We start from the raw sequence: 115,343 nt of genomic DNA, 5'->3' as shown, positions 1-115,343 counted from the left end.
AGTTATGATCGCGCCCTAGAAATCACCCCCAACGATCACCAAGTCATTAACGCTAGAGGCAGCGCCCTATACGGACTGCAACGTTGGCAAGAGGCTTTAGAATGCTGGCAACAGGTGCTAGAAGCGGACGATAATTTTTATCAAGCTTGGTACAATCGCGGCAGTACCCTAGAAAATTTGGGCGAAACCCAAGCAGCGATCGCCTGTTACCAAAAAGCTTTAGGGATTGCGCCGGATTTTGAGCTTGCCCAAACCCGTCTAGAGGCTTTACTAGGGCAAAAACCGCCCGAAGACGACGGTAATCCCCCCGCCTGATTCAATCTGAACTTGAGCAGTCAACAGCCTACAATAGAAAAAGGTTAGAGACTAATTTTAATGAATCAGGCCCAGCAATGAGTATAAAAAGCAAACCTCCTTCACAATCCCGCCTGATCGGTAATGTTTTATTAGCCGTGGGCGGCTTATTTCTGATTGTTAACCTCCTTTTTCCGCAATTATTTGGCCCTAGCGTCCCCAAAGTTCCCTATAGTCTTTTTATCGACCAAGTGGAAGATGGCAACGTCGCTAGGGTATCCGTGGGACAGAATGAGATTCGTTATCAGCTTAAAAACGACCAAGAGGGCAACTACGGACGAATTTTCAGCACTACACCGATTTTTGACCTAGAATTGCCCAAACGTCTAGAAGCCAAGGGCGTAGAATTCGCCGCCGCACCACCGCCAAAAAATGGCTGGATTGGTAGTGTCCTTAGTTGGGTGATTCCTCCCCTGATTTTTGTTGGTATTTGGCAATTTTTCCTCGCTCGCAGCGGTGGCGGTGGTCCAGCTGGGGCCCTCTCGATTACCAAAAGTCGCGCTAAAGTCTATGTGGAAGGAGACACCACCAAAACCACTTTTGAAGATGTGGCCGGTGTGGAAGAAGCGAAAACCGAATTGGCCGAAATCGTCGAATTTCTCAAATATCCCCAACGTTACATTCAAATCGGGGCGCGGATTCCCAAGGGTGTCCTCTTAGTCGGTCCGCCGGGGACAGGAAAAACCCTGCTGGCAAAAGCAGTCGCAGGAGAAGCGGGGGTTCCTTTCTTTAGTATCTCAGGTTCGGAATTCGTGGAACTCTTTGTCGGTGCAGGGGCAGCCCGAGTGCGAGATCTGTTTGAACAGGCCAAGAAAAAAGCCCCCTGTATTATTTTTATCGATGAATTAGACGCGATCGGTAAATCTCGCGCTAACGGTAATTTTATGGGGGGTAACGATGAACGGGAACAGACTTTAAACCAATTATTGACGGAAATGGACGGTTTTAACGCTGGTGATGCGACGGTGATCGTGCTGGCCGCCACTAATCGCCCCGAAACTCTTGATCCCGCCCTTTTACGCCCCGGCCGTTTTGATCGCCAAGTGTTAGTTGATCGCCCCGATCTGGCTGGACGCTTAAAAATCCTCGAAATCTACGCAGGTAAGGTAAAATTAGGCTCGGATGCAGATTTAAAACAGATTGCTACCCGTACCCCCGGTTTTGCTGGTGCTGACTTAGCTAATCTAGTCAATGAGGCCGCTTTATTGGCAGCCCGCAATCAACGCAGCACCGTCGCCCAAGAGGACTTTAATGAGGCAATCGAGCGGGTAGTGGCCGGTTTAGAGAAGAAAAGCCGGGTTCTCTCGGAAAAAGAGAAGAAAATCGTCGCTTATCACGAAGTTGGTCACGCTCTCGTCGGTGCAGTTATGCCGGGGGGTGGTAAGGTTGCCAAGATTTCGATCGTGCCTCGCGGCATGGCAGCCCTCGGTTATACCCTGCAAATGCCCACGGAAGACCGTTTCCTGATGGATGATACGGAATTACGCGACCAAATTGCTACTCTTTTAGGCGGTCGGGCTGCCGAAGAAATTATCTTCGGTAGTATTACTACTGGGGCCGCTAATGACCTGCAGCGGGCGACGGACTTGGCCGAACGTATGGTGACGACCTATGGTATGAGTAAGACCTTGGGTCCTCTAGCCTACGAAAAAGGTCAACAGAATAGTTTTCTGGGAGATGGCATGATGAATCCCCGGCGTTTGGTGAGCGATGATACGGCCAAAGCGATCGATAATGAAGTGAAAGAGATTGTCGAAAATGGTCATCAGCAGGCCCTGGATATCCTGGCTCAAAATCGCGATTTACTCGAAGAAATTGCCCAAGAAATCCTCAGTAAAGAGGTGATTGAAGGGGAACAGTTGCAAGCACTGCTCGAGCGCGTTAAACCCCTCGATCGAGAACCTGTTACTGTTTAGATTGATTTGATTTTTGCCTTACCCCATCTTGAACAAAGATGGGTTTTTTGCCATTATACTAAATCTGATTATTAAAAACTGATTATTCATTCCTCCTTTTGCCCTTTGCCTCTCCGCAGTCCCAGAACCCCAAAAGTTTCAATTAATCTTAATCCCTATTAAAGATTGAAAGTTTGTAGGGTTGATTCATGAATCAACCCTACAGCGTTCCAATTAATCTTAACCCCTATTAGAGATTGAAACTTGCGTAGCTATTAACATATTGAATGTGATAAAATCGTTCCAATTAATCTTAAACCCTATTAGGGATTGAAACTATCAGCAGCTTATTACCCACCCTAAGCGACCTTTACCACCATGCTAAAGCCTAAATATTGGATCACCTCTGGTTTACTGTTAATTGTCCTTAATTTAATGTCTTTCGTAGCTCACTACATAAGTCAAGCTTTAATGGAAATCTTCGATCCTTTTAAAGAATGGATTTTATATTATATTTCTTCTTTAAGCATAACTTTATTTGTAAATTTTATAATACTTTGCTATTTTCATCTTTGGCTGAGAGAAAAGAAAATCAAATTAAATCTTGATTGGCAAAGCATGAAAAGTGCTTTATTGAGTGCTTTAATACTTTTTATTTACTACAATACAATCATTTTAATTAATTTCTATTTTAAATATTTTATAAATATAGATATTATGACAATGTACTATCGTTTAACGCTAATTATGACTATTTATTTTCTTATTTTTTGTAGCTTTTTTTATTTTCTTTTTGACAATTTCAAATTAACAAGAAAATAAATTTTTAAAATGCAATCAGTCAGGGTGGCTTAAGCCACCCTGACAACTTAATTAACAGCCGGGACAATTGATACTATCAGCCATTTAGTAGCGATTGTTTGGGAGACTGGAATCACAGCCGAAAAATAAGATCGGTTCCAATTAATCTTAACCCCTATTAGAGATTGAAACTTGCAGGCAAAAATCAGCGATACTGATATTGAGATCACGATGGTGAATCCAGAAGAGATAAAGGAGACAGAAAATGGCTAACGAAACCGTCACTTATTCCCTAGAAGCCGTTCTGACAAGGATTGAGGGGAAAATCGACTCTCTGGAAAAACGGATCGATGAGAGATTTGATCAGGTAGATAAGAGATTTGATAAGATAGAAGAACGGTTGACGAAAGTGGAAATAGGACAAGTCGAACTCAAAGGGGAGATTAAAGCCTTGGATGAGCGACTAACCACAGAAATTAAAGGGTTAACTGCAAGAGTTGCCTATCAGGAATTTACCAATCGGGGGATTCTCATCGCTCTGATTGTGGCCATTTTAGGAGGGGCTGCTAAACTTTTTGGTTTTTTCCCCAATCCCTAACAGCGATCGCCCTAAAATGCTGTAGAATTAACTTGACAAATATTAAAACGCAGCCAAAGACTCTCTGGGAAATGCAGTTAAATAATTGGATGGCGACCTAAAAATATGAGTGAATTAACTATTCGTCCAGCTAAAATTAGTGGTGTCATCCCAGATTCGATCGCCGCCGAGGTAGGTTTTGAAATCGGGGATTCGCTCGTCTCTATTAATGGTAATCGTCCCCGGGACTTAATCGATTATCAATTTTTATGTGCCGATGAATTTTTAACCCTAGAAGTGCTTGATAGTCATGGCAAAACTCACCAAGTAAAAATCGAAAAAGATTATCATGAAGACTTAGGTTTAGAGTTTGAAACCGCCCTTTTTGATGGCTTAATTCAGTGCAATAATAAATGTCCTTTTTGCTTTATCGATCAACAACCAGAGGGCAAAAGAGAAACTTTATACTATAAAGATGATGACTATCGTTTAAGTTTTCTCTATGGCAGTTATTTAACCTTAACTAATCTCACCTCAAAAGAATGGCAGCGGATCGAAAAGATGCGAATCTCACCGCTTTTTGTGTCCGTTCATGCCACGGAACCCGATCTGAGAATTCGTCTCTTAAAAAATCCCCGCGCTGGTCAAATTTTAGACCATTTAAAGTGGCTACAAGCCAGACAATTACAAATTCATGCCCAAGTGGTAGTTTGTCCCAATATTAATGATGGAATTCATCTCGAAAGAACCCTGTTAGATCTGGTTTCTTTTCATCGGGGAGATATTCCCTGTGTGGAGTCGATTGCCGTAGTTCCCGTGGGATTAACCCGCTTTCGTCCCCAAGAAGATGAATTAATTCCCGTTAGCCAAGAAAAAGCGCAAGAAGTGATCGAACAAGTCCAAACTTTACAGAACAAATTTCGTCAAGAATTTGGCAGTAATGTGGTATGGTTAGCCGATGAATGGTTTTTAATTGCCCGAGTCGATTTACCCCCTCAATCTCACTACGAAGACTATCCCCAAATCGGTAACGGAGTTGGCTCGATTCGTCAATTTATTAGGGATTTCCAGAAGACAGCTAAGAAGTTATTACCTGCTCAAATTACTCCCTCTAGACGGTTAATATGGGTAGTGGGAAATGCGGTAGAACAAGCTTTTCAACCCCTAGTTAAACAGTTAAATAAGGTGCGGGGTTTAACCGTGGAATTAGTGGCTTTAAATAGTGATTATTGGGGGCAGGAAATCACGGTTACGGGTTTATTAACCGGGCAAGATATTCTTAAAGGATTACAAGGTAAAAATCTTGGGGATGGGGTTTTATTACCTTCTCTCATGCTTAAGCATGGGGAAGCGGTATTTTTAGATGATCTCACCCTAGAAACTGTTATTAATCAGTTAGGAGTTCCTATTTATCCAGTCCTGGGAGTGGAGGAATTAATTAAAACTTGTCTTACTCTCAATCCCTTGAACAAATCCTAATCTCCCCCAATCCCTTTACTGTTGCCTGTTGCCTGTTGCCTCTTGCCTTTAGAAGCTGTTTACTGATTACTGTTTACTGATAACTGTCTTAGCCGATATCCGCATTGCCTGTCCCTTGAAACATCAGCCAAGAGAGGAAAAAATTAGCCACAAAAATCGCTAACAAAGAAGTTACCACAGCCGTGGTAGTAGATTGACCAACTCCTTTAGCACCGCCGGTGGTGGTTAAACCCCAACTGCAACCGATAATGGCAATTAAAACCCCAAAAATTAGCGACTTTAACATAGAACTAATTAAATCCCATGTTTCCAGAAAATTTTGGGCTGATTGTAAGAATAGGGAATAGGAAATACCGTAAAGACTATCGGAAATAAATAAACCACCGAGTAGCCCTGTGACTAAAGAGATAATAGTGAGCAGGGGTAACATTAAACTACAGGCAATCACCCGGGGAATGACCAAATAATCGATCGGATCGGTTTTTAAAATATATAAAGCGTCAATTTGTTCTGTGACTCGCATTGTACCAATTTCGGCGGCAAAAGCCGAGCCAACTCTCCCCGCCACCACCACCGCAGTTAAAACCGGGGCTAATTCCCTGGTTAAAGCTAAGGAAAGGACTCCCCCAACAAAACTACCCGCCCCAAAAAAAATAAATTCTCTGGCTACCTGAATAGTGAAAACCATACCCACAAAAGCAGCAGTAATTAGGGCAATTGTCAAGGATTCTGGCCCCACAATACTCATTTGTTCCAGAGTATTACGCCGGTGGATTTTGCCATTAAGAATATGTAAAAAAGTTTGTCCCGCTAACAAACCGGCAGCCCCCAAACGTTGAAACCATAAACTTAAACCACCGGCAGCATCACTTTTTCTTGGCATTTGTCGAGGGACTATCGCTAAAATCTAACTTATTATAGGCGAGAATTCCCTCTGATACTAAATCCGTTGAGTAACACACAGAAAACGGGTTTCTCCGAGAAACCCGTTTTCTACTCATGTATGATTATCCCTCGATTGTGGGGACTTGCTTTGATGCCACTCGATCGAGGGATAAGAAACTATGGTTTTGTGCTGCCAGCAGGGGATAATAGAATTATCTAGTAGCCGTCAGCTATCAACCCTGATTCTTTATCCATGCCAGATTTAGCGAAAATTATCCTGAGAAACCATAAAATTGATGCTGTTAAACGATTTCATCCTTGGATATTTTCCGGGGCGATTAAAGAGATGGAGGGAGAAGTCAAAGAGGGTGCTATCGTGGAGGTTTATAGCGATCGAGGCGAATATTTAGCCACTGGACTGTATAATCCTAGCAATATTGCTGTTAAAATTCTTTCTTTCCAAAAAGTCAGCGATATTGCTCAATTATTTCTCGAAAAATTCCAGAATGCCTATCAGCTGCGGCAACAAATCGGTTTAGTGGATAACCCGAAAACTAACTGTTATCGTTTAATTAACGCTGAAGGAGACGGTTTACCCAGTTTAATCGTCGATTGGTACAATGGCACGGCGGTTATTCAAGCTTATTCCCTAGCTTTATACCAACGTCTCGATCTGATTGTCGATTGTCTGAAAACTATCTACGCTGACAATTTACGGGCAGTTTACGATAAAAGTGCCGCAGTTTTGGCGAAAAGCGCCCATATCTCCGAAAATAAATACTTATTTGGTCAAAAAACCAGCGATGAGGTGTTAGAATCCGGCCATCGCTTTATTATTGATTGGGAAAAGGGACAAAAAACGGGATTTTTCCTCGATCAAAGGGAAAATAGAGCCTTATTATCTCAATATTCCCATAATAAACGGGTTTTAAACACTTTTTCTTATTCTGGCGGCTTTTCCGTCTATGCTATGCAAGCGGGGGCTGCCCTAGTCCATTCCGTTGATAGTTCCCACGGTGCGATCGATCTTACCGAAAAAAATATCGCCCTGAATAATCTCAGCGAAGTTCCCCATCAATCCTACAGCGCCGATGTTTTTAACTTTCTGCGCGACTGTCAGGAGGATTACGATCTGATTGTCCTCGATCCCCCCGCTTTTGCCAAAAGTATCCAATCCCGTCATCAGGCGGTTATGGCTTATAAAAGATTAAATCAGCAAGCTTTCCAGAAAATTCGCCCCCAAGGTATTATTTTCACCTTTTCCTGTTCCCAAGTGGTTAACGAAGAGCATTTTCAGGGGGCTGTCATGGCTGCCGCCATTGAATCGGCTCGCCCAGTGCGAATTTTAGCACGTTTAAGCCAACCGGCGGACCATCCCACCAGTATCTATCATTCGGAAGGTTCCTACCTGAAAGGATTGGTTTTAGCGGTGGATTGATGGAAAATTAAACGATTACCATCCGGATCATAGATGTAGATTTCCAGACCGTGGGAAGCCTGGCTAATTTCCCCCCTAGCACCATAGCCGATTTCGCTCCAATGCTCGATCGCTTTTTCGAGACTGTCCACCTCGAAACAAATGCTCATGCCACTGCCCCTAGAATCGCCAAATTCCTCTCTGTGGGACTCTTTAGGGCAAAAAAGACCTAATTTAAGGTTAATCAGCCTAAATTCCGCATAAACGGCGGCAAGGTAGGGGCTTGGTTCCTGTTGCAACAGTTGACGATAAAACTGCACCGAGCGATCGAAATTACTCGTTCCTAGGGCAATAAAAGCCTCTGTGTAATTGAATGGACTATCGGGGGGGTTATTCATCGGGGTTGGCAAGCTTTTTCAGTGATCAGTAAACAGTAAACAATGGCTGGGGAAAGTTCAGTCATGGGGTGGCAGGGGGGATTAGGCCGCGTCTTCTAAGTAAAGATAAGCCTGAAAACTCGTAAATACCCCGCTAATTTCTTGAATTTGTCCCAATTGGGAGATCGCCTCGTTAATGGTGTGATATTTAATCTCGATCAGTTTTGGCAATTTTTCCCGGTCAAGCTCGCCAACGCCAGAGCGAATATACTGATCAAGAATAAAGTCGAGAAACTCCCGTTGTTTTCGCGTGTATTTCGAGAAAATTAAATCTTTGTGCTTGATTACCCGCTCTTCTCGCGTCAAGGGTCTGGCTGCGTAGGCGATATAGGTCAGCACGTCGTAAATATCACTGTTTTCCGTGTTGGTGATCCGGGCGATCGCCTGTAGCTGTTCCTCGCCGTAGCCTTTTTCCGCGAGTCCAGTTAGCAGGGATTTGCGGGTGTCGGGTCGGCCCCAGAGATGGCGCAATTCCGCTTCATCTTGAAAAAGATCGGGAATATCCCCGAAAAGCTGCTGGATAAACTCCTCGGCCGAGATCGGTTTTCCGTCAGCATTCCAGAAAGTTGTTCTCTGGATGTGTTCCAGTTCTCGTTCTTTGCCGTCGGCCAGTTTGATTTTAATTTTCTGACGTATCGGCAGAGGATCTGGCTCGTCGAGAGGATCTTCGATCGCGTCAGGTGGTTCGGGGCGCGGCCTCGGATCGATGACCACGGGTTCCTGCGGTTCCCCGTCCCATTCGGGATCGTTAAAGTTTTCGTGGGCTTTAACAAAATCGTAGATAGTAAAATAGTCTTTATTATCGAAAAGGCGCGTCCCCCGCCCGATAATCTGTTTGAACTCGATCATCGATTTCACTGGACGCAGTAGAACGATATTTCTCAGGTTTCTAGCATCCACCCCGGTGGAGAGTTTGCGAGAGGTGGTGAGGATGGTGGGGAGCCTTTTCTCGTTATCTTGAAACTTTTTTAAGTGGGTTTCTCCCAAGCTGCCATCGTTGGCGGTAACGCGAGCGCAGTAGTTGGGATCGCTGCTGATGGCCATTTGATTGATCAGATCGCGAATGGCTAGGGCGTGGTCTTGATTGGCGCAGAAAACCAGGGTTTTCTCGTTTTGGTCGATCGCCTCCATAAAAATTTTTACCCGTTGGCGTTCCCGTTCCTCGATCTCGATAATCCGGTTAAAGTCGGATTCAGTATAAACCTTGTTTTCGTCGATATCGCCCTCGATCAGTTCATCGTCGGGATCATATTGGTACTCGTCGAGGTTGGTGGTGAATTCAACCACCTTAAAGGGGGTTAGGTAGCCCTCGTTAATGCCTTCTTTCAGGGAATAGGTGTAGAGGGGTTCGCCGAAATATTTGTAGGTGTCGCCGTTGAGATCCCGTTTCGGGGTGGCAGTTAATCCCAGTTGTACAGCAGGGGCAAAGTATTCGAGGATTTTTCGCCAAGTGCTTTCGTCGTTGGCCCCGCCCCGATGACATTCATCCACGATCACCAAGTCGAAAAAGTCGGGAGCGTATTCGAGGAAGTTAGGGGCTAGTTCCTCGCCGTTTTGGGTCATAAAGGTTTGAAAGATCGAAAAAAAGACGCTGCCGTTTTTAGGGACTTTCTTTGTTTTCTGGATTTCCTTCGGTTCGATCCGAACGAGGGCATCTTCGGGAAAGGCGGTAAACTCGGTTAAGGCTTGATTAGCGAGAATATTGCGATCCGTAAGGAAGAGAATACAGGGCCGGTGGGTCGGTTCACCGCTCAGGTTCCAACTACTATGAAAGAGTTTCCATGCGATTTGAAGGGCGATCGTTGTTTTGCCGGTGCCGGTGGCCATGGTCAGGAGCATCCGTTTTTGACCAGATGCGATCGCTTCTAGAACGGCCTGGATGGCGTTGTGTTGGTAGTAGCGGGCCTCGCGCATCCCGCTTTTATTATCGGGGGGGACGGTGGCGAAACGGTCGCGCCAGTGGTTGGAATCGGGGTAGGTGGCGGCCCAGAGTTCTTCGGGGGTGGGGTAGCGATCGATATAGCCTTCTTTTCCGGCGCGGGTATCCACTTGATAAATGCGGAGGCCGTTGGTACAGAGGGCGAAGGGAGTTTGCAGGCGCTCGGCGTAGTCCTTAGCCTGCCCAAGTCCCTCCGTGGGGTGCGCGTCGCGTTTTTTGGCTTCCAAGGTGGCGAGTTTGTGACCGCGATAGACCAAGACATAATCGCAGGTTTTCGATGAACTGCGCTGGCCGTAACCCACCAGACGACCGGGGGCAATTACCTCGCGACGAATTTTACTGTCGGGAATGACTCCCCATCCCGCGGCTTTGAGGGCGGGGTCAATCAGTTCGGCTTTGGTTTCGGCTTCGTTCATAAACTAGGGGGCGGAGGCGATGTGTCGGGCTAGATAGTTTTCTAGGAATGTTTGAGTGGAAACGCCCTCTTTCTGGGCTTCGGCTTCTAGTTTGCGAATGATCCAAAAGGGTAAATCGAGTTCGATTTTTTGCTTTTCCCGGTTGGGTCGTCGGGCGGTGGAGAAATCGAGAAATTCGCTCATGTCTTCCCCGGCATCGAATCTCGCGTCAAATTCTTCGGCTTTCATACCATGTAACCTCATTAGTACGGGAACGGCGAACAGAGATAATACGGATAATTTCACTACGATAGGTAATCACGGCCGTCCAATGCTTATTTTGAATTTGACCGATGATTAAATACCGTGGCTCGGTATCGCTTTTGCCGGTGATTTCGAGTAGGTTGTCGTCTTCCCACAGTTTTTGGGCTTCGATAAAGTCTATGCCGTGTTTCTGTTGGTTGGTTTGACTTTTGTTGTCGTCGTACTCGAAGCTAGGCATTTCTAGGAATCGGCGAGTTTTTTTACGTCCGCAGTCAAGGCCTCGACCCTGCTTTTTCCCGATGGTTTCCCGTTGGTTCTGGCGGCTGGCCCCGCACCGGGTCGATTACGAGTGTTTGCGAGGGTATAGGTCGGCATCGATGAGCGTTCCCGCTATTCTGTCTATTTTAACCCATCTACTGGCTGAGTTGACCAGTGAAGGCTTTTTCTAGGATCGATTGTTTAAGTTCGGCGATCGCTTCTAGTTTACGTTGGTAAATGGTTTCGAGTTTTTGAGTTTTTTGATAACATTCTTCTATTTGCTCGACGATTTTTTTTTGTTCTACAATTGGAGGAATAAATCTGAAGTAGGGGTTGTAAGTCTTGGCGGATGGATCGATAGCGTTTGGCGAGGATTTTGAGATCTTTTTGAAAGCGGCGGGTGAGTCTAATTTCGATGGGGTTTTCGTTAATCGACATCAATGCCTTCCCACATTCGATCTAGGGGGATGGTATTTCCCCCTAGGGCTTCTTGCATTCCTTGTTTAAGGTTGGCAACGATTTCCTCGTCTGGGGTGTCGTCTGGGTTGTGCGATCGTTCCCGTTCTAATTCAAGGCGAAAGGATCTAACGATCTCGTAAATCTGAGTCAGGTGATCTTCGGGGATTTCGTGGAGTTCGTCGATGATTTTTTGGATGATCATGGAGCTACGGGAAGACGCTATTTACATTTTAACGGTTCTACTGGCTGAGTTGACCGGTGAAGGCTTTTTCTAGGATCGATTGTTTAAGTTCGGCGATCGCTTCTAGTTTGCGCTGGTAAATGGTTTCGAGTTTTTGAGTTTTAGAATAAATCCGATCGAGTAAACTTGCAATGTTTTTTTGCTTTTCAAGAGGAGGTTTTAAAAACTCAAAACTTTCGATTTGCTTTCCGCTAATATGTGGAACTCCAATTCCTGTTTGCTTTCCCAAAATATGTTTGATAAATTTTCGATCACCAATAAGATGAAATAAAAAACGATTATTCAAGTTTTCACAACAACGTAAACGTGCTACTCGTTGAACAAGTAAACAAGGTAAATCATTACTTGTAATTTCTGCATACTTTAGACCTGCGCTAACCCAAGGACGATCCATCGCAAGCACAAGATCGTTTTCTTTTAGTTTAAATTTTGAAAATGTATCAAATTCTGATTTTTTCCATTTTTGTGTGTTGTCCCAACGTAAGTAACCTTGCATAATATTATCACCTCTTAAAAGGCTAATATCATCTTCTGATTGTGTATAAAACTGACTCTTAAAAGCAAAACCACTCAGTAAATTAATTTCTTTTTTTAAAGTTGTCGGATGCCAATTGTTTGAATTTTTATTTAGAATATTGTTCCGAACATTGGCAAGGAATTGGCGAGTATTCGCAAGGTTTCTTCGGGTGTTAGCTTCAGCTTGGGCTATACCCTCGAAAGCTTTGTCTAATATCTCTACTATTCTTTTTTGTTCTTCGATCGGGGGAATATATAATGGACATTTAAGAATGTCTTCTTTTCTTAAATTTGTTTGATTTTCACCGTTGTCAAAATTTAATAAATATGGATGCCTATTAAGATGATAATATAAAAATCTTGCTTCAACTTTATCGGAACGTATTGCACATATTCGTTGATTTAAAGAGTATTTATTATCCTCTTCTATTAAATAACACTTGGCCAGTGCTTTTCCTTTAGGAACATCACTCATAACCATGACAATATCATTTTTAAATAAAGGAAATAAAGCTTCTTTGGTTTTTTTGTAAATAGCTCCACTGGACGAAATAAACCTTGAGTTAACTACAATATAATTACCGTTATTGTCTATTTGTTTTTCATGTGCTTTTCCATTAAAAAATTGACAGCAATCTCCTAGTTTTACCATTTTCCATTTGTTATTTTCCAATCTCATATTATTCTGTCCCTCCAATCAAATTTTTTATTAGGGTTAAAATCTCCGCACTTACTTTAATTTTTTTGTTTTCTATCAATTTTCATAATCGAAACTCGATGCTGGTGGAGTGAAGTCGGATGCTGGTTGGGTGAAGTCGGAAGCTGGTTGAGCGAAAGCCGGATGCTGGTGGAGCGAAAGCCGAAACCAGCATCCCCCTCAGTTCTCATCCCTTGTTAATCCTCCATCTACGGAGAAATTCCGATAATGTGACTCATTTTGACACTCAGCCAAAATATGAAGAGAATCCCAATCACTACGCATCAAAGCCATCTTTTTCGCCCGACTCCAACCCTGCACCTGCTTCTCGCGATAAAAAGCATTTGCCACATGATCATAATATTCAGCATAAACCAACTTGACCGGTAATCGCTTTCTAGTATGATTTGCACCGAAACCATTTTGATGTTGCCATAAACGACGGGGCAAATTCTTCGTACTGCCCACATAAAAAGAACCATCACAACATTCAAGAATATACATATAGGCCATAGATTTTATTGTAGTTGAGGGAATATCGGGCTTCGGCTTCGCTCAGCCCTCTTTTGGGTGGGGTTCCGGGTGGTTGAGGGAATATCGGGCTTCGACTTCGCTGGGCCCTCAAGTTGGGTGGTTGAGCGAAGCCGAAACCACCCTTCCCATCAACTAGGAGAAGACCCCAATAAATCGGAAATCGCCTCTAAAATCGACCCACTTTCCCGGTCCAATTCCGCAATCTCCGCTAAAATTTCCTCCGGCTCGCGTAAAGGATCGCCCTCCGGCGCGTTGGGATTTTTCACCGACAAATCGAAGGAACCCGGATCGACTTCTTCTAAGTCTAAAAACCAAGAGCGCTCCGATAGCTGAAAAGTCGATTGAAACTCGATGAACTCTTGCAAATCATCATCATTGAGTGCGTTTGTTTTTCCCAGACTTCGCCCCGGTTCGAGTTGATAAAACCAGATTTTCTGCGTCGGCGAACCTTTGGTGAAAAATAAAACCACCGTCTTCACCCCCGCCCCTAAAAAGGTCTTAGCGGGACAATCCAAAACCGTATGGAGATTACAGGACGAGGTTAACTCCCTCCGTAACTCTCTAGAGGCGTTGTCCGCGTTCGACAGAAAGGTATTCTTAATAACGATCGCTCCCCGTCCCCCGGTTTTCAAACTCTTGATAAAATGCTGGAGAAAAAGAAAGGCCGTCTCTCCGGTATTGATCGTGAAATTGCCGCGGATCTCCTTGCGTTCATTGCCTCCGAAGGGGGGATTAGCTAAAACGATGTCATAACGATTCTTCTCTTGAATCGCTTGAATATCTTCGGCCAGGGTGTTGGTCTGAATAATATTGGGAGCCTCGATCCCGTGCAGGATCATATTCATCACCCCGATAATATAGGCTAAAGCCTTTTTCTCCTTGCCAAAAAAAGTCCTCGTCTGTAGCGTTTCTAGCTCCTTCGTACTCAGATCGGCCTTACTGTGGCGTAAATACTCGTAGGCCTCGCAGAGAAACCCCGCCGAACCGCAGGCCCCGTCATAAATCGTCTCCCCTAATTGCGGTTTAATCACTTGAATCATCGCCCGGATCAGGGGCCGCGGGGTGTAATACTCGCCCCCGTTTCGCCCCGCATTGCCCATATTTTTGATCCTGGTTTCGTAGAGGTCCGAAAGCTCGTGTTTCTGCTGTTGCGTGCGAAACTGAAGCCGGTCGATACTTTCGAGAACTTCCCGCAGGTTGTACCCGCTCTGAAACTTATTCCGCACCCCCGCAAAAATTTCCCCGATCTTGGCCCCGAACGTCCCCGGTTCCGCGTATTCCTTGAATCCCTGAAAGTAGGGAAATAGCTCGCTATTGACGAACTCGATCAGATCGTCCCCTACCTTGGCGGTTTTCAGCAGTTCACCCCTCCCGTCCTTGGGGTAGGCCCAATTCGACCAGCGATAGGGTTCGTCTAGTAACGGATCGTAGTCTTCCCCCGTCAATAATGCCCGATTCTGGCGATCGACTTCCAGATCGTCGAGATATTTCAAAAAGAGAATCCAGGAGATCTGTTCTGCGTAATCCAACTCCGTGGCGCATCCCGCCTCTTTTCGGAGAATATCGTCGATATTCTTAAATGTCTGCTCGAACATAGGAAAAAGATTAGATACTCTCAAATCTTACCTCGATCGCTCCCTTATCCTGAGCATAGATTTGTAAAAAGGCTGAAAATGCTTCAGCCTCGTCTAAAAAATCAGATTTTACCCGCAAAATTAAGGAATAGGATTAGCTGGCTCCTTGCCTTCCAGGGTTTCGGGAACAGCTTCCGTCTTACCAAAAGCGACTCTGAGGAAGGGAGGAGCGAGGAAAGTGGTCAGGATTACCATAATAATAATCGACACCTCTAAAGGCTTATCCAAAATTCCGCTGGCCGAGCCAATCCCAGCAAAAACTAAACCCACCTCACCCCGGGGAATCATACCCACACCGATGGCGAGGCGATTGATTCCGGATATGCCAAAAACTGCCCAGCCCGTCACCAGTTTACCGATAATCGCCACAACCATCAAAAAGACAGCGATCAAAAGTCCAGCCCGATTCTCCGGTACCGTTGGGTTTAAAACACCGAGATCGGCACGCGCTCCCACCGTCACAAAGAAAATCGGTACAAGCAAATCGGCGATCGGTTTGATCAACTCATCCAACTCGTTGCGGGTATCAGTTTCATCAAGCACCAAACCGGCGGCAAAGGCCCCTAAAATCGCTTCAAGATGAATAGCATTGCCCAAAAATGCCATAAAGAAAGCGAAGACAAATGCGGGAATAACAATATTTCCCCGAGTTTTCAGCCGCTCCACGATCGCCACAAAACTTTTGTTAAAAATACCTCCCAACAAAATTGATCCGATCAAAAAGGCCGTGGCACTGACAATCAGATAAATAACATTGACCACATCGATTTCACCGGTTTTGGCCAAACTAGCGACCACAGCCAGAACAATAATACCAAGGACATCATCGATCACCGCTGCACCGACGATAATTTGCCCTTCTTTGGATTTGAGTTGACCTAACTCGGACAACACCTTCGAGGTAATACCGATACTGGTTGCTGTCAAGGCAGCCCCTGCAAAAATCGCCGGGATAGCCGCCACATGAAAGACGAGCATTAACCCGGCCGTACCTGCCGCAAAAGGTGCCGCAACCCCCACACAGGCCACAACCGTGGCTTGAATTCCCACTTCCTTGAGTTGTCGCAGGTCGGATTCTAGGCCAATTTCAAACAGCAGAATAATCACACCGATTTCAGCTAGAACCGAAATCACTTCACTTTGGGACTCAAAGATCCGGTCCACGGCAGCCGGGGCTAATTGATTCAATCCTTGCAGTACCGTCATAATCAGCGAATCGGAGGCCGATAGTCCCCCTTCGGGAAAGATGAGCAGATGCAAGGCCGAAACGCCGACAATCACACCGGCGACCAGTTCTCCCAGTACGGGCGGAAAATCCAATCGTCGGGCGGCCTCTGCGCCGAGCTTGCTGGCCAGATAAATCACCACCAGTGTCAGCAATACGCCAGAGAGAATAATCGGTGAATCCTCGGCCACAACGGTGGCAAGCAAGGGGAGCGGAGTCATGGGGGCTGCTATCTCCCCGATCGAAGGAGGCAGAATAGGGGACAAAATCATCAGTTTAAAGGGATGAGGGTTAAAGGTTTCAGGTAGGGTCTGCTGAAAAAGTTTTTCGTGGGGGCAGGGTGTGGGGTGTGGGGTGTGGGGTGTAGGGTGTAGGGTTTTACCGATTTTGAGGTAGTCAGTTACCTAATTTTCAGGGAAAAAGTCCAGGGATTTTACCCCCAATCACTCCAATGGTCAGCACTTTTTGAGGGAAAAAAGCCTAAAAGCCTTATCCAACAAGGTTTTTAGATTTATTCAGCAAGCCCTAGGTGGTCATAAAACTGGGGGATAGGAAAAAGGGCCACCGCTCAAGGACAGTCAGGCTGCAGATGGGGTGGCCCGGATCAAGACAAGCTTAGTTGTCTAGATTTCACAGCCCTCTGGTCCACAGAAACTCTGTCCGTACAGAACCTCCGCATCACAGAGATAGATCATGCCCGCAAAATTGAGGAAAAACTGATCGGCAACCTGCTTGGCAATATTTTGGGCCATAATTCGATCGGGGGTAAGTATCTCGAACTTAACATTCGTATCGGTTTCGGAAACGTGGGGTTGTCCCGACGAGCGCACGTTGCGACTGCCTTTACCGCCAGTATCCATCACCGTGTAACCACTCGCCCCGCATTCTTCGATGATCTTGGCGACTTTTTTCAGCAAAATCTTTTCTGTGACGATGACGAGCTTTTTGGCTGGTTTGGCCATGTTGATTATCTCCTTAAATGTGTACATTTATTTGCTTGGTAAGCCCCGTCAAGGATTAGCCGCCGCTGAGGGCCTGGGCCAGACCAACGAAGAACGGGATACACAAGCCGATCGCTACGGGCGTACCGATGGCCGTGGACGCACCTATATAGGCGGAGGGATTAGCCGACGGGATACCGGCCCGCAACGTGGGCGGCCCAGAGATGTCGGAACTAGAGGAAGCGATGACGGCCAGCATGACCACACCGCCCCAGCTGAACCCGGTGGCGTAGTGGGCAATCATGCCGAAACCGAAGGCGATTAGACCATGTATAAAGGGTGCTAGGACGCTATAGACCACATACCACTGGGCCACCTTACGCAGTTCGCCAACCCTTGACCAAGCCTCCATCCCCATGACTAGCATCAAGACCGAAAGCAAGCCGCGAAAGAGGGGATCGTAGAAGCTTTTATAGACACTTTCCGGCTGGGTGAATATGCCCAAAGCCAGACCTAATAACATGGCCGATAGGGCAGGTCCCCGCAGGCTTTCCTCAATGATCGGCCAAATCTTGACCCGATTATCCGTAGGCTGCTGTAGGCTGAGATATTCCTGCCGACTGCCCGGATAATCCGGCTGATCGGAATAATCCCCGGCCGCCACCGGCTGCTTGCTAAAAGACTCGTGGTCGTAGGCTGCTTCTTTCTGCTTCTTCTTGTTAAGATAAATGTTAGCCACCACGATCGCCGTTACCAGTGCCGGGATATCCATAAAAGGATAGAGTGCGCCTGCCCAGGCCTCGTAGGGGATCTTTTGTTCTTCTAGTACCGTCAGACCGGCGGCCATAGTGGAGCCACTCACGGCTCCAAATAACCCGCCAGTTGCGATCGCATCGACTACTTTCACCTTGGGCAGATTAGCCAAGGTATAGCGCGAGATGAAGACCACCAGAATCCCTACTATGACGGCAAAGATCATGGGTAACACCATCTCCGTCAGGTTGGAATTGCGGATGGCAATCCCGCCAGTCAGACCGATTTTGGTCAGCAGCATGAAGACAATGATCGTACAAATCGACTCGGGAATGACCAATTCACTTCCGAGAGCAGCAATGATCATGCCACCAATCAAAAAGGCCAGCGTTGGCGACTGCAACTGCTGGATAAAGTCCATGACAAACAATGAGAAAAAATCCACGAATACCTCCTTAAGCCTCCCCTGATGAGGAGTATTGAATATAAACGGACTAAATGAACCTTCAAAAGCTGAAAGAGAGTAAGAGTAAGGCTCTTTACCCCTTAAGCAAACCTGTTGCACAGCAGAACTTTGGACAGTGTCAAGTCCGCAGGTAAGCCTAATTCGGGATTTTTGGCGGTTGAACTGGCCCCGATCGCCCCAGCCCCAGAAGCTACCCCGAAAGCGAGAGCTAGAGGGAGATAAATGATGGCAGCTGTTAGACCACCGAATATATCGCCCCGCAAATTGTCAAAATGAATACGATTGGTTATTTGCATGAGAATCCAACTGAGCAAAGGATTTTTGGCCACAACAAAGCCGGCGGTTGACAGACCAGCCTTGATAGACAAAAATTTATGGTTTTTAAAGATCGATTGTTATAAATCTATACTGGAACGGATATCTTGACAAGCAAATTTTTGTAAATTGAGTTTGTATCGATATATCTTTACAAAAGTATTGATTTAAACCTATGATATAAACAGTGTGGGAAGTTTTCACCCGTTCCCCTCCATTCCTGCTTCTGTTTAGCAAAGCTCCTCAAGGCAGTAACAGAAGTGTAGCGCTCTAGAGGCTTCTCTTGATTCACGCCACTTTACATCAACTGATCGTCTTTGAAGCAACCGCTCGTCATGGCAGTTTCACTAGGGCTGCTGAAGAACTATCGATCACCCAACCCACCGTTTCTACCCAGATGAAACAACTGACTAAATCAGTGGGTTTACCCTTATTTGAACAGATAGGCAAACGTTTGTATTTAACCGAGGCCGGACGCAGTTTATTAGTAACCTGTCAGGCAGTCCTCAAGGATCTTGATAACTTTGAGATGGCGATCGCTGATATCAGGGGCATTAAACAGGGTAAACTGCGTTTAGCGGCGGTATCCACAGCCCAATATTTAATCCCTCAGATCCTAGGTCCTTTTTGTCAACAGTACCAAGGGGTAGATGTGTCCCTAGAATTAACCAATCACCAAGACCTAGAAACAAGGATGATTAATAATGTTGATGACCTGTATATTTTAAGCGAACCCCCCCAAGAGCTAAACCTCGAGATTCAACCGTTTCTGGACAATCCCCTTGTGGTTATTGCTCGCAAAGATCACCCCCTAGCGGGACAGAAAAAAATTCCGATTAAACGGCTGCAAGGGGAACCTTTTATTATGCGGGAAATGGGATCGGGAATTAGACGGGCAGTACAGCAAATTTTTCTCGACCATGGCATCACTGTGTCTCTGCGTTTGGAAATCGGCAATAATGAAGCCATTAAACAAGCGGTCGCCGGTGGTTTAGGAATTTCGGTTCTGTCTCAGCACGTCTTAAATTTAGATCCTCCCAATGGGGAATTTACCATCCTTGACGTGGAAGACTTTCCCATCCAACGCCATTGGTATGTGGTTTATCCCAAGGATAAAAAACTATCCGTGATCGCCAAGACTTTTCTGGATTATCTCCTCTCAGGGGATGTACGCGTGTATGCACCCAAAGACCTGCGATCAAATCGAATTCGTTAAGCGCAAGCGATCGATCTATCTCCCATCCGAAAAAGTGGAGAATGTTCTAGAACTCGATCGCCTGGGGAAACCGATCAGCGAAATCCTCAAGGCGATCAATTTTCCTAAAACCCGCAAGGATTTAATCGTCATAAATGCGGCACTCTAAGGCATCGGGATTGGCTTCGCAGTAAGCCTGAAATGAGTTACTCCCCTGTTTTTTGGCCCGTTGATGGGAGGCTTCGGCCTGGAGTTCCTCCACCACATCCCAGGCTGCAGCGCAATCTGGAGAGATCTCACCCTTAGCCGCGCAAATTGCCCGCGCGTCTTCCCGGGCTGCTTCAATTTCATCTTCAATGAACAACCGCTTGGGCTTTTCAACAAAGTCGCTCTTGAAGAGAATATCACTGACAGAAATAATACCCAGCAAAGTTTTGCCCTGAATCACCGGGGCGCGGCGAATGCGGGTTTGAGCAAATAACCGGGCTACATATTCCACCCCCAGTTCGGGATTGACGACCACACAGGGCTTGGCCATAATTTCATAGACCCGCATAGTTTTAGGATCGTGGCCAAAGGCCGCCACTTTGTAAACGATGTCGGTTTCGGTGACAATTCCATAAGGGTCTTGTTCATGGCGCGGTTCGACAATCAACCCCCGCAGTTTTTTTTCTTTCATCAATTTCACGGCATCGGCAACCGTTGCCGAACCACGAATGGTGACAACGTTTTGAGTCATAATTTCTTGAGCTTGCAGCATAGGAGTTGGATGGTGTTGTTAAATTAAAGAACTGGTATAAATGCAAAAGTTGACTAGGGTTGTCCCGATAGCAATTTCCTAGACTCTTGTGGGCTGAGGGCCACTTTGAACACAGATGACAAAGACCAATGGGCGATCGCTGGTTGGGGCTGGGGCGGCATGGCCGCAGCTGTGTTCCCCTGAATGCCTGGAGCATAGGCCTCCAGCACAGCGCCGTTTTGCCAACACATGGCGATGAAATAATCACACACTGGGCATTCCGTCTGAGCAACCTGCCGGGCTGGACACTTATATCCTGCGGGCAGGCGATCGCTCAAGAGCCGTTGAGCTACGCTGCCACAGTTGGGACACCGGATTTCTATAAGCTTGTTCATCGCCATACCTCAAAATTGAATAGTGGTGTGAGAAGGAAAGGGTCAACGTCGGACGTTTGCCCAGAGTGTTTGTTCACGGTGGAAGACTATAATTGTCGTTCTACGGCTGCCGTAAATTCTTCATAGGGTTTAACCCCAACTAATGTTTCTATCAATTTCCCCTGTTTAAATACCATGACAGCCGGAATACTTTTAATTCCAAAGCGTTTGGCCACGGGTTTGTTACTGTCTAGGTCAAGTTTGAAGACTTTGGCGCGATCGCGATAGTCATCGGCCAATCGATCGATCAACGGTGCCACCAGTTTGCAAGGTCCACACCAGGTTGCTGTGCAATCTACCACCAACAGTGATTCACTCTTTAACAGGGAATCAAATTCAGTTTCATCTTGAATAAATGTAGCCGTACCCATGTTTATATCTCCAGATTGATGCTGTGTAACTTAGGACAAATTCTCTGATCGCTGCGTTTTACAAGATAAATTCAGCTTTGAACCGCTCCTCATCTAAAAATGCTTGGCCTTTGACCCTTTAACTTTGTCCGCCTCCCGGGGGTATCGTCTATAGTTTGGTTGTCCCAGACATCGATGGTGACATCTAGTCCCTGCTCATGCAGGGGTTTTAATTTGTAAGTCGTCATCGGCTGCCCCCAATCAAAACAAATTTGCGACGTTAAGTTGCGATAATATGGTTTTGCAAGTTATTGCATTTAGATACCCTATGACAGCGACCCCTTCCAACGATTTATCTGCCTGGGAGCGGCTAGAACAAGGCAGACAAGCAAAAGCAAGCAACGGTGGTTATGCGGGCTACGGCTCCCCTGCCTTTGGACAACGATCGATCGATGGAGAATTAGTGGATGATCCGGAAGAGTGCCGGGTCATTGAACTGATTCGCCGTCATCACAAATCGGGGAAATCCTTGCAGAAGATCGCCGATTGGCTTAATGAACAGGGCTACACCACCAAACGCGGTCTACCATGGCAGCGTATTTCCGTAAAGCGAGTGCTTGATCGACTATATGGAAAGGTGTCCAGAATTTCCGGAGTAACCCTTCAGGCCGACCAGAACCCGGAATTACTCACCCCAGCGTCTGGTGATGCCGCCCCTGAAACCATTAGAGGCTGAATAACCCCTAAATAAAAAGTTTCAGGCTTTAACCTGTTACATCCCTCTATGATACACCGAAGTGGGTCTAAAATCTTTACGAGTTTAATAAAAATTGTAACAAAACGTTACATCTTTTAGGAAAAAGTTAAATGACGCTACACTTTGAGATAGTTTTAGAAAGGATTTTGGCAACTCTGAGAGTCTGGGTTCTTTGCCCAGTGGCTGTTCTGTCTATCTTGGCCTTTGTGATTGCAGGATGGTGCTGATGTCCCTCGATACACCTCTGAGTTGGGCCCCCGATCTGGAAAAGGCGATCAATCGCCACCCCTTGACGGTGCCGCCAACCACTTCCCTGGCAGATGCGATCGCTATGATCGGCCAGGCCCATAGTCGTCTGTGTTTACTCACCGATGACCTATCTCCTCTAGCTCCTCCGGCCGGAGAGGTGCGTGTTAGCTGTCTGCTGGTGGTGCAAGGACAAGAGTTATTAGGAATTTTGACAGAACGGGATGTGGTGCGACTCACCGCCCAAGGGATTAACCTGACCGAGACAACCGTTGCCGATGTGATGGTGCATCCCCTGATCACGTTGCCCCAGCAATCTGCTCAAGACATTTTTGCTGCCCTGTTTTTGTTTCGGCGCTACCGCATTCGCCATTTGCCGATTGTGGATGACCAAGGACACTTAATCGGGGTGATTTCCCATGAAAGTATTCGCCAGATATTGCGTCCGGCCAATCTGTTGCGGTTTCGTCGCGTATCGGATGTGATGAACAGTCAAGTGGTACAGGCCCCACTCACCGCCACAGTCCTGCAATTGGCCCAGTTAATGGCGGAACATCGTGTCAGTTGTGTGGTGATCACCCAGAGAAATTCCGAAGACAATGACTACCCCGTTGGTATTGTGACAGAGCGAGATCTTGTCCAGTTTCAAGCAGTTCAAATCGATCTGCACAAAACTAGGGCCCAGACGGTGATGAGTACGCCGTTATTTCTCCTCAACCCCGAGGATTCCCTGTGGACGGCCCATCAGGAAATGCAAAAACGGCGGGTGGGGCGTTTGGTGGTTTCTTGGAACTGGGGTCGGGGGTTGGGCATTGTCACACAAACCAGTCTGTTAAGGGTTTTTGACCCGATGGAAATGTATGGGGTGATTGAAAATTTACAACAAACCATTCAACAGCTAGAGTCCGAGCGATCGCCCTTCCCTCCTTCTCCACCAGCGGACTTATTACCCCAACGGATTCGCACCCCATCAGAAAAAGAGAGCGCTGGCGATCGCGAATTATTACTGGCCTTGCTGGACAATGCTTACAAAGACGTAAAGTATATGTTGGCTAACTTAGATATTGTCGTCGAGCAGCGGCGATCTTTGCTTCAATCTGTTCTAGATAAGCTTGCCCACCTCGGTCGTAAAATTAGCTCTTAGATAACGGGCTTGCTTCTATTCATACTAAATCTGGTTAAGTAGCTGGTTATAATTAAATTAAAAATGGATTTTAGGTTCGATCCCCCCTTATTCCCCCCTTGATAAGGTAGGGTTGATTCATGAATCAACCCTACCCTTAATAAGGGGGGCATCTGATAATTTTTAACGCCTACCTACTTACTTATAATTATCTGCGAAAAAAGTTTAGTAATTTCACTGCAATTATAACAGGATTGTCGATGACTAATTTAAAAAAATGGCAAATTATTAAATCTGAGCTAGTTTTTCAGAATCGTTGGTGTCAAGTCCGTCAAGACGTGGTGAAGTTGTCCTCTGGACAAGTTATCGACGATTATTTTGTTAATATTCGTCCTGAAATTGTTTTAGTTGTTCCAGTTACCGGGGATAATCAATTAGTTTTTGTTCGTCAATATCGTCACGGAGTTAAGGAAATTTTATTAGAATTTCCTGCCGGAGCAGTAGATGCGGGTGAAGATAATATTACTGCAGCAGCGCGTCGGGAATTCGAGGAGGAAACTGGTTATCAAAGTGATTCTCTAATACCTCTAGGTGTTTTGTACGATAATCCCGTTAAAGATACTAACAGAATTCACATTTTTTTGGCTCTTAATGCTATCCCCATCGGTCAACAAAAGTTAGATGTTACCGAGGAAATTGAAGTTATTCTTCGACCTTTACAGGAAATTAATCCCCAGGAAATTACTGTTTCTGGTAGTTTAGCTGCTTTCTATCTAGCGAGGGATTTTTTAAAGCAAAATTAAGGAGTTATAGCGGTTATATTAATAGGTAGGTAGGAAGTTTTCGTTTTCGGGAGCCAGTTGTCAGGAGATTATTTTTATTTATTCTACCTAATTCATAATTGATAATTCATAATTCATAATTCATAATTGACAATTCATAATTGATAATTCATAATTCATAATTCATAATTCCCACTGTCTATGAGTAATTTTTTTATGATTGCTGGCTTTATTCTATCAGCTTATGCGATTGTTGCCAACGATTCCCTACAGACTTTAGGGACTTTTTTAAGTGCCAATGAAGAACGTCCCTGGTGGATTTTATGGCTGTATTCCAGTATAATCTTAGCCTCGATTTTTATCGCTGGTTGGTATATTAATCAGGGAGATGTGGCTTATAATCGACTAGAAATGATTCCCTTCCCAGAAAATTTTACTTGGATTTATATCGTTCCTCCCTTAGCAATTTTAATTCTCACCACTTGGGGAATACCTGTGAGTACAACCTTTTTAGTTTTAACAGTTTTTGCTCCCCAATCTCTAGATGAAATGTTAGTTAAATCCGCTTGGGGTTATGCTCTTGCTGTTATAGTGGGGTTAGTCATCTATCGAATTATTTATCGATTAGAAAACTTTTTCCTAGAAACAGTTAATAAAGAACCTCAAAAAGTCTGGGTAGTTTTACAGTGGTTATCTACTGGGTTTCTCTGGAGTCAATGGTTAATGCAAGATTTTGCTAATATTTTCGCCTATCTTCCCAGAAAGTTAGCTGCAACATGGTTAGTTTTATCTCTAACAGTTATGCTACTCCTGCAAACCATCATTTTTATTAATCACGGGGGTCAAATTGAGAAAATTGTCACTAGCAAAACTAACGCCCATGATCCGCGTTCTGCAACAATTATTAACTTAATTTATGGCTTAATTTTACTGTTTTTTGTTGGCTATAATCATATTCCCATAAGTACCACTTGGGTATTTTTAGGTTTATTAGGAGGTCGAGAAATTTCTCTGACTTTAACCAGAGAAACCCCTAATTTAGCCGCCACGGGTAAATTGGTTTTAGGGGATGCCTTGAAAGCTTTTATCGGTATGATTGTTAGTGTTGCTATCGCTCTTGCTTTACCTCTAATCGCTCAAAAAATTAACTATCTATAGGGAATTATGAATTATAAATTATAAATTATGAATTATAAATTATAAATTATGAATTATGAATTGGGGAGCTTTTTTTCAGTTATCAGTAAACAGTTAACTGAAAACTGACATCTGATAACTGATATTAGTGATTGTACCGCATAAGATTAAGAAAAGGTCTATTTTCAAAACTTAAGAATAACAAGATTGAGGAGATGGGCGATCGATTGACGCTCCGGAGTGATAAAGTTTTCTATTACTGATAATCTCGAAATTATCATTCAACCAGATTAAAGATGCTTCTCTGACTAGACCTTCTTCAAGAGTGACTAGGGAAAAATTGCGAGATTTACCCCTATCGGAGTGGAGAATGCGAGGGACACTAGCAGCATTCAGATAAACGGTTCCCATCTCGGAAGTGACCACGGGATTGCGTAAACGGGAAGTAGTATGACGGAGACGGTGGTGCATATGACCGAAACTGACGAGAGGAACCTGTTTTCCTAATAGCTGTGCTTGTGCGATGGCCGCTGCTAAATCCGGATCCCCGTGGTCCCCTCCCAAGGGTTGCCAATCGCGACCACAGATAGCTTCCGCTTCCTTTCCTAGTCCGGCTGGACCATTGTGAGCTAAAAAAATCAGGTTATTATAGGCAGTATCTTGAATATTAGCGATAATTTTGGCAGTAGATTCGGCAAAACTGCTGATATTATAGCGTTCTTGCAAAAATTCTCCATTTTTCCACTCGGACCCTCCCCAAGTAAAGGGACGACCCCCAACAATCGAAAGCTCTAAACTGGGTAGGTCTAGTTTTGAGTAACCCACATGGGCAACCCCTAATAATTCTAACTGAGCGGTGACACGATCTTCTTTATCGCGATCGTAGGGACATTGCTTTCGTCCCCAGGGGGTGGCACTATACCAAGCGTCATGATTACCGAGAATAACGGCTTTTGGTAAGGACAAACTAGCAATCCGACCGACAATTTCTAGGGATTCATTGCCAAAATCGCCGACAAATAGGGCTAAATCCACTTGTAAAGCTTCTAAAGCTAAATTATCTTCTATTTCCCATTGGTCGTGAACGTCACCGATGACGGCGATTTTATAGGTGCGAGGGAAAGAACTTACCATTACCAGTTATTAACTATCATTTACCATTAAAGATCATAACTAGGATTGGTAGTCGAAAACCGTGGGCAAGAAAGAGAGATTTTTTCTCAAACTACCAATGAAAAGGTAAAGATTTAAAACAAAGTTACCCACAGTCATCGGTTTGTTTGTAAATTTAGATACAGAATTATCAGGGTGATCTGTGTATGTCTTTACTACAATACCGCACTACTGCCGTTGTTACTTGTCCCCAAGCAAACACATGGGTACAACTCAGAATGCTCCCCTCTCCATACAGCTTTGATGAAGCGCTACTACTCTGTGAACAGGATCAGGGCCGTTGGGTGGCATGGATTCCCGATTTTGGCGAAATTATCTTGATCGAAGGACAATTTGAGGCATAAACTAACTCTTGCTAACAATTAAAGCAGATAAACAGCGATCGATCACTTGTTTTAATACAAGCGCCGTCCAATCGATATCGGCCGCGCTGGTGTCCCTTCCTAGGGTTAGACGAATTCCCGCCAATGCCTCTCGATCGCTGTAGCCCATAGCTTTTAAAATTGGACTAGGGGAAAGTTTGCCACTATGACAGGCGGACCCAGAACTAATGCCGATTCCTGCTAAATTAAGCTGACGAACTAGCTGTTTTCCTGTGATGTGACTGTCATCGTCCGGACGGACAATAAAGCTGACGTGGTGGGGTAAACGATAGAATCGGTCCCCCGTGGGCAGCAGATAAGGATAATCGGCTAAGAGGTCAAATAATCGATCTCGCAGGGCGATTAAACGCATTTTTTCGCTAATTAAGTCTTTTTGGGCTAATTCGGCCGCTAAACCGAAAGCGGCGATCGCTGGTACGGCTGGGGTTCCCGATCGCAGACCTTTTTCCTGACCACCGCCCCGCAGTAATGGTAAAATATCAACACCAGTTCTGATGTATAAAGCTCCCGATCCTTGCATTCCATAAATTTTATGGCTAGAAAGAGATAATAAATCTACGGGCAGTTTCCGCACATCAATATCGCATCTTGCCGCCACCTGCACCGCATCGGTGTGAAAAAGCACTCCCCTTTCTCTGGCAATGCGGCCCAATTCTTCAATCGGTTGTAGAGTTCCCACCTCACTTTGTCCGTAAATAATGGAAATTAAGACCGTATCGCTTTGAATTGCGGCTTTTAGGTCTAAAGGATTAACCCTACCTTGACGATTGACGGGAAGACGAGTAATTTGCCAACCTTGCTGCTCTAATTGTTTACAGGGTTCAGCGATCGCCGAATGTTCCACACTAGAAATAATTATATGACGGGGGCGGTTATACTGTTGAGCAACCCCGATAATCGCTAAATTATCGGCCTCCGTGCCGCCAGAAGTGAAGATAATCTGGTCTGGATTGGCATTAATTAACCCTGCTACCTGTTCTCTGGCCATTTCGATGACTGTCGCCGTATCCTGTCCCCAAGTGTGTAAACTGGAGGGATTGCCCCAATGATGCCGGAGAATAGTGGCAACCCGCTCGATCACTTGGGGATGAGTGGGGGTAGTGGCACTATAGTCAAGATAAATTTGCATTATTTTACAATCTGAGAAATGAGAGTCAAGAAAGGCAGCTATTCTCAGTTTAGCCGTTTAAGAGATTAGAAAGCGGGTTTCTGGGTTTCTTAAAACTGCTTTCTAGCATCTTTTCTGATCTCAGGGTAAACTAAAAGTCTGAGCAAGGTTTTTCATGGTACGGAACAGCTTATAAGGCTGGTCAGGAAAAGTTTGAAAGTCAAACCTTTGGTAAAATCTCACTGCTTTATCGTCAACCGCCTCTACCACCACCGCAAAACACCCCGTTGTTTGACTGACTCTCAGACTTCTATATAAAGCATCCATAATCAACAATTTCCCCCAACCAGATCCCCGACAATCAAGATCCACTGCTAATCTACCAATTAAAGTCACGCCAACTAGCGGATATTTAGGCAACTTTTTACCAAGACTTTGGGGTAGCGATTCGAGATTGATGCTACTCATGGATAAAGTATAGTAGCCCATGATTTTTTCGCGTTCTCGGTCAACGAGAACGTAGGGAATGGCAATGTTTCGCTTCTTATCTTGGGTAGCGAGGTCGTGCAAGTAGCGATCCAGTTGTTCGTTACCACAGCTAAAAGCTGCCCGATTGTGATGGCTTTCGAGAGTTTCTAGACAAAAATCAACAGATTCCGAATTTAACACAAATCTAGCAACTATTTATTCATCATTTGCTTATACCATTGAGCGTCTGCTTGAGACTGCTCGGAGGGAGCGGGGGGATTTAACAGGGCCTCGACAAAAACGAATTGATCGCGTTCGGTTAATTCTACCAATTGGCTATCTTTGATCGTTTGCATAGCTGCCTCAGCCAAAACTGACACCATAAACTCAGTCAAGTTCTGTCCCCGTAAAAAGGCAGCCATCTCCATCAGTTGCTTTTGCTCTGCTGTTATGCAAGCCTCTAACCGCGCATTGTTGCCGATTTTAGTCCCTTGGGGTAAATCTTTATCTGGTTTCGTTCTCATGGCTTAGAAATTATCTAATTTAAGCACATTATATTCTTAGAAAACGGGTTTCTGAGTTGATAAGAAAGCGGGTGGCTCTTCTAGGTTCTGTGTGATAAGTTTAACTTACATAGGATCGATCTTTGTGTCCTCTGTGTCTGGAGTGGTTCCCTCCACTCCCTCGCCAGCAGGACTGTATCTCAGAATACATTTTACCCACCAAATCCAAAAGAGCCAGCGGGTTTCTGGGTTGATGATGAGAAACCCGCTTTCTGGGTTGTTGAGAAACCCGCTTTCTGAGTTGATGAGAAACCCGCTTTCTGGCTTATACTAAGCTTCAGAGGATTTACAGGGGTTAAGTTATGACAGGAATTGAAACAACCATTGTAACAGCATTGACCAATAATTTTATTGGCCAAATGATTAAATCGGGGTGGGAGGGTATTAATAAAAATGAGTTATTGAATAAAGATATCGGGCAGCTTATTAGAGAGGGAAAGTATCTTTTTTTTCAGAAATATACTCAACGTTACTGGGATCGGCACGGCATGATTAAGGTTTTAAAAATGTCTAAGCCGATGGATTTGGAGTCAATTTATATTAATGTCAAATGTTTGGGGAATTTAGTCAGGGATTATTATGATGAAAATTTAGAAAATAAATATCGTGAGAGTAAGCAGCGACGGTTTAACTTTAGGGATGATGGTAAAGAAGATGGTTTACTTTTGGCTAATCAAGAACAATATTTAATGGTACTTGGTGATCCCGGCATTGGTAAATCTACATTTTTGCGAAAAGTTGGGCTAGAAGCTCTCAAGGGAAATAAAGACAGTTATCAGCATTCTCTAACACCTGTTTTACTGGAGTTGAAAAACTTTAAAGAAAACGAGATTAATATTCAGGCATTAATTGAAGAGGAGTTTAAAATCTGTGGTTTTCCCAATATCGTTACTTGTTATGGTTCGATAGGGGAGCATAAATCGACTAAATCCTTATCTGGCAAGAGATTTAATTGATTAGTTCGCTCTAGATCAAAAACAATTGACAAAAATCGCCGAATGTCTTTCTATATAAGGGTTTCATTCCTTATAACCCCCCACCATTGCATAACACAAACCGAAGAACCGTAAGAATTTAGTCTACAAAAAATTCTCCAGCAGCTTCTCCAGTTAAACCCACACTTCCTGGTGGCTTATCTTTTCCTTCTCTCGTAACACACCAACCAACTTCATATACAAAATTACCTCTGGCATCTTCCCAATTGTTAGTGGTATCATAACGGCTATGCTGGTAACCCCAATTATGCAGAATCTCATGAACAATAATACCAGCAATTACATTTTCAGAGTATTGTGGAATCATAGTAGAGTTAAGTTCAATTTTAAAATCAACATCCTTAGGGCTATTAAAGTTAATAATACCTAGCAGTCCCAAACCCAGGTACCGGTCATGTGTAAATTGGTCAATATACAGTTTGCGGTTTGTCAAAACAGGCCAGCTAGAAACACGAACAAGTGCGCCAGTCGCTGGAGCTTTGCCATCATATTCGCCTGTTGAGATATTTACATATTTTTTTATACATTGTTCCATAATAGATCCTGTTCCTGTCGATTTAATTATCGCTTGAGCTTTCAATAAGCTTTTCCATATTTTATACCTTTCTTGTTCTTGAAAATCAGAAGAAACTAAGGGTCTTGGAAACGCATCCCAAGTATAATTACTATTACTGAAATAAGTTCTTGCCTGTACCGGATATATTTGCGCCATTACTACTACCATGATAGTGATAACAATACAGGAGAAAAATGAATTCCAACGATATTTTAAGTTGTACATTCTAGGTAATCGTTCAGGAGAGGGAAAGTATGGTATATCTAGAAAAATTGATTTAATTTTCTCGCAAATGCTATCATTGAGGACTATTTTAAGCAAGAGAACAAAACAACTATGTCAAGCAAAAGCCTTTTCAGGCTAGGTTAAAAAGGCAATCTTCAATATATTTTACCATAACTCCTCTCTTTCAGAAGTTCGATTTGTAACGCTTCCAGTAGGTATGGTATTACTGAGACTGCAAATGTATGAAAACGCATCAATTGGGCAAAAGCTCAACGATGCGTTTTTAAGCTCCAAAAACTGCTCTACTTGTAAACCAAAACAAATTAATTCTGATTAGAGTCAGTGGCCGCGGCCATTTGCATTCTCTGTACCAGATTATCGAGGGCTAATTCTAGATGTAAACCGGCATCCACGGCAGTCCAACCCTGTTCCGTTAGGTGTCGCCATTCAAAGTGTAGGTGGGGACCGGTAGAAAGTCCCGTACTACCCACACGACCGATAACCGCACCCTGTTCCACCCATTCTCCCGGTTTGACGGTAATTTCCGAAAGGTGGGCATAACGAGATTCTTGACTACCATCGAGGTGACGTAAAATCACCGTTAATCCGTAACCTCCCAACCAGTCGGCGGTGGCCACTTCCCCCGCGTAGGCGGCTAATACAGGTGTTCCCATTGGTGCGCCTAAATCAGTACCCGCGTGCATGGCCCGATTCCCGCTGACCGGATGATTTCGCCATCCGAAAACCGAGGTAATTTGGGCAGGAAGGGCGAGGGGAAAGAGTAAATCAGTGCGTTGAGTTTGGTTAGAATCCGTGGGACTTAAACGGGTGGCCCGCTCATAGGTGGTCGCTTCGCTGATTGCTTCCACTTCTGCGCGAGTCACCGGGGCCAAAGCTAATTTTACGCCATTCCATTCCGGGGGATTGAGGGCTACCACCTGACTGGGAATCACCGTCGGGGGTGCCAGACGTACCGGGGCGCTAGAAGCGACGAGAGTGGGGGCATAACGACCCAGGGAATTATTAGCGATAACCGGCTGATTTCGGGGCTGCCGTCCCACCCGCACGACTGGATTAGGATTGAGACGTACCCGGGCCAGATTAACTGGGGGTAAGGGTTTGGCCACAGTGCTGACCGGCTGACGACGGGGGGAGCGGGCCGCCAGATTACAGCTACCTCCCACCAGTTGACCATTTTGGGCGATGGTTTGGCAACCACTGCGGCGCTCGGTGACAACAACGGAACTGGGGGGGTTAAAGTTTCTGGTATCGATAAAATTATTTTTACCGCCGGCCTGGGGGGCAAGGGTAGGCATATCGGTTTGATGGTTTTCGGGGATAGCCAGACGGGGGGCAGGATTAGTATTTTCTTTGATAACGGGGGCTTTTAGAGTCGGGGCGGGATTTTCCACTACCGGGGTTTCGCTGCCAGTTTCGGAATTAGCGATCGCATTTGGAGCAAGAGTAATCAGACCGCTGATCACTAAACCGAGACCACTGCATAAACTCAGCTTCTTTTTTAAGGATTTTCCTAGAAAAAGTTTCAATATCACCGATGAAGGATACATAGGGCGGCCTCACTTCTCACAGTTTAGTCAAAAAAATATTTAGACTCAATTATAGCCGAGACTGACCCTGCCGGCCGGTAGATAGATTTCGCTACTGGCATTGTCCGAGGTTAGTTTAACTTTTAATTCCCCTCGCTCGCTTACCCCCGTTATTATGCCCTGATAGCCCTCGAAAACTATCTTTTGACCAAAATTGGCAAAAAGTTCTAAATAGGCGGCTAATAGGGCTTTTATTCCCTGATTACAGTAATATTCATAGCCGTATAGGATAGCCTCGCTGGTGAGATCGGTTAATTGAGCGATCGAGGTGATTTTATTGCTGGCTAAAGCTTGTAAATTAATACCCGTGGGGGGGACGGGATTGGCCCAATTGAGGCCTACTCCGATGACTGCTTGCGGGATTTTTTGACCCTGAATACGGGTTTCTAGGTTAATTCCCCCTAGTTTGCGCCCTAGTAATACTAAATCATTCGGCCATTTAATTTTAACAGGTATTTCCTGACAATTGAGATGATGAGCGATACCCCAAACTGTAGCGAGAACGAGATGGGTAGATTTATCCACCTCTAAATCAAGATTTAACGCCAAAGATAAATATAATCCCCCCGGTTCAGAAATCCATTCCCGTCCCCATTGTCCCCTCCCGGCACTTTGTTGACTAGCAATCACCAGAAAAGGCGGATTTTCCCCCGATTCTAATAATTGCCACGCTTTAGTATTAGTGGAAGGTAATAGCTCAAAGTGATGGATTTTGGTCATAAATTGGGAATTATGAATTATGAATTATGAATTATGAAGTGGGGAGTATTTTCAGTAATCAGTAAACAGTAAACAGTAATCAGTGACCTGATACTAAATCCGTTGAGTATAGGCTAAATATCAGGAGAGGCACTCCTGCAAGTGGAGTGACTCTTAAATGATTACAGATGTGTCAGCAGCTGCGTGTAAGCATCCCACCGAAAAACTAATGCGCGGGGGGTTTGGGGGCGGCGCCACGCCCCCAACGGGGGGTTTGGGGGGTAGAACCCCCCAAAAGCTTGGATTGAATGATCAAGTGGGAAGTAATGCTAAATCCGTTGAGTATAGGCTACATATCAGGACAGGCACTCATGCAAGAGGCAAAAGGCAAAAGAGGGAATAGATAATCAGTTTTTAATAACCGGATTGAGTATCAAAACTGACATCTGATCACTGATAACTGATCACTGATCACTGATAACTGATTAGGTGCAAGGAAGAGAACGCAGGTACTCACTGAGGTGGGAACGTAAACCGATGCCATGGAAAAGCGGGCCACGACTGCCTAATTCGACAATACTGACAGCTGCCACGGGCATTTCAAATCGATCGCGATAACGGCCCACATCAATACCCATCAGACTACAGAGCATGATCCGGATGGTGGCCTTGTGGGAAACGATCAGGATATTGCCATCACTGTGGGTGTGTTCAATTTCCTCCAAAACGGCCGCAGAACGACGGGCGATATCGATCCCCCTTTCCCCATTGGGGGGGGCATTCCAAGCCGGATCCGTCAACCAACGCACATAGAGATCATGATATTGACGATCGATATCGTTGGGGTGCATACCTTCCCAAAGACCATAACCGATCTCTTGTAATCCCTGCCGGATTTCTAATTTTAGTCCCACCGCTTCACAGAGGGGTTTAGCGGTTTGAATAGCTCTTTGTAGGGGACTGACGTAGGCCGCGCGCCAAGGTAAAGAACGATAGACATCGGCGAATTCTTCCGCCATTTCGATGCCTTCGGCAGTCAAACCGGGGTCATTTTCTGGAGTACCACAGTATCCTCCCGTTTTGCTATAGGCCGTTTGTCCGTGTCGTAGAAAATATAACATCAAGCACATAGTTTTTCAGGAGACCAAATCCAGGGCTTCCCTTGTTACTGTTGACTGGTTAGGTTCCCGCTCGCGAGCGCAGGTCATTGCGGAGGTGAGAGCGATCGCCTATAACTTGAAAGAGGGGACCGTGTTCGGCTAATTCGACGATCGTCACCGAGGCCACGGGCATGGCAATTCGATCGCGATAACGGCCGATATCAATGCCTAAAAGAGAACATAACACGATTCGGATCGTTGCTTTATGGGAAACGATCAAAATATGGCCATCATCGTGATTATGGTCGATTTCCTCTAACACTTCCGAACTGCGGCGAGCGATATCGATGCCTTTTTCGCCTCCTGTGGGAGAATTCCAGCCCGGATCTGCTAACCAGCGCACATAATCATCATGAAACTCCCGATTAACCTCGGCTGCGGTTTTTCCCTCCCATTGGCCGTAGGCAATCTCTTTTAATCCTTCCCGTTTGTGGATGGGAATACCCAAGAGTTCGCTTAAAGGGGTGGCTGTGGCCATGGTACGTTTGAGGGGACTGGAATAGATCCCTGTCCAAGGCACATCTCGATAGGCAAGGGCGAAATCCTTGGCCATTTCATAGCCTGCTGGGGTTAGTTGCAAGTCTAATCGACCGCAAAAACTACCCGCTTGACTGGCTGTGGTTTCGCCATGACGCAAAAAGTAAAGTTTTAGACTCATTTTTTCGGTGCCTCTTAATATTTGTGACTCTCTCCCACTTATACTGATAAGCAGAAGTTATTAAAAGAGGGCGAAGGCAATTCGCCGCGACAATCATCCTTTTTACCTTTTGTTTCTCGGTAATTCTCTAAATTACCACTATATTTGGGACACCTCGAATAAAAGATTTTGTTAAGAAAGTGTTGGTCGGGGAAATCTCCTTTATATACAGTGGTGAAGAGGGAATAATTTTAAATAACTAATACTAAATCCCTCTTTGCCACGGTATCAGTCGGTTCAAGTCCTGTAACTTGTCTTGGTTCTCTTCTGTCCCTGACTGGCGTTTTTTGACTCTCCCCTGTCTTTTTACCATTTTCGTCGGCTCCTAAGGACTCTCCCCTCTAGTCAAAGGTTTTTTTGCTCCCTATGTCTCTGGTTTTTATAAAATCTTTCGATTTTTCGAGATGCCCAACATTTAGACTAAGGCTAATTATAATACATGGGTAGCAGAGGCTAAGTCTGGGTACTCGCGGTGCGGGGCGGTACTATAGCGCCTTTTTTGCCCTATTTAGAAATCTTTGTCAAGGACAATTTAGACCAAATTAGATGAGCTTACCCAGCACTCATAAATAATAACTATATGATTGCTGTACTGAGAGCCTTTTGTCAAGCCTAATTGAGAGGCTCTTACCCTATCCCTACTGCCCTGTTCCGTTATTCATTAAATTGTTCAGATGTTCACTCATCGCTGTATTTGCCTCGCTCTTTTCGTCTGACAAATATTTTAAAAATTTAGTACAAACCCGATGATATTTTTGTTGGTATAAATCTCTAAAAGCTTCTAATAAAATACTTTTGTCAGCCAAATTATTACGTAATAAAATGTATATTTTCTCCCAGAAATTACAGATTATTCTCATGTCAAACTCGATCTGAGGTTTGTATGTGATTAGAACTGAAATGGCATTTTTGCCAGTGTTTATTTGATGAACGAAATCCGAAGTTTTTCTTCTAGGAGTTTGTAATTCGGTAGAGTCCCATTTGTTTATATATTCTAATGCCTTTTCAATTTTCGCTGTTTTGATTGATTCTTGTGTTGCTTCAACAGATTTTAATGAAGCATAAAATCCTCCCATAATACCCAAAAAAACTGGCAAGATTAAGCCTAAATATTCAAAAAAATTGTCAAAAAATATCAAAACCCCACCCACACTAGCTAGACATAGTAAAACAAATAAAATGATCATAGATGGTATTTGATTTTGTATAAAACAATCTTGTTGGTTCATCCATGTAAAATAGAAAACTAAAAGAAAAAGTAGCCCTGCTCCTTCCAATATTAATCCTACCCTTAATTTACAATTACTTTCTTGCGTTTTCTTGGCATGATTTTTAATAGCTAAGTCAATTATGTTGGTTAGCTCATTATTTTGCTGTATTTTACTGTTGCTGCCGCCCGTATCAAATCTTGGTAATATATCTTTCCATTTCACAGAATTGTTTTCCACCACGGCTACTTTATCCCTCTCATTTAGCGTGATAAGAATATAAGGAATCCCCAGAGTTTTATCTTGAGAATTGAAGATAAAAACATCAGTCCTTAAAGAGCCATTTTCAGCAATCTTTTCAAGCCTTTTCCCAATTATTTCTGCTCGCCCCTTATCCGACACACAGAATACTGGTTGATCTCCTAGCTTGACAAGCTCTAGATTGTCAGGGCAAGAGTTATCCAAAGAATAAGTTAATGGCTGGACTAGAACAATCAAAAATACTGATAAGACCAAAATTATAAAGATGTACCACCGCTTTTTCATAAACTCCTCCGAAATGTTGAAAATCCTGCTCTGTGGAAGATTATTAACCACTATTCGCTGCTCGATTTTTATTAAAAAGGCTTCGGTGAGACAATCTTAGCCGTAACCGTCGCCACCGCGTACTGTTCTCTAAGAACAGCGATCACCACCTCAACCCGTAAATACTCCACCCCCACCGCCGCCCCCGACAAACTTGCCGTCTGATCTTGGTGGGGAAAAGCGGACGCAGTGCTTTTTCATCTACAGAATCTTCTATCGAGAAACCATGCCAAAAGGATCTGATTATTTGCCTCTTATTCACCTATCCTTACTCTATCTCGGATAATCTCAACGAATGAGGCTGTTTTCATAAAATTTAATGATTAGCCGACAATGAATCGCCGATAGCTGATAGCAGGCGTTGGGTTTCATGCTTCAAACCAACCTACGTTCATCTTATATTTAATTCCACCCACCCACTTAACTGCTGTAAATCCGACAGCAAGCTGACTCAGCAATTTAAGCGAAAATTCTGCCATTCTCTAGGATGCCATTCTGGGTTAATCTGGGTTTTGTGACAATTTATGGCTAAATTTTAAGAGGCAGTATGGAACGCACTTTCTTAATGATTAAACCCGACGGTGTGCAACGCAATCTGGTGGGGGAAATTATTCAACGCTTTGAAGCTAAAGGTTTTACGTTGGTTGGGTTGAAAATGATGCAGGTTTCTAGTGAATTAGCGGAAAAACACTACGCTGTTCATAAAGAAAGACCCTTTTTCCGTTCTTTGGTCGATTTTATTACCTCCTCCCCCGTAGTGGCTATGGTTTGGCAAGGAGAAGGAGTAATTGCCTCCGCTAGAAAAATTATTGGCGCCACTAATCCCCTCAATGCCGAACCTGGTACGATTCGCGGTGATTTTGGCATTAGTGTCGGACGCAATCTTATCCATGGTTCCGATGGTCCAGATACCGCCAAAGATGAAGTTAGTCTCTGGTTTAGCGATGCAGAATTGGCTAATTGGACTCCCGCCATCACTCCCTGGGTGGTAGAGTAAATCCCCACTGGAAGCCCTTAGGGGGCAGGGGCGGTCGGCGGTCGGCAGGGGGCAGGAGGCAGAAGATTATTTTTATTGATTCTCCCCACACCCCACTTCCCCACCTCCCCAATTCATAATTCATAATTCCCACTCCCCCACTCTGCAACAACTCATCCTACATACTTTGTGCTTTTTGTCAAAAAAACTTTTTTTTTGCAATAAAACTACACAAAAAAAAGATCATCGTTGTGGGTGAAATTGACTGATTTACCTGTCTTAATTAGGATCACCTTGTCGGTGTGGCAAGGGTTTCAACGATTGCTGTCCAAAAAAGCACAGAGTATCCCATTATGAAATTCAGTAAAATCGCTGTAACCATTGTAACATCGTTGTTAAATAAAAATCTTTCTCAATTAATTTTTAAGAATTTGTAAATATTGCGGAATGTTAATTTAAATATTCTCAAGTTTTTGGAGTCAATAAATAATTTTTGCTTATCTTTGTCGAACATTGGGTGAGAAGGCAGGAGGCAGCTTTTTTCTCCCTGCTCCCTGCTCCCTGCTCCCTGCTCCCTTCTCCCTTCTTCCTTCTTCCCAATTCATAATTCATAATTCATAATTCATAATTCCCCAATGGCCAATCAAGGTTGGATTTATCGAGATAAAATTAGCAGAAATCAGGCAGGATTAAGCCTATTAGCCTACTATGCGGGCAAATATCCCCATTCTAGCCCAGAAGAATGGCTCGATCGCATTTTATCAGCAGCAATTCTAGTCAACGGTCGTCCCGCTTGCCCCGATACAGTCTTAGAAATCGGGCAGCAATTGACCTATCAGCGCCCGCCTTGGACAGAACCGGATGTACCGCTCTTTTTTGAGGTACTCTACGAGGATGCCGAGGTGTTAGTGGTGGCGAAACCTTCGGGATTACCCGTGTTAGCGGGGGGTGGATTTCTCGAACATACTCTTATCCATCTGGTACATCAGCATTATGCCGAGGTCACTCCCTATCCAATTCATCGTCTTGGTCGCGGCACTTCGGGGATAGTCTTAATGGCGAAATCAAAGCCCGCTAGAGCTAAATTGAGTCAACAGATGCGAGAGGGGAAAATTACCAAAATATATCGAGCTTTAGTTGGTCAGGGCGACATACCAGATAATTTTACTATTAATCAAGCGATCGGGAAAATCGCCCATCCCATTTTAGGCTACGTTTACGGTGCGCTCACAGATGGGTTATCGGCCCGCAGCGATGGTCGAGTCTTAAAAAAACATCCCGATAGTACCCTATTAGAAGTACAAATTTTTACGGGCAGACCCCATCAAATTCGCATTCATCTGGCCTTTTTTGGCTATCCCTTAATCGGTGATCCCTTGTATGGTCTGGGGGGATTACCGCAACCGGATGCAGTGCCGGGAGATTGTGGTTATTATCTCCATGCCCATCAAATCGTTTTTAATCATCCCAGTACAGGGGAAAGAATCTCTATTTGTTGTCCAGCGCCGCCGGAATTAAGGGAAAATCTGGAAATCTAGCCATATTTTCACCCCCCCAAGCCCGATCGCCAGCGATCACTAAAAGACCACTTCGGTAATCACACCCTCAATCGCCCCGAACTGAGAGCGAGAACCTAAGACAATTCGATACAATATTGTCAACAAGCATTAAGCGATTTAAACTATCGATCGAAGGTAAAAGTCCCGAAGTTATCGAAATCTAGGGGGAGACAAAAACAAGCATGGGTAGAGTAGTAGGCATTGATCTAGGGACAACTAACTCCGTCGTCGCCGTGATGGAAGGCGGAAAGCCAGTGGTCATCGCCAACTCGGAGGGCATGAGAACCACTCCTTCTGTGGTCGGTTTTAATAAAGATGGGGAGTTAGTGGTCGGTCAAATGGCCCGGCGACAAGGGGTACTTAATCCCCAAAACACCTACTATGCAATCAAACGCTACATAGGTCGTCGCTACTCGGAATTAAACCCCGAATCGAAGCGCGTCCCCTACACCATCCGCCGGGATGAGATGGGCAATATCAAAATTAAATGCCCCCGTCTGCAAAAAGAATTCGCCCCCGAAGAAATTTCCGCCCTAGTTTTACGCCGATTAGCCGAAGAAGCCGGCCGTTATCTAGGGGAAGAAGTCACCGGGGCTGTAATCACTGTCCCCGCCTATTTTAACGACTCCCAACGTCAAGCCACCCGGGATGCGGGCCGAATTGCGGGGTTAGAAGTGATGCGGATTCTCAACGAACCCACCGCCGCCGCCCTTGCCTACGGTCTCGATGAAGAAGAAAGCAAGAAAATCCTCGTTTTTGACCTGGGGGGCGGTACTTTTGATGTTTCTATCCTGGAAGTGGGTGACGGCGTTTTTGAGGTGAAGGCCACCAGTGGCGACACCCAATTAGGCGGTAATGATTTCGATAAAAGAATCGTCGATTGGTTAGCCAATCAATTTTTGGAACAGGAAGGCGTGGAGCTGCGCCAAGACCGGCAAGCACTACAAAGACTGACAGAAGCGGCAGAAAAAGCCAAAATTGAACTGTCTGGGGTCAGCGTCACCGATATTAATCTACCCTTTATCATCGCCACGGAAGACGGACCCAAACACATCGAAACTCGCCTGAGTCGGGCCCAATTTGAGGAGTTATGTGGCGATTTAATCAGTCGTCTCCGTCGTCCTCTCAAACGCGCCCTTTCTGATGCTGGTTTGTCCCCCGTCCAACTAGATGAAGTGGTACTGGTGGGCGGCGGCACGCGGATGCCGGTGGTTAAGGATTTGGTGCGGAGTTTTATCGATAGGGAACCCAATCAAAATGTTAACCCTGATGAGGTTGTAGCGGTCGGAGCGGCTATTCAAGCGGGAATTTTGGGCGGCGAGGTCAAAGACGTGCTGCTCCTCGATGTGACCCCTTTATCCTTGGGTTTAGAAACCATCGGCGGTGTGATGAAAAAGTTAATCCCCCGCAATACCACTATTCCCGTCCGCAGAGCTGACCTTTTTTCCACTTCCGAAAATAATCAAACTGTGGTGGAAATCCACGTTTTGCAGGGGGAAAGGGAAATGGCCAGCGATAATAAATCCCTGGGACGTTTTAAATTAACCGGTATTCCCCCCGCACCCCGGGGTATTCCCCAAGTGCAGGTGTCCCTCGATATCGATGCTAACGGGATTCTACAAGTCACCGCTAGGGATAAAATGACCGGACGGGAGCAAAGTGTCACCATTCAAGGCGCTTCTACCCTCAGCGAAGGGGAAATTAACCGCATGATCGGTGATGCTGCCCGATTTGCCGAAGCAGATCGTACCCGTCGCGAAAAGGTCGATAAACGCAATCGCGCCCGCTCTCTGGTGGATCAAGCTCAACGACGCTTAAAAGATGTTACTCTCGATTTTGGTAATGAGTTCACCCGTTCTTATCGTCGTCAAATTGAGTCTTTGAGTACTGAAATTATCGACGCTTTGGAGAAAAATGATGACCGCCGCATCGATCGCGCCCAGGCGGATCTACAGGATGTTATCTATGAATTAAATCGCGAGGTACGGCTACAATACGACGAGGAAGACGAGGGCTTTTTTAGCGCTATTCGCAAGACTTTTACCGGGGATAAGGAAGATGATCTTCCCTCCGAACCGCGCCGCGATCGTTATCGTCAGGATTATCGTCCCAGTACTCCGGGTTATCAAAGCGATTATCGACCCAATTATTCGGCTAATCAAGATAGTTATCGCCCCCGCGATCGGGACAATTACGACAATGGCCGCGATAGCGATTGGCAAAGTCCCCCCCGTTCGGAGGAAAAAAGTTATAACAATAGTAAAAGTAGCCGCAGCGGCGGCAATCGTTCCCGCAATATTCCCCCCCAAAATAACTGGGATGATGACGATGATGATTGGTTTTAATCAGTGATCAGTAAACAGTGATCAGTAAACAGTAATCAGTAAACAGTAATCAGTAAAAAAACAGTGGGAAACTACTATTTAATACTGCTCGCTTAATACATACTGCTCACTTAGAACTCAAATCTGATCACTGATAACTGATAACTGATAACTGATAACCGATAACTGATAACTGATAACTGATAACTGAATATATGCCACAATTAGTTAATTATTATGATCTTTTAGGAGTATCTCGCACGGCCACCAGTGACGAGATAAAAAAGGCTTTTCGACGACTGGCTCGCCAATATCATCCTGATGTTAATCCGGGGGATAAATCGGCCGAAGAAAAGTTTAAAGATATTAATGAAGCTTACGATGTTCTTTCCGATGAAGAAAAACGAGTTGAGTATAATCGTTCCTTGACGGGTAATAAGCGTCTTGGGATACGTCCGTGGGAAAAAGCCAATAGTAACGGTAATGGAAAAATGCCCCGTACAGAACAGGATTTATGGAAGTTTAGAGATTTTAATAACCTTAATACTAAGCGCGCTAAAATGGCCTTCTCTCCCCGTTTAACTCGTCGAGATGTGGAGGCGAAATTGACTTTACCTTTGGAGAAAGCCTATCAAGGTGGCAGACAAAGAATTCGTCTGGAAGATGGCCGATCAATCGAGGTTGATATGCCGGCAGCCATGATCGATGGGCAGAAAATTCGTCTCAAAGGTCAGGGGATTGAAGGGGGTGATTTATATTTAAAAATAACTATCGCTAGGCATCCTTTTTTTAGGATTCAAGGTTCTGATATTGTCTGTCAAGTGCCGATTACTCCTAGCGAGGCAATTGTGGGCGGTTTTGTGGAAATTCCTACCATTGACGGTTTAGTTAAAATGATGATTCCTAAGGGGGTTAGAAGCGGTCAAAGATTACGTTTGGCTAATAAAGGTTATCCCACTTCCCAAGGCGAAAGGGGTGATCAATTAGTGGAAATTCTCTTAGTTAATCCTCCCAATCCTAGCCCTGAAGAATTAGAACTTTATCAAAAAATACGGGCGATTGAAACTTTTAATCCTCGCCAAGGTTTATAGTTTTGAGGAGTATAAACTGGGGAAAGTAAGGTAAATTTAGTTAATAAAAACTTGATCACTTTAGTTATTAAATACTTAGTAATTACCTAACCCCTAAACCCTACCACCTACCCCCTAATTCTTGTCTTCTTGAGCTAAGACGCATTTAAACCGCTTATTCTTAGATTGGCGGCATCTCCCCCAATCCCTTTACTGTTGCCTCTTGCCTCTTGCCCCGTCTCAACAAGCAATTTAAATACTTATGTAGCTGGTTATAATTAAATTAAAAATGGATTTTGCCTTTAATCCCCCCTTGATCAGGGGGGTGCCGACAGGCGGGGGGATCCCCCCTTAATCCCCCCTTAATAAGGGGGGCATCTGAAAGTTTTCAATACCTACCTACTGAACAGCTTATGATAAATATAATTGATACAATTAAACCTTTTTATCCTCTAGCTTTCAAGGCTATTCGGGGCAATTTAGAAGGAACACAAAAACAATTATTAAATACTCTCCAAAAAATCGATCGCTCGCGAGGGGGATTTTGGGGACAATGGTTAATCTCACAATTATCAGAATCCCTCAGTTTTAGCGATTCTCGCCTATCGCAAAGCCTCTGGGGGTTAAATTTCCCCAATCCCGTCGGATTGGCGGCAGGATTCGATAAAGACGGTTTAGGGGCAGGACTTTGGCATAATTTCGGCTTTGGTTTTGCCGAGGTGGGTGCTGTCACCCTAGAAGGGCAACCGGGCAACCCAAAACCGAGATTATTTCGTTTACCAGAAGATTTGGCGGGATTAAACCGTATGGGGGCAAATAACCTCGGAGCGCCGGTTCTAGCGGCAACTCTCCAGCAATCTTGGCAACGACAACCCCGACAGATTCCCATCGGCATTAACCTCTGTAAATCGAAAAATACGCCCCTAGAAAAGGCCCCGGAGGACTATTTCGGCAGTTTTCGCTATTTATTCCCCCATGCTGATTATTTTGTCGTTAATGTTAGTTCTCCCAATACTCCCGGTTTGCGTTCCCTGCAAAGTGGGGAACAACTCGATAAAATCCTCGACATTTTACAAACAGAAAATCAAGGCAGAAAACCCCTATTAGTGAAAATTTCTCCCGATTTAGAATGGGAAGATATCATAACGATTGTTGAGTTAGCTTTCTCCTATCAATTAGCTGGAATTGTCGCTACTAATACCACCACTAAACGCACGGGATTAAAAACTACAATTCTGCCTGAAACTGGTAAACCAATCACTGAAGAAGCAGGGGGAATTAGTGGGCAACCTTTGCGGGAACGTTCCACAGAAGTGATCCGTTTTATCTATCAGCAAACCCAAGGCAATTTACCAATAATTGGAGTGGGAGGCATTTTTTCTCTCGATGATGCTTGGGAAAAAATTACCGCCGGTGCGAGTTTATTACAGATTTATACCGGTTGGTTATATCGAGGACCATGGCTAGTATCAAATATTTTACAAGGATTAACAGAAAAACTAGAGGTCAATGGGTTGACTAACATTAATCAAGCGGTGGGGTTGAAATCTGACTAAGGATGAGCCAATTTTCTCTGGTAATTAGCAATAATTTCGGAAAAATTAGCTGAAATGTTGTCTGTCACCTTTGGGGATAAGATAAGATAATTAGGATAACTACAATAGGACTAATCTAGAGACTACAACCGCAGACAAATCGATCGCCAAGTATGGAACTTTTTAACCAAACCACAATTCTATGTCAAAAAAATCATTTTTACCCGGTTGTTTAGTCGTCCTAGGACTAACAGCAGTAACCGCAGGAGGTGTCTATCTTTATCTACGAGGACAGCTACCTTGGCAAAGATTCACCCCCTTGCAATCGGCAAAAGTTATCCCAGAAACTGCCTTTGCTAGTAGTTTTGTCTCCACGGATGCAAAAGCTTGGTCAGTGTTAGCTAAATATGGTACACCAGAATCGCGAACTGCGGTTAGTCAAGGACTAGAAGAGTTACAAAAAAATATCTTCACCGATAAGATTGATTATCAACGGGATATCGAACCTTGGATCGGTAGTATTAGCTTTGCTTTCCTTCCCGCAGCTACCCCCGGACAATCGGAATTATTAACGGTTATCGGGATCAAAGATAAAATTAAAGCGTCGGAATTCCAGAAAAAACTAGGACAACAAGTTAATCGCAAAACTAGCACCAGTGACTACAAAGGTATTACAATTACTGCTATAGATTGGCAGGATAACACCACCATTTATACTGCTGTTACTGGCGATTTTTTGTTGATATCCTACGATAAAAAGGTGTTAGAAGCATCGATCGATACCTACCAAGGACAGCCATCTTTTAGCAGTAAACCGGAAGTGAGAAAACTGCTTTCCCAATCCCTCAACCTACCCAATACCCTAGCAACAATTTATATTGATGATTATGCCAAAATCTTGGGACCAGATGCTAATTTATCCCCCCAAAGTCGGCAAGAATTAGCAAAAATTCAGGATATTGTCGCAGGAGTGGGTGTCACCGATACGGGATTACAGTTACAAATGGTGGCTAAACTTGCCCCTGAAACTATTTCTAACCTACCTTCCCCTAGCAGAAATCAAGTTTTAAATTATTTACCCGGAGATACCATCGCACTCTGGAGCGGTAATAATCTTAAACAGGGATGGGAAGAAGCAGAAAAACAGTCCCAAACTAACCCAGAATTACAAGCTTTTCTGCGTCAGATCCGTGAGAATTTTCAGATGGCAACCCTTGACGCGGATAAAGAAGTTTTCAACTGGATGGATCGAGAATTTGCCTTCGGAATTATCCCCAACCAGCAAGCAGTGGGAGGGTTAGGTTTTGGGGGAATGATGATCTGGCAAACCGGCGATCATAAAGCGGCCAAAACTACCCTCGATAAGTTAAATCAATTGGTGAAAACTGTTCCCTTTATCACCATAGAAAACAGTAAAATTTCTGGTGAAGATGTGACTGAATGGAAAGCGGAAGAACAAGCGATTTTAACCTATGCTTGGTCTAATAATGATACCTTAAAAATGACCGTCGGAATTCCCTATCAACCGCAACCGAATCAACCGATTAGCAAAAGTGAAAATTTCCAAGCATCGATCGCAAATTTGCCTAAAAATAATCTCGGTTATTTCTTCATCGATGTGGAGCAAATTATCGCTAAAGCAGGGGGAATTAATAATCTTCCTGCCGGGGAATTAACCCCAGAAGCAAAGGCCTTTTTAGAATCGGTACGCGGCATCGGAATTACTGCCACTATGCCTGATAAAACCACCAGTAAAATTGATGTTTTATTTTCCCTGAAACAAACTCCCTAAAAAGTAACCAACTAGATAAAGCGATCCACAGAGAATTATCCGACTATCGACCGATTCTTGGATGGCTTTTTTTAGTCCTAAAAATACATCGGAACAAGTCTCTAGGTGAGATAATTCTGGACAAATTGAAGCCGCTAATTCCGCTAAGGTTTCAGGATTGGCACTGCTATGATCTTGGACAGGAACTAAATATAAACTATCGCCTTTTCTTAATAAAGCTTGGAATATTTCTCGATGATCTTTAGTCGATAAAATACCCATCACCCAGATAATTTTTGGAGCCTTTAAACTATCTACATACTGCCTTAAACCAATAGCAGCAGCGGGATTATGAGCGCCATCTATTAAAATTTCTCGCTGACACCAATTAACGGTTTGTAAACGTCCTAACCAGCGAGTTTTTGCCATTCCTTCTTGCACGACTTCATCGCTAATTTGCCAACCTTGCTGACGCAAAATATTAACAACAGCGATCGCTATAGCCGAATTAGTTAATTGAAAATCTCCCGCTAAGGATAAAGGATATTCCAACCCTTGATATTTAGCCCGATTATCAGCAATTTTTTCGGCAGCTTCTACCCATACCGTCGGACAATTTAACAGCTTGATTCTCTCCCTAACTACTCCCTGCGCTGATTCCGGTAATTGTCCGATAACTGCGGGACAATTCGCTTTTAATATCCCCGCTTTCTCCCCGGCAATATCGGCAACCGTGGGACCTAAATTTTGCCAATGTTCCCGACTAATAGAAGTGATGACAGTAACTAAAGGTTGAGCGCAAACATTAGTCGCATCTAATCTTCCTCCTAAACCCACTTCCATCACGGCAATATCCACCTTTTCCCGGGCAAAATACAGCCAAGCAGCGGCAGTAATTACCTCAAATTGAGTAGGACTTTCCTGCTGGGGATCGATAAGCGATTGTAGATCTTTAAGCAGGTTTTCTAAAGTTGCGGTTTCAATATTTTCGCCATTAATAGAGATTCTTTCTGTCCAATCAATTAAATGGGGAGAAATATAACGTCCGACTTTATAACCAGCGGTGCTGAGAATAGAGGATAGATAGGCACAAACTGAACCTTTGCCATTAGTTCCCGTGACATGAATAATCGGAATTTTATCTTGGGGATTGCCTAAAATCTCCAGCAGATTTTTTATTCTTTCTAAACCGAGATTGACACCAAAACGCTGAAAAGGTTGCAGTAAAGAATCGATAGTCATGAGACCTCTTGCAAAAATCAAAAATCTTCCGTTAGGTGAGGAGTCAGTAGTCAGTAGTCAGGAGTCAGGAGAATTAAGAATGAACATTAATCAATTAAATGCTCTATTTAGAGATTTTATGCAATTTTATGCCTATTTTTATCATTTTTGAACTGTCAACAATTAATTATGCAAGAATTCTATGATCAGCAAACTAGAAATAATACTAAATCCAGTTATTAAAAACTGATTATTTATTCTCCGTTTTGCATGAGTGCATGAGTAGAAAACGGGTTTCTCGGAGAAACCCGTTTTCTGTGCGTTACTCAGGAGCATCAATCCTACCCGCACGGATGACCCTTTCTGTGGGTAGTAATGTCTAAAGTTTGACTAAAATGCTCGGTTCTTTTTGGATCGGTAAAACATCAAGAGAGTCAATATTAGCGCAGTATTTTAAATCTTCTTGACAGTGGAGACGCAAGAGGCGCTGACCGTGACTACAACTGTGGAACATTCCTAAAAGATCATTTTGCCATTGACGATAAAGAGCGATCGAGGCAATCACCTCATCATTCCCGATCGCCATTTGCCCCGATTGTTCTTGTAGCGCATCGGCGATCGCTCCAGCACAGGCCGTATCTTCCAGAGAATAACCCCCTTCCCAACCAGAGCCAACAATCCAGACGGTGTCGGGCTGCCTATCCAATAAGTAATTAACGGCAGCTTGCCGATTAATCATAGCGGCAGTAATCACGATCGGGGATTCTTCCACCCTTTGCAGAGCGCGGGTGCCGTTAGTGGTGCTGATAAACAGACGACGACCTTTCATTAAATCAGGGGTACAATCGAGGGGAGAATTGCCCAGATCGCAGCCTTCCACTTTCGCTCCGCCTCTTTCTCCTGCCCGGAGACGTTTTTCTGGTTGCCAGGTATCGCTCACCTGCATCAGGGTTTTCAGATCGCTGAAGGTTTGCACTGCTTCCGCACCGGCATTAAGGGCAGTGGCAATCGTGGTTGTCGCTCTTAAAACATCGATAACGACGGCGCAATCGGGTAGAGTATGGACGGGGGTAAGTTCGGGAGTATGATAAATGAAAACCTGCACGATTTATACCAAGTAAAAAGTAAAAGGGAAATAAGCTCAACATACCGCCGCTCGGCGTCGCGCTGGCAGAAGAAAGACAAGGCCGATTTTATCACGATGGATGTCAGCTAGTTAAGCTGTTCGTCATTCAAATTGCTGGTGGAGATCAGGCAAGGGGGGGGCTAATCTAAGAATAAGCGGTTTAAATACGTCTTAGCTTATCACTTGAAATGCCCACGCGGATCACAAAATTGGCCAATTGTCAATAGGGTTTGAGCTGCTCTCACCCTGTCGCTCGTCATGACTAAATGTTATAATTAATAATTATTATGCCTGCTAACTTCAAAATTCATGTCTGCTAAAGATCGTTTTCATGGTGCAGTGAGAAAAGGAGAAGAAAAAGAACCTAAAAGACAGTTATATTTAGCTGTTCCTTTAGATATTTATTATAGTTTTTTTGAATTGCGATTTATTCAAACTGTCGTTAAACGATTTCAAATTTACCTGCTTATTTATGATCCGATTGGGGAGGTAATTGTCGCATGGAAAAATTAGAACAATATCGTCACTATGTCAAGCAAGTCATTACTGAATATTCTCAGCTAGGTTCATCTAAAGATCCGATTGAACAACAATTGATTTTTGATACAGTTGGCGATCACTATCAATTAATGTATGTTGGCTGGAAAAATAGACGAAGATATCATGGTTGTGTTTTGCATCTCGATATTAAAAAGGGTAAAATCTGGATACAACATGATGGCACTGAGGTAGGAATTGCCAATGAATTAGTTAATTTAGGCGTTCCTAAAGAAGATATTGTTTTAGCCTTTCATGAACCCCTAGTCAGAGAATATACAGGGTTTGCGGTGGGTTAATCTTAATCCGAGAAAAGCGCCAAATTCGCCTAACCTAATCATAGCTTGACCGACAAACAAGATCGGCAAGAGATTTCCATTTTTTTACCTTGCTGATCTCTGCATTTCTTTGTTAACAAAACTTAACAATTAGGGGCGAAATTTTGCTTGCTTTTGTCGGCAGATTTTGAGATAATATTTTTAAAAGATTTTATTCATAATGGGAATCTATGCGTTTTTAAAAATTTTGCACAGATTCCCATTATAAGAAAAGTATAGCGCAAGTCGCCAGCAAAGTCAAGTCCTTTCCCATTTATCTCCCAGGGTAAGCGCATCTAAAACGCTATACGGTTGCGAACTCGACCTATTTGGTCGATTGTTGTTTAACGATTGAGATGGCCAATTCTCCTCAAATATGCCTGAATCACCCTCTGGGCAAGCAAATTACATAAAGTTCATTTTGTCAAGGATTATTAAGATGCACTTATATTTATGGAATGTTTCCATCAGTAAATACTTAGTAACAAAATGTTGCGTTTTGTTACTAGGCTGTTACAATTTCCTCATCAATATTTCATAACATTGTTTTCATCCATGCCTCAAATCTACTTTGACTTTGCTAACCTTAACCTTTTCACGGCACCCGGGACACCTGCGGATAGCTGGCAAATTTTTGGACTGAATGGCAATGACAGTCTCACGGGTGGCTCTCTCGCAGACACGATTTACGGTGGCGATGACAACGACAGCCTCTACGGGTTAGGCGGTGACGATGTCCTCAATGGTGGTACCGGCGATGACTTCTTCGACGGCGGTAGTGGCAATGACTAGGCTTTCGGGGACATTGGCAATGACATTCTTTTTGGCGGTTCAGGGAATGATTTTTTTGATGGTGGTGCGGGGGCCGATGTGGCCAATTACAGCAGTTTTGCCAGTAGTATTACCCTACGACCGACTGGAACTATTCTCAAAGGAAGTGGCGGCACAGATCAACTGTTCCAAGTGGAAACTATCATTGCCAACGCCGGAGTTAGTAACAATACAATTGATGCTTCTACTGCAGCATCTCCCGCGTCTATTAATGTCAATTTAGGCTCATCGACTAACAATTTGCAGGTAGTGGGGGGTCCCGTATTAACTTTTACGGTGACCAATTTTGATAATGTTATTGGCACTAATCAAAATGACTCGATTACTGGCGATAACCAAGCTAACCAACTCTCGGGTAACGGCGGCAGTGACACGATTAATGGCGAAATCGGTAATGATACCTTGAATGGCGGACTCGGTAATGATAGTTTGAATGGCGGTTCAAACGATGATTTTTTGAGCGGCGTTAATAGTGCGAGTGTGTCACCTGGAACTAACGAAATTGATACTTTGACGGGTGCCAGTGGGGTAGATCGTTTTATTTTAGGGGATTCATCTAAGGCCTATTACCTAACTAGCTCCCCGGCTCCCTTTGGTGTCAATGATTACGCTCGTATTACGGATTTTCAGGCGGGAGTTGATAAGTTGCAGCTCAGGAGTGGAATCAACTATTTGTTCTCTTCGGCTCCCCCCATCCCCACAATTCCTGGCAGTAATTTCTTCGTTTACCGTGATAATGCCACTGTCGGTTCTCTAAGTTCTGCTGACGATTTAGTGGCCGCTATGACAGTAACAGGTACTTTTAATTCTGCTATCGATGTAATTTTTGTGGCACCGATATTTCCACCGATAACGATTACACCGGAACCGATTACGATTACACCGATTCCGATTGCTTGATTATGTTTGCTAGGAATTACCGTCTTATCTGACTCCCAAAAGTCCGTGTCAGCAACTGCACATTGTCGATAAACGACCAGTAAACTTCCCCATTCCACTGGGGTACTTTCAAAGGTCTGTGTAGGTGAGACTTGACGCTCCTATCCCAGTCAAGCGGGGTATTATTGGTTCAACAAGTCTCTTGAAACTAAATCCTGGCAATGTTTAGCTTAAGCACAATTATTTGTAGGGTGAGTTAGCGCACTTCGTAACATGAGCGGGGGTTGGGTTTCATGCTTCAACCCAACCTACGTTCTGTCAGGTTACTGCCAACCGACGGCAATTGTTGAAACCACGGAAGTTAGCACTAACAATTAGTCAAAGCGCAAAATTCGCCTAACCTAATCATAGGTTAAGCGACAAACAAGATCAGCAAGAGACTTCGATTTTTTGACCTTGCTGATCTCTGTATTTCTTTGTTAACAAAACTTAACAATTATCGGCAAAATTTTGCTTGCTTTTGTCGGCAGATTTTGAGATAATGTTTTTAAAAGATTTTATTCATAATGGGAATCTATGCGTTTTTAAAAATTTTGCACAGATTCCCATTATTAAGAAAAGCATAGCGCAAGTCGCCGGCAAAGTCAAGTCCTTTCCCATTACTTATGGGTGCGAATTTCCAGGAATCAAAAAAGGGGGTTAGTGGGGAGTCAGACCAAATATAGGTTACACTTCATCTTTAAATGAGAAACGCTGTCATTCTTTGTAGGGAATATGACTAGACAAACCGCTAATCTCGGACAAACAGGAATTTCCGTCAGTGCTTTGGGAATCGGGACTTGGGCATGGGGAGATAAACTATTCTGGAACTATGGCAAGGAATACGGAGCTAGTCAGGTAGAGGAGGCCTTTAAAGCGGCAGTAGAGGCAGGAATCACCTTTTTTGACACAGCCGAAGTCTATGGACTGGGGGAATCGGAACGACTCTTAGGAAAATTTACGCAAGAGACTGATATTCCCATCGATATTGCCAGCAAATTTGCCCCCGTACCGTGGCGATTGGGGGCGAATGCGGTTCATAATGCCATTAACGAGAGCTTAAACCGTCTAAAAACCGATAAAATGGCTCTTTATCAAGTACATTGGCCCTTCACCTTCCTAATTAGCCAAGAAACCCTAATGAATGCCCTAGGGGAAGAAGTAAAAAGCGGCCGGATTGGTTCCGTGGGTGTAAGTAATTATTCCGCCGAGCAAATGCGTCAAGCAAGCCAGATTTTGGCGAAAAAAGAGGTTCCCTTAGCGGTCAATCAGGTGCAGTATTCGCTTTTGTATCGCAAAATAGAAACTAAGGGAATTTTAGCCACGGCCAAGGAATTAGGTGTCACCATCCTCGCCTACAGCCCTCTCGCTCAAGGACTACTGACGGGTAAATATAGCCCAGAAAGCCAGAATTTGCCCGATGGAGCCAGAAAAGTTGACTCGCGGTTCAAAAAAGAAGGTTTGGAGAAAATAGCCCCAATTTTAAGGGTACTGCAAGAATTGGGCGAAAAATACCAAAAAACCCCCGCACAAGTCGCCCTCAATTGGTTAATCGCCCAAAGGGATGTAATTCCCATTCCGGGGGCAAAAACTGCGGCCCAAGCGAGGGAAAATGCCGGGGCGTTAGGATGGAGTTTAGAAGCGCAAGAGGTGACGCAATTAGAACAGATGAGCCGGCCTTGGCTGTAAAAATCAAAACTTTTGATTTTTGATCACCATTCTGGAAAAAGTCTCTAACTTTTTGGTGATCAAGATTAAAACAGGCTACAATCTTTGCATACTGCTGTACTACTTAAGAAAACTGGGGAGAAAATTAATGGCGACAATGACAAGTAATCCCGATCGAGATAAGGCCTTAGGTTTAGTCTTAAATCAAATCGAGCGCAACTTTGGCAAAGGTTCGATTATGCGTTTGGGAGACGCGACCCGGATGCGGGTAGAAACCGTGCCTAGTGGTGCTTTAACCCTAGATATGGCGTTGGGTGGCGGTTTACCAAAAGGCCGCATCGTCGAAATTTACGGGCCGGAAAGTTCTGGAAAAACCACTTTAGCCCTCCATGCGATCGCAGAAGTGCAGAAAGCTGGGGGAGTGGCGGCCTTTGTCGATGCGGAACACGCTTTAGATCCCACCTATTCGGAAGATTTAGGGGTAGATATCAATAATTTACTGGTGGCACAACCGGATACGGGGGAGGCTGCCTTAGAAATAGTTGACCAGTTAGTGCGTTCTTCGGCCGTGGATATCGTCGTCATCGACTCGGTGGCCGCTTTAGTGCCGAGGGCGGAAATTGAAGGGGAAATGGGGGATAATCAGGTGGGTTTGCAGGCCCGTTTGATGAGTAAAGCCCTGCGAAAAATTGCCGGTAATATTGGTAAATCCGGTTGTGTGGTGATTTTCCTCAACCAACTGCGGCAAAAAATCGGTGTCACCTACGGCAATCCTGAAGTGACCACCGGAGGAACGGCCTTAAAATTTTATGCCTCGGTGCGTTTAGATATCCGTCGCATTCAAACTTTGAAAAAAGGCACGGAAGGGGAATACGGAATTCGGGCTAAAGTTAAGGTGGCTAAAAATAAAGTCGCGCCTCCTTTCCGGATTGCTGAATTTGATATTATCTTCGGTAAAGGCATTTCCCAGGTGGGTTGTATGCTCGATATCGCCGAACAAACTAACGTAGTTACTCGTAAAGGGGCATGGTATAGCTATAATGGCGAAAATATTGCCCAGGGTCGCGATAATGCCGTTAAATATCTCGAAGAAAGGCCAGAAGTAGCGGCAGAAATTGAGAAGTTATTGCGGGATAAATTAGACATGGGTTCGGTTCCTTTACCCACGGAACCGGCCGATGAGGACGAGGAGGACGATCTGGAACCAGAAATCTAAAAGAAGACGGTTTTAAGTCTTGGTTATCCCCCTATTTTGGGGGATTTTTTAGCTTCAGAATCGATAGATTTAGCGGCTTCTAACCATGATTGTAAACCTTTTTTAGTCGGTGTTCCTTTAGGGGTAAAAGTCCATAGATCTCGTTTATGTTGGGGGCCGTAGCTGATATGAATTGGGCGATTAATTCCGTAAAAATAGAGAGAATCAAAGGGTAATTTTTGGGTTAAAATCCAATCTATTAGGCGATCGCTAGTTAAATCGATAATCCGAAAATCACAGGCTGCCCCCAATCGCTGACAATAATATTGACCTTTTTGATTAATTTCGTGAGCGCAATGTTGATCACGACTGGGATCGATTCTACCGTTTTTTAAGCCAGTGATTGGGTCTTTTTTTTGGAGAAATTTTCTCAGATCATTGGAACAAAATCCATAGGTTAATTGAAATTTTTCTCGACCAAAATTATCAATAATTGGATCGATAATAAAGTGAGCGAGATTTTGCCAAGCGGTTATCGTTGCGGGATTTTTTGGGTAGGGATCGATTTGTGATGCGTACTTTTGATAGGTTTGGGAACAGGTAGATAATTCTTCTAGGGTTAAATATTTACCAATTAACATAATCAGTTATCAGTTTTTAGCTAGATCCTATCACCCCATTTAGCTATTTTACCAAAGCTGCTTTTTTGCGACCATAATAAACAGCTATAAAAGCACTGACATACATCCATAAACTATAGACAATTGCGGGAATGGCTAGATCGGGATTCTTTAATAAACCGGCAGTGATAGCAATAGCTAAAGTGCCGCTTTGAATACCCACTTCGATGGCGATACAAATTCTTTGGGGAATAGTTAATTGAAATAAACGACCACTGAAAAAACCAATTAGGGAAGCAATCGTATTTAAAATGATCACTGCGATGCCAGTTTGAGCGATAAATAAAGGTAAACGTTGCCATTCTCTCAGGATTAATAAGAAGATAATAACCGCTAGAAAAATCACGGCTAAACGATTAGTTATCGGTTCGAGACTTGTCGCCAGTAAAGGAAAGTAATGGCGGATAGTCATACCCATAACCAGGGGTAAAACTATAATCAAAAATATCTGCGCCATAGTGGAACCAATGGGTAGGGAGATGGCGGCACTTTCTCCCATAAAATGCTGGAGAGTGAAACTAGCTAAAAAAGGTATTGTGAAAATGGTGATGATGCTGCTAAAAGCGGTTAAAGTAACAGAAAGAGCCACATCTCCCTTAGCTAAATAGGTTAAAACATTGGAGGAAGGACCGCCGGGGCAAATGGCGACAATCATTAAACCGACGGCAATTTCTGGCCGGAGAGGCAAAAGAGAAACAATAATAAAGCCGATGATCGGTAGAATAATAATTTGATTGACTAAACCGATCAGGACTGCTTTGGGATAACGGGTGATACGCTGAAAATCGGCGAGAATTAATCCTAATCCCATGCCTAACATTAAAACGCCTAGGGCAACGGGTAAGAGGATATTAGTAAAAAAGTTGGCTTGCATGGGATAAAAGCCGAGAAGATGCGCTTATTTTCCCATAAATTGACTAATTTATTCTTGTCCCTGGTTCCCGATTTTGCCGACTAAAAAACCCCCGGTGTGCAGGGGAGGTTAAATTGCAGGAGAAATCCAACCTTGGCGATTTTAGTCCAGTTCCCCTTGCCGATCCGGGATGATATTCTAGTCATACTTCAGTTGCTTGGTGGCAACCATGGGATCACAGCTAGGGAACTGCTGATGCGACTGCCACTTTTGACATCAGCAATGCCTAGGGAATTTTGCCGCAGGACTTCCATCAAGAATAACGAGGGAAAATTTTCCTTCTAAATCCCACAATCCTTGAATTCCCTACCGTTGATAAATTGCTAGGGTGACCAAGGTGGTAGATTTTTGGTGAACGATAGGTGAGTTTTTGCAGAGTTTTCCCTTCTCGATCGAGGGGCAGTTTTCTGTCATCTAAGTTGTGTGTAAACATAGCAACCCTCCAGATCTCTACAGTTCTATTGTACCTTTATTTCTGGTGCGAGTGCTGGGGACTGTAATAATGTGTATTGTTCGTCAGAGAAGACTCAACCTTTGTTTGTTTTAAATGCAACCCTCATCCTACAGTCTCTATCGATCGCTGGGATGTAGTATCAGTATGGTAATCCAAGCTCTCTCGCTCCGGAGTGAGAGAATAGTCATACTTAGTTTTTTTGTCCCGATCGAGAGTATTTTCTGAGATAGATCATTGCCGATCTGGGGATAAAAAACCGTAATTTCGCCCGATATAACCTTTTATTTGCCCCTATGACTGTCAAAATCGCTCTTAACCCCAATCAGATTCAAAATCTGGATCTATCATCTTTAGAGACTATTATTCAAGATTATCGGTCCCGATCAGCGATCGCCGAACTGGAACAAGCTCTACAATTAGAGATAGATTATCCTCGCGCAGAGGGTGATATGCGGGAATTATCGGAGATACCGGAAGTCAGGCTGTGGTTTCTGCGTTTAGATGCGGTTTATCCCTGGCTAATCTTTATTCTTGACCCAAAACAGGGAGAAATCGCCCGTTATGCTGCTATGTTAGTCCCCCATCAATTCCATCGCGGGGAAGGAATTCAATATAATCCCGAAGCTTTGGAGATTTTTGTGATGCAAAAACTCTTTATTTTGTCTGATTGGCTGAAAAGTCAGCAAATTCCTGCTTTATCTCGCTTAAAATTTTTCGCTCAACAGTTTGGTTACGATATCGACGAGGAATTTCTCTCTAGTCTCTAAAAGCCTCCTGCGCTGACTAGATAAGGTATGTTTAATATATGGCAAGCTACTGTCTCGCCCAATTTAGCGCCACCAATACCCCTATCAGAGAATCATGGATACAAAATCCTTTAAACGCACCCTACAGCAATCGGATAACTATAACCGCAAGGGATTCGGTCATAAAGAGGAAGTAATGGATGCGATGACCAATGAGTATCAAAGCGACCTGATCCAAAAAATTCGTGAAAATAATTATCGTTTAGAACGGGGTGACGTGACTATCTATCTCGCTCAAGCTTTTGGTTTTTGTTGGGGGGTAGAACGCGCTGTTGCTATGGCCTACGAAACTCGTCAACATTTTCCCCAGGAACGTATCTGGATTACTAACGAAATTATTCACAATCCCTCGGTTAATCAGCGTCTGCGCTCCATGGCCGTGGGTTTTATTCCGGTGGAAAATGGCCAAAAAGACTTTAGTGTGGTGGAATCGGGGGATGTGGTGATTTTACCCGCTTTTGGGGCCAGTGTCTCGGAAATGCAAATACTTAACGATAAGGGTTGCATGATTGTGGACACCACTTGTCCCTGGGTTTCTAAGGTGTGGAATTCCGTGGAAAAGCACAAAAAAAGCGACCACACTTCGATTATTCACGGCAAATATAATCACGAAGAAACGATCGCCACTAGCTCTTTTGCTGGCACTTATCTGATCGTTTTAAATTTGGCTCAAGCTAATTATGTCGCTAATTATATTCTCCACGGTGGCGATAAAAACGAGTTTTTAGAGAAGTTTAAAAATGCACATTCCCAGGGTTTCGATCCCGATCGCGATCTAGATTATATCGGTATTGCCAATCAAACCACGATGCTGAAAAGTGAAACGGAGGAAATTGGCAAACTCTTCGAGCATACTATGTTGAGAAAGTACGGGCCGATCGATTTTAAAGATCATTTCATGAGTTTTAATACCATCTGTGATGCCACTCAAGAGCGTCAAGATGCCATGTTTGAACTGGTGAAAGAACCGCTTTCTTTAATGGTGGTAATTGGCGGTTATAATTCCTCTAATACCACTCACCTACAGGAAATAGCGATCGAGCGTGCCATTCCCTCCTATCATATCGATAGTGCCGAGCGCATTCTCCCCGGTAATCGCATCGAACATAAACCTTTAGGGGACGATTTAATTATCACCGATAACTGGTTAAATGAGGGAAAAATTGTCGTCGGAGTGACTTCTGGCGCTTCCACTCCTGATAAGGTGGTAGAAGAGGTAATCGAGAAAATTTTTGCGCTCAAATCTTCTTTAGTCCCCGGTTAATTAGCCTAGGTGTGTTAGCCTTTGGCAACGGCTGCATCTCAATTTTAAAGAAATATCTATTGCTCACCATCAGTTATTTTTATCCGTGGGATTGCTGACAAACTGACGTTTGGGTTTACCATTATCAGTAGAACCGTTCGGCTCTTCTCGTTTCTGTCTGGAGAGCCAATATTTTCCTAAAAACGGCGGGTTTTATCGATTCCGTAGATAATTCCCGTCACCACGGAAGAGAGAATTAATAACAAAATTAATCCTCCGGGTAAAAAAGATAATATTCCCATGCCGCGCAATATATAAACTAACACGGTCACTAATAGGAAACAGAAAAAAAGAGACTTTAAATAACTAGAGCGCATTTACTTAGATTAACAGTTCCTCTTGAGTTAAGTTTAACTTTTCGGCAATCATTGCCAGGATTTTTTCTTCCCTTTTTCCGTTACTGATAGATTCCAGTAACCGGCAATTGAGAATAATTTTTTCCCCGTTGGATAAGGTTAAAATAATCCGTCGGTAATTAGACCCCAAAAAGCCTTTGTACTCTTCTACTTTTGCCTCAACAATTCTCTCTAGAAGATATTCACTTTCACTTCTAAAAATTAAATGTTGTCGCTTACGGGTTAGGGTAGCGGTACCCTGATTAAAGACATAACTCTCCCGATAGCTGGCATCATAAAGTAACAATAGACCAGACAATAAGCATAACATACCCCAAAGATAATAGGGATAATTATGGTGGTGTTCTAGCAGTGCTGACAAGGTATCTAGGGGACTTTTGGCAATAATTTCCTGAGTTTGATATCTATTCACAAAACTCTCAAATCGAGTTTTAAAATCACTAGCCGACTGCACATCCCGAAAATTCTCGATGTAGAGATGGTTATTTCTCCCGACCAATAAAACCGTGTTATTAACAGTTTTTTCCTGCTCAACACTGATAAAAACTTCTTGATAGACAGCCGTAGCTTTAATGTGAGTCAAAGAAAAATTTTCCCGACTAGAAACAGGAAAATTATACTCTTGGACATATTGACAATCTATCCTTTTTGTACTTAACCTAATGCAGTCGAGATAAGCGCGCTGGAAAGAAACCACATAAGCTAAAAAGAGCAAGGGAACCCCAGCCAGAAAAAAACCCAGAAAAGGACGATATTTAGGAGCCTTATTCTCTAACAAGAGTGTAGTCAGCGTTTTTTGCTTAACTCGCATGGGAAACCCTACAGGTACTTTGTTCTAATTGTACTACAGCTTTTTTCAGCATCCTTCTCAGGATCGATTTATTTAATCTGCTGACGGGGAAAATTGTAATGATTATTCACGAAAATCTGACATCAGTCTCTAGACTGGCTCTATCTTGACCTTTTTTATCTGGATTTGGCACGGTAAAACCCTGTTTATCGAGTTTTTGTAAAGCTTTGGCGGTTTTTTGTTTATTGTTTGCATTTAAAGTAAACGTATAAACAAAGCTGTTTTTATAAGTTTTTATCAATTTCAGAAACTCTATAAGCTCTAAAAAATTATTTATCTAATTTTTACGCTTTAAATCTCACTATAGCTATAGCAGATAAAAATTGAGCCTCTTTCCAAGGAGTGGGTAGATGGTTAATAATGGCGATCAAAGCACTGATAAACAAACTCACCATTCAAGCGCAAATTTAGGAGAACTTCCATGCCTTTAACACTCGCAGTCTACGGAAAAGGTGGCATCGGTAAATCGACAACAAGCTGTAATATTTCGGCTGCTTTAGCCAAAAGAGGCAAAAAAGTCCTACAAATAGGCTGTGACCCCAAGCATGATAGCACCTTCACCCTGACAGGCTTTCTGATTCCCACAATCATCGATACCCTACAAGAAAAAGATTTTCACTACGAAGACATCTGGCCCGAAGACGTTATCTATGAAGGTTACGGTGGAGTCAAATGCGTAGAAGCGGGGGGACCCCCGGCCGGTGCTGGTTGTGGCGGTTACGTCGTCGGGGAAACGGTGAAATTATTAAAAGAATTGAACGCTTTTGATGAATTTGACGTGATTTTGTTCGATGTTTTGGGGGATGTGGTCTGTGGAGGATTTGCCGCACCCTTAAATTACGCCGATTACTGCATAATTGTCACAGATAACGGCTTTGACGCTCTTTTTGCCGCCAATCGCATCGCCGCTTCCGTCCGCGAAAAAGCGCGCACCCATCCCCTGCGACTAGCCGGATTAATTGGTAATCGCACCTCAAAACGCGATTTAATTAATAAATATGTAGATCATGTTCCCATGCCAGTGTTAGAAGTTTTACCCTTAATTGAAGATATTCGCGTCTCCAGAGTTAAAGGTCAAACTCTCTTTGAAATGGCCGACAAGGATCCGATGTTAAGTTATGTTTGTGACTATTATCTCAACATTGCCGATCAGATTTTAGCCAAACCAGAAGGAGTTATTCCCAAAGAATCTGCCGACCGGGAATTATTCACTTTATTATCGGATTTCTATCTTAATGCCGATAAACCCAAAGTTAACGCCGAGGCGGAATTAGATCTAATGATGGTTTAGATTATTTTGTCGGGTGGGTTAGGGACAGCGTAACCCACCAAAACCCACCAATAACCACCAATAAACTCTTTTTCTGGGTGGGTTACAGTGAATAATTAACTTATTAGTTAATAGCCTAACTTATCGTCACCTAACCCACCCTACCCACGAATTTTATCGAGGACTCGATGATGATAATTTTTCCCTCTCATTGGGAATTCTAATAGAGAGAACATTATTATTCAGTCAAGGGGACAAAATGAGCAACTTTGAGGAATTAAAAGCAGCACTTAAAGATAAATGGTTGGATTACTACCAAATTAATCAAGCTTGGATTAAGGTTTTTAAGACTGCTACTAATTCTTGGATAAACACTCCTGATGGGGGAAAACGTCCTTCTTCTCATCTAATTCTGGGAGTAGCTACTGCTTTAGAAACACAATTATTTATGTGGATGAGTCCTTTTTGTGTTCTCAGCAACGATAGTAATAAACTTGTCGATGCTTTAGGTTTAAATTTTGGCCCTGAGATAGAACTCGAAAAACGAGAAGAAGAAAGAGCAAAAATCCAAGAAGCTGAAGCCATTCCTTTACTGCCTGAAACCAATCCACATACTGAATACCTAAACCAATTCCGCAATTAAGGAGAACCTAAAAACATGACTGCCACTCAAGAACCGAGCGCTTTACAATTTGATTGTGAAACTGGCAACTATCACACCTTTTGTCCAATTAGCTGTGTTGCTTGGTTATACCAAAAAATCGAAGATAGTTTCTTCCTTGTTATCGGCACAAAAACCTGTGGTTACTTCCTGCAAAATGCTATGGGTGTTATGATTTTCGCCGAACCGCGTTATGCTATGGCCGAATTAGAAGAAGGGGATATTTCCGCTCAACTAAAAGACTACGAAGAACTAAAACGCCTCTGCTTACAAATTAAACGAGATAGAAACCCTAGCGTTATCGTTTTTATCGGTACTTGTACCACCGAAATCATCAAAATGGACTTAGAAGGATTAGCACCGAAACTAGAGTCAGAAATCGGTATTCCTATCGTGACAGCACGCGCTAATGGTTTAGATTATGCCTTTACCCAAGGAGAAGATACCGTCCTCGCTTCTATGGTGCATAAATGTCCCGAAAAAGTTAAGCATGAAGATGAAAAAGAAGAACGGAATGCCATCCAGAAACTCTTAACTTTTGGACGTAAAAAAGAAGAAATTAAACAGGAAGAATCGGAATATAAAGACCATCATCCTTTAGTTTTATTTGGTTCTGTTCCCGACCCAATTGTGACTAATTTAACCCTAGAATTAAAAAAACAAGGAATTAAAATAGATGGTTGGTTGCCGGCCAAACGTTTTACTGAATTACCGGTAATTGAAGAAGGTTATTATGTCGCTGGTGTCAATCCTTTTCTATCACGAACTGCCACCACTTTAATGCGTCGTCGTAAGTGTAAATTAATTGGCGCACCCTTTCCCATCGGTCCGGATGGAACCCGCGCTTGGATAGAAAAAATCTGTTCGGTTTTGGGAGTACAACCCCAGGGATTAGAAGAAAGAGAGGCAAAAATTTGGGAAAGTTTAGAGGATTATCTGCAACTTGTGCGCGGTAAATCGGTCTTCTTTATGGGGGATAATTTACTAGAAATTTCTCTGGCACGTTTCCTAATTCGCTGTGGGATGACTTGTGATGAAATCGGTATTCCCTACATGGATAAACGCTACCAAGCGGCCGAATTAGCATTACTAGAAAAAACCTGTAATGATATGGGTGTTCCCATCCCGAAAATTATCGAAAAACCTGATAACTACAATCAGATTCAGCGCATTTACGAGTTAAAACCTGATTTAGTGATTACAGGAATGGCCCATGCAAATCCCTTAGAAGCGCGGGGAATTAACACTAAATGGTCGGTAGAATTTACTTTTGCTCAAATTCATGGTTTTACCAATGCGCGAGATATTTTAGAGTTAGCTACTCGTCCCCTGCGTCGCAACAATAACCTCAAGGAATTGGGTTGGGATAAGTTAGTTAAAGAGTCAGCAAAAGTGTAAATTTGTTTTCAAAAGGCTACAATCATCAGGTAAGGAAAATCAATTCCTTACCTTTTTTCAGTATTTAGTTCACTTCAATGTCCAATAACTTATCTCACCAAAAACCCTATCATCTCAACTTTAGCCTTGAGGATTTAGGCACAGTAAAACCGACTATCACCCTATTATCGGGGGAACCAGAACGCTCGCGCTATATTGCTGAAACTTATTTACAAAATGCACGTTTACTATCGGATTATCGCGGATTAAATAGTTATCTTGGCTATCTAGATAATTCTACCCCAATTCTTCTGGCTACCAGTGGCATGGGTGCGCCATCTTTGAGTATTGTGGTTAATGAATTAATACAGGTGGGAATTAAAACTATTATTCGTATTGGTACTTGTGGCGCAATTCAAAATAGAATAAAAATTGGTGATATTATTATCTCGCAAGCGGCTTTATGTAGGCAAGGTGCAGCTAATGATATTGCTCCTCCGGAATATCCCGCAGTGGCGGATCCTTTTTTGACAGTTGCTCTAGTCAAATCGGCTCAATTTTTGGGAGTAAATTATCATTTAGGTATTACCGCTTCTGTGGATAGTTTTTATGAAGGACAGGAAAGAATTGTGTCTTCTGCTAACCCTTATCTTCAGCGCCATTTAGAGGGAATTACGGAAGAATATCGACGTTTAAATATTCTCAATTATGAAATGGAAGCGGGAACTTTATTTAAAATGGCGGGGGTTTATGGATTTACTGCCGCTTGTATTTGTGCTGTGATTGCCGAAAGAAACAAAGAGGAAGGGATTAGTTTAGAAAGCAAACAACAAGCCATCGAAAAAGCGATTCAGGTGGCAATATTGACCGTTAGCAACCTCTCCCTATCCTCAATTGATTAACTTTCATAAATCATCTTCATTAAGACTTCCTCTTTTTCCTGACTTTGGGGATAACAGGAGATAAGTTTAGCGCGTAATTCCTGAATTGATTTAATCACATTATCTGCTAATTCTTGGTCGCCATTGCGCCAGCCAAGGGGTGCTAGATGGGTGCGATTGGCTAAGGGAACTACTGGTTTTAAGAGTTGTTGACTTAGTTCTTTAATGAACCAAGCTACTGTATCTTTAGCCTGTAGATCCTTAGCAAAGGCGATAATTTCCAAGAGTCGAAATAGGTTACTATTGCTAATTAAACAACGGGTTTCCTGCACGTTTGGCTGTACGTCTAAACCCAAACTTTGCACTAATTTAGCTAGGGCAGCTATGGGAATTGCGCTATCTATGCCAGCAATTACAGGAGCCAGTAAAAGCGAGGGTTGATTTTTCAGAGATACGGCATGGATATCAGTATTATTCAGCGATTTTTGGATATCTTCGGCTTGATTTTTGCCGACACAACCACTCAAAACCTGTTCTAGTTCTGTGTTTTCCACATCACTTAAAACCTCTAAAAGGGAGATATATTTACACCCTAAACTATGGCCCATCCAAAAATAATTAGGATTACCAGCAGTGGGATCTTCTAAATACAACTCAAGGTTATCTTCATAGCCCAAAAACTTAGCTTCTTCATAAATAGCCTTTCTCAATCCAATCAAATCTTTGACCATTTCTATGGAAACATTCCAATGACGAAAAGTAAAACGATAGGGAATAGCAATAATAGTATAGCCCCGTTCAAACACTTGTTTGAGTAGATAACGATAGAACAGATTGGGAAAAGTGCCGAAGAAAGCACCACCGATAAAATAGACAACCCCAATCGGTTTAGGATTGATAGCAACCCAGTGAAATTGCAGGGGAATAAACTTAAATTCTGATGTCATTGTTTTTCGGTATGTAATTGTTAATTTGGCGATTAGGGAAACAATCTTATAATGATTAAAAATCTCGGCGGCCAAAATAATTGATCGCCTTGTCTAATTAGGGTACATTAATTGGCTCAAAAAAGTTTATTTTGTTGCGAATATGTAATAATTTTTGACAAAAGTAAATTCTCACCCCAAAAAATTCGCTTATTCTTAGTCTTCTAAGCTAATCTTGACCGGATTAACTTGTCATCGGTAAAGTCAAAACCGTTAGCGACGAGACGATTATAAAGTCGCGGACAACCTAAAGCTAGGGATTTTCCTCACGGCATTTCGTGGGATTAGGAGCTAATAAGGTGAGATAATGGGAAAAAATTGGTTTTAGCTTTAAGGATGGTATTATGTCAGACACAACGCAGTTAACATCAGAAGAAATTGCTCAGTACCGTGTTGAATTAGCGGATAATACTGACGCTTTAGCCGCGCTTGATGTTATTGAAGAATGTGAAGGAAACTTACAAGACGCAATCATTTTAATGAGAATGCGCGAAACTGGAACAGAACCAGATAAAAGCTTAGATTTAGATGAATTAGCGACAAAATGTCGTCCTTTTATTTGTTCAGCCAAAACTAAAAAAGTCTTTAAACTGATTGGAATTGTCGCAGGATGTTTACAGTTTCCCGTTACTTTAGTTGTTCCCGTCGTTTTGTTTGTTGTCGAAGATATTGGTTTAGATGCTTTTTGTAAGGAGACAGATTAAAATCCTGTAGCAATAAAACCCGCCCAATAATAGGGATTTTTAAAGGGATAGGGTTGACGTTGACGAATTTGTTTCAGAGACTCGTTAAAAATTGGGCGTTTTCCTCCTCCCAGTTGATTGATGATTTTATCTATAGCGGTAAGCGCTTGAGTGAGATACAGACCAAGCCTTGCCTAGCATGGTTTATAGCTCGTGACACTGTACTTCATACGACTGCACACCGCTATAATTGGAGTTGAAATCTTTCTAATTCTTGTTCAAATTGGTCAAGGGTTAAGGTTTGTAGCCATTTTTGAGCATTTTTAAGACTAAATGCAATTTCACCTTTTTTGGGATTTTTGGGTAAAGTTTCATAAAATTTGATCAGTAAAAATGCAGTTGATAAATCATTTACTTTCCACAAACTACTAACAACGCTAGGACTACCTGCAAATAGAAAACCACTCGGTAAACCGATATATTCATCACTAATAGAATTAAGATCAATTAAACCAGTTTCGCAAGCAGAAAGCATGACAAGACGACAGTTTTTAAAATTCAGTTCAAAGATTTCTCCTAATCTTAAATAACCATCTTCTTGATCTGTTTTTTCTTTGGTAAGAATTAAAGCAGATTCTAGGGGTTTATTAGGGTTAAATGTACCATGACAAGAAAAATGAATACAGTTAGCTAAGGGGAAGTTTTGATGAGTTTTGATGGCGATTTCAGTAGCGTTTTGTTTGGCTAAAATATCACTTTGAACAAACAAACTTTTAATGATTTCTACTTCTAAATCCGTAAAGAGTAGATTATTTTGGGGGTTTTGAATAGCAAAAAGAGAGTTTAAATCGTTTAACTGACGTTGTTGAGTAATTTTAAATAATTGACAACTAGGGGCATATTGAACATCATATTTATCTTGTAATATTTGATTGTCATTAATAGGTAAAGCATGAAGGGGTAAAATATGCAGAAATAAGTAAGGAATAATAATTAAGCGTTTACAAGTATTTGGAATAAGTGTCAGAATATCATTAATATGTAGGGTATCTGAGAAGGTTTGCAAGAGGTCAGAAAGTTGATTTATCCATTCTTGATGGCCATTTTGGGAGTAGTAAAGCTGTAGATAATTATTAATTAAATCAGTTAATTTATCTCGATCATCTTCTGAAGATTCCCAAAGGTTAATATTTCCATCAGCAGATACAACAAAAGCGAGTATTTTCTCACTTGTGATATACCATTGCAAAAGACAAGTTTTAGCATCGGTTAAAGATAGAATGTCTTGAAAGGGAATAGGCTTAACCGTTTGAGTTAAGATAAAATCCTCATCTATTTTTGTTATTTCACGGGCAATAAATTGATTTAATTCTTGTTTTAAATGATTGAGGTGAGTATAGTCAGGTAAGATAGCTTGTCTTTGTTGATCTAGGGTTAAAATTACTCCCCTATTGCGGGTTTGTTCTTGGATGGCTAACTGTTGTTCTTCCCCAATAATGGCACGACGGAGGCGATCTAATTCAGTTTTAATAGTTTGGGAGATATTACCTTTAGGATAGATATCTCGGTCGGTAAGTAATTGGACTAGATAGCGGGTTTTGCTACGTTCAACGTATTCTAAAGCGCGATCTTTTTGATTGAGGTTGAGATAGGATTGAACAATGCCATGATAAACATCCATTGCATCGGAGAGGATTTCTTGTTGTCGTTGGGGGGTTAAGGCTTGGAGTCGGATATTTTCTACTGCTTCGATCGCTAAGTTGTAGCCTTTGATGGCGGTTTTCCAGTCTTTGATCAGGTTAGCAGTATTTCCTAAGTTTCGTCCTGTTCGTAAACAGTCTATAGGAAAAGCAGTGGGGGTAAATACTTCTAAAGACAAGTTATAAGCTGCAATAGCTAACTCTAGATTAGCTGCCCTTTCCCCAAGAATGCGATCGCTATAAGCAGTTCCCAGATTATTTTGTGACCCTGCCCAATCTTCAGGAAAATCTTCACGGGTATATACATCCAAAGACAGGTTATAAGCTGCAATAGCTAACTCTAGATTATCTGCCCTTTCCCCAAGAATGCGATCGCTATAAGCAGCACCCAAATTATTTTGTGTTCTTGCCCAATCTTCAGGAAAGGCATTACAGGTATATACTTCTAAAGACAGGTTATAAGCCGCAATAGCTAACTCTAGATTATCTGCTTTTTCCTTTTTGATACGATCATAATAAGCAGCACCCAGATTACTTTGTGTTCTTGCCCAATCTTCAGGAAAGGCATCACGGGTATATACTTCTAATGACTGATTTAAAGCTGCGATCGCTAACTCTGGATTATCAGCCTTTTCCCCTTTGATGCGGTATCTATAAGCAGCACCCAGATTATTTTGTGTCATTGCCCAATCTTCAGGAAAAGCATCATGGGTATATACTTCTAATGACAGATTATAAGATTCAATGGCTAACTCTAGATTATCAGCCCTTTCCCCTCTGATGTGAGTTTGATAAGCACCCCCCAGATTATTTTGTGTCATTGCCCATTGTTCAGGAAAGGCTTCACGAGTATAGATTTCTAAAGACAGATTATAAGCCGCTATAGCTAACTCTAGATTATCAGCCCGTTCCTCTTTGATGCGATTTCTATAGGCTATCCCCAAATTATTTTGTGTCATTGCCCAATCTTCAGAAAAAGCATCACGGGTATATACTTCTAAAGACAGATTATAAGCGGTGATCGCTAACTCTAAATTATTAGCCCTTTCCCCTCTGATACGATTTCTATACGCTTCTCCCAGATTGTTTTGTGTACTCGCCCATTCATAAGGAAAGGCTTCACGGGTACGGACTTCTAAAGACTGGTTTAAAGAAGCAATCGCTAACTCTAGATTATCGGATCTTTCTCTTCTGATGCGATCTCCATAAGCTATTCCCAGATTGTTTTGTGTACTCGCCCATTCATAAGAAAAGGCTTCACGAGTTAATACTTCTAAAGATAGGTTATAAGCCGCTATCGCTAACTCTAGATTATCGGCTCTTTCCCCTTTGATGCGATCTCTATAAACAGTACCAAGATTATTTTGTGCCGTTGCCCATTCATAAGGAAAGGCTTCACGGGTACGGACTTCTAAAGACTGGTTTAAAGAAATGATCGCTAACTCTAGATTATCTGCCTTTTCCCCTCTGATGCGATCTCCATAAGCTATTCCCAGATTGTTTTGTGTACTCGCCCATTCATAAGGAAAGGCTTCACGATTATATACTTCAAAAAGGGTCTGATAGCCTGTAATGGCAATTTCCAGATTATTAGCCCGACTTCCCAAGGGAAAATCTCGAATTTGATTACATAAATTTCCAATTACTATGGCATCTTGAAGTTTATTACGTAAATTTTCAATAAGTCCCACAATATCTGCCACATCTTCGATATTCCTTTTAGAAAAACATTTTCTAGCGAATTGTTGCAACAGTTGGGCAAAAGTATCATCTAACAGATGTTGACAGCGTTGTAGGATAGGATAAACCACCGCAGGATCATTACTCTCATATTCTGCTCGTAATACTTCTAATAAAAACCCCTGATATTCCTCTATACTTTTCGCTTGAGGGTTGAGAAACTGCCCCAACTGTTGCGCCATATTCCGTAACCAAGCAGCAGGATTATTATTTCCTTGTTGTTCTAACCCTGTTGCATAGTTTTCCATCTCCTGCAAAAATTGGGGATCAATCAATTCCTGATTTGCTTGCAGAATATTATTGAGTTCCTCATCATCAGTACAAGTGAGCAACTGTTGAATTAAATTAACATAAGCTTGGGCGCGTTGTTCATTCATTGTCTGTACTGTGATTAGAATGATTGAATGAGGGACTATGATGTTTTTTGGCGGATGACTCTATGATAGGATGAGTCCCCTTGATATAGGGCGATTATGACACAGAATGCTATAGAGGATATTAACTATAAACGCTCAAACTCATCAACCCTTAATCCCGCTTGCCTTAAAATACTGCTAATTGTACCGATTGTTACCTCCTTATAACAGGGAACAATCGTTGTCATTTTTCCTTCGGGAGTATCCTTGGCAAACTTAACATGACTCCCCTTTTGACTAACAACTTCAAACCCTGCCGCTTCCAACTTGCGTTTAATCTCACGATAAGATAAAGGCTTAAGCGGCATTGATTTCTACCTCTATCTTCTGTAATCGGGGAATAACTGTTGCACAAGGCGGTTCAAAATGTAATTCTAAAGCCTCTTGCAGATTGTTTAACGCCTCGGTTTCTGTTTCCCCTTGACTAGCAACATCAACCTCTAAACATTGGGCAACAAACCAATTATCTTCTTGAAAAATTCTCGCTGTAAGTACCTGTCTCATTTTCACTTTCCTGATTGAGCTTTCCATGATTATAGGTCAGGCTAGAATGACAGTCAATTAAATAATCATATAGATCATGCTTTAGACTTCTACATAACAAGATTCTATACCTTATATCCCGTAATAAAGCCGCAGGATTATTATTTCCTTGTTCTTCTAACCCTGTTGCATAGTTTTCCATCACCTGCAAAAATTCGGGATCAATCAATTCCTGATTAGCTTGTAGAATATTATTGAGTTCCTCATCATCAGCACAAGTGAGCAACTGTTGAATTAAATTAACATAAGCTTGGGCGCGTTGTTCATTCATTGTCTGTACTGTGATTGATGTGATTGTGTGATAGACTGTGATTTTTTTTTCGAGAGAATCACCATATAATATAATTGGATACAATAAATATTCGTGATTGTCAAGGGGGATCGCTGCCAAATTTGTTTGATATATTGCAAGGTTCTGCCTTAGAACATATCAAACAAATTACTTTTCTGCACAAATAACTGTCATTACAGCAACTTCTTTATCCAATTGATCTCCTATTTCATCTTCAACAACGTCCAGATCGTAATCCATTTGTAATCCTAGCCAAAATCGCGGTGACATATCAAAATAACGAGCTAACCGAAGAGCTATATCCGCTGTGATAGGCCGCTTTCCATGAACGATTTCGTTAATACATTGTTCGGGAACTCCAAGAGCCAGAGCTATTTGATTCTGACTAAGGTTCATTGGCTTTATAAATTCCTCTAAAAGAACCTCACCGGGATGAATTGGCATTAGTTTATCGAAAATTTGGGTTAAAACCCCGTCGTTTTACGACGGCTTTAAGCTACAATGGAAAAAGCGATAACCAAGCTAAAAACTGAACCTTGACAACAGATAGTAGGGGGTTTCGTTCAGAAAAGACTTCAAATTCGGCCTTGAACGAGTAAAACTTTCTAGGAAATAAGGTTGAACATGAGATTTTTTCGACTTGTTCAAAGTGGCCGTCCGGCATTCGGACACTCAAAATGGACGGGTCGAAAGTGTCAGACTTAAGCAATTAAGCGTTTTTCGCTATCTGCGTCAACCCCATTGACGCGACCACCCTAAAAAAGTGGCGTGGTGAGGAATCGCCGTCCGTTTTACGGCGGCGAGGATGTCAACTTCATTCATTATTTTACCTCAATGATAATCAACGATTTCTACGTCTAGAGCATCACCGTCTTGCCAGACAAAGCAAATTCGCCATTGATCGTTAACCCGAATGCTATATTGACCTTCCCTGTCACCAACCAGACGTTCCCTTCAGGTTCTACCTGAATAATACTTTTGGTTCATGTGTCCTCTTTATTCGCGATCGCTACTAATCCGGCGATCAAACGGCTTGCAACATGAATTCAACCTTGATCGCTTCAAACGGGAACTCTACGCTCCCATCTGCTACACGGCTCAGAATACCGACATTTAAAAGTGCCGTAATATCTCCATGTACTGCTTTAACATCCCGATGTACTCGCCTCGCCGCCTCACGGATAGAAATGGGGCCAGCACCGCACATAGCTTTGAGGAGTTCCCACCGCTTGGCAGTCAGAACTTTCCAGAGAAGTTCGGGGGTAGCAAAACTGATACGAACTTCTTTTTCTGCTCGACCAGTTTTCATCGCTTGAACGGCATCGGCAAGGGTGTCAGTCAAGGAGCGAACTTCAAGAACGACCGTGTTCATAATTCCACCTCAAAATGTCAGAGTTGAAGTCGGCCATCAATTGGTCTGGCGAAGAGAAAGCATAAAGAGACTCCACACCATCGAAATGACGGTGATCGCCTTTACCGCGTTCGTTATCATATCGCAACACACATTTGCCGTTGACTATGTAAGCGAGACGATATTTGTAAGGATGCTCCGATGGCAGAACTGGTTGGGGAACACGCCAGACAGTGACTTCTGCGAATGCGTCTGGGGCCAAGATGACGCGACGACGAATGAGCGCGGTAGCCTTCATGTTGGATATACTAACAACACCTTAGCCTGTTGTCAATGTCCCCAACAGTTAAAAACGCCTTATATTCTTCTATATTTCTGGCTTGAGGATTGAGATATTGCTCAAAGTTTTGTGTTAAATCAATCTGCATGGTTATTATTGTATCCTTGTTGTTCTAACCATGTTGCATAGTTTTCCATCTCCTGCAAAAAATCGGGATCAATCAATTCCTGATTAGCTTGCAGAATATTATTCAGTTCCTCACCATCAGTACAAGTGAGCAACTGTTCAATTAAATTAATATATGCTTGGGGGCGTTTTTCGTCCATAACCTTAATCCGATGCTTTTACAAAAGTTTTTTAAATTCTTCAATAGACATTCCAGCACCTTTAATAATTGTTCCCATTGTATAAGCATTAATTGGATTAGCTCTGGGAATTGTTAAGATATGCTCTCCATCAGTCATTGTAATATGTTTACCCTGTCGAACAATCCTAAATCCTGCTTTTTCAAAGGCTTTAATGGCTCGTTGATGATTAATTCCGGGAAGACTAGGCATGATTTAATTCAACTTCCACATAACAAGATTCTACACCTTGATTCAATTCCTCGGCAACTTCTAAATAAGACACAATAGCATCTTGAATATTATTGAGAGCTTCTTCTTTTGTTGTACCTTGAGAAGCACAGCCGGGTAAACCAGGACACCAAACAGCATATCCTTCTTCTGTTTGCTTAAGACTGACTTTATACTGCATATTTTTATAATAATAATCGTTGTCAGTTATTATAGCACGGCCATCATTAATCTCTGCTTCTGCTTGTAATACTTCTAATAAAAACCCCTGATATTCCTCTATAGTTCCCGCTTGAGGGTTGAGATATGTCCCCAACTGTTGCGCCATATTCCGTAACCAAGCAACAGGATTATTATTTCCTTGTTCTTCTAACCCTGTTGCATAGTTTTCCATCACCTGCAAAAATTCGGGGTCAATCAATTCCTGATTTGCTTGCAGAATATTATTGAGTTCCTCATCATCAGTACAAGCAAGCAACTGTTCAATTAAATTAACATAAGCTTGGGTGCGTTGTTCATTCATCGTCTTAACTATGATTTTTGTGATTATGTGAGGGACTGTGATTTTTTTCGAGAGAGCGACCCCATGATGTGATCTAATACAATAAATAGTCGTGATTGTCGAAAGATAACCTAATCATAGTCTATCATTCAATCATTCTAAATCATAGTTTAGACATTGAATTGTCAAAAACAACCCAATCATAGTCCATCATTCAATCATTATAATCATAGTTTTGACATTGAATTATCAAAGACAATCTAATCAAAATTCTCACTTCATCATCTAAATCCTAGCCATGACTTTTATTAATCCCCAATACCCTGAAAGTGAACTAACAGGTAAAATTATTGGTTGTGCAATGGAAGTTCACCGTATCTTAGGAAATGGTTTTCAAGAAGTAATTTATCAACGTGCTTTGGCAAAAGAAATGAACCTACAGGGATTATCTTTTTCGAGAGAACACGAAATGCCGATCTTTTATAAAGATGATCAAATAGGTACAAGACGAGTTGACTTTTTTGTTGAAGGTAAAGTGATGGTAGAATTAAAAGCCGTTATTCAACTTGAAGATGTTCACTTAGCACAAGCTATCAATTATCTCGAAGCTTATGGGTTAGATATTGGATTATTGCTTAATTTTGGAAATATCAGTTTACAGTTTAAAAGAGTTCACAAGCCTAAAAGAAAACCTAACTATAACTAGAAATAATTGAAGTGTATAAAACTTAAAATCCTAGTCCATCAAACAATCATAAAAATCATAGTTTAGACGTTTTTACAAAGCATTTTTGGGGCGACGGTTCCAGAATTCGGGCTAGTCAAGGACTAAACCCGAACTTGACCGAGTTTTTTAATCCTCTAAACTAATCTTGACCGGATTAACTTTCCAAATCTCTTGACAATATTCCCAGATTGTGCGATCGCTAGAGAATTTGGCCATACGAACCGAGTTGAGAATCGACATCCGCGTCCACTTGTCCCGATCGCGATAAGCTTCACTTACCTGTTCCTGACAATCAGCGTAGGATTGATAATCAGCTAAAAGCATATACTGGTCATCGTAGAGGAGAGAATCGACGATCGGCCCGAATAATTCCGTGTCACCATGGCTAAAATAACCACTCTTGATCCGATCGATCACTCCCTTCAATTCGCGATTATTTTTGTAATAGCTCATCGGTTCATAACCGTGGGCCTTCTTAGCATAAACTTCTCCTGCTGTCAAGCCAAAAAGGAAGAAATTTTCTGCTCCTGCTTCCTCGCGAATTTCGATATTAGCACCGTCCAGAGTCCCGATGGTGAGGGAGCCATTCATGGCAAACTTCATGTTACCGGTTCCGGAAGCTTCCTTACCCGCCGTGGAAATCTGTTCGGACAGATCCGCCGCCGGATAGATGCGTTGACCCAAAGAAACGTTAAAGTTAGGCAGGAAAACCACTTTTAAACGACCTCTGACATCAGGATCCTTATTCACAATTTCAGCCACAGCATTAGTTAACTTAATAATTAACTTCGCCATAAAGTAACCGGGGGCTGCCTTACCACCAAAGATAAAAGTGCGCGGCACGATATCGATCTGAGGGTTCTGTTTAATGCGATTATAAAGGGCGATAATGTGCAGAACTGCCAGATGTTGGCGTTTGTATTCGTGAATCCGTTTTACCTGCACATCGAAAATCGAATTAACATCCACCTCGATATTGCGGGTTTTCAGCATATAAGCCGCTAAATCGGCCTTATTCGCCTGTTTAATTTCATACCAACGCTGACGGAATTCAGGATCATCAAGGTATTGTTCCAGTTTTCGCAATTCCTTCAGGTCTTTTAACCAATCATCGCCGATTTTTTCGGTAAATAGTGCCGATAATTGGGGATTGCTCAATAAAATCCACCGGCGCGGGGTGACACCATTGGTTTTATTGTAGAATTTTTCTGGCCAGAGCATGGCAAACTCTTTCAGGGTGTCTTTTTGCAGTAACTCCGTGTGTAAGGCAGCGACTCCGTTAATCGAGTGACTACCCACACAGGCTAAATTAGCCATGCGAATTTGTTTATTACCCCAACCAGCTTCTTCAACTATCGACAATTTGCCCAATAACTCCTCGTTATCGGGAAACCAAGTCCGCACATCCTCAAGGAAAAAGTGATTGATCAGATAGATAATTTCTAGATGTCGGGGCAGCAGTTTGCCAAGTAAATCCGCCGACCAACGTTCCAGGGCTTCCGGCAATAGGGTATGATTGGTATAGGCGAAGGTTTTTTGGGTAATTGCCCAAGCTTTTGACCATTCTAAGCCGTTTTCATCCACTAACAAACGCATTAACTCGGCGATCGCAATGGCGGGGTGAGTGTCGTTCAGTTGAATAGCGGCGGTTTCGTGGAAATTTTGCAGATTTTTGTGGCTTTTTAGGTGAATGCGAATTAAATCTTGCAGGGAAGCGGCCACAAAAAAGTATTGTTGGGCGAGACGTAATTCGCGACCGGCGGGGGTGTTATCGTTGGGATAAAGGACTTTAGAAATGGTTTCCGCGTCCATTTTTTCAGCCACGGATTGATCGTATAACCCGGCGTTAAAAGCTTCAAAATTAAACGATTCACTCGCTTCTGCTTTCCAGAGACGCAAAGCGTTCACCGTGTTGGTTTTATAACCCGGGACGGGGGTATCGTGGGGAATGGCTAAAACCCGACGTTCCGGCAGCCATTGTACCCGTTCCTGTCCCTTATCATCGTGATAGATTTCCGTCCGGCCTCCCAGTTTTACTTCCACACTTTCATCGGGACGGGGTAATTCCCAAGGATTGCCGAAGCGCAGCCAGTTATCGGGGATTTCCACCTGCCAACCGTCTTGGATGATTTGATGGAAAATGCCAAATTCGTAGCGGATACCGTAACCGATAGCGGGAATTTCTAGGGAAGCGAGGGAATCGAGGAAACAAGCCGCTAAACGCCCTAAACCGCCGTTTCCGAGGCCGGGATCTGGTTCCTGTTCGATGATTTCCTCAAAATCAAGACCTAATTCCTCGATCATCTCTTTGATTAGGTCGTAAATACCCAAATTAGCGAGATTATTACCTAAATACCGCCCCATGAGAAATTCGGCGGAGAAATAGCAGACGAGTTTAACTTTTTCTTGTTTGTAGGTGTCGGTGGATTTCAGAAAACGACGCAGCAGGCGATCGCGAACGGTGTAGGCAAGGGCGACATAGTAATTGTAGGGACTGGCATTAGTGCGGTTAACCCCTTGCAAATAAAACAGATTGTCCAGAAAAGCCCGTTTTAGGGTTTCGGGACTCATGCCCGTGCGATCATCTTCGACTAAAGTGGGGCATTGAAGTGCTTCAGTCCCATCAGCTAGGGTGTAGGTTGTCTCCATCGGTTTTTGTTGTCCATATATTCGGGAGTTGATCGCCGCTCAGATTCTGATGACGATATCCTTTATAGTTTACTTGTTACCTTTTGGAGAGACTCAGACATTTAGATTTCTATTGGTTTTGAGGGGAACGGCGATCGCAATTGCCGCCAAAAAAAGGGTGAACCCTGTTCACCCTCCGACAATTATTCACAAAAAAAGCTTAATAGCGTTTTTTTCTGTCACCACCACCACCATTGAAGGGCGCACGCTCTTCACGCTCGCGGGCCTGGTTAACTTTAATTGCTCGTCCCATCCATTCAGCACCATCCAGGGCGGCAATTGCGGCGGTTTCCTGGGCTTTATTTTCCATTTCCACGAAGGCGAAACCGCGTTTGCGGCCTGTCTCACGATCCACGGGAATATGGACTCTTTGAACCTTGCCGTAGTCTGCAAAGACTTCGGTTAGATCCTCTTGGGAAATCTCGTAAGAGAGATTACCAACAAAAATAGACATAATACTTGAATCCTCGATCAATACTCGAAACGGTGTGGAGACACAAAATTCAGGGAGAAGCCGAACAATACTAAAGTAAAAGACTTACCGAGTTAATACTGAAAACGAACTTGAACACCAATCTTGACTCTCGCCTCGATCATAACACGAAAAGACTAGAGTTAATGTTAACTTTTATTCTCCGGGGGAAGAGACTGTTTTGGCTATCGGTGGCTACTCCCTCAACCGCCAGCTTTTTTCTCCCGACGAAATAACCAAATCATCAGGGCTACCACACCGATTTGTAGGGCAAAATTGGGTAAGGCGGTGGCTACGTCCCTTGCTGCCGCTAATTGGGCCAGAAAAACCACCGCACCGATAAAACCAGAAGCCCCTAAACCGAGATAGAGAAATTGCCGCAGCCCTCGATAGGGATTGGCCGCTTCCGCTTTCAAGCGGGCGTATTTTTGGGGATCAAGTCGAGGGGATTTGCTCATAAAAAAATTTTTCTAGCTGTGTATCTATTGTCCGTGATATAATCGGAAGTTGGCAATGTGCCGATGTAGCTCAGTGGTAGAGTAGTTGATTCGTAATCAATTGGTCGTGGGTTCAAATCCCATCATCGGCTTGGGGTTTTACCTCCCCAAAGTTGACTAAGAAATACTGGTACAGTGGTTAAATGCCTTGATTTTGTTGCGGCTATGGCAACGGATTTGCGGCTCTCTTGGGTTTGGTGGGTAAAATCTATGCTCAGATACATTCCTACTGGCGAGCGAATGGAACGAACCACAAAGACACAAAGGACACAAAGATTGATCGCTCCTATATAAGTTAAACTTATCACACAAAGAGTAAGAGAGCCGATTTGCTTCAATAAGCCATTTTAGCAGCAAACAAGAGGTAAAAGAGTTAATTGCTCGAACCGATCGCTCCCTATTTCGGGCGAAAGCTTTGGGAAAAAATCAGCTAGTTACTGAAGAAAAGGTTGAATAATTTCTGCGATCGCTTGACGTTGGCAATCGTCATATCCCCAGCGCTCTAGAAAGGCTTGATATTCTCCTTGTTCCCTATTTAAACTGGTGGCTAATTGTTGTAATTTTTCCCCCAGGGCTGGCGATAATAACTGCTTAATTAGTTGACCAGTTTTTTCCTGGACTCTCTCAGAACCTTGAGCGTTTTCTTCATCTCCTTGACCGCGATGATAGATAACCATTGCCGTGGACATAGCCAGATTTTTGACTAATAATTCATTCACCAATATCGGGGAAGTTTTTAAAGCAGTGATTACTTCTAAACTAGGATATTCCGTATAGGATAAATCGCTGGTTAAGTAAGTGACAAAAAATCCTCTGGCTCCATTTTCTGTCGAGACTAACTCAGTAAGTTTTTGAGTGATTGTATTGGCATCTAAAAACTCAATTTGAAGTAGTAAATCTTGAGTTTGTTGGATAGCATTTTCAAAGCTTATACTCATACCCATACCTAGCCTTCTGTGAAGTTTAAGAGAAAAATACTAAGCATCTAAAGCATTCAACCAATTAGTTAAATCCTCCACTGTCGAAAAATCAAATAAAGCTTCCCCCGCTCGTTCCAGATCATCAATATTCAAGGTCATAATCCGACTCTCTATATCCACATCAATAGCTCCTAACTTACGTTTAATCAGGCGAACAATTAGATTTCTTTCTCTTGCTAAACCCCGTTCTAAACCCTGTTCTAAACCCTGTTCTAAACCCTGTTCTAAACCCTGTTCTAAACCGCGGCGCATCCAACTGGTGGTAATCTGCATAACTCCCTCCTGTTCGGGTTGAATAAATGTGCTAATCTCCTGTTGAAATTCTATCTCCTCGGACGAGTTGAGATTGAGATAGGTATCGACAAAGCCTGAAATCAATTGCATTCTAGCAGCATCTAATCTTAATGTTACCAATAATCTTAGACATTGTGCCTTAACTTTTGCTCTATCCCGAGGGGCAATTTTCATCTTCGCCATCAAAGCGGCGGCGACGGGATTAGCTTGATTGAGAAAATCTCGCCAATGCAAGCGATTTAACTGGACAACTTGATAGTTAAATTCTAACACTTTTAAGTCAGGAAACTCAATTTTGTATTGACGAATTGCTTCTTTTTGTGGACGATCATAGGAGAATATGACAATGGGATAAACTGGTAAGGCAAATTTTTGATGCAGACGAGCGAAATAAGTAAACATTCGCCGATTAAATTCCGGTTGAGAGCTAGACTGTGCTTCTAGATGAATTAAGAAAAATGATGATTGTCCTCGAAATTGAACTTGGGCGACTAAATCACTTTCATACTTTTCTCCTTCCGTGACATCGGTAAAGACTTCTTTGTCTAAAAATGTGATCTGATTAGGCTCTAAATAATTAATAACCTCGGGAAAAAACAACTGAATAAATTCAACAAAAAAAGTCGAAATTAATTCCTTAAATAAACGATCATGGTCAATAATATTATTCATACATAGCAGTTATCCTAATGGTGAGGTAGAAAGTTTTCGTTTTGGGGAGTCGGTCGCCGGCCGTCGATATCAAAATTAGGTTACACTTCATCTTTAGGATAAAGGCGGTCAATTACTCGTTAAGACTACACCAGAACAGGGAGCTGCGGAGAAGAAGTCCGAGCATTTGTACTAAAATATCTAATAGACGGCTAACTGCTATATTTTCTGATGACGATATAAATAGCAAAAACTATAGACGAATAGCTATGAGCTTTGGTGAAGAATTTGAATTACTGCTGCGGGCCCGTTACCCTCTCATCTATATTACCACCCTAGAAGAAGAACGTCTCGAAAAAGCGATCGCCGATATTGCCAAACAGAGCCATAACCGTGCTGTCTATGTCTGGGATTTTGTGGATGGTTATCAAGATAATCCCAATAATGAGAACTTTGCTCGGCGTAATCCCCTCCAAGCTCTTGAATTCGTCGAAAAGCTGCCGACTAACATCGCCGCGATCATAATTTTACGCGATTTCCAGCGCTTTTTAGAAGATATTGCCATCGCCAGAAAATTGCGAAATCTGGCCCGTTCCCTGAAATCTCAGCCCAAAAACCTAATTATTGTCGCTCCCGAACTGTCTATCCCCTCGGATCTAACCGAAGTAATCACCGTCGTCGATTTTCCCCTCCCCAGTGGCGAAGAAATTAAACAGGAAATTCAGCGATTAATCGCTGCCACCGGACAACCCGTCAAAGAACCACTCCTTGATGAATTAGTGCTTTCTGCCCAAGGATTATCCCTAGAGAGAATTCGTCGGGTTTTGGCCAAATGTTTAGCCAGTCACGGCAAAATTGAGCCAGAGGACGTGGAATTAATTTTGGCAGAAAAACGCCAATCGATTCGTCAAACCCAGATATTAGACTTTTATCCCGCCACAGAGCAGATTTCTGACATCGGGGGACTAGATAATCTCAAAGACTGGCTGATTCGTCGCGGTGGTGCTTTTAGTGAACGCGCTCGCGCCTACGGTTTACCCAATCCCAGGGGTTTACTATTGGTGGGAATTCAAGGGACGGGTAAATCCCTGACAGCGAAAGCTATTTCCCATCATTGGCACTTACCCCTACTGCGTCTAGACGTGGGGCGTTTATTTGGCGGATTGGTGGGAGAATCGGAATCGCGTACCCGTCAGATGATTAATCTCGCCGAAGCTTTAGCTCCCTGTGTGCTGTGGATAGACGAAATCGATAAAGCTTTCGCCGGAGCGGAGGGAAAAGGCGACGGCGGAACCACCGGGCGGGTTTTCGGGACTTTTATCACTTGGTTAGCCGAGAAACAATCGCCGGTTTTTGTCGTCGCTACAGCTAATAACATCCAATCTCTGCCCCCGGAAATGTTGCGAAAAGGACGCTTCGATGAGATATTTTTTGTCGGACTACCTAGCCAAAAGTCCCGCGAGGAGATTTTTAGCGTTCATTTAGGGAAAGTGCGGCCCCATAATCTGAAAAGTTATGATATAAAGCGATTAGCCTACGAAACTCCCGATTTTTCGGGGGCGGAAATCGAACAAACCATCGTGGAAGCGATGCACATCGGTTTTAGTCAAAATCGCGACTTTAGCACCGATGATGTGCTTGAGGCCGCTAGTCAGATTATACCCCTGGCCCGCACTGCCCAAGAACAGATTCAATTTCTACAGGATTGGGCTAAGTCCGGTAAAGCTCGTTTAGCCTCTCGCGATGATCGTTTTAATGTTAATCCTAACAGTTAATTTAGCACCAATATGAAGCGTTTATCTGGTTTATTGCAATTCATGGTCGGTTTTGTCCTAGGAGTGGCGATTTTAGTCGGTGGGGCCACTGCTGTCGCCTATATGCTTCTCTCTGGCATGAATTCTAATCCTCCTAAACCCGTCTTTACCGAGGAGAAAAAAGAGGAAACTAAGGAGGAAAAAGCTGCTAAATCCATCCCTACTACTCCGGTCCAAGAACAACCCCAAGCTGAGGTGAAAGAGTCTCCCAAAGCTGCACCAGCACCAAAAGCAGCCCCGAAACCTAGTCCCGAAGCAAGAAAAAAAGAAACCACATCCGAGGGTTATCAAGCGCGGGTGACATGGCAAAGCGGTTTAAGTTTGCGCTCTGAACCTACCAGTGAATCGACTCGTCTCGGCGGTCTGGATTACAATACTAAAGTCAGTGTGGTGGGAACCAGCAGCGATGGGCAGTGGCAGCGGGTACGTCTGTCCGATGGTCGCGAAGGTTGGATTAAAGCGGGTAATATTTCTAGAGTCGAGTAAATATTTAGAAGGGATAGATTTAGAAAATCTATCCCTTTCCCTTAATTCAAGAACGATTATCGCGATTAACTTTTCTAATTAACCAATAACTTGCCGCTAAAGCTAAGGTTCCCACAGTGAGGGCAATTAAATCATCTTTACTGTATTTATTGGGGTCGAAAATAATAATTTTTCGAGAGATGGCAATTAAAGCCGTAACTACGACTAATTCAACCTGTACGATGTGTTTTCTTAGGTAAGCAGTGACGTTTTCTAATAATTCTAAGGCGATCAAAATATTGAGAAATAATCCGAAGATTTCAATTAAAGTTTTACTAAAAAAACCGACGGGTTCCGTAGTAAATAAATCTTGGATTAAGATAACTACTAGATCATAAAGAGAAACAATAATAACAACAATTAAGGCTACGGATAAAACCTTAGAAACTATGTTTTCAATGAGATGAATCGACCTCATGAAATCTTCATCGCGCCATTGTTGACCGAAATTGATAAGTAGTTTCCGTATCTGTTTGAGCATGATCGATTAAGTAAAAAGTAAAAATTATTATTGTATTTTATTGCTAATTGTTCTATTTAGTTGACAAGTAAGTATATCCCCCCTTGATCCCCCCTTAATAAGGGGGGTGTCTGACAATTTTTAAAATCTACCTACTTAGAAATAATCTTACTTGAAGAAGGCTTCCCTAAAAAAAAAATCTAGGTGCGATCGCTATTAAGTCAACCGCACCCAAAACTAATACAAATGCTCACATCTAGCTGACATCATCGTGAGCGAAACGATTATAGAGGAAGTCGAGGGCATAGTTACGCAGACGATAATATTCAGGATCCTCCATAATTCTCTCCCGATCGCGGGGACGGGGGAAATGAATATTCATCACTTCGCCGATTTTCGCTTCCGGTCCATTGGTCATCATCACCAGCTTATCAGCGAGGAAAAGAGCCTCATCGATATCGTGGGTAATCATCAACACCGTACAGCGTTTATCTTGCCAGATTTTCAGCAATTCTTCCTGTAATTCCTCTTTGGTAATCGCATCCAAAGCGCCGAAAGGTTCATCAAGAATCAACACTTCGGGACGGATAGAAAGGGCCCGGGCGATCGAAACCCGTTGTTTCATCCCCCCGGAGATTTGGGGAGGGGTTTTGTCCATAGCTTCGGTTAAACCCACCATAGCTAAATGTTCCCGCACGATCGAGCGTTTTTGTGCTTCCGGAGCATTGGGAGACACCGCATCTACCGCAAGATAGACATTTTCAAAAACACTTAACCAAGGCAATAAAGCATAGTTTTGAAACACTACCATGCGATCGGGCCCGGGTTTAGTAATTTTCTTACCGTTAACTTTAACGATCCCATCAGTGGGAGAAGAAAAACCCGACACCATATTTAATAGGGTGGATTTACCGCAACCGGAGTGACCGATCACACAGATAAATTCACCTTCATTGATGCTGAGATTAACATCCTTGAGGACAGTGTAGGGGCCTCTAGGAGTGGGATAAACCTTAGAAACTCCTTCAATAGTGACAAAAGCTTCTTTAGTGGGGGTCTGGGTTGCTCGGTTAATTGTCTCGGTGGTGGTGTACATGATTAGTCTTTGGGAGAAATTAGTTAATAGGAGCAATAACTAGGGATAATTGGCTAGGAATTATCCCCTTAGTCAATTTTTAGGCAATTTTGCGAGATTCACTGGCACCAGGACGAGCATCAATAGCCACTTCAGCCATGGTGACGTTTTGTTTAATCTCTAAACTATTGAGATAACCGATCGGATCTTCGGCATCAAACTCGATACCATCGAATAAAAGGATCGGTGTGCGACGATATTTAATATCCCCTAGACCCAATTCCCGGGCCGCGGTACTAAAGACACCCACCCGACAGACGCGTTCGAGAATTTCTACCCAGTTACGGGGGAAAGGAATGTGGCCCCAGCGTGCCATTTGGGTCATCATCCAGAGGTGTTCGGTACGACTGGGACGATTTACCCCTTCTCCATAGAACAGATGGTGTGCATATTCTTTCATCGGTTGATCGAGACTGCACGCGTAGGAGTTGGGATCACCCAGTTGGATATAATCGATATTGGTACTAAGGTACTGACGACTGGCGAGGATTTGACGAATTTCTTCCTGATTCCCTTCCTCGGCACAGTAGCGACAACCTTCCAGCAGTGCTTTGACTAAAGCGACATGGGTATTAGGGTATTTATTGGCCCAATCTTCCCGGACTCCCAGGGCCTTACCCGGGTGGCCCTGCCAGATTTCTAAGTCGGTAGCGACGGTGTAACCGATACCTTCCATGGCAGCCCGTAGATTCCAGGGTTCACCGACACAGTAACCGTCAATACTGCCGGTTTTCAGGTCAGCTACCATTTGGGCCGGGGGAATAGTTTCGAGGTGAACATCTTTATCCGGGTCAATACCAGAGGCCGCTAACCAGTAACGCAGGAGCAAATTGTGCATGGAGGAGGGGTGAACCATGCCAAAAATATGGCGCTGCTCCCGGGATTCCAATAGCATCTGTTTTAAAGCATTACCGTCAATCACTCCCTCGTCATAGAAGCGTTTAGCGAGGGTGACACCGTTACCGTTACGAGTCATAGTCAGGGCGCTGACAATCGGCAAAGGTTGCTCCTGATAACCACCGACGGTTAACCAGGTGGGCATTCCTGATGGCATTTGCGCCCCGTCGAGGAATCCCCCTGCGATCCCGTCCACAACGCCTCGCCAACTGGTTTCCCGGACTAAATTCACCTCATCTAGACCATGTTTAGTAAAGAATCCCTTTTCTTTGGCCACTGCTAGGGGCGCGCAAGCGGTGAGGGGAACAAAACCGATCTCTAGATTGACTTTTTCTAAACCGTGACGGGCAATCACTTCGACTTTGCGAGCGCGTAGTTTTTTGATCCGTTTTTGTTGGTTGAGGAAATAGATAATTTCACTCCGGAGACTGTAGTAACTGGGATGTTCCACCACTTCCATACGTTTGCGGGGACGGGGGATATCCACTTCCAAAATACCGCCAATTTTTGAGCCGGGGCCGTTGGTGAGCATGACGATGCGATCGGATAATAGCACCGCTTCATCCACATCGTGCGTCACCATTACCGAGGTCATTTGGTATTCTTCGCACAGCTGCATTAACTGTTCCTGTAGATTACCTCTAGTCAGGGCATCTAACGCCCCAAAGGGTTCATCTAAAAGTAGGACTTTCGGACGAATGGCTAGGGCGCGAGCGATCGCTACCCGTTGTTTCATCCCCCCCGATAATTCGTTGGGACGTTTATCCACTGCATGACGAAGATTGACCAGATCGATATATTTTTCGACTTCAGCTTTTCTTTCGTCTTCTGATAGTTGGGCGAGAACTTGATCGACGGCCAGAGTAATATTTTCTTTGACAGTTAACCAGGGCAAAAGGGAATAGTTTTGGAAGACTACCATGCGATCTGGCCCTGGTTTTTTAATGCTTTGACCTTGCAAAGTCACCACTCCTTCCGTGGGCAAGTCTAAACCGGCGATCATGTTTAAGAGGGTGGATTTTCCGCAACCGGAGTGACCGATAAGGGAGATGAATTCCCCTTTTTTGATCTGTAAATCAATCCCTTTCAAGGCCACATATTCACCGCCACCACTGAGGGGGAAGACCTTATCAATGTTATCGACAGCGACAAACAAACTCATAGTTTTTTTCTCCTTAAATTGGTTCAACTTTAAGTTATTTAGAAATGGGGAAAATTTCCCCATTGATCCCCTATTGACGAACGATTTGAGTTTGCAACCAAGCCATAAAGCGATCGAGTAATAAACCCACACCACCGATATAAAACAGCGCGAGAATAATATCACTGATGTAGTTATTTTGGTAGGCATCCCAGATAAAGAAACCGATACCGACGATACCCGACATAACGATTTCCGCCGCGATAATCGCTAACCAAGCTAAACCGATCGCAATTCTCAAACCGGTGAAGATGTAGGGAAGTGCCGAGGGAATTAATATCTTGAAGAAGAATTTTTTGCTGGACAATTGCAAGACTTGTTTAACGTTGATATAGTCTTGGGGAATTTGTTGGACACCGACGGTAGTATTGATCAAAATCGGCCAAACTGCGGTAATAAAGATAACGAATAAAGCCGCGGGTTGGTTTTGTTGTAAAGCGGCCAAAGATAGGGGAACCCAAGCAAGAGGAGGAACTGTTCTCAGGAATTGAAAAAGGGGATCGAGTGCCTTATTTAAGAAAGAATTTAAACCGACCATAATCCCCACGCCAATACCCACCACTGCGGCAAAAAAATAACCGATTAATACCCGTTGCAGACTCGCTAAAGTTTGCCAGAATAGTCCCTTATCAATGCCCCCACGATCAAAGAAAGGATACATTAAATAAGTACGAGTCCGTTCATTGGTGATTAGGTCGGATGGGGGGGGTAATTTGATTAATCCCAGCATCGAGACTAATTGCCAAACAATCAGAAAACCCAAGGTACCGATAATCGGGGGAAGAATATCTTGGGAATGCTTTTTCCAGAATTTACCGAAGTTGAAACCACCTTTACCTGTTCTGCTGACGCTACTTGCCATTTTGCCGTTTTCCTTTGTTGAAGATAAAGTTACTTGATTGGGGAGAGAAGAAAACATTTTTGGGATTGATAGACTAGATATTTTATGCCCCTAGCCTATCGAGAAAAGCTCGCTATTTTTTGATCTCCAAACTATCGAGATAAGCTTGGGGATTGGCGGGGTCAAAAGTTTTGCCGTCAAAGAATTTTTCGACACCGCGGGAGGTACTGGTGGGAATATCGGCCGCGGCAACCCCTAATTCTGTGGCTGCCGCTTTCCAAAGATCCTCGCGGTTAACTTTGTCGATTAATGCTGAGGCAGTGGTTAAAGTTTCTTTCGGCAAGAAACCCCAACGAACACTTTCGGTTAAAAACCAGAGATCATGACTCTTGTAGGGATAGGAAACGCTACCAGCGGGATCTTTCCAGTAGAAAACCCCTTTATTTTTGTCGGTGATTTCCGGTTTACCGTCACCCATTTTCTGCATTCCTTTGAGGGGACCAGCGATAAGTTCTTCTTTGAGGTTGAAATAAGCCGGTTTAGCGAGAATTGCCGCCGCTTCTGCTCGATTTGCCTCTTGATCTAGCCATTGCTGCGCTTCCATAATTCCTTTTAATAGGGCCTTGGTCGCTTTCGGGTTTTTATCCACCCAATCGGCGCGGATAGCGAGGTATTCTTCCGGGTGATAGGGCCAGATTTCTGCGGTTAAAGCTGACATAAAACCGATCTGATCAGCCACAATTCTCGCCGGCCAAGGATCGCCGGTACTAAACGCATCCATGGTTCCCGTTTTCATGTTGGCCACGGTTTGGGCCGCGGGTACGGCAATTAGGTTAATATCCGTATCGGGGTTAATACCACCGGCGGCTAACCAGTAACGAATCCAGAAGTCTTGGTTAGCTTTCGGGAAAGTATAGGCGGCTTTGAAGGGAGTTCCCGTCGTTTTCATGCCGAGGATGTAATCTTTGGCAGGTTTCAGGTCTAAACCGATATTTTTGCCCTCGTGTTTACCCGCGATCGCAATTCCGTTACCCTGGGTGTTTAACTGCGCTAACACATACATGGGGACTTTGACGTTATTTTTGGTGATTAGTCCCTCGGAAATTAGGTAAGGCATGGGCATTTGCCACTGTCCTCCGTCAATTCCGCCCGCATCTGCCCCAATTTCGACGTTATCTCTGGCGGATCCCCAGTTTGCTTGTTTCGAGACTTCCACATCGGGCATCCCGTGTTTAGCGAAAAAGCCTTTTTCCTTGGCAATAATTAAAGGGGCTGATTCAACAATCGGGATATAACCTAATTTAATTTTGGTGGTTTCGGGGGCCTCTCCGGGGGCCACCGCTACGGGAGAAGCAACCGGGGAAGCGGGCGCGGTGGTGGTGGTTCCACCCGTAGTGTCGGGGGGATTACCCACACAACCTTTCAGGACAACAGCCCCTGCCGCTGAAACTGCCGCCGTGGTTAAAAATTTCCGTCTCGAAAAATTTGACATAGAATCCTCCTACCTGCTGCTAAAGCAAATATGTGTGCTGAATTATGGGTAAAGGAATCCCCAGCTAAACTTTCCTTCTAGCCCGTGCTATAGAAATTTAGCTATGGAATATCTAAACTCGATTGAACTTACTAAATAAGTCTAGCGGAATTTGGAAAAAATAATTAATCCGATCGAGAATTTTATTTACAAAAATTTAATTCGATTGATAAGAATTAATTAAGACCATTGATATATCTAGCTTCTAGCCACTTAAAAAGGTTTCCGCAGGAGCGCCGGCGCAGGGGTGATGGGGTGATGGGAGTAGGGAGAAACAACAAAATGAGCCAAGGGTGAGTTTTACGAATGCGGCTCCTTCCGGCTTGGTAGAATAGGCAATATGGTGCGAAACGTTTAGGCATGAAATAGGGCTGAAATGCCTGAAATAACCGCCTAGTAAGGTCTTCAGTCCCCCGACTGAATCTAAGAGGTCAACCATGACCAACCTTATAACTGTTTATATGTCCCGACGTTTAGTATCGTCAGATACCAAACTAGGCAAGGGGACTCAAGGTCAATACACTTTGTAACAATTATTCACAATTGCTACAAAGGTGAGAGTAACGGCGATAGCCACCCCCAGATTCAGAAGTCACAACTCTGGGAATGAAGCGGGGAATGGAAGGCTCCTAGATGTAACCTAACATCCGAATCGAGACCACTGCCAACCATCCATGATTAGGTGTGAACCGAATGTCCGACTTGAACCATCGTAAACATTGCAGTAGTGAAATAGGTTGACACACTGCGTTCAAAAGAACAAGGGGAAACAGTAAGGTACTCATATCATCACTTACACAGACCTTTAAAAGTACCCCGATAGGACGAATCTAAAGATGGAATGCCCATATAAACGGAACGTTATAAGCCCTTTAAGGCTCTGGTATCGGTCGAAATACCCAGTAGTGATAAGTGTAAGCGCAAGCCTTTAAGGGTGTGAGATGTAACCAAAAGCCAACGCCTGACAGTAATAGTCAGGATATGCTGACGGGTTACGGTTTGATTGTAAGGATAGAGTCTAGTAGGAGTCTATATGACGAAATCGAGAGAAGGTAAAGGATTCGGGAAACCGAAAACCACTAAGACTACGAATGTATGGAAAACTATCAATTGGGCAAAAGTCCAAAGATATGTTTTCAAGCTCCAAAAGAGAATATACCAAGCGGCTAAATCGGGACAGGATGCAAAGGTTAGAAGGTTGCAACGTCTATTGGTGAAATCATACTATGCTCGTCTATTAGCAGTTCGCAAAGTAACCCAAGATAATCAAGGAAAGAAAACAGCAGGAGTCGATGGAATGATAGCAATATCCCCAGAACAAAGGCTAAATCTAACCGAAGAAATCAAAGGAACACTTAAAGCAAAACCGCTAAGAAGGGTATGGATTCCTAAACCCGGCAGGGATGAAAAACGCCCATTAGGAATACCAACCATCAAAGACAGAGCTAGACAAGCGTTGATTAAATCGGCACTTGAACCAGAATGGGAGTCAAAAATGGAAGGAACCAGCTATGGTTTCCGACCGGGAAGGTCTGCCCAAGACGCAATATCAAGAATATACATCACCATTAATCAAGGTAGCTACTTTGTATTAGATGCCGATATTGCCAAGTGTTTTGACCGAATTAATCACAACTTTTTACTGTCTAAAATTCATTGTCCAAGTTCCCTGAAAAGAGACATAAAACAATGGCTCAAAGCAGGAGTATTGGATAACGGCGTATTTGAAGAAACAGAAACCGGGACACCACAAGGAGGGGTAATAAGTCCACTACTTGCCAACATCGCACTGGATGGAATGGTAAGATTAATTGAAACGTTATTTCCCAAAAAGAAAGATACCAATCAAGCCGTTTCTATAAGATACGCCGATGACTTTGTAGTGATTTCCCCATCACTCGAAATCATTGAACAGTGCAAGACTGCCATTTCCGAATGGTTAGAACCTATTGGATTAGAATTCAAACCAGAAAAAACCAGAGTGTGTCATACACTTAATCCCATTGAATATAATGGAAAAATGGAAAAACCCGGTTTTGATTTCTTAGGATTCAATATCAGGCAATATCCAGTAGGAAAATACAAATCTGGGAAAACAGGAGGGAGAGGAAGCCGATTAATTGGCCACAAAACCCACATCAAACCCAGCCAAAAAGCAGTTAAAGCCCACACAGAAGCGATTAAAGGTGTAATCAAAAAACACAAAACAGCACCTCAATCAGCCCTGATTAGTCACCTAAACCCAATCATTAGAGGATGGGCTAACTACTACTCAGGGGTAGTATCTATGGATACCTTCACAAAACTAGACCATATAATCTGGTTAATGTTAAGGGCATGGACAATATCAAGATGCGGTAAAGCGAACTATGAAAAGCTGAGTAACTATTTCAGACCGGGTACAATTAAACTCAGCAACGGGAAAGAAAGACACGAATCTTGGTTATTCAAAACCAAAAACGGTCTCTATCTATGGAAACATAATTGGACACCAATCGTCAGACATACCCTAGTACGCCCTGACGCATCACCATTTGACGGAAATTGGACTTACTGGGCGACCAGACGAGGACAAGCAATCGACACACCGACAAGAGTAGCCAAACTACTTAAAAAGCAACAAGGCAAGTGTAGCCAATGTGGACAATACTTCACCCCATCGGATTTAATTGAAGTTGACCACATTCTCCCTTTAAGCCTAGGCGGAAAGGATGAATATAAAAACCTTCAATTACTACACCGCCACTGTCACGATGATAAATCGGCAACCGATGGAAGCCTAGAATCATCTAGTTTGACATCATCTGTTAAACAGGATAACACAAGGTCAACCAAAAGAAGTCAAGCTGTATCCTTAACAAGGGAACAATCAAGCTAGGAGCCGTGTGAGGTGAAAGTCTCATGCACGGTTCTGAATGGGAGGGGAGGTCGGTGACGACCTTCTCGACACCTAATCTTTCACCCCAAAGTAATGACCAGATCCAAACAGCCGAAATCACCGAACTCCTCTGATTCGCCTACCTCTCCTGCCTTGGCGCTGTCTTCCCTACATTTTCGTCTCCAAGCTTTAGAGGAGGAGCATCAGTGGCTCCTCAAGCAGATTGGCAGAAAGCGCAACGAACTGAAGAAATTCCTCGACCAGATGCGTTCCTTAGCGACGGAGATTTTCCAGAGAGGGCAACCCCTCTATGAAAAACTTACCCACCTCGACCGCGAAATACACGCCCTTTTTGACGAAATCCTCACTGCTAGAAAATTGGGGCAGCAGACGAGGAAAAGCATTCTCGGAATTTACGAGACACTTCAGTTAACGGGGGTGATTAGCCCGAAATTTGAGGATGGAGATGAAGAACTTGACGAACTTTTCGGAGACGAAGGACCGGAAGGAGCATCAGAGCAATCCGCGCAGGATTTCTTCTCTGGGGGAGACTCCTACGGCCGTGACGATGATGGAGCAGAGATATCACCTGAAAGCTCGCCTCAATCTCCTGAATCTAGACAAATACGCCGCACTTTCCTGAGAATGGCCGAGATTTTTCACCCCGACAAGGTTACGGATCCCGAAACTCGGATGCGTCACAATGAGATCATGAAGGAGGTCAACCGCGCCTATAAAGAGGGAGATATTGCCAGACTGCTCGAAATCGAACGACAGCATCAAATGGGGGACTCTTTCGCGGTTGAAGGCTCATCGGAAAGCGACCTTAAACGACAGTGCGAGAGGGTTGAAACCAATAACGAACTACTTAAAAAGCAATACGAGAACCTGAAAAGAGAACTGCGCTCGGTGCGAAATACCCCGGAAGGCGAGATGGTGAGGGCCAGTCGCGCTTGTGAGAAGGATGGCATCGACCCGATTGAGCAAATGCTAGGGGAGATGAAATTACAAGTTCAATCCACCGAAAAAGTCTATAATTTTGTCCGTGACTTCCGCGATAAAAAGATAACGGTTAAAGAGTTTCTGCGCGGACCGGCCAGGAATATGGGCAGCAGCCCAGAAGAGATGGAAGACATTCTTGAGCAACTTCTGGAGCAACTTCGCAGAATCAGCCGTTGAAGAGAGAAAGCCAATATTTAGGGTATGCAGCAAAAAGTTTCTTGTGGGGGCCGGGTGTGGGGTTTTACCTAATTTTCAGGGAAAAAGTCCCTGGATTTTCCCCCCGATTATTCCTATATCTGGCACTTTTTGATTTTCAAAAAGTCTCAAAGTCTTAGCGAACAAGGTTTTTAGATTTATTCGGCAAAACCTATATATTCTCGAATTAGTTAGGCGATTAGCTTTAACGCCAATTCTCCCACGATAATCCTTGAATACGAGCAAATTCTTGGGGATTGGCCGTAATTAATTTAAGATTATGAGTAATCGCCGTTGCACCGATTAACAGATCGTAAGCACCAATGGGAGTGCCAGATTGTTTGAGAGCTGCTCTAATTTGAGCGGCGCAAATCGCTTCTTGATTGCCAAAGGCAAGAATTGAGATAGAAGCAAGAAATTCGTCAAGAATGGGTCTTATTTTCTTTGCCTTCGCTGGGTTAAGAAATAGTCCATATTCGATTTCCATTAAAGTTATCGCAGAAACGGCAATTTCCCTAGGAGAGTGATTTTTGATCTGCACTAGAGTGTTGCTATCACCTTTGACAAAATCACTAATCGTACAAGTATCGAGCAAAACCAGCACTAAATCACCTCATCTTCTCTAGGTGGGGAAAGTTCCTCTCTATAAGCTTCAAAAATAATACCATCACTTACCCCTTGAAAATTAAGGATAGTTGACGACCATTGAGACTGTTCTTTTGTGGTAATTAAAAGCTGTATTGCTTCTCGAATCAAAGCATTCTGGGATTTGCCTGTAGAGTGAGATAAAGCCTGTAGTTGCTGACTTAATTCATCTTCCAGATAAAGGTTGAAGTTCATAACTTAAATTAAGCAAATATCAATTAACTTTATTATAACAGGATAACTTCTTTCTTTTCTGGGCTGAGATATTTATCAGCGTTTACTATTCTAATAGCAAACTGACCAGCTTTTTGAGCAACTTTACTACCCATAATATAACACCACCTTCCCAACTGATAACCGATAATTCTTTCATTGTCTTAATAAAATTTAACATTAACGCCATTTTCTCAAAAAAATCGACCCGCCTAAGAGCGGGAAAGAAAGGAAAAGAGAAAAAATAGGGAATAAGGGTAAAAAGGGAAAAAAGAGAAAAAGGGTTAGAGAGTTCTCCCGAATACGCACACCACCCGAAAACCGCAGAGGTCGAAGTCGCCGCGGCGGTAGCTGAATCTTGGTTAATTGTCCAACGGTCTTTTTTAATGGCATTTCCCACAAGATTATGGCAGTAATCCGCCAGCTGCCATGGCTACAATTCCCCCCTAAATGCCTTTTGTAAAAGGGAATTAAAGAGATTTTCGGAAATTTCTTCCGACTCTTTCTGATGCTCTTTTTTGAGCCAAAATTGATTGAAAATTTCCCTATACTTCAACTGAAGCAGTTGTGGCGGAACCGGAAATGGTAAAGTACGAAGTCTCGCTTTTGAAATATTTGGCATAGAACCTGCTGTACCTCCAGCCAATCCACTCAACTTAAGACGCATTGTTTTTTGGCTGAGGGTTTGCCACACATACACTGGATCTATTCCGTCTATTAATCGAAGCCTAAAAATCAAGTCTGGTAGCATTAATTTGGGGCGAGTCATCTGTACAAAAGCAGAAGCGCCAACTAATTCATAAGTGTTCTTTCTAGTAACCAATAAATCACCTGTCTTGATCTCCAATTCCTGTCGAGGAACGTCATCTGGTAGCATAGCTTTGTTTTCATCAGGATTAAAATGCCCGTATGTTACTGCCCCCAATTTCAAAACACCCCATTCTTCAGGTTCGGCTTGTCGCGTATCACATTTAGGACTCCAACCCGATTCAATATCCTTGACACAATCACCTAGTTCTCTAACCTCCCACCCTTTCGGATTAGTAACAGGATCACCGAACATCTCTAGGAAAGTCGATTTTAACAACTCATCAGTCAACCTAATTGCCTCTTTGCGCTTGCGTCGCACCCCATCCGCTTTATCTAAAATTGCCGCAATTCTTCGCTGTTCTTCGAGGGGTGGGAGGGGGATTATAAAGCGCTCTACTATTCCTTTAGATACTTCTTTAAAAGTAGTTCCAGAACCTAATGCTTCTATATCAGAGGCATATTTTCGCATACACCAATATAGATATGGTGAGTGAACATATTCATTAGGAACAAGACTCTTAAAGCCTTGATTTGTACACATTGGTCTACCTGCAATAGCAACATAACCAATAGGTGCGCGTGAGCTAAAAAGAATCGAACCTTGAGGCAATAGGGTAGTTGAACAGCTTTTGTAACCAGCTTCGGTAATTTTTTCAGGAGCATCTTTCAAGACTGGAGTTTTAAGCTTGCCTAAATCTTTTGGTGTAACCCATGGGATATCACCACCCCAATATTCTGGTTTATTTCTTTTAGGAGTTGATCCAGAAATAATCTGGCAACAGTCACCCAAAGGAATCAGAATCCAATTTTTTGGAAGAAATTTCATCCCAACATCTCCTTATAACGCGCGTAAAACCTGATCAATTTTATTTTCAAACATAAATCAAACATCCTTTCGGTTGACTAAAGCGGTGGGTTACGACGGATTGTTAGATTGACTTTAACGCCTAGATTGTTGCCGTCTAACCCACCCTACTATAAACTCTTATCCCCCCTTTTTAAGGGGGGTTGGGGGGGATCGAACCTAAAATCTATTTTTAATTTAATTATAACCAGCTACTTAGGGTCGCAGATACTAGAAAAAAATCAAGCCACTACAGTGGCACCCCTGAGATAATCTTCTAGTTGGCGACCATTGTCGTGACTGAGATTGCCTAGAGGTAAAGTTTCGACGCTAAAAGCTCTCACCTCGCTCACTTCCAATGTATCTTTGATCTGAAAATTCCCCGCAGCCGTCACTTCAATTAACACTGAAATGGAGTGAATGCGCGGATCACGCTCAAAAGAGGAATAAACCCCCACTAAACGCCCTAAACTAACTAAATTTAATCCTGTTTCCTCTTTTAATTCCCTTTGGGCAGTATTAAAAATATCTTCCCCCCAATCGATCATTCCCCCCGGTAGGGCCCATTTGCCGGTGTCTCTGCGTCGGATTAAAACAATTGTACCATCAGCAAGCCGGGGAATTATTGTCACCCCAGTTACAGGATGACGAAAGATAATTCCCATCACACTTTTAATAAAATACCAAGGACGAATCATGGGAGATGGGGAGATAGGGAGATAGGGAGATAGGGAGATGGGGGGATGGGGAGAGAAATTTTAACTAATACCCCAAAACCCCAAAACCCCAAAACCCCTAACAATATCAATCATGATCGAGAATGGCTTTAGCCTGAATTAAAGCCGATCGCACTTGTTCAAAACCTGTGCCACCATAGCTATTACGGGCCGCCACCACCTGACGAGGAGCGATCGCGTCATAGATATCGGCCTCAAAAGCTGGATGTAATTCTTGCCATTCCGTCAGGGTTAAATCTTTTAATAACTTACCCGCTGCCAAACTGCTTTTAACGACTTTCCCGACTAAATTATAAGCTTCTCGGAAGGGAATTCCCTTACTGGCTAAATAATCCGCCACATCCGTCGCATTAGAAAAATCTTCCGCAACTGCGTTAGCTAATCGGTCGGTTTTAAATTGAATCCCGGTGGCTAAAAGTACCGTCATCGCTTGCAAACAAATCCGCACGGTTTTAACGCCATCAAATAACGCCTCCTTGTCCTCCTGCAAGTCTTTGTTATAGGCCAGGGGTAAACCCTTCATTAAGGTCAATAACGCCTGTAAATGCCCAAAAACCCGCCCTGTTTTGCCGCGCACTAATTCGGGAACATCGGGATTTTTTTTCTGGGGCATAATGCTAGATCCCGTGGCACAACTATCGGTGAGAGTGATAAAACTAAATTCTTGGGAAGACCAGAGAATCATTTCTTCGCTCAAACGGCTCAGGTGGACCATAATCAGACTAGCGGCCGTCATAAATTCAATGGCAAAATCTCGATCGCTAACTCCATCGAGACTATTGTTATACACCTGCTCAAAATCGAGTAAATTGGCGCTGTAATGACGATCAATCGGAAAAGTCGTCCCCGCTAAAGCGCCACATCCTAGGGGCGAAATATTAGTCCTGGCGCGAATTTGCCCTAATCTTTGGTGATCCCGTTCGGCCATTTGAAAATAAGCGAGGAGATGATGGGCTAAACTAATCGGTTGAGCGCGCTGTAGGTGGGTATAACCGGGGATCAGGGTTTCCAGATGGTTTTCGGCGTGATTGACTAAAGCTTGCTGAAAATTGCGAATTTCTTGCCTAATATCATCAATTTGTTGTCTAAGATACAGACGAATATCCGTTCCTACCTGATCGTTGCGCGAACGGGCCGTGTGCAGTTTTTTGCCCACATCTCCCACGATCTCGGTTAAACGACGTTCCACGGCAAAATGCACGTCCTCTTGATCGATGCCGGGGTTAAAGTTGCCGGTGCGGTATTCTTGACGAATTTGTTCCAATCCAGAGACGAGACTATCTGCTTCTTCGGGGCTGATAATACCCGTATAGGCGAGCATTTTAGCGTGAGCGATCGATCCGGTGAGATCGTACTCGATTAATTCGATATCAAAGCCAATACTGGCGTTAAATTCTACGATCGTAGGATGGAGACTACCTTCAAAGCGATCGCTCCAAGTTTTCTTTGCTGTCACTGTTTTCGTTAGATGATTGTGGATAAAGTTAACCAAAATATGCTGGACAATTTTGGGGAATAATCCGGCGCTGATAGCATTACCGCTTCAGGTTAGAAAAATCTCCAACCCTACAAACATAAGAATAGCAAGAATTGCTCACTCTGGCTGAATGCCCATAGGCGAAAAGCTAATAAGAAGTAAAACCTCGAAACATATAACCGGCAATGAAACCGATTAATAGGGCCAATGCTTGCCCAGTTTTGACGAAATTTGAGAAGGCTTTCTGGACATTGCCGATGACATCCACGTCTTGCTCGGAAATAGTCATCAAGACATTGGTAAGAGGCGAAAAGTCGATCGAGACAGATAGATGATGGAAGATGTTGATCACGATGGCATTCCTTAAAAACGAAAATCTACAGAATAAGTTAACATGAAAACGACTAAATCAAAACCACTTTTGTCTCCCTGGCGGTGAGTTGGAAAGGAGGTCAATTTCAAGATGATTGAGATTGCTGGTAATAGGATAATAATAAGTTGCCCGCTTTTGCTAAATCTTGCCCAAAGGCGATAATTCCTTCTTCATGACCACTCATCACTAAAATTTGTTGCTCCTCTAGACGCTCTTCTTGACATAAACGGATAATTTCTGCGGCCATTTCTGGGGTTCCATAGGCGATATTTTCTTGAGTGGTCGGCACTCGATACATTAAATTTTGCCACAGGGGGCGATGATGAATATGAATCACCCCATTAATCTGGGGATTCGCTTCATAAATTGCTCCATGAGTTAAGGTTTCTGAAGAAGCGGCAATTGTTCCCCGACAAGTGACCCGATTTTCTCTCCAATCGTAGTCTATAACTGTGGTGTAATGGGATTCATTTAATACTGGAATCCCCCCGGTGTTAGTGCCAGAAATAATGATTTCTTTGTCTATTTTTCCTCGTTGACTCACATTCCCAAAACCGATTCCGTTATCGTATTGACCGATTAATCCCAGTTGATAGAGGCGATTGCGCCAATAATTTAATTCTGCAATCTCTGAGCTTATTAAGGGACGGTCAGGAATCCAAGTACAATCGTATTTAACGTAACCTTCATCAATCATAGATTTTTCTGAAAATATTCGGGATAATTTTGACAAACTTTCTGCACAAATTCCTGGAGAGGATAGGAAATATTAGTGATATAATTATCTTTAATTACTTGGGAGAATAGGGGTAAAACTTCCGTGTCTAAGGCGGGTTTAAATAAGTCCATCGGCAGGATTAAATCGGAACCTTCCCGCACATCAATTGTCTCAAAATTATCGGCTACAATTAACCAAAGAGGACGCACCCAAAGAGCCGAACGACTTTCGATCACCTGAATTACTTCTCCGTATAAAGTTCGATTTTTGCAGAATAAACTAACAATTTGATGGGGAGTAAATGTGTTCATAGACAATTCTAGTTTTCCTTGATACTAAACTCAATTTTTAGCTATAGCAGTAGGAAGTCTCTGGTTTTCGGGAACGCCGGAACTGCGGAACAGTTTAGTGATCACATTTTGACATAGATTTTAATAAACTGACAAATTACTTAAAATAATTTAAACTTTTTTCCAGAAAAATTGTTAAAAACTTGACATAAATACTAATTTACCCATGTTTGAATGATAATAATTAGGCGTAGGGAATGAGAAAAAATGAATGTATGAGGAGAGACAAGATTTGAGCAGGGAGTAATTAATATATCCTTGATCAATAGGTGCGATCAAGATAGCTATGTAGGTCAAAAAATAGGCAAAGTTTACCAGGATTATCAAGAAGAAAACGAAGAAATGCTCGGCAATACTTGGCAGGAATCCTATCAATTTACCATAGAAGCTTAATAGTTGACTAATCGCAGAAAGCCCCGCGCAAGCGTAAATTTTCCCTTAATTCCTCGGTCATACCCACGTTATCGGCAAACTTTGTTCCCTTCACTTTTGCCCCGCTAAAATTCGCTTGAGTGATGTTGACTTCAACTAAATTAGCTCCTTCTAAATTGGAGCCAATTAAATTAGCTAAAGCCAAACTAGAACGGTAAAAATCAGCATAACTTAAATCGGCATTAGCTAATAAGGCTCCGCTTAAATCCGCTCCCCTAAAACTAGCATGACTGCCGTTAATTTCACTTAAATCAGCATCGGTTAAATTGGCCCCCCGCAGATTCGCTTGATAGAGATTAGCCATGCCTAAAGATATACCACTTAATTCCGCTGCTAGGAGATTTGCCCCAGTAAAATCCGTTAGGGGATCGAGTTCAGCTAATTGGACTAATTCCAGAAAATCATCACTAACAGAAGCATAAACTGCCTCGATTTGTGCTGGCAATTTCTCTAAATTTTCTGATGCTGCCGCTTTCGGTTCAACTAGAACAGTATCTAATTCTACCTGCGATGAACCCAAAGAAATACGACTCAAAAAAGCATCAAATTGATTTTCCATCAGGAAAAATGCTAACTTTCGCTCTAAAATACTATGTTTATTGGGACTTATATCGTGTTTCCATAATCCCGATGTTTCCGTGATACAGATATCGGCAGCTGTCAGCGAAAATTGCACCGTCAGATGATAAGGTTCTTCCTCGACACTGACGGTTACTAGGTTAATCCTTTCGATCGCTCCTGTAAATATTGACTGAGGACTTTTGAAGGATAACCGCCATTGATGATTATTAATACGATTTATGTATAACTCTTGACTAGAAAGAGGATTAGGTACTAGGTGACAATTAACTAAAACAAAATCTAATTTTCCTCCTTTTAGTCCCCATTTAATTTCCCCGCCGAGGAGAGATTGAATTTGAGCTTGTAGGTGTAAAGTTAAATATAAATCAAATTTTTGCGAGTCGGTGGCTACTGGTTCTAGGGTTAACGATACACTATCGGGATAGCGATCGAAGGCAGCTAAAAGACGCATAATCCAAAAAAGAAAAGCTAAAATAAACAGTAAAAAAGTGGTGATTCTCCGGCCCTAAAGCTGAGAACTCACCCCTATTTAAAACAATAGCTGATTTTCTCGATCCTCGATTAACATTTCTTCGGCGATCGCTGAATGATTACCCCTGAAAATCAAGATTAAATTAGTTGACTTTCTCTTTTTTGCCGATATTGCCGTCTGCATTAAAAAACATCGGCAAAAAGCGTTCCATAAACATTTGTGGATCACGATTCCAGGCTTTTTGCGCCGCTTCTACCCGGAATAATTGCAATTTCGGGTCGAGAAGGGTTTGGGGTAAACGTTCCATCAGATATTGAGGACGTTCCCAAAGCGGCATAGTAGCGGCGATTTCCATTAAATGACCGACGCGGCGCAATTCTGCCCCCAGGGTGATATCCATACCCGATTCATAGGCGGCCTGTTCGATCGCTGAGTATTTGGCCTTCGCTTTTTCGACTTTTTGCCGATGTTCGGGGCTTTTTTGGGCAATTTTGGCTAACCAACGATTGCCCCAACGCACATGACCCGCTTCTTCAGGAAAAATTTTGGCGATCGTTTCCTGAATTTTCAGATTTTCTGGGGTTTGTTCCCCTGCTTTGAGGGCATAGATATGGGCGGCAAAGTATTGGCATCCCCGTTTTTCCGTGACGTTAATTGCCGCTAGGGCCGCAATCAGTCCATCTTCCCTTTGTTCTTCGCCTTGGAATTGATCTTGATCGAGAAGACGTTCAAATTCATCGATATAGGACAACCCCGGCGGTTTCCCCACATCGGCCCCCAATTCGATCAATAAATCGGTTAACCAGTAGGCATGGCGGGCCTCATCGGCAACGTGGTGGGAAAGATCCTGGATCAGTTCTTTCGGTTGTCCGTCTAAGGTTTCGATCAGTTCGGTGAGGTCTTTACAGCTACGTTGTTCGTTGTAGCGGTAGCGGTTGAGGGTGACAAGATGAATTTCGCGATCGCTAATGACCCGCTTCATGATGTCGCGAGCGCTCATCGTCTTCTTGAATTTACGAGGGTAAGCAACGGTCATGAGTTTGTATAGTTTTGTAAAGGTCTTCCCGTATTCTAACCCCTAAGAATTGAGGAAGTGTTTAAGGCTTGAGGTTTGTATCGTTTTGTAAACGGCTTTCCCTATTCTAACAGTAATTCGAGTTTTGTAAGAGATCTTATGAACAGAATTAACAATATTGTTTTGGTTCACGATTTTTGGGCTGATGGTTCTAGTTATAATCAGATAACTGCCAGTTATTAGCCGAAGGATACGCAGCGATCACAGTGCAAAATCCTCTCACTTCTCTAGCCGATGACCTAGCTGCGCCGAATTGGTATATTGTCTCTAGTCAAGATCAAGCCGTACCCCCAGAATTACAGTTTAATTTGGCCGAGAGAATGGGAGCAAAGACAGTGGTTTTGGCATCCGGTCACGTCCCGACTATTTCCCATGCTTCAGAGGTTTTAGAGGTGATTAGAGAAGCATCGAATAGGGGATAAGTAAATCGCCATTTTCTCCTTAAACAATACCCGATCGCAGGGCAATTACGGCCGCTTGTACTCGGTCGTCCACGGCTAATTTATTCATAATTCCCCGCACATGGGTTTTAATCGTATTGGTACTTAAATAAAGTTGTTCGGCGATTTCAGCGTTACTTTTGCCCTCGACAATTAACTTTAAAACCTCCATTTCTCGCTCCGATAAAAGTGCTAGATTGGCATGAGGTTGCACTGCCGGCGGTTTGAGATTATCCATGACTAAACGAGCAATTTGGGGGTCTAAATAGGTGGCCCCGTCCTTGGCCGCTTCAATGGCGGCCAAAAGGCGATCGAGACTCGCTCCCTTGATACAATAGGCATCAGCACCACTAGCCAGCGCCGCGATCACTTCCTGTTGCAGAGTGTGGGAAGTGAGCATGACCACATGAACATTAGCTAAACCCTCCTTAATCTGTTTAGTTGCCGCAATGCCATCGAGACGGGGTAAACCGATGTCCATGACCACTAAATCCGGCCGTAGGGATAGGGCTAATTGTACCCCCGCTAGACCATCACTAGCTTGACCGACAATCTCAAAATCCGGCTGTTCACTAAGTGCTTGTTCTAAACCTAACTGCATTAAAGGATCGTCTTCAACAATTAAAATCCGCATGATCTTTGATTCCTAACGGGAAAATGTACGGTTTTCACCCATCTGCATGAGGCAGAACTACTCCTAGTTTAGGCAATCTGGAGATAGATTAACAGTGATTCAGTGACCAGTGATCAGTGATCAGTGACCAGTGATCAGTAAACAGTAATCAGTAATCAGTGAAAAGACAGTGGGAAACTACTATTTAATACTGCTCGCTTAATACATACTGCTCACTTAGAACTCAAATCTGATAACTGATAACTGATAACTGATAACTGATAACTGATAACTGAAAATGCTACAGATTTCATCAGATCGGTCTAAAATTGTGCTTGTTGCCCTAGTTTATCTGGGTGTTGGTTGGCTAGGCTATCTCTGCTTAAATTTAGGGTTGCGACCTTCCCCGATTTGGATGAGTGCTGGTATTGGCTTAACTGCTGTTTTTTTAGGGGGAAAAAGGCTAGTTTTAGGCGTTTTTATCGGTGATTTGCTTCTTACCTTCTTTTTAGGGGCCAGTTGGCCCATAGCCCTATTTTCGGCGCTCGGGAGCAGTTTATCGGCTCTGTTAGGGGCGCAATTCCTGCATTATCTGAGATTTTCCGCCACTTTACAGCGTATTCGCGATATCCTTTTACTGGTATTTTTAGCGGCCCTATTAGCCTCGGCAGTCAATGCCACTATCGATACTTTTGCCCGTAGTTGGCTAAATACTTGGGATTGGCGACAATTTGGACAGTCTTGGGGCATTATCTGGCTCGGAGATAGTACGGGAATCTTAATGACCACGCCGCTGCTGTTGCGTTTTTTCTTCAATCATCACTCCCTGCGAGAACCACGGCAACCCCAACGCCTTGGCGAGGCCTTACTTTGTCTGAGTTTGCTAACGGTGGTGACTTCCGTGGTTTTTGGTGATCAACCAAATTTTCTTAACCCCGATTGGAGTATGGTGCAGTACCTCGAATATCTGCCTTTTCCCTTTGTGGTTTGGGCCGCCATGCGTTTTCAGACTTGGGGAGCGGTAATAGCGAATTTTTTAGTATCTATTTTAGCTTTGATGGGATTAGCTGGGGGAATCAGCCCTTTTATCCTACAGGCTCCCGATTATACCAGAGGTGTCCTGATCTTACAAATCTTTTTAGTCATTGTCATGTCAACTTCTCTGTTTTTATCGGCGGCGATTACCGAAAGACAACAGATCGATCGAGCTTTAAATGAAACTTTAGAACGAGAACATTTATTAACACAAGTTGCTTTAAAAGTCCATCAATCTTTAGATATAGATCAGGTTTTGAATACCATTGTTGAGGAAATTAGAAATTTTCTCGATGCCGACCAAGTCTATATTGGTCACTGTCAAGAGGGGGGTTGGGCCAAGGTAATCGCCGAGTCCCGTCGTCCCCAGATTCCCCCGCTCATGGGTTGGTTTCCCGAACCAGAATTACTAGAAGAATTGGGACAATTATTTTCTTTAGATAAGTTAATTATTGCCGATAATACCGCTAAGGTGCAAACTCTGCCCACTCTCAAGGGTTATTACGAATACCTGCAAGTTAAATCCTCTTTAGTTTTACCTCTAACGGTTAATAATCAACATTTAGGTGCTTTAGTTGTCCATCAATATTCCCATCCCCGTCATTGGCAAAAAAGCGAGGTCAAATTATTAGAACAGTTAGCCACCCAAGTTTGTATCGCTATCGGCCAAGCGCAACTATATCAGAGGGTGCAAAGCTTGAATAATAATTTAGAACAGGAAGTGGCAGCCAGAACCCTGGAACTGCGGGAAAAAGTCCGAGAAATTCAGCGTTTATACGAAATGAAAACGGTTTTTTTACAGGCAGTATCCCACGATCTCCGCACTTCGATTATGGGATTAATGATGTTATTAAAAAATTTACAGTGTCGGCAAACAGAAAAAGTAACTATCTCGCGAGCAATGCTCGATCAGGTGGTGCGTAGTTGTGATCGACAATTAACTTTAATTAATGCTTTATCAGAAAATCATTTTGCTGAAGAACGGCCTTTAATCTTGCATCGTCAACCTCTATCTTTAAAAGAACAGGTGAAAATTTGGCTCAAAGATTGGCAAAAAGATTTTGATTTATACCAAGCTACTTTTATTAATCTTCTCCCCGATAACTTACCCGCTATTGATGCCGATCCTTGTCAGCTAAGAAGTGTTTTTGAACAATTATTAAATAATGCCTTAAAACATAATCCTCCACCGATTCAATTAGCTTTAGATGCTCGTATTGACCAAGATATGCTCTACTGCACTTTAAGCGATAATGGCATTGGCATGGACGAAGAACAATGTCAACATCTTTTCCATTTATATGTAAGAAATCTTCATAATCAACACCTAACGGGAATCGGTTTAGGTTCCTACCAATGTCGGCAAATTATCGAGGCTCACTCCGGGAGAATTGGAGTAAAAAGTACCCCCCAGATTGGCTCACAGTTTTGGTTTACTTTACCCCTTGCCCATCAAAATTATCGAGTAATTAAGCAGGAGTTAGTCAACAGTAATTAGTGATTTTTAACGATATCGAGATGATTATGCTTATCGATCTTCTGAGACTCTGGGGGATATGAAATTAAGATATATAGCCTGAAATCAAGAGGTGGTAGATGGTTAAGCCACTCCCGGCCTAGCCAAAGGTTAAATTCAAGGCTTTTAAGTCCGACTTGTCAAGTTAAGGAAGTTACAGTGAGTTGGATGCTGTCTCGATTATTGCCATAGGCGATGATCACATCGTTAGCAAAGCAGTAAAGCCGTCCTGTTTTTGGGGCTATAAACTGTTTATTTGTGCCAATGAGGAAGAAACTATCTTGATCTTTATCAATTGAACCAATCATTGAAAACCAAGGAGAATTAGGCATTCGTCGTAGTCCTTCACATAGTTTCAGAAAGAAATTAGGACTTTCATAACCATCAGCATTAGAGGTAATTGTCCAGTCTGTCCATTGACCTGTTGCTTGAAAATGATATTCTTGTCCAGCGACAAGATTAATTCCTGTATCGTTCCAGATTAGTTTTGAGTCTATGGTTACAGGGAGATTTGTGTTTTGCATTACCTTTCCTCCTTTTTTATAAAGGCTGTGAGATTTGAAATCACACTAAATAATTAGCTTAATGAAATGGCTCTGGTATTTTGTTGACATCAATCCAAATTTCAAATTGTTTTTTAGGGAGATTAGGATAATTTTCCGATAGATCATGGCTAACAAAACATCCCTCTGGTTTTTCAGGACAATACTTTTGTTTAAGAGTTACCTGTAACTCATTAGCTAACGCTTTTTCTTCCGTATGAAAATATCGAATATCTCCATATTTGCCAGAAGGAGACTTATATTCCTCAATAAATTCTATCCCTGGAGCATTCCATTTTTCTGATAATGTTTTTCTCAATTTCTCAATATCTTCCTTCTTATTTTGATTGTTATATTGAATAAAAACTAACCCTTTTTTACCTTGACCTTCTTTTGATTCATTAAAGATAGCATTGACAAATGTCCTTTTATTTTCTTGTTCTGGAGACAATTCTATTTTTTCTCCTTTTTTAGGAATTTCAGCAGGATTCGGTTCAGCCAACTTAAAAGTTTTATCTCGCCAACCCTTGCATTTATCATCTTTGAGAAAACAAAGAATATCAATGGTTTTACTTGTGGCTAGAGATTCTGGACTTTGGGATAATAAGTTATTGTAATTAACCCGAAGAATTGTGTCAGAAATATCTATCCAAAACTTTCTGTGCGGTATTTTAATTTCTTTTTTTTCTAAAACAAATGGTATTGTAAATCCTTTTTTTTAGCTTAATTCGTCTTGCTTTTCTACAATAAATAATGAATACAGAACACTCAAAGCAATTTCCCTTTGTTTCTCATCTTTTGATAGATTGTCAATCGTACTTTCCATGAACTTTGCAAATTCAAGTTCCTGTTTCAGAATGTCCAATTTATGATTTGTAATCCCACCAAAAACTGCAATAATCACAAGTATTATTGTGTTAAGACTATTAACCCAATTCCAAGTAGTTTCTGAACGATTTTTGTTGATTTCAGAAATCTCTTTATCTTGAGAAGAAAGATTATTGTTCATGGTGTCAACCTCTACTTAACATGAAAATACAATTAAACGCAAATCATTATCTATTTCTATTCTGCCAATCCTGTTTGACCATGTTGTCAGAAGGCAATTGAATAATAATTGCTTCAAATTTTTGACGCTCGGATGAGTTACTAATGCCGAGTCCAAAATCAATTAATCGTAATGACATTTGACGATTTAATGAAGATTGCTGTTTTAAAATTGAGAGCAAAAAATTCGGGTTTTGGTTGGCAAAATTGGTAATGGATTCGGCATAAATTTCTGCATTTACCCCATCCATTGCGCCAGACATTTTAATGAGGGTTTCTGCGGCCATGCGATTACCTTGTATTGCCTGTTTACTTAAATGATTCATGGTAGGATATCCCACTTCGTATAAAAGATAATGGGCTGTATCACAAGAAACTTTGCCGATTTCGTTACCCGCAACCCAACCCTGAAAAGGGCTATTAATTTGCCACCAACCTTGACGTTTTATTGTCAGAGAAAGAGAAAATCCAGTTGGTAATGTACCAACAATATTATTTTTTTGAACCCTAGGAACAGAACGCACATTGACATAACCATCCGAAGCGGTAACAGCAAACTGTTCACACTGTTCTGCGTGGAGAGGGTTAATCACCACACTTACGAATAAGGCTGATGCCAGTAAAAGTTTGTACATTGTTCGTGAGTAAATCACCGAATCAAAAAAGAGTAGGGTGATCACTATGAAAGATCATTATGATCACCCTTGAGTAAGCTATTATTGAGGTTGAGGACAAGTTCCTAATCCCCAATTGACATACAAGTCGCGCAGTTGTGGATTCTCATTTTCCCGTAACCAACTGACAAATTTTTTGTAATCTGCAATATTGTATATTCCAATACAACCAGCCGTACCGGGAGAATTAGGATTTCCAGCAGATGTTACTCGATTCCAATCAATATGAATTTCGATCGCACTGCGCCGTGTAGAATTAGGACCTTTATAACCAATCGGTGTGCTAACAGGTCCTAAGCCATTATTAAAAACGACAGGGCCATATTTATCTTTGCTATTTGCCCAATTAATATTATTGATATACCATTGACCTTCAGGTAGCGGTTCCATTGAGCCAGAAACGCTCTGAGAACCAGCGCGGAAAAATTGCCGATTAGGTTGTCCTGAACACACCTCAAGACTATCTTTGACTTGACCATTCTTGATATATTCTAGGAGCAAAACATAACAACCAAAGCGATCTTTACGGTTAGTTTTTGTTAATCGCAGGTAGGTTTTTCCAGGTTGTGGTTGATCTGTAGAAACTACACCATCTTCTCCCCACAATTTAGCCCATGTTTTCGTTCCGACTTTACCATCCGCTTGACTTTGACCAAAAACATCTGCTTGGAATCGTCTGACAGCATTATCAGTACCACTGCCAAAATCCCCATCAATTTCTCCGTTATAGTAGCCTAAATCTTTCAAACGTTGTTGCATTTCTGCAATATCTTTGCTAGAGATTCCTGCATCATTATCAGTCATTCCTTTTAACAGTAATCCTCGCTCTAAAGTAGGCGGATTGGCAACCCTCGATAGAGCTTGAGTACGCCCCTCAAATTCAACTCGATTACCTGCTGGAATTTGATCATTTGGTGCGGCGATATGGAAATTCTGAGCATTAGGATATTGTCGCAATACATCAATTAAATCTTCTTTAAGAGGACTTTTTAGGGTAATAATTTCGACAACTTGAGCAGCCTTATACGCCACAACAACGGTATTTTGATTTTCTAAGAATCCTTTAAGCCAAGTAGCGGAACTTTGGGGAGAGGGTTCTAGATCAATAGGTTCACCAAATCCATCTGTTTTACGAAATAGTTCTTCTTCATCTTTACGGCGATTAACTAACCCTTCAAGAACCACTCTTTGTCCGTTTACGGTTGCTTTATTCCATTCTTTAAACTGATTAGCCGCTTCGTTATAATTTGGCTGATTTAACAGACGTCGTAAGGTACTGTCTTGAAAAGCTCCAATGCCTACGTTATAAGCAAAGGAAATTAAAGCGTCAAACTGATTTTGATTTAGAGCAACATTTACCAATTTATCCACAGCTTTTGCTTTTTCCTCACATTCATGGACAAGGAAACCTTCTGCTTGTTGATCGGTAATAGTATCCCCTTCCCGAACACGTCGTCCATCAGGATAACAAGTTGTTCCAATTCCAATTGTCCAAACGCCAGCTGGACATTTATAAGCGGTAAGCTTACAACCTTCCCATTTTTTGATTATATCGATACAGTTTTGTGATACTTTCATGGCAAATCCTCCTAATTAGTTCAGATTATGGGTTTTTATGTAAGTAAAGTGAAAGCGACATTTTTGAGGGAGAGAAGTGCTAAACAGAGACTATTTCTTTCTTTCTCAAAGCACCAAGCTCTTGCTCAAGAATCATTTGAATTTCGCGAATAGCAGGTTCATAGGGTGGATTAATATTCAGGTCTGTCCAGCGATTTTTAACACTTTCATGCAAATTGCTAACATCCCCTTCAAACTGACGAGGTGCTGTCCCCGCTACATTAAATGGCCATTTTGACGTATTATCAAAAGGCGCACTACAATTGGGATGAACTTCCTGTTGAATATAACTTTTATCTAAGGCCAAACCCAAGGCTTCGACTTGTTCCATCATCCACAATAAAGCTCCATCAGATAGGCCAGATTCTTCCTGAGAACCTCCCCCAACGCAACCATGACCCCCAGGAAACCAAACTTGAACCACTTGTTCTTTTTGTTGTCTGATGTGGGTAGAATGGGGACGCATTAGTGTTACATCAAAGACCTTACGAATTTCATCAATAGCAACTGCATGAAACGCCTTTTCAATTGTGGGATTGATGGTCGAATCATAAAAGCGATAACGTTCGTTGAACTTTTCATCTAAATGCAGAGAATGAACGATATCGGGGATACCTAAAGAAGCAACCGTATCCCAACAGCATAAGGCCTTAATGGGAACCCGTCGTCCATACTTATTACGGAAATCAATGGCATTTTTACCGTTAGGTGCGTTATTTGGGTCTTGTTTTTCTCGGTAAATTTCGTAGGCTTTGGGAATTTGTCGGATAAATTCCCGATACAACAAACCACAATTATAAATTAACCCAGCTAAACAGCGTACAGTGTAAGCTCCCCGACTAAACCCAAAGAGATAAATTTCATCTTCAGGTTGATAGTTTAAGCACAGAAAACGATAGGCATCCTCAATCTTATGATCCATGCCAATGCCTAAAGCACCTCCAGCAATTTTAATTAAAGTATCAGTTACCTCGGCATTAGATTGTTTTGTCCCAATCCCTTCGTCATAATAGATGATTTGACGGATGGGATTGCCCTTACTATCATCAAGTGGTGTGATAGCTTGCACCATTTTGACAACATTGGTAGGATAACCTTGTCCTAAATCTTGCCAAGTTCCATCACAACAAACAATAAGACGGCTTTTCATAGCGATGAACCTCCTAGGTTTCTTAAAACTCGCCAGTTTACGAAATATTTGAGGATTCTAGTGAATCATGACTCAAAATTATCAAGATTTTCCTTGAGGTAAAATTCCCGCAAGACTCAACCGAGACAAAGGAATTTCTAACCCTGTTCGGAAGTGATATAGATGAGTTAGATAGCTGGCGTGACTAGGTAAAATTAGATGCGGTACTTATACTTAACACTCTAGATTATTGATCAGAATTTACTGCCCTAAAGACTTAAAATTAATACATTTCTTTAGAGTTATGTATATAAGTTTACAGAATATTGTTGAGCTATTTACTAATAAAAAAAGTTGAGTTTGATTGCAAACCATCTTAACACCTAAGCCCGCCAACCTGAACTTTAGCCGATTCTCGATCGCAATTTTAGCCCACCCTAGCACTGCGCTCTTTTCCCAGGAGGATTTTTAGCAAGAAAAATGATCTGTCTGCCTGAGAACAGGCTATAGTGATCATCAAACCCTCAGTGAAAAACTTCCCGTGTCTTCAGTATTCCGCCTTCCTCCCTATTTTTCTCCCGCTCTGCAGCGTCGAGTCATGAAAACTCTCGCGGCAAAAAAAACCCGTCAATTCTTGACATGGGCGGCAGCTTGTGCTAGTTTTTTGATCCTCTGGACGTGGAATTGGCAGTTAGTTTTGGCCACTTTAACCGGGGTGGGAGCGATGATCGGAGTTTACCATCTCCAGGGTCAAAACTGGCCATCGCTGTGGCTGTGGGGGCGTGCTTTTTTCAGCGCCGATAGCGGTAAGTTAACTTTAGCGGTAGTCTGTGGCGGTTTGGGCAGTTTAGCCACCTATCTCGCTGTCGCCATTTGGACCTATGCCGAAAATCGCTGGTTGGCCCTGGCCTCAATTTTGCAAGGATTTGGCACGGTTTTGACTTTAATCCTGCTAGGATGGCATTTTCTCGACCATCGCGGTCAAAATGAGTCCAAAAACTTTGATCGCTGGTTAGAAAAATTAACCGTCAATGATCCCTTAATGCGCTTAATGGCAGTCCGACGTTTAAGTGAAATGCAACTTTCCCCCAGTCGTCGAGAACAATGCCAAGAATACTTCCGTTATCTTCTCTCGCGAGAAACCGATGCACAAGTGCGATCGGCTTTACTCGATAATTTTGCCAGCAAAGAAGCAATCAAACCGCAACCTTTACAAATACCCCTACAGGTGAGAAAATCCGTCCTCAAATCAGTGAACAGTAAACAGTAATCAGTGAACTGAAAACTCACATCTGATAATAAATCCGTTAAGTATAGGCTACTTATGAGGAGAGGCAAAAGGGAGAATAAATAATCAGTTTTTAATAACTGGATTTAGTATGATAACTGATAACTGAATCCTACCCCACCAAGAAGATAACTGCTATAGTTAAAGCTAAGGCTAAATGTTGACCGCTAGAGGCTGAAGACGATATTTTTTTACACCAAAGTTAACTCGCGCTCCTCGATATTTTGGAACATCAGTGTACTCAGATAACGTTCCCCGAAACTAGGCTGAATCACCACAATTAATTTACCCTCATTTTCCGGTCGTTGGGCCAGTTGAATCGCCGCACAAAGATTGGCACCGGAAGAAATCCCCGAAAGCAACCCTTCCTCTTTTGCCAGACGACGACCAAATTGAAAAGCTTCCTCATCACTGACAGTAATTACCTCATCAATCAGCTCTGTGCGTAAAACTTCGGGAATAAAACCCGCACCGATACCCTGAATTTTATGGGGACCGGGATTACCACCGGAAATCACCGGACTATTGAAAGGTTCCACCGCGACTACTTGAAAACTAGGTTTACGCGATTTAATCAATTCAGCGACTCCCGTAATTGTGCCTCCAGTACCCACACCTGCAACAATAAAATCTACCTGTCCCTCCGTATCTTGCCAAATTTCCTCAGCAGTGGTGAGACGGTGAATTTCTGGGTTAGAAGGGTTGCGAAATTGTTGCAACATATAAGCGCCGGGGATACTATCGACAATTTGTTGAGCGCGTAAAATTGCCCCTTTCATACCTTGGGAACCGGGGGTAAGTTCTAGGGTAGCACCGTAGGCTTTTAACATCGCCCGGCGCTCTAAACTCATCGTTTCCGGCATAGTTAAAATCAAGCGATAACCCTTAGCTGCCGCAGTCATCGCAAGGGCAATTCCCGTATTGCCAGAGGTGGGTTCCACTAAAACCGTGGTTTCTGGATTGATTAAACCCGCTTTTTCGGCGCTATTAATCATGTGAGTGCCAATGCGGTCTTTGACGGAAGCAGCGGGATTCATCCCTTCTAATTTCATCACAATTCGGCCAAGACAGCCCTCCGCCTGGGGAATCCGATTCAATTGTACTAAAGGAGTGCGGCCAACCAATTCGGTGACATCGTGAGCGATACGCATGATATTTTCTCTGTCTGGGTGATTCGTGTGCTTAGTTATAGCGGTAAGCTCTCAGCTTTAGCGTTTGAGAATTTCCTCACTAGCCAAGGAGGCGCTATATAGCTCACTTATAGCAAAGGCCAGCCCTAGATCGGTAAAATTTCCATTTTCCTTTGTTTCTTTCGTCAGTCCGAGTTGATTTCCAGAGACAGGCACAACTACCATGACCGATAAGATTGCTTTTTTCCAAAAGCTTATACTTGTACTAAAATAACTATGGATAGTTTACTAAAGTCAGAATTACGGTCATGACCATTAAATCTAATCTAGCCCTATTGAAAGAACAACATATAGAAATCAAGGGCTATTTGAGCGATAGGTTAAAAGCACGTCATCTAGAATGGATTGTAGAACATCTTGATGATCCTGTAGCGGCGGAATTGTTCCAGATTATCATACAAGAACGAAATGAGAGAGCCAAAGTTAATTCAAATCAGTCCTTGCAAATATCCAGACACGAGGGCAAAATTGAACAGTTAGGAAAAAGTAATCAGAATTTATACAACCAGAATGTTGAGCTTAAACAAGAAGTCAGTTATTGGCAAGAAAAAGTTAATGAATTGCTACAAAAGTTAGAGCAGTTACGTCAAGATTTATTAGATTTTGATCAATCTGAGATTTATCGTTTAGGTCAATGGTTAAAGGCTAGTCTATCTAAAACTGGCCAGGAACGTCAACAGGCTTTACTAGAAAAGGAATTAGTTCATAAAGACAGTTATAATCTAGCGGTGAGCGATCTAAAAAATACTATTCAGCAACAACAGGATGGGATTACACAAATAAAAGAGCGAGCCATCTCTACAGTTGAATCTCTGGAAAAAACTAATGATAAACTACGAAGACAACTGGGGGATATTAAAAAGTATATTATTAATAACTATGGCGATAAAAAGTGGCAAGAAATCACTCGTTACTTTGCAGATGACCAGGAACTGAAGCAATGAAGTTACTAGAAGAAATAAACTATCGCCAATGGCAAAAAAGAAATAGTGAACTATTTCATGACCTTTCCCTAGAGCAACAAAGACAAGCGAGAAAAAAGGGCTATTATAATAGCGGCTGGGGGAAGGTTAAAAGCTCTTGGGAGCTTCTTCAGGATTTTAAAAATAATACTTATAAAGTTGTCAGTTTATTTGAGCATGAATTAAATAAGGGAAATCTTGTCAAAGCCATTGATTTAGCCATTATTGAGTCTGAAAAAGCTAAAAAAATATCTGAAGAAGGAAAACAAGAGTTAGAAAAAATCTCGAAAAATTTGCATGAAATAGCAGATAAAGCTTCGGCTAAATATCCCTTATTATGATTATTATGTACTGCCATGACTAAAATATCAAAATCAAAGTTGTCTCAATTATATAGCTCCGATGAAATTGCAGAAATCTGGAATGCTAATCAACATCTAGCAGTTATCGAACATCCCCAAAAAGGATTAATTAGCCCGAATCAATATCGAATAATGGCCAAAGAAAAACCCTGTCCTTTTTGTGGCAAAAAGATGAAACATGGCGAAGAATTTAAAACTTCTTCCCAGTCAGAAGCTATCAAAAGGGGTTACGAATATAATAATTATCAAGGGGAAAAAGTTATTAATCAAATCAATCAGATATTTTTTCATCCCAATTATGTCACTATCGATCATATAATTAATAAAGCCCGCTGTCCCGAAAAAATGTTTGATTTTGATAATTTACAACTGGTATGCTGGCAGTGTAACCAAGCAAAAAGTGATGATAATGCCTATGAACTTCGTCACACTTATGAGTATTTATCTAGTCTAGTCGATCAAACAGCAATTCGTTATCCTCTTCTAGAAAAGACCAATGACTTAGCCAAGTTTAACAAACTTTTTAATAAACCTTAATTAAGTTTATAATCTGAGCAAATAGCCTTCAACTCTAATCGAAAACTCCTAGTAAAATTCAACTATAATTGAATTGAGCTAATCTGAATCAAAATGAATAACTTGTTTGCTTTTGCCTCATGTCTAAAAGAGACAATTGACACCTATCATTACGTCGCACTTTAGCAAAGGAGAATTTAAAGTCAGGCTAAATTTTTGTTAATTTTTCTTGACTATTATGACAAAAGATGCTAGGTTTTTAGATAATTTTCAGTAGTTTTTGATAAAATCATCACAAATTACTGGCAAGTTGGATTATTAAAAAAGGTTGAGCGCCGATGGTCAAACCCGAAACCTAGCTGCTAACAACCGAAAAAGTTGGGTTAGTATGAGGGGAGATACCCTCTGAGGAGTTGCACTAATTATATGGACATCAAATTAATCTTGTTGGCATTAACGGCTGTATTCACCGTCTCTTGTCTCTTTTTCGGCACCCGCAACGGTTTTTACGATAGCGATAACTACGATGGCAATGGTTCCGCTCACTAACCAGTCATCATGATCAGGGTTGCCATGGTTCAACGCTCTACTGCCGTCTGGGGGTCAAAATCCCTTTTATCCTGTTTACCTTTTGGTGTCGGTCACGCGTCGGAAGGGGTTTGTCTCCTCCTGAAAATCGGTCCCTATCGCATACTTTTAGATTGCGGTTTGGCCGATATGCAACCCCTGACCCAAAACAAAAAACCACCCGTGGATCTGGTGTTCTGTAGTCATGCCCACAGCGATCACATCCGTGGGTTAATGGCTCTCCATCAGACCTATCCCCAATTGCCAGTTTATGCCAGTGAGGTGACAGTACAACTGCTGCCCCTACAATGGCCCGATTCTGTCGAGGAAATCGGCAGTTTCTGTCAGGGTTGGCCATGGCGATCGCCGATCGCTCTCTTTGATGATCTCACCGTCGAGATTTTTCCGGCTGGCCACCTACCTGGGGCCGCCGTGGTTCTCTTCACCTACAAAACCCCCAAACGCACCTATAAGGTCCTCTATACCGGCGATTTTTCCCTGTCTAATTTTCAACTGGTGGAAGGATTATCGATCGATCTGCTGCGGGGAGTATCCCCCGATGTGCTGATTATTGAAGGCAGTTACGGCACCGAACGCCATCCCCACCGACGACAGCAGGAAAAACAGTTGATGAATCGCATCTATCATGCGATCGCTGAGGGGCAAAATGTCTTACTACCCGTCCCCGCTTTGGGATTGGGTCAAGAAATTTTAAAATTACTGAGATCGCACCACCAATTCACAGGCCGCGACATTGATATCTGGGTTGGGGGCAAGATCGCTAAAGCTTGCGATGCCTACCTAGAAATTTTACCACAATTTCCCGCATCTGTCCAGAATTTTGCCAAACATCAGCCCTTATTTTGGGATGAGCGCATCTGTCCCCGGTTGCGAAGGTTGCCAGAAAAACCGACACCTCTAGGGGGAACCACTCCGATCATTTTACTAATCGATCGCCTAGAGGAGGTGAGTAAATATCTGCAAGGGGATAAACCTTGGTTAATGTTAGCTCCCCAACACCTGCACGATATCAACCTGGAGAATCCCCGATTAAAAGCGGCACAGCGTTCGGGATTAATTAGCCAAGAAACCTATCTACTGGCCGAACATAGCGATAGTCGCAACACCACCCAACTGATCCATAACCTGCGACCACAGCATATCATGTTCGTCCATGGCTCGCCCCTATATCTAGCGGATTTGACCAGTTTAGAAGAATTACAAAGCCGTTATCAACTCCATTCTCCGGCCGTGGGAACCCTGGTAGAATTGCCTATTGGCGATCGCTTTATGCAACCGACACCCCCGGCCCCCAGTCACTATGAGGGAGAATTAAATGAATCGGACTCGATCATCACTATCACTTTACCAGAGTCGATCACCCGGGATCCCCGGTGGAGTAATTTCGCGGATACGGGACTGGTGGAAGCTCGCTGGCAAGGGGAAGAATTATTATTGCGGGGAGTCTCCCAACGGGAATTATTAAGCGAGAGTCCTAATCGCATCACCAAAGCTTTAGAGGAGATGGATTGCTGTCGTGTCTGTGTCCACTACAAAAGTCAGCGCTGTTGGAATCCCGCTTCTCCCCTCTACGGTTTTAAAGTGGTTGCCGAAGGCTATTGTCCCGTTTTTGAAGCCAATATATGATTAGGGTCTGCTGAAAAACTTTGGGGGTTAGGAGTCGGTCGTTAGGAGTCAGTATTCGACTTCCCCCATACAGAAATACTAAAAAATTAAATTTTAACTCAGGCTCTGTAAGACTTTTAGCCATAGCTAGTATATTCCTAGGGGGAAGTTCAGAAATAAAAGCATGAAAACTGACACGATTTTTTATCAACTCTTTCAATCTTTCCCCTCTATCTTCTTTGAATTAATTCAACTCCCTATCAGCGAAGCCAATAACTACCGCTTTGACTCAGTGGAAGTCAAACAACTTTCCTTTCGTCTCGATGGAGTCTTTCTGCCTCAAAATAATCACCCCCAGACTCCT

117 protein-coding genes, 1 tRNA gene and 5 pseudogenes (1 of these 123 running past the window's edge) are annotated in these 115,343 nt (G+C 42.9%); 49 read left to right on the top strand and 74 right to left on the bottom strand.

Annotated elements, in window-relative coordinates; genetic code table 11:
• From IM473_RS03965 to IM473_RS03950, 4 genes are all read left to right on the top strand, one after another.
• Nucleotides 1–315, top strand: the end of a protein-coding gene (locus tag IM473_RS03965; RefSeq protein ID WP_287657414.1) for a tetratricopeptide repeat protein. The gene continues 870 nt to the left of window position 1, outside the view; 315 of the gene's 1,185 nt are visible here — the last part of the coding sequence; its start codon lies beyond the left edge, outside the window; its stop codon occupies nt 313–315.
• A 77-nt stretch (nt 316–392) separates the two neighbouring features.
• Nucleotides 393–2,270: an ATP-dependent zinc metalloprotease FtsH4 gene (ftsH4, locus tag IM473_RS03960; protein WP_002736707.1), complete on the top strand. Its 1,878-nt coding sequence runs from the start codon at nt 393–395 to the stop codon at nt 2,268–2,270.
• A 1,045-nt stretch (nt 2,271–3,315) separates the two neighbouring features.
• Nucleotides 3,316–3,648 carry a DUF4164 family protein gene (locus IM473_RS03955; protein WP_287657412.1) on the top strand — a complete coding sequence of 111 codons (333 nt, stop codon included), beginning with the start codon at nt 3,316–3,318 and terminating at the stop codon, nt 3,646–3,648.
• Between the two features lie 105 nt (nt 3,649–3,753).
• Nucleotides 3,754–5,106 (top strand): TIGR03279 family radical SAM protein, encoded by a 1,353-nt coding sequence (locus IM473_RS03950; RefSeq protein WP_287657410.1) that lies wholly within the window; start codon nt 3,754–3,756, stop codon nt 5,104–5,106.
• Between the two features lie 88 nt (nt 5,107–5,194).
• Here the strand turns inward: IM473_RS03950 and IM473_RS03945 are convergent, their stop codons facing one another.
• Both IM473_RS03945 and IM473_RS03940 read right to left on the bottom strand, forming a co-directional pair.
• Nucleotides 5,195–5,989, bottom strand: a complete 795-nt coding sequence (locus tag IM473_RS03945; RefSeq protein ID WP_287657408.1) for an MlaE family lipid ABC transporter permease subunit — start codon at nt 5,987–5,989, stop codon at nt 5,195–5,197.
• Nucleotides 5,973–6,107 (bottom strand): hypothetical protein, encoded by a 135-nt coding sequence (locus IM473_RS03940; protein ID WP_287657407.1) that lies wholly within the window; start codon nt 6,105–6,107, stop codon nt 5,973–5,975. The genes IM473_RS03945 and IM473_RS03940 overlap by 17 nt, the downstream gene beginning before the upstream one ends.
• Nucleotides 6,108–6,244: 137 nt before the next feature.
• Between IM473_RS03940 and IM473_RS03935 the strand changes: the two genes are divergently transcribed.
• Nucleotides 6,245–7,429, top strand: coding sequence for a class I SAM-dependent rRNA methyltransferase (locus IM473_RS03935; RefSeq protein WP_287657406.1), 1,185 nt, complete (start codon nt 6,245–6,247; stop codon nt 7,427–7,429).
• On the opposite strand, the gene IM473_RS03930 is transcribed toward IM473_RS03935, so the two are convergent.
• From IM473_RS03930 to IM473_RS22470, 12 genes and pseudogenes are all read right to left on the bottom strand, one after another.
• Nucleotides 7,396–7,806 (bottom strand): VOC family protein, encoded by a 411-nt coding sequence (locus IM473_RS03930; protein WP_287657404.1) that lies wholly within the window; start codon nt 7,804–7,806, stop codon nt 7,396–7,398. The two genes, IM473_RS03935 and IM473_RS03930, sit on opposite strands and share 34 nt — an antisense overlap.
• Before the next feature lie 81 nt (nt 7,807–7,887).
• Nucleotides 7,888–10,200 (bottom strand): EcoAI/FtnUII family type I restriction enzme subunit R, encoded by a 2,313-nt coding sequence (hsdR, locus tag IM473_RS03925; protein ID WP_287657403.1) that lies wholly within the window; start codon nt 10,198–10,200, stop codon nt 7,888–7,890.
• A 3-nt stretch (nt 10,201–10,203) separates the two neighbouring features.
• Nucleotides 10,204–10,428, bottom strand: coding sequence for a type II toxin-antitoxin system BrnA family antitoxin (gene brnA / locus IM473_RS03920; RefSeq protein WP_287657402.1), 225 nt, complete (start codon nt 10,426–10,428; stop codon nt 10,204–10,206).
• Nucleotides 10,409–10,681 (bottom strand): BrnT family toxin, encoded by a 273-nt coding sequence (locus IM473_RS03915; RefSeq protein WP_287657401.1) that lies wholly within the window; start codon nt 10,679–10,681, stop codon nt 10,409–10,411. Before IM473_RS03915 ends, brnA begins: the two co-directional genes overlap by 20 nt.
• 447 nt (nt 10,682–11,128) lie before the next feature.
• Entirely contained in the window at nt 11,129–11,362 is a 234-nt protein-coding gene (locus tag IM473_RS03910; RefSeq protein ID WP_045359782.1) for a hypothetical protein, read from the bottom strand.
• Nucleotides 11,363–11,399: 37 nt separating this feature from the next.
• Nucleotides 11,400–12,590 carry a restriction endonuclease subunit S gene (locus IM473_RS03905; RefSeq protein WP_287690357.1) on the bottom strand — a complete coding sequence of 397 codons (1,191 nt, stop codon included), beginning with the start codon at nt 12,588–12,590 and terminating at the stop codon, nt 11,400–11,402.
• A gap of 204 nt (nt 12,591–12,794) precedes the next feature.
• Complete coding sequence (locus IM473_RS03900) at nt 12,795–13,127, bottom strand: GIY-YIG nuclease family protein (RefSeq protein WP_045359784.1); 333 nt, start codon at nt 13,125–13,127, stop codon at nt 12,795–12,797.
• 149 nt (nt 13,128–13,276) lie between these two features.
• Nucleotides 13,277–14,743, bottom strand: coding sequence for a type I restriction-modification system subunit M (locus IM473_RS03895; RefSeq protein ID WP_287657398.1), 1,467 nt, complete (start codon nt 14,741–14,743; stop codon nt 13,277–13,279).
• Between the two features lie 120 nt (nt 14,744–14,863).
• Nucleotides 14,864–16,279, bottom strand: a complete 1,416-nt coding sequence (locus IM473_RS03890; protein WP_287657397.1) for a cation:proton antiporter — start codon at nt 16,277–16,279, stop codon at nt 14,864–14,866.
• Between the two features lie 351 nt (nt 16,280–16,630).
• Complete coding sequence (locus IM473_RS03885; protein WP_002757700.1) at nt 16,631–16,969, bottom strand: P-II family nitrogen regulator; 339 nt, start codon at nt 16,967–16,969, stop codon at nt 16,631–16,633.
• A gap of 55 nt (nt 16,970–17,024) precedes the next feature.
• Entirely contained in the window at nt 17,025–18,146 is a 1,122-nt protein-coding gene (locus IM473_RS03880) for a sodium-dependent bicarbonate transport family permease (protein WP_287657395.1), read from the bottom strand.
• A 197-nt stretch (nt 18,147–18,343) separates the two neighbouring features.
• Nucleotides 18,344–18,463 (bottom strand): annotated as a pseudogene (locus tag IM473_RS22470) (sulfate permease); the annotation flags it as partial.
• 302 nt (nt 18,464–18,765) lie between these two features.
• Here IM473_RS22470 and IM473_RS03870 point away from each other — a divergent pair.
• Both IM473_RS03870 and IM473_RS03865 read left to right on the top strand, forming a co-directional pair.
• On the top strand, nt 18,766–19,698 hold the full coding sequence (locus tag IM473_RS03870; protein WP_287657392.1) for a LysR family transcriptional regulator: 933 nt from the start codon (nt 18,766–18,768) through the stop codon (nt 19,696–19,698).
• Complete coding sequence (locus IM473_RS03865; protein WP_287657390.1) at nt 19,661–19,846, top strand: hypothetical protein; 186 nt, start codon at nt 19,661–19,663, stop codon at nt 19,844–19,846. The genes IM473_RS03870 and IM473_RS03865 overlap by 38 nt, the downstream gene beginning before the upstream one ends.
• Here IM473_RS03865 and IM473_RS03860 read toward each other — a convergent pair.
• The 3 genes from IM473_RS03860 to trxA all read right to left on the bottom strand — a co-directional run bounded on the left by IM473_RS03860 (nt 19,820) and on the right by trxA (nt 21,221).
• Nucleotides 19,820–20,437, bottom strand: a complete 618-nt coding sequence (locus IM473_RS03860; protein WP_024968588.1) for a CP12 domain-containing protein — start codon at nt 20,435–20,437, stop codon at nt 19,820–19,822. The genes IM473_RS03865 and IM473_RS03860 overlap by 27 nt on opposite strands.
• Before the next feature lie 53 nt (nt 20,438–20,490).
• Nucleotides 20,491–20,688: a hypothetical protein gene (locus IM473_RS03855; protein WP_272077759.1), complete on the bottom strand. Its 198-nt coding sequence runs from the start codon at nt 20,686–20,688 to the stop codon at nt 20,491–20,493.
• 209 nt (nt 20,689–20,897) lie between these two features.
• On the bottom strand, nt 20,898–21,221 hold the full coding sequence (gene trxA, locus IM473_RS03850) for a thioredoxin (RefSeq protein ID WP_002778933.1): 324 nt from the start codon (nt 21,219–21,221) through the stop codon (nt 20,898–20,900).
• Nucleotides 21,222–21,495: 274 nt separating this feature from the next.
• Here trxA and IM473_RS03845 point away from each other — a divergent pair, with 274 nt between their 5' ends.
• From IM473_RS03845 to IM473_RS03830, 4 genes are all read left to right on the top strand, one after another.
• The gene (locus tag IM473_RS03845; RefSeq protein ID WP_353738132.1) at nt 21,496–21,936 is read left to right on the top strand and encodes a recombinase family protein; all 441 of its coding nucleotides are present in this window, start codon (nt 21,496–21,498) and stop codon (nt 21,934–21,936) included.
• Between the two features lie 238 nt (nt 21,937–22,174).
• Nucleotides 22,175–23,347, top strand: coding sequence for a CBS domain-containing protein (locus IM473_RS03840; RefSeq protein ID WP_287657386.1), 1,173 nt, complete (start codon nt 22,175–22,177; stop codon nt 23,345–23,347).
• A 239-nt stretch (nt 23,348–23,586) separates the two neighbouring features.
• A complete protein-coding gene (locus IM473_RS03835) occupies nt 23,587–24,129 on the top strand; it encodes an NUDIX hydrolase (RefSeq protein WP_287657384.1) in 543 nt (180 codons plus the stop codon).
• Nucleotides 24,130–24,324: 195 nt separating this feature from the next.
• Nucleotides 24,325–25,266, top strand: a complete 942-nt coding sequence (locus IM473_RS03830) for a hypothetical protein (protein ID WP_287657423.1) — start codon at nt 24,325–24,327, stop codon at nt 25,264–25,266.
• Nucleotides 25,267–25,437: 171 nt separating this feature from the next.
• Here IM473_RS03830 and IM473_RS03825 read toward each other — a convergent pair whose 3' ends face one another.
• Nucleotides 25,438–26,379 carry a TIGR04168 family protein gene (locus IM473_RS03825; RefSeq protein WP_287657383.1) on the bottom strand — a complete coding sequence of 314 codons (942 nt, stop codon included), beginning with the start codon at nt 26,377–26,379 and terminating at the stop codon, nt 25,438–25,440.
• A gap of 185 nt (nt 26,380–26,564) precedes the next feature.
• Here IM473_RS03825 and IM473_RS03820 point away from each other — a divergent pair, with 185 nt between their 5' ends.
• Nucleotides 26,565–26,762 carry a hypothetical protein gene (locus tag IM473_RS03820; RefSeq protein ID WP_016515731.1) on the top strand — a complete coding sequence of 66 codons (198 nt, stop codon included), beginning with the start codon at nt 26,565–26,567 and terminating at the stop codon, nt 26,760–26,762.
• A 1-nt stretch (nt 26,763) separates the two neighbouring features.
• Here the strand turns inward: IM473_RS03820 and IM473_RS03815 are convergent, their stop codons facing one another.
• The 3 genes from IM473_RS03815 to IM473_RS03805 all read right to left on the bottom strand — a co-directional run bounded on the left by IM473_RS03815 (nt 26,764) and on the right by IM473_RS03805 (nt 28,901).
• Nucleotides 26,764–27,930 (bottom strand): cysteine desulfurase family protein, encoded by a 1,167-nt coding sequence (locus IM473_RS03815; RefSeq protein WP_287657382.1) that lies wholly within the window; start codon nt 27,928–27,930, stop codon nt 26,764–26,766.
• A 120-nt stretch (nt 27,931–28,050) separates the two neighbouring features.
• Nucleotides 28,051–28,578, bottom strand: a complete 528-nt coding sequence (locus IM473_RS03810) for a GNAT family N-acetyltransferase (protein ID WP_002790953.1) — start codon at nt 28,576–28,578, stop codon at nt 28,051–28,053.
• An 11-nt stretch (nt 28,579–28,589) separates the two neighbouring features.
• Nucleotides 28,590–28,901 (bottom strand): type II toxin-antitoxin system TacA family antitoxin, encoded by a 312-nt coding sequence (locus IM473_RS03805; RefSeq protein ID WP_287657380.1) that lies wholly within the window; start codon nt 28,899–28,901, stop codon nt 28,590–28,592.
• A gap of 341 nt (nt 28,902–29,242) precedes the next feature.
• Between IM473_RS03805 and IM473_RS03800 the strand changes: the two are divergent.
• Nucleotides 29,243–29,827: pseudogene (locus IM473_RS03800) on the top strand (NACHT domain-containing protein); the annotation flags it as partial.
• 187 nt (nt 29,828–30,014) lie between these two features.
• Here the strand turns inward: IM473_RS03800 and IM473_RS03795 are convergent.
• The 6 genes from IM473_RS03795 to IM473_RS03770 all read right to left on the bottom strand — a co-directional run bounded on the left by IM473_RS03795 (nt 30,015) and on the right by IM473_RS03770 (nt 36,633).
• Nucleotides 30,015–30,716 (bottom strand): hypothetical protein, encoded by a 702-nt coding sequence (locus IM473_RS03795; protein WP_287657377.1) that lies wholly within the window; start codon nt 30,714–30,716, stop codon nt 30,015–30,017.
• A 323-nt stretch (nt 30,717–31,039) separates the two neighbouring features.
• Nucleotides 31,040–32,284 carry a M23 family metallopeptidase gene (locus IM473_RS03790; protein ID WP_287657375.1) on the bottom strand — a complete coding sequence of 415 codons (1,245 nt, stop codon included), beginning with the start codon at nt 32,282–32,284 and terminating at the stop codon, nt 31,040–31,042.
• Nucleotides 32,285–32,329: 45 nt separating this feature from the next.
• The gene (locus tag IM473_RS03785) at nt 32,330–33,043 is read right to left on the bottom strand and encodes a biotin--[acetyl-CoA-carboxylase] ligase (protein ID WP_287657374.1); all 714 of its coding nucleotides are present in this window, start codon (nt 33,041–33,043) and stop codon (nt 32,330–32,332) included.
• A gap of 464 nt (nt 33,044–33,507) precedes the next feature.
• Nucleotides 33,508–34,152 carry a histidine phosphatase family protein gene (locus IM473_RS03780; protein ID WP_002759710.1) on the bottom strand — a complete coding sequence of 215 codons (645 nt, stop codon included), beginning with the start codon at nt 34,150–34,152 and terminating at the stop codon, nt 33,508–33,510.
• Nucleotides 34,153–34,201: 49 nt separating this feature from the next.
• Entirely contained in the window at nt 34,202–34,840 is a 639-nt protein-coding gene (locus IM473_RS03775; protein WP_287657373.1) for a histidine phosphatase family protein, read from the bottom strand.
• A gap of 677 nt (nt 34,841–35,517) precedes the next feature.
• The gene (locus IM473_RS03770) at nt 35,518–36,633 is read right to left on the bottom strand and encodes a DUF4760 domain-containing protein (RefSeq protein ID WP_287657372.1); all 1,116 of its coding nucleotides are present in this window, start codon (nt 36,631–36,633) and stop codon (nt 35,518–35,520) included.
• Between the two features lie 586 nt (nt 36,634–37,219).
• Between IM473_RS03770 and ndk the strand changes: the two genes are divergently transcribed.
• The 6 genes from ndk to IM473_RS03740 all read left to right on the top strand — a co-directional run bounded on the left by ndk (nt 37,220) and on the right by IM473_RS03740 (nt 45,928).
• Complete coding sequence (ndk, locus tag IM473_RS03765; protein WP_002800982.1) at nt 37,220–37,669, top strand: nucleoside-diphosphate kinase; 450 nt, start codon at nt 37,220–37,222, stop codon at nt 37,667–37,669.
• Between the two features lie 614 nt (nt 37,670–38,283).
• Nucleotides 38,284–39,186 (top strand): RluA family pseudouridine synthase, encoded by a 903-nt coding sequence (locus IM473_RS03760; RefSeq protein WP_287657371.1) that lies wholly within the window; start codon nt 38,284–38,286, stop codon nt 39,184–39,186.
• Between the two features lie 203 nt (nt 39,187–39,389).
• Nucleotides 39,390–41,552, top strand: a complete 2,163-nt coding sequence (gene dnaK / locus IM473_RS03755) for a molecular chaperone DnaK (protein WP_287657370.1) — start codon at nt 39,390–39,392, stop codon at nt 41,550–41,552.
• Between the two features lie 194 nt (nt 41,553–41,746).
• Nucleotides 41,747–42,622: a J domain-containing protein gene (locus IM473_RS03750; RefSeq protein ID WP_287657369.1), complete on the top strand. Its 876-nt coding sequence runs from the start codon at nt 41,747–41,749 to the stop codon at nt 42,620–42,622.
• Between the two features lie 392 nt (nt 42,623–43,014).
• Nucleotides 43,015–44,157: a quinone-dependent dihydroorotate dehydrogenase gene (locus tag IM473_RS03745; RefSeq protein WP_287657367.1), complete on the top strand. Its 1,143-nt coding sequence runs from the start codon at nt 43,015–43,017 to the stop codon at nt 44,155–44,157.
• A gap of 181 nt (nt 44,158–44,338) precedes the next feature.
• Nucleotides 44,339–45,928, top strand: a complete 1,590-nt coding sequence (locus tag IM473_RS03740) for a DUF3352 domain-containing protein (RefSeq protein WP_287657366.1) — start codon at nt 44,339–44,341, stop codon at nt 45,926–45,928.
• Here IM473_RS03740 and IM473_RS03735 read toward each other — a convergent pair.
• A complete protein-coding gene (locus IM473_RS03735) occupies nt 45,902–47,149 on the bottom strand; it encodes a bifunctional folylpolyglutamate synthase/dihydrofolate synthase (protein WP_287657364.1) in 1,248 nt (415 codons plus the stop codon). The genes IM473_RS03740 and IM473_RS03735 overlap by 27 nt on opposite strands.
• A 358-nt stretch (nt 47,150–47,507) precedes the next feature.
• Nucleotides 47,508–48,233 carry a 2-phosphosulfolactate phosphatase family protein gene (locus IM473_RS03730; RefSeq protein WP_016514541.1) on the bottom strand — a complete coding sequence of 242 codons (726 nt, stop codon included), beginning with the start codon at nt 48,231–48,233 and terminating at the stop codon, nt 47,508–47,510.
• A gap of 369 nt (nt 48,234–48,602) precedes the next feature.
• Between IM473_RS03730 and IM473_RS03725 the strand changes: the two are divergent.
• The 7 genes and pseudogenes from IM473_RS03725 to recA form a co-directional block, all read left to right on the top strand.
• Nucleotides 48,603–48,767, top strand: a pseudogene (locus IM473_RS03725) (element excision factor XisH family protein); the annotation flags it as partial.
• Complete coding sequence (locus IM473_RS03720; protein ID WP_286824724.1) at nt 48,755–49,090, top strand: XisI protein; 336 nt, start codon at nt 48,755–48,757, stop codon at nt 49,088–49,090. The pseudogene IM473_RS03725 and the gene IM473_RS03720, both read left to right, overlap by 13 nt.
• Before the next feature lie 573 nt (nt 49,091–49,663).
• Nucleotides 49,664–49,900 (top strand): calcium-binding protein, encoded by a 237-nt coding sequence (locus IM473_RS03715; protein WP_287657361.1) that lies wholly within the window; start codon nt 49,664–49,666, stop codon nt 49,898–49,900.
• A gap of 12 nt (nt 49,901–49,912) precedes the next feature.
• Nucleotides 49,913–49,972 (top strand): annotated as a pseudogene (locus IM473_RS22660) (hypothetical protein); the annotation flags it as partial.
• Between the two features lie 6 nt (nt 49,973–49,978).
• Entirely contained in the window at nt 49,979–50,839 is an 861-nt protein-coding gene (locus IM473_RS03710; protein ID WP_407069680.1) for a calcium-binding protein, read from the top strand.
• Nucleotides 50,840–51,592: 753 nt separating this feature from the next.
• A complete protein-coding gene (locus IM473_RS03700; RefSeq protein ID WP_287657360.1) occupies nt 51,593–52,546 on the top strand; it encodes an aldo/keto reductase in 954 nt (317 codons plus the stop codon).
• A gap of 127 nt (nt 52,547–52,673) precedes the next feature.
• Complete coding sequence (gene recA, locus IM473_RS03695; RefSeq protein WP_002800964.1) at nt 52,674–53,741, top strand: recombinase RecA; 1,068 nt, start codon at nt 52,674–52,676, stop codon at nt 53,739–53,741.
• A 23-nt stretch (nt 53,742–53,764) separates the two neighbouring features.
• Here recA and IM473_RS03690 read toward each other — a convergent pair whose 3' ends face one another.
• Nucleotides 53,765–54,361 carry a hypothetical protein gene (locus tag IM473_RS03690; protein WP_287657358.1) on the bottom strand — a complete coding sequence of 199 codons (597 nt, stop codon included), beginning with the start codon at nt 54,359–54,361 and terminating at the stop codon, nt 53,765–53,767.
• A 43-nt stretch (nt 54,362–54,404) separates the two neighbouring features.
• Nucleotides 54,405–55,274, bottom strand: a complete 870-nt coding sequence (locus tag IM473_RS03685; protein ID WP_287657356.1) for a bile acid:sodium symporter family protein — start codon at nt 55,272–55,274, stop codon at nt 54,405–54,407.
• Between the two features lie 786 nt (nt 55,275–56,060).
• On the opposite strand from IM473_RS03685, the gene IM473_RS03680 reads away from it, so the two are divergent.
• Nucleotides 56,061–56,534: a CRR6 family NdhI maturation factor gene (locus tag IM473_RS03680; RefSeq protein WP_287657353.1), complete on the top strand. Its 474-nt coding sequence runs from the start codon at nt 56,061–56,063 to the stop codon at nt 56,532–56,534.
• Between the two features lie 94 nt (nt 56,535–56,628).
• Nucleotides 56,629–57,837 carry a 4-hydroxy-3-methylbut-2-enyl diphosphate reductase gene (locus IM473_RS03675; RefSeq protein WP_287657352.1) on the top strand — a complete coding sequence of 403 codons (1,209 nt, stop codon included), beginning with the start codon at nt 56,629–56,631 and terminating at the stop codon, nt 57,835–57,837.
• Nucleotides 57,838–58,013: 176 nt separating this feature from the next.
• Here the strand turns inward: IM473_RS03675 and IM473_RS03670 are convergent, their stop codons facing one another.
• Nucleotides 58,014–58,193, bottom strand: coding sequence for a hypothetical protein (locus IM473_RS03670; RefSeq protein WP_287657351.1), 180 nt, complete (start codon nt 58,191–58,193; stop codon nt 58,014–58,016).
• A 4-nt stretch (nt 58,194–58,197) separates the two neighbouring features.
• The gene (locus IM473_RS03665) at nt 58,198–59,043 is read right to left on the bottom strand and encodes a hypothetical protein (RefSeq protein ID WP_287657350.1); all 846 of its coding nucleotides are present in this window, start codon (nt 59,041–59,043) and stop codon (nt 58,198–58,200) included.
• 460 nt (nt 59,044–59,503) lie between these two features.
• Here IM473_RS03665 and bchL point away from each other — a divergent pair, with 460 nt between their 5' ends.
• The 4 genes from bchL to IM473_RS03645 all read left to right on the top strand — a co-directional run bounded on the left by bchL (nt 59,504) and on the right by IM473_RS03645 (nt 63,292).
• On the top strand, nt 59,504–60,373 hold the full coding sequence (gene bchL, locus IM473_RS03660; protein WP_002735653.1) for a ferredoxin:protochlorophyllide reductase (ATP-dependent) iron-sulfur ATP-binding protein: 870 nt from the start codon (nt 59,504–59,506) through the stop codon (nt 60,371–60,373).
• Between the two features lie 238 nt (nt 60,374–60,611).
• Nucleotides 60,612–60,995 carry a DUF5331 domain-containing protein gene (locus IM473_RS03655; protein ID WP_287657349.1) on the top strand — a complete coding sequence of 128 codons (384 nt, stop codon included), beginning with the start codon at nt 60,612–60,614 and terminating at the stop codon, nt 60,993–60,995.
• Between the two features lie 15 nt (nt 60,996–61,010).
• The gene (locus IM473_RS03650; RefSeq protein ID WP_002773285.1) at nt 61,011–62,411 is read left to right on the top strand and encodes a ferredoxin:protochlorophyllide reductase (ATP-dependent) subunit N; all 1,401 of its coding nucleotides are present in this window, start codon (nt 61,011–61,013) and stop codon (nt 62,409–62,411) included.
• Nucleotides 62,412–62,488: 77 nt separating this feature from the next.
• A complete protein-coding gene (locus IM473_RS03645) occupies nt 62,489–63,292 on the top strand; it encodes a nucleoside phosphorylase (RefSeq protein ID WP_287657347.1) in 804 nt (267 codons plus the stop codon).
• Here the strand turns inward: IM473_RS03645 and IM473_RS03640 are convergent.
• Nucleotides 63,289–64,218, bottom strand: a complete 930-nt coding sequence (locus IM473_RS03640) for a DUF1350 family protein (RefSeq protein WP_002759163.1) — start codon at nt 64,216–64,218, stop codon at nt 63,289–63,291. The genes IM473_RS03645 and IM473_RS03640 overlap by 4 nt on opposite strands.
• A 383-nt stretch (nt 64,219–64,601) precedes the next feature.
• On the opposite strand from IM473_RS03640, the gene IM473_RS03635 reads away from it, so the two are divergent.
• On the top strand, nt 64,602–64,961 hold the full coding sequence (locus IM473_RS03635; RefSeq protein WP_002759164.1) for a hypothetical protein: 360 nt from the start codon (nt 64,602–64,604) through the stop codon (nt 64,959–64,961).
• A 223-nt stretch (nt 64,962–65,184) separates the two neighbouring features.
• On the opposite strand, the gene IM473_RS03630 is transcribed toward IM473_RS03635, so the two are convergent.
• The 11 genes and pseudogenes from IM473_RS03630 to IM473_RS03580 form a co-directional block, all read right to left on the bottom strand.
• On the bottom strand, nt 65,185–68,757 hold the full coding sequence (locus IM473_RS03630; RefSeq protein ID WP_287690355.1) for a CHAT domain-containing protein: 3,573 nt from the start codon (nt 68,755–68,757) through the stop codon (nt 65,185–65,187).
• A 125-nt stretch (nt 68,758–68,882) separates the two neighbouring features.
• Nucleotides 68,883–69,104 carry a type II toxin-antitoxin system HicA family toxin gene (locus tag IM473_RS03625; RefSeq protein ID WP_002790990.1) on the bottom strand — a complete coding sequence of 74 codons (222 nt, stop codon included), beginning with the start codon at nt 69,102–69,104 and terminating at the stop codon, nt 68,883–68,885.
• Nucleotides 69,094–69,300: a type II toxin-antitoxin system HicB family antitoxin gene (locus tag IM473_RS03620; RefSeq protein WP_002740815.1), complete on the bottom strand. Its 207-nt coding sequence runs from the start codon at nt 69,298–69,300 to the stop codon at nt 69,094–69,096. The genes IM473_RS03625 and IM473_RS03620 overlap by 11 nt, the downstream gene beginning before the upstream one ends.
• Nucleotides 69,260–69,610, bottom strand: a complete 351-nt coding sequence (locus tag IM473_RS03615) for a hypothetical protein (RefSeq protein WP_287658369.1) — start codon at nt 69,608–69,610, stop codon at nt 69,260–69,262. Before IM473_RS03615 ends, IM473_RS03620 begins: the two co-directional genes overlap by 41 nt.
• A gap of 168 nt (nt 69,611–69,778) precedes the next feature.
• Nucleotides 69,779–70,075, bottom strand: coding sequence for a HigA family addiction module antitoxin (locus tag IM473_RS03610; RefSeq protein ID WP_287658370.1), 297 nt, complete (start codon nt 70,073–70,075; stop codon nt 69,779–69,781).
• Between the two features lie 387 nt (nt 70,076–70,462).
• Nucleotides 70,463–70,582: pseudogene (locus IM473_RS03605) on the bottom strand (type II toxin-antitoxin system RelE/ParE family toxin); the annotation flags it as partial.
• A 73-nt stretch (nt 70,583–70,655) separates the two neighbouring features.
• Nucleotides 70,656–71,003 carry an HVO_A0114 family putative DNA-binding protein gene (locus IM473_RS03600; RefSeq protein WP_002751511.1) on the bottom strand — a complete coding sequence of 116 codons (348 nt, stop codon included), beginning with the start codon at nt 71,001–71,003 and terminating at the stop codon, nt 70,656–70,658.
• Nucleotides 70,984–71,280 carry a toxin-antitoxin system TumE family protein gene (locus tag IM473_RS03595; RefSeq protein ID WP_002751505.1) on the bottom strand — a complete coding sequence of 99 codons (297 nt, stop codon included), beginning with the start codon at nt 71,278–71,280 and terminating at the stop codon, nt 70,984–70,986. Before IM473_RS03595 ends, IM473_RS03600 begins: the two co-directional genes overlap by 20 nt.
• A 119-nt stretch (nt 71,281–71,399) precedes the next feature.
• Nucleotides 71,400–71,588: a hypothetical protein gene (locus IM473_RS03590; RefSeq protein WP_287658371.1), complete on the bottom strand. Its 189-nt coding sequence runs from the start codon at nt 71,586–71,588 to the stop codon at nt 71,400–71,402.
• A gap of 18 nt (nt 71,589–71,606) precedes the next feature.
• A complete protein-coding gene (locus tag IM473_RS03585; protein WP_002759169.1) occupies nt 71,607–71,819 on the bottom strand; it encodes a type II toxin-antitoxin system HicA family toxin in 213 nt (70 codons plus the stop codon).
• A complete protein-coding gene (locus IM473_RS03580; protein WP_012264985.1) occupies nt 71,812–72,018 on the bottom strand; it encodes a type II toxin-antitoxin system HicB family antitoxin in 207 nt (68 codons plus the stop codon). The genes IM473_RS03585 and IM473_RS03580 overlap by 8 nt, the downstream gene beginning before the upstream one ends.
• 619 nt (nt 72,019–72,637) lie before the next feature.
• On the opposite strand from IM473_RS03580, the gene IM473_RS03575 reads away from it, so the two are divergent.
• Nucleotides 72,638–73,045 (top strand): GxxExxY protein, encoded by a 408-nt coding sequence (locus IM473_RS03575; RefSeq protein WP_002759175.1) that lies wholly within the window; start codon nt 72,638–72,640, stop codon nt 73,043–73,045.
• Nucleotides 73,046–73,192: 147 nt separating this feature from the next.
• Here the strand turns inward: IM473_RS03575 and IM473_RS03570 are convergent, their stop codons facing one another.
• The 3 genes from IM473_RS03570 to IM473_RS03560 all read right to left on the bottom strand — a co-directional run bounded on the left by IM473_RS03570 (nt 73,193) and on the right by IM473_RS03560 (nt 76,684).
• On the bottom strand, nt 73,193–75,715 hold the full coding sequence (locus IM473_RS03570; RefSeq protein ID WP_287660332.1) for a glycogen/starch/alpha-glucan phosphorylase: 2,523 nt from the start codon (nt 75,713–75,715) through the stop codon (nt 73,193–73,195).
• Nucleotides 75,716–75,914: 199 nt separating this feature from the next.
• The gene (gene rbp, locus IM473_RS03565; RefSeq protein ID WP_287660331.1) at nt 75,915–76,208 is read right to left on the bottom strand and encodes an RNA-binding regulator; all 294 of its coding nucleotides are present in this window, start codon (nt 76,206–76,208) and stop codon (nt 75,915–75,917) included.
• A gap of 221 nt (nt 76,209–76,429) precedes the next feature.
• Nucleotides 76,430–76,684, bottom strand: a complete 255-nt coding sequence (locus tag IM473_RS03560) for a DUF3493 domain-containing protein (protein ID WP_149985955.1) — start codon at nt 76,682–76,684, stop codon at nt 76,430–76,432.
• A 59-nt stretch (nt 76,685–76,743) separates the two neighbouring features.
• On the opposite strand from IM473_RS03560, the gene IM473_RS03555 reads away from it, so the two are divergent.
• Nucleotides 76,744–76,815: transfer RNA gene (locus tag IM473_RS03555), tRNA-Thr, on the top strand.
• A 342-nt stretch (nt 76,816–77,157) separates the two neighbouring features.
• On the opposite strand, the gene IM473_RS03550 is transcribed toward IM473_RS03555, so the two are convergent.
• On the bottom strand, nt 77,158–77,661 hold the full coding sequence (locus tag IM473_RS03550) for a sll1618 family protein (protein WP_287660330.1): 504 nt from the start codon (nt 77,659–77,661) through the stop codon (nt 77,158–77,160).
• Between the two features lie 39 nt (nt 77,662–77,700).
• Nucleotides 77,701–78,669, bottom strand: coding sequence for a DUF4351 domain-containing protein (locus IM473_RS03545; RefSeq protein ID WP_287660329.1), 969 nt, complete (start codon nt 78,667–78,669; stop codon nt 77,701–77,703).
• Nucleotides 78,670–78,917: 248 nt separating this feature from the next.
• Here IM473_RS03545 and IM473_RS03540 point away from each other — a divergent pair, with 248 nt between their 5' ends.
• Together IM473_RS03540 and IM473_RS03535 are read left to right on the top strand one after the other, a co-directional pair.
• Nucleotides 78,918–80,423 carry a Ycf46 family AAA ATPase gene (locus tag IM473_RS03540; RefSeq protein WP_287660328.1) on the top strand — a complete coding sequence of 502 codons (1,506 nt, stop codon included), beginning with the start codon at nt 78,918–78,920 and terminating at the stop codon, nt 80,421–80,423.
• Nucleotides 80,424–80,435: 12 nt separating this feature from the next.
• A complete protein-coding gene (locus IM473_RS03535; protein ID WP_287660327.1) occupies nt 80,436–80,948 on the top strand; it encodes an SH3 domain-containing protein in 513 nt (170 codons plus the stop codon).
• Between the two features lie 46 nt (nt 80,949–80,994).
• Here IM473_RS03535 and IM473_RS03530 read toward each other — a convergent pair whose 3' ends face one another.
• From IM473_RS03530 to IM473_RS03510, 5 genes are all read right to left on the bottom strand, one after another.
• Nucleotides 80,995–81,468: a phosphate-starvation-inducible PsiE family protein gene (locus IM473_RS03530; RefSeq protein WP_066030004.1), complete on the bottom strand. Its 474-nt coding sequence runs from the start codon at nt 81,466–81,468 to the stop codon at nt 80,995–80,997.
• Between the two features lie 235 nt (nt 81,469–81,703).
• Nucleotides 81,704–82,543, bottom strand: coding sequence for a nitrate ABC transporter ATP-binding protein (locus IM473_RS03525; protein WP_287660326.1), 840 nt, complete (start codon nt 82,541–82,543; stop codon nt 81,704–81,706).
• A gap of 79 nt (nt 82,544–82,622) precedes the next feature.
• On the bottom strand, nt 82,623–84,641 hold the full coding sequence (locus tag IM473_RS03520; protein WP_287660325.1) for an ABC transporter ATP-binding/substrate-binding protein: 2,019 nt from the start codon (nt 84,639–84,641) through the stop codon (nt 82,623–82,625).
• Between the two features lie 70 nt (nt 84,642–84,711).
• Entirely contained in the window at nt 84,712–85,542 is an 831-nt protein-coding gene (ntrB, locus tag IM473_RS03515) for a nitrate ABC transporter permease (RefSeq protein ID WP_149985964.1), read from the bottom strand.
• 112 nt (nt 85,543–85,654) lie between these two features.
• On the bottom strand, nt 85,655–87,013 hold the full coding sequence (locus tag IM473_RS03510) for a CmpA/NrtA family ABC transporter substrate-binding protein (RefSeq protein WP_287660324.1): 1,359 nt from the start codon (nt 87,011–87,013) through the stop codon (nt 85,655–85,657).
• Nucleotides 87,014–88,085: 1,072 nt separating this feature from the next.
• On the opposite strand from IM473_RS03510, the gene ltrA reads away from it, so the two are divergent.
• Together ltrA and IM473_RS03500 are read left to right on the top strand one after the other, a co-directional pair.
• Nucleotides 88,086–89,930, top strand: coding sequence for a group II intron reverse transcriptase/maturase (ltrA, locus tag IM473_RS03505; protein ID WP_287660323.1), 1,845 nt, complete (start codon nt 88,086–88,088; stop codon nt 89,928–89,930).
• A gap of 93 nt (nt 89,931–90,023) precedes the next feature.
• The gene (locus tag IM473_RS03500; protein WP_287660322.1) at nt 90,024–91,109 is read left to right on the top strand and encodes a molecular chaperone DnaJ; all 1,086 of its coding nucleotides are present in this window, start codon (nt 90,024–90,026) and stop codon (nt 91,107–91,109) included.
• 223 nt (nt 91,110–91,332) lie between these two features.
• On the opposite strand, the gene IM473_RS03495 is transcribed toward IM473_RS03500, so the two are convergent.
• The 9 genes from IM473_RS03495 to IM473_RS03455 form a co-directional block, all read right to left on the bottom strand.
• Nucleotides 91,333–91,731, bottom strand: coding sequence for a type II toxin-antitoxin system VapC family toxin (locus tag IM473_RS03495; protein WP_103112640.1), 399 nt, complete (start codon nt 91,729–91,731; stop codon nt 91,333–91,335).
• The gene (locus IM473_RS03490; RefSeq protein ID WP_045361284.1) at nt 91,731–91,967 is read right to left on the bottom strand and encodes a ribbon-helix-helix protein, CopG family; all 237 of its coding nucleotides are present in this window, start codon (nt 91,965–91,967) and stop codon (nt 91,731–91,733) included. Before IM473_RS03490 ends, IM473_RS03495 begins: the two co-directional genes overlap by 1 nt.
• Nucleotides 91,968–92,052: 85 nt before the next feature.
• Entirely contained in the window at nt 92,053–92,385 is a 333-nt protein-coding gene (locus tag IM473_RS03485) for a hypothetical protein (protein ID WP_287660321.1), read from the bottom strand.
• Between the two features lie 33 nt (nt 92,386–92,418).
• Complete coding sequence (locus tag IM473_RS03480; protein WP_287660320.1) at nt 92,419–93,621, bottom strand: restriction endonuclease subunit S; 1,203 nt, start codon at nt 93,619–93,621, stop codon at nt 92,419–92,421.
• Between the two features lie 260 nt (nt 93,622–93,881).
• Nucleotides 93,882–94,337 (bottom strand): NUDIX hydrolase, encoded by a 456-nt coding sequence (locus IM473_RS03475; protein WP_287660319.1) that lies wholly within the window; start codon nt 94,335–94,337, stop codon nt 93,882–93,884.
• Between the two features lie 106 nt (nt 94,338–94,443).
• Nucleotides 94,444–95,832: an argininosuccinate lyase gene (argH, locus tag IM473_RS03470; RefSeq protein WP_002735516.1), complete on the bottom strand. Its 1,389-nt coding sequence runs from the start codon at nt 95,830–95,832 to the stop codon at nt 94,444–94,446.
• A gap of 169 nt (nt 95,833–96,001) precedes the next feature.
• Nucleotides 96,002–96,205, bottom strand: a complete 204-nt coding sequence (locus IM473_RS03465; RefSeq protein ID WP_287660318.1) for a hypothetical protein — start codon at nt 96,203–96,205, stop codon at nt 96,002–96,004.
• Nucleotides 96,206–96,311: 106 nt separating this feature from the next.
• Nucleotides 96,312–96,923, bottom strand: coding sequence for a class II aldolase/adducin family protein (locus IM473_RS03460; RefSeq protein ID WP_287660317.1), 612 nt, complete (start codon nt 96,921–96,923; stop codon nt 96,312–96,314).
• Nucleotides 96,920–97,255 (bottom strand): hypothetical protein, encoded by a 336-nt coding sequence (locus IM473_RS03455; RefSeq protein WP_287660316.1) that lies wholly within the window; start codon nt 97,253–97,255, stop codon nt 96,920–96,922. Before IM473_RS03455 ends, IM473_RS03460 begins: the two co-directional genes overlap by 4 nt.
• 297 nt (nt 97,256–97,552) lie before the next feature.
• Here IM473_RS03455 and IM473_RS03450 point away from each other — a divergent pair, with 297 nt between their 5' ends.
• Entirely contained in the window at nt 97,553–97,687 is a 135-nt protein-coding gene (locus tag IM473_RS03450; RefSeq protein WP_287660315.1) for a hypothetical protein, read from the top strand.
• Between the two features lie 7 nt (nt 97,688–97,694).
• Here the strand turns inward: IM473_RS03450 and IM473_RS03445 are convergent, their stop codons facing one another.
• A complete protein-coding gene (locus tag IM473_RS03445) occupies nt 97,695–98,759 on the bottom strand; it encodes a pentapeptide repeat-containing protein (RefSeq protein ID WP_287660314.1) in 1,065 nt (354 codons plus the stop codon).
• A 163-nt stretch (nt 98,760–98,922) separates the two neighbouring features.
• Nucleotides 98,923–99,816, bottom strand: coding sequence for a ferritin-like domain-containing protein (locus tag IM473_RS03440; protein WP_287660313.1), 894 nt, complete (start codon nt 99,814–99,816; stop codon nt 98,923–98,925).
• A 245-nt stretch (nt 99,817–100,061) separates the two neighbouring features.
• Here IM473_RS03440 and IM473_RS03435 point away from each other — a divergent pair, with 245 nt between their 5' ends.
• Nucleotides 100,062–100,277 (top strand): alpha/beta fold hydrolase, encoded by a 216-nt coding sequence (locus IM473_RS03435; protein ID WP_287660312.1) that lies wholly within the window; start codon nt 100,062–100,064, stop codon nt 100,275–100,277.
• Between the two features lie 19 nt (nt 100,278–100,296).
• Here the strand turns inward: IM473_RS03435 and IM473_RS03430 are convergent, their stop codons facing one another.
• The gene (locus IM473_RS03430) at nt 100,297–100,929 is read right to left on the bottom strand and encodes a response regulator (RefSeq protein WP_287660311.1); all 633 of its coding nucleotides are present in this window, start codon (nt 100,927–100,929) and stop codon (nt 100,297–100,299) included.
• 277 nt (nt 100,930–101,206) lie between these two features.
• Between IM473_RS03430 and IM473_RS03425 the strand changes: the two genes are divergently transcribed.
• Nucleotides 101,207–103,441 (top strand): sensor histidine kinase, encoded by a 2,235-nt coding sequence (locus IM473_RS03425; RefSeq protein WP_287660310.1) that lies wholly within the window; start codon nt 101,207–101,209, stop codon nt 103,439–103,441.
• A 158-nt stretch (nt 103,442–103,599) separates the two neighbouring features.
• On the opposite strand, the gene IM473_RS03420 is transcribed toward IM473_RS03425, so the two are convergent.
• The 6 genes from IM473_RS03420 to IM473_RS03395 form a co-directional block, all read right to left on the bottom strand.
• Entirely contained in the window at nt 103,600–103,983 is a 384-nt protein-coding gene (locus IM473_RS03420; protein WP_287660309.1) for a hypothetical protein, read from the bottom strand.
• A gap of 58 nt (nt 103,984–104,041) precedes the next feature.
• Nucleotides 104,042–104,503: a hypothetical protein gene (locus IM473_RS03415; protein WP_287660308.1), complete on the bottom strand. Its 462-nt coding sequence runs from the start codon at nt 104,501–104,503 to the stop codon at nt 104,042–104,044.
• 216 nt (nt 104,504–104,719) lie between these two features.
• Nucleotides 104,720–105,010: a hypothetical protein gene (locus IM473_RS03410; protein WP_287660307.1), complete on the bottom strand. Its 291-nt coding sequence runs from the start codon at nt 105,008–105,010 to the stop codon at nt 104,720–104,722.
• A gap of 46 nt (nt 105,011–105,056) precedes the next feature.
• Complete coding sequence (locus IM473_RS03405; protein WP_287660306.1) at nt 105,057–105,683, bottom strand: SH3 domain-containing protein; 627 nt, start codon at nt 105,681–105,683, stop codon at nt 105,057–105,059.
• An 81-nt stretch (nt 105,684–105,764) separates the two neighbouring features.
• Nucleotides 105,765–107,300 (bottom strand): glycoside hydrolase family protein, encoded by a 1,536-nt coding sequence (locus IM473_RS03400; protein WP_287660305.1) that lies wholly within the window; start codon nt 107,298–107,300, stop codon nt 105,765–105,767.
• Nucleotides 107,301–107,379: 79 nt separating this feature from the next.
• A complete protein-coding gene (locus IM473_RS03395; protein ID WP_287660304.1) occupies nt 107,380–108,489 on the bottom strand; it encodes a T6SS phospholipase effector Tle1-like catalytic domain-containing protein in 1,110 nt (369 codons plus the stop codon).
• 520 nt (nt 108,490–109,009) lie between these two features.
• Here IM473_RS03395 and IM473_RS03390 point away from each other — a divergent pair.
• A complete protein-coding gene (locus tag IM473_RS03390; RefSeq protein ID WP_287660303.1) occupies nt 109,010–109,738 on the top strand; it encodes a hypothetical protein in 729 nt (242 codons plus the stop codon).
• A 209-nt stretch (nt 109,739–109,947) separates the two neighbouring features.
• Here the strand turns inward: IM473_RS03390 and cysK are convergent, their stop codons facing one another.
• Nucleotides 109,948–110,907: a cysteine synthase A gene (cysK, locus tag IM473_RS03385; RefSeq protein WP_287660302.1), complete on the bottom strand. Its 960-nt coding sequence runs from the start codon at nt 110,905–110,907 to the stop codon at nt 109,948–109,950.
• Between the two features lie 287 nt (nt 110,908–111,194).
• Between cysK and IM473_RS03380 the strand changes: the two genes are divergently transcribed.
• The 6 genes from IM473_RS03380 to IM473_RS03355 all read left to right on the top strand — a co-directional run.
• On the top strand, nt 111,195–111,890 hold the full coding sequence (locus IM473_RS03380) for a hypothetical protein (RefSeq protein WP_002800886.1): 696 nt from the start codon (nt 111,195–111,197) through the stop codon (nt 111,888–111,890).
• Nucleotides 111,887–112,249, top strand: coding sequence for a hypothetical protein (locus IM473_RS03375; protein ID WP_287660301.1), 363 nt, complete (start codon nt 111,887–111,889; stop codon nt 112,247–112,249). The genes IM473_RS03380 and IM473_RS03375 overlap by 4 nt, the downstream gene beginning before the upstream one ends.
• Nucleotides 112,250–112,288: 39 nt before the next feature.
• Nucleotides 112,289–112,807: an HNH endonuclease gene (locus IM473_RS03370; RefSeq protein WP_287690353.1), complete on the top strand. Its 519-nt coding sequence runs from the start codon at nt 112,289–112,291 to the stop codon at nt 112,805–112,807.
• Between the two features lie 405 nt (nt 112,808–113,212).
• Complete coding sequence (locus tag IM473_RS03365; RefSeq protein WP_002737208.1) at nt 113,213–113,335, top strand: DUF8629 family protein; 123 nt, start codon at nt 113,213–113,215, stop codon at nt 113,333–113,335.
• A 24-nt stretch (nt 113,336–113,359) separates the two neighbouring features.
• The gene (locus IM473_RS03360) at nt 113,360–115,000 is read left to right on the top strand and encodes an MBL fold metallo-hydrolase (RefSeq protein ID WP_287660299.1); all 1,641 of its coding nucleotides are present in this window, start codon (nt 113,360–113,362) and stop codon (nt 114,998–115,000) included.
• Nucleotides 115,001–115,163: 163 nt separating this feature from the next.
• Nucleotides 115,164–115,343: DUF2887 domain-containing protein (locus IM473_RS03355; RefSeq protein WP_287660298.1), on the top strand; the 180-nt coding region annotated here is incomplete at its 3' end.

It is taken from the genome of Microcystis sp. M015S2 (assembly GCF_020245945.1).
In the GTDB taxonomy this organism is placed as follows: domain Bacteria; phylum Cyanobacteriota; class Cyanobacteriia; order Cyanobacteriales; family Microcystaceae; genus Microcystis.
Note: the sequence above shows the minus strand (reverse complement) of the source record. Positions and strands in the feature narration are given on the sequence as shown.

Coding starts and splice junctions, on each gene's coding strand:
- ftsH4 (WP_002736707.1), top strand. CDS start 393: ATGAGTATAAAAAGCAAACCTCCTTCACAATCCCGCCTGATCGGTAAT.
- IM473_RS03955 (WP_287657412.1), top strand. CDS start 3,316: ATGGCTAACGAAACCGTCACTTATTCCCTAGAAGCCGTTCTGACAAGG.
- IM473_RS03950 (WP_287657410.1), top strand. CDS start 3,754: ATGAGTGAATTAACTATTCGTCCAGCTAAAATTAGTGGTGTCATCCCA.
- IM473_RS03945 (WP_287657408.1), bottom strand. CDS start 5,989: ATGCCAAGAAAAAGTGATGCTGCCGGTGGTTTAAGTTTATGGTTTCAA.
- IM473_RS03940 (WP_287657407.1), bottom strand. CDS start 6,107: ATGAGTAGAAAACGGGTTTCTCGGAGAAACCCGTTTTCTGTGTGTTAC.
- IM473_RS03935 (WP_287657406.1), top strand. CDS start 6,245: ATGCCAGATTTAGCGAAAATTATCCTGAGAAACCATAAAATTGATGCT.
- IM473_RS03930 (WP_287657404.1), bottom strand. CDS start 7,806: ATGAATAACCCCCCCGATAGTCCATTCAATTACACAGAGGCTTTTATT.
- hsdR (WP_287657403.1), bottom strand. CDS start 10,200: ATGAACGAAGCCGAAACCAAAGCCGAACTGATTGACCCCGCCCTCAAA.
- brnA (WP_287657402.1), bottom strand. CDS start 10,428: ATGAAAGCCGAAGAATTTGACGCGAGATTCGATGCCGGGGAAGACATG.
- IM473_RS03915 (WP_287657401.1), bottom strand. CDS start 10,681: ATGCCTAGCTTCGAGTACGACGACAACAAAAGTCAAACCAACCAACAG.
- IM473_RS03910 (WP_045359782.1), bottom strand. CDS start 11,362: ATGATCATCCAAAAAATCATCGACGAACTCCACGAAATCCCCGAAGAT.
- IM473_RS03900 (WP_045359784.1), bottom strand. CDS start 13,127: ATGGCCTATATGTATATTCTTGAATGTTGTGATGGTTCTTTTTATGTG.
- IM473_RS03895 (WP_287657398.1), bottom strand. CDS start 14,743: ATGTTCGAGCAGACATTTAAGAATATCGACGATATTCTCCGAAAAGAG.
- IM473_RS03890 (WP_287657397.1), bottom strand. CDS start 16,279: ATGATTTTGTCCCCTATTCTGCCTCCTTCGATCGGGGAGATAGCAGCC.
- IM473_RS03885 (WP_002757700.1), bottom strand. CDS start 16,969: ATGGCCAAACCAGCCAAAAAGCTCGTCATCGTCACAGAAAAGATTTTG.
- IM473_RS03865 (WP_287657390.1), top strand. CDS start 19,661: ATGCACCCAAAGACCTGCGATCAAATCGAATTCGTTAAGCGCAAGCGA.
- IM473_RS03860 (WP_024968588.1), bottom strand. CDS start 20,437: ATGCTGCAAGCTCAAGAAATTATGACTCAAAACGTTGTCACCATTCGT.
- trxA (WP_002778933.1), bottom strand. CDS start 21,221: ATGGGTACGGCTACATTTATTCAAGATGAAACTGAATTTGATTCCCTG.
- IM473_RS03845 (WP_353738132.1), top strand. CDS start 21,496: ATGGTTTTGCAAGTTATTGCATTTAGATACCCTATGACAGCGACCCCT.
- IM473_RS03840 (WP_287657386.1), top strand. CDS start 22,175: ATGGTGCTGATGTCCCTCGATACACCTCTGAGTTGGGCCCCCGATCTG.
- IM473_RS03835 (WP_287657384.1), top strand. CDS start 23,587: ATGACTAATTTAAAAAAATGGCAAATTATTAAATCTGAGCTAGTTTTT.
- IM473_RS03830 (WP_287657423.1), top strand. CDS start 24,325: ATGATTGCTGGCTTTATTCTATCAGCTTATGCGATTGTTGCCAACGAT.
- IM473_RS03825 (WP_287657383.1), bottom strand. CDS start 26,379: ATGGTAAGTTCTTTCCCTCGCACCTATAAAATCGCCGTCATCGGTGAC.
- IM473_RS03820 (WP_016515731.1), top strand. CDS start 26,565: ATGTCTTTACTACAATACCGCACTACTGCCGTTGTTACTTGTCCCCAA.
- IM473_RS03815 (WP_287657382.1), bottom strand. CDS start 27,930: ATGCAAATTTATCTTGACTATAGTGCCACTACCCCCACTCATCCCCAA.
- IM473_RS03805 (WP_287657380.1), bottom strand. CDS start 28,901: ATGAGAACGAAACCAGATAAAGATTTACCCCAAGGGACTAAAATCGGC.
- IM473_RS03795 (WP_287657377.1), bottom strand. CDS start 30,716: ATGTACAACTTAAAATATCGTTGGAATTCATTTTTCTCCTGTATTGTT.
- IM473_RS03790 (WP_287657375.1), bottom strand. CDS start 32,284: ATGTATCCTTCATCGGTGATATTGAAACTTTTTCTAGGAAAATCCTTA.
- IM473_RS03785 (WP_287657374.1), bottom strand. CDS start 33,043: ATGACCAAAATCCATCACTTTGAGCTATTACCTTCCACTAATACTAAA.
- IM473_RS03780 (WP_002759710.1), bottom strand. CDS start 34,152: ATGTGCTTGATGTTATATTTTCTACGACACGGACAAACGGCCTATAGC.
- IM473_RS03775 (WP_287657373.1), bottom strand. CDS start 34,840: ATGAGTCTAAAACTTTACTTTTTGCGTCATGGCGAAACCACAGCCAGT.
- IM473_RS03770 (WP_287657372.1), bottom strand. CDS start 36,633: ATGAAAAAGCGGTGGTACATCTTTATAATTTTGGTCTTATCAGTATTT.
- ndk (WP_002800982.1), top strand. CDS start 37,220: ATGGAACGCACTTTCTTAATGATTAAACCCGACGGTGTGCAACGCAAT.
- IM473_RS03760 (WP_287657371.1), top strand. CDS start 38,284: ATGGCCAATCAAGGTTGGATTTATCGAGATAAAATTAGCAGAAATCAG.
- dnaK (WP_287657370.1), top strand. CDS start 39,390: ATGGGTAGAGTAGTAGGCATTGATCTAGGGACAACTAACTCCGTCGTC.
- IM473_RS03750 (WP_287657369.1), top strand. CDS start 41,747: ATGCCACAATTAGTTAATTATTATGATCTTTTAGGAGTATCTCGCACG.
- IM473_RS03745 (WP_287657367.1), top strand. CDS start 43,015: ATGATAAATATAATTGATACAATTAAACCTTTTTATCCTCTAGCTTTC.
- IM473_RS03740 (WP_287657366.1), top strand. CDS start 44,339: ATGTCAAAAAAATCATTTTTACCCGGTTGTTTAGTCGTCCTAGGACTA.
- IM473_RS03735 (WP_287657364.1), bottom strand. CDS start 47,149: ATGACTATCGATTCTTTACTGCAACCTTTTCAGCGTTTTGGTGTCAAT.
- IM473_RS03720 (WP_286824724.1), top strand. CDS start 48,755: ATGGAAAAATTAGAACAATATCGTCACTATGTCAAGCAAGTCATTACT.
- IM473_RS03715 (WP_287657361.1), top strand. CDS start 49,664: ATGCCTCAAATCTACTTTGACTTTGCTAACCTTAACCTTTTCACGGCA.
- IM473_RS03700 (WP_287657360.1), top strand. CDS start 51,593: ATGACTAGACAAACCGCTAATCTCGGACAAACAGGAATTTCCGTCAGT.
- recA (WP_002800964.1), top strand. CDS start 52,674: ATGGCGACAATGACAAGTAATCCCGATCGAGATAAGGCCTTAGGTTTA.
- IM473_RS03690 (WP_287657358.1), bottom strand. CDS start 54,361: ATGTTAATTGGTAAATATTTAACCCTAGAAGAATTATCTACCTGTTCC.
- IM473_RS03685 (WP_287657356.1), bottom strand. CDS start 55,274: ATGCAAGCCAACTTTTTTACTAATATCCTCTTACCCGTTGCCCTAGGC.
- IM473_RS03680 (WP_287657353.1), top strand. CDS start 56,061: ATGACTGTCAAAATCGCTCTTAACCCCAATCAGATTCAAAATCTGGAT.
- IM473_RS03675 (WP_287657352.1), top strand. CDS start 56,629: ATGGATACAAAATCCTTTAAACGCACCCTACAGCAATCGGATAACTAT.
- IM473_RS03670 (WP_287657351.1), bottom strand. CDS start 58,193: ATGCGCTCTAGTTATTTAAAGTCTCTTTTTTTCTGTTTCCTATTAGTG.
- IM473_RS03665 (WP_287657350.1), bottom strand. CDS start 59,043: ATGCGAGTTAAGCAAAAAACGCTGACTACACTCTTGTTAGAGAATAAG.
- bchL (WP_002735653.1), top strand. CDS start 59,504: ATGCCTTTAACACTCGCAGTCTACGGAAAAGGTGGCATCGGTAAATCG.
- IM473_RS03655 (WP_287657349.1), top strand. CDS start 60,612: ATGAGCAACTTTGAGGAATTAAAAGCAGCACTTAAAGATAAATGGTTG.
- IM473_RS03650 (WP_002773285.1), top strand. CDS start 61,011: ATGACTGCCACTCAAGAACCGAGCGCTTTACAATTTGATTGTGAAACT.
- IM473_RS03645 (WP_287657347.1), top strand. CDS start 62,489: ATGTCCAATAACTTATCTCACCAAAAACCCTATCATCTCAACTTTAGC.
- IM473_RS03640 (WP_002759163.1), bottom strand. CDS start 64,218: ATGACATCAGAATTTAAGTTTATTCCCCTGCAATTTCACTGGGTTGCT.
- IM473_RS03635 (WP_002759164.1), top strand. CDS start 64,602: ATGTCAGACACAACGCAGTTAACATCAGAAGAAATTGCTCAGTACCGT.
- IM473_RS03630 (WP_287690355.1), bottom strand. CDS start 68,757: ATGAATGAACAACGCGCCCAAGCTTATGTTAATTTAATTCAACAGTTG.
- IM473_RS03625 (WP_002790990.1), bottom strand. CDS start 69,104: ATGCCGCTTAAGCCTTTATCTTATCGTGAGATTAAACGCAAGTTGGAA.
- IM473_RS03620 (WP_002740815.1), bottom strand. CDS start 69,300: ATGAGACAGGTACTTACAGCGAGAATTTTTCAAGAAGATAATTGGTTT.
- IM473_RS03615 (WP_287658369.1), bottom strand. CDS start 69,610: ATGAATGAACAACGCGCCCAAGCTTATGTTAATTTAATTCAACAGTTG.
- IM473_RS03610 (WP_287658370.1), bottom strand. CDS start 70,075: ATGCCAATTCATCCCGGTGAGGTTCTTTTAGAGGAATTTATAAAGCCA.
- IM473_RS03600 (WP_002751511.1), bottom strand. CDS start 71,003: ATGAACACGGTCGTTCTTGAAGTTCGCTCCTTGACTGACACCCTTGCC.
- IM473_RS03595 (WP_002751505.1), bottom strand. CDS start 71,280: ATGAAGGCTACCGCGCTCATTCGTCGTCGCGTCATCTTGGCCCCAGAC.
- IM473_RS03590 (WP_287658371.1), bottom strand. CDS start 71,588: ATGGACGAAAAACGCCCCCAAGCATATATTAATTTAATTGAACAGTTG.
- IM473_RS03585 (WP_002759169.1), bottom strand. CDS start 71,819: ATGCCTAGTCTTCCCGGAATTAATCATCAACGAGCCATTAAAGCCTTT.
- IM473_RS03580 (WP_012264985.1), bottom strand. CDS start 72,018: ATGCAGTATAAAGTCAGTCTTAAGCAAACAGAAGAAGGATATGCTGTT.
- IM473_RS03575 (WP_002759175.1), top strand. CDS start 72,638: ATGACTTTTATTAATCCCCAATACCCTGAAAGTGAACTAACAGGTAAA.
- IM473_RS03570 (WP_287660332.1), bottom strand. CDS start 75,715: ATGGAGACAACCTACACCCTAGCTGATGGGACTGAAGCACTTCAATGC.
- rbp (WP_287660331.1), bottom strand. CDS start 76,208: ATGTCTATTTTTGTTGGTAATCTCTCTTACGAGATTTCCCAAGAGGAT.
- IM473_RS03560 (WP_149985955.1), bottom strand. CDS start 76,684: ATGAGCAAATCCCCTCGACTTGATCCCCAAAAATACGCCCGCTTGAAA.
- IM473_RS03550 (WP_287660330.1), bottom strand. CDS start 77,661: ATGAGTATAAGCTTTGAAAATGCTATCCAACAAACTCAAGATTTACTA.
- IM473_RS03545 (WP_287660329.1), bottom strand. CDS start 78,669: ATGAATAATATTATTGACCATGATCGTTTATTTAAGGAATTAATTTCG.
- IM473_RS03540 (WP_287660328.1), top strand. CDS start 78,918: ATGAGCTTTGGTGAAGAATTTGAATTACTGCTGCGGGCCCGTTACCCT.
- IM473_RS03535 (WP_287660327.1), top strand. CDS start 80,436: ATGAAGCGTTTATCTGGTTTATTGCAATTCATGGTCGGTTTTGTCCTA.
- IM473_RS03530 (WP_066030004.1), bottom strand. CDS start 81,468: ATGCTCAAACAGATACGGAAACTACTTATCAATTTCGGTCAACAATGG.
- IM473_RS03525 (WP_287660326.1), bottom strand. CDS start 82,543: ATGTACACCACCACCGAGACAATTAACCGAGCAACCCAGACCCCCACT.
- IM473_RS03520 (WP_287660325.1), bottom strand. CDS start 84,641: ATGAGTTTGTTTGTCGCTGTCGATAACATTGATAAGGTCTTCCCCCTC.
- ntrB (WP_149985964.1), bottom strand. CDS start 85,542: ATGGCAAGTAGCGTCAGCAGAACAGGTAAAGGTGGTTTCAACTTCGGT.
- IM473_RS03510 (WP_287660324.1), bottom strand. CDS start 87,013: ATGTCAAATTTTTCGAGACGGAAATTTTTAACCACGGCGGCAGTTTCA.
- ltrA (WP_287660323.1), top strand. CDS start 88,086: ATGACGAAATCGAGAGAAGGTAAAGGATTCGGGAAACCGAAAACCACT.
- IM473_RS03500 (WP_287660322.1), top strand. CDS start 90,024: ATGACCAGATCCAAACAGCCGAAATCACCGAACTCCTCTGATTCGCCT.
- IM473_RS03490 (WP_045361284.1), bottom strand. CDS start 91,967: ATGAACTTCAACCTTTATCTGGAAGATGAATTAAGTCAGCAACTACAG.
- IM473_RS03480 (WP_287660320.1), bottom strand. CDS start 93,621: ATGAAATTTCTTCCAAAAAATTGGATTCTGATTCCTTTGGGTGACTGT.
- IM473_RS03475 (WP_287660319.1), bottom strand. CDS start 94,337: ATGATTCGTCCTTGGTATTTTATTAAAAGTGTGATGGGAATTATCTTT.
- IM473_RS03460 (WP_287660317.1), bottom strand. CDS start 96,923: ATGATTGATGAAGGTTACGTTAAATACGATTGTACTTGGATTCCTGAC.
- IM473_RS03455 (WP_287660316.1), bottom strand. CDS start 97,255: ATGAACACATTTACTCCCCATCAAATTGTTAGTTTATTCTGCAAAAAT.
- IM473_RS03445 (WP_287660314.1), bottom strand. CDS start 98,759: ATGCGTCTTTTAGCTGCCTTCGATCGCTATCCCGATAGTGTATCGTTA.
- IM473_RS03440 (WP_287660313.1), bottom strand. CDS start 99,816: ATGACCGTTGCTTACCCTCGTAAATTCAAGAAGACGATGAGCGCTCGC.
- IM473_RS03430 (WP_287660311.1), bottom strand. CDS start 100,929: ATGCGGATTTTAATTGTTGAAGACGATCCTTTAATGCAGTTAGGTTTA.
- IM473_RS03425 (WP_287660310.1), top strand. CDS start 101,207: ATGCTACAGATTTCATCAGATCGGTCTAAAATTGTGCTTGTTGCCCTA.
- IM473_RS03420 (WP_287660309.1), bottom strand. CDS start 103,983: ATGCAAAACACAAATCTCCCTGTAACCATAGACTCAAAACTAATCTGG.
- IM473_RS03410 (WP_287660307.1), bottom strand. CDS start 105,010: ATGAACAATAATCTTTCTTCTCAAGATAAAGAGATTTCTGAAATCAAC.
- IM473_RS03405 (WP_287660306.1), bottom strand. CDS start 105,683: ATGTACAAACTTTTACTGGCATCAGCCTTATTCGTAAGTGTGGTGATT.
- IM473_RS03400 (WP_287660305.1), bottom strand. CDS start 107,300: ATGAAAGTATCACAAAACTGTATCGATATAATCAAAAAATGGGAAGGT.
- IM473_RS03395 (WP_287660304.1), bottom strand. CDS start 108,489: ATGAAAAGCCGTCTTATTGTTTGTTGTGATGGAACTTGGCAAGATTTA.
- cysK (WP_287660302.1), bottom strand. CDS start 110,907: ATGCGTATCGCTCACGATGTCACCGAATTGGTTGGCCGCACTCCTTTA.
- IM473_RS03380 (WP_002800886.1), top strand. CDS start 111,195: ATGACCATTAAATCTAATCTAGCCCTATTGAAAGAACAACATATAGAA.
- IM473_RS03375 (WP_287660301.1), top strand. CDS start 111,887: ATGAAGTTACTAGAAGAAATAAACTATCGCCAATGGCAAAAAAGAAAT.
- IM473_RS03365 (WP_002737208.1), top strand. CDS start 113,213: ATGGACATCAAATTAATCTTGTTGGCATTAACGGCTGTATTCACCGTC.
- IM473_RS03360 (WP_287660299.1), top strand. CDS start 113,360: ATGGTTCAACGCTCTACTGCCGTCTGGGGGTCAAAATCCCTTTTATCC.